This window comes from Pseudomonas sp. PDM14 (assembly GCF_014851905.1).
Classification (GTDB): Bacteria; Pseudomonadota; Gammaproteobacteria; order Pseudomonadales; family Pseudomonadaceae; genus Aquipseudomonas.
In genome coordinates this window covers 728,262-840,262 of sequence record NZ_JACVAQ010000001.1, presented here as the reverse complement: position 1 = coordinate 840,262, position 112,001 = coordinate 728,262, and the positions used below count along the sequence as shown (strand labels likewise).

The window sequence follows — 112,001 nt, the reverse complement described above, 5'->3', positions numbered from 1 at the left end:
CGAGCACCTGGGCAAGACCACCGATATCGTCGGCATCGTCCTCGCTCAGGCCACCGCTTCCAGCCTGGCGCTGCTGGCCTGGCTCGGCAACCTGTTGCTGATCCCGGTGGTGGCGTTCTACCTGCTGCGTGACTGGGATGTGATGATGGCCAAGCTGCGCGGCCTGCTACCGCGCTCGCGCGAAGGTTTCATCGTGCAACTGGTCGGCGAATGCCACGAGGTGCTTGGCGCCTTCGTCCGCGGTCAGCTGCTGGTGATGCTCGCCCTGGCTGCCATCTACGCCAGTGGCCTGATGCTGGTGGGCCTGGAGCTGGGTCTGCTGATCGGCGTGCTCGCCGGCCTCGCCAGCATCGTGCCGTACATGGGCTTCGTCGTCGGCTTCGGTGCGGCAGTGATCGCCGCGCTGTTCCAGTACGGCGGCTTCGATCCCTATCCGTTGATCGGCATCGGTGTGGTCTTCGGTATCGGCCAACTGCTCGAAGGCATGCTGCTGACCCCGCTGCTGGTCGGCGACCGCATCGGCCTGCACCCGGTGGCGGTGATCTTCGCCATCCTCGCCGGCGGCCAGCTGTTCGGCTTCACCGGTGTTCTGCTGGCGCTGCCGGTGGCCGCGATCATCATGGTTTTGCTGCGCCATGCTCATGATTTCTATAAACTTTCTGATCTTTACGGTGAGCCCGGAGTCGGTTCTGACGAACCGCCCAGTCCAGCATGATCCCGATCCAGCTTCCCCTTGGCGTGCGCTTGCGCGACGACGCCACCTTCGCCAACTACTACCCGGGCGCCAATGCGGCGGCGCTCGGCTACGTCGAGCGCCTGTGCGAAGCCGATGCCGGCTGGACGGAGAGCCTGATCTACCTCTGGGGTGGCGAAGGTGTCGGCCGCAGCCATCTGTTGCAGGCTGCCTGCTTGCGCTTCGAACAGCGTGGCGAGGCGGCGGTCTACCTGCCGCTGGCGGATGTTGCCGAGCATGGCCCGGAGTTGTTGGACAACCTCGAGCAGTGCGAACTGGTGTGCCTGGATGACCTGGAGGCTGTCGCCGGTCGCGCCGACTGGGAAGAGGCGCTGTTCCACCTGTTCAACCGCCTGCGGGATTCAGGGCGTCGCTTGCTGCTGTCGGCCGCCTGCCCACCGCGCGAGCTGGCGATCGGCCTGGCCGACCTGCAGTCGCGGTTGACCCTGGCGCTGGTGTTCCAGATGCATTCGCTGTCCGACGAGGACAAGCTGCGTGCTTTGCAGCTGCGTGCTTCGCGTCGCGGCCTGCACCTCACCGACGACGTCGGCCGCTTCATCCTGACCCGCGGCGAGCGCAGCATGAGCGCCTTGTTCGACCTTCTCGAACGCCTCGATCAGGCGTCCCTGCAGGCCCAGCGCAAGCTGACCATCCCGTTTCTCAAGGAAACCCTCGGCTGGTAAGCCCGGGGGTTCTCCGCTACCTACCTTCGATGGGCATACCCGCCGGCTCGGGCCGAGTCGGCAGGTGCGCGCATGAGCGAGTGAGTCAGACCTCGCCTGCCAGCTTGCGGTCGTACTGGAAGCGCCAGCGGGTGTAGAGCAGGGCGCAGCAGAACAGGCCGAAACTGATGACCGCTTCGAGCAGGCCGAACAGTGCGCGGGCCGGGTCGATGGCGGCGAGCACGCCCTGGATGAAGTAGATGTTCACCACGAAGCAGGTCCAGGCATGGGCGCGGGCGCTGCCGAGGAACAGGCCGGGGGCGAGCAGCAGCAGCGGCACCAGTTGGATGCTCAGGACCACCCAGGTGCGCGCGCCGTGCAGGTCGGCGAACACCAGGTTCCAGACCAGCAGCAGGGCGCTCAGGGCGAGGAAGCTGAACAGGCTCAGGGCGCGAGTCAGCTTTAGGCGCGGGGCCAGCCAGTCGAGTTGCGGAAGGGGTTTTGCTTGCTTAGCCACGGGGTGTCTCCAGCTGCAGGGCGGTTTTCGCCAGGCGCTGCCCGAGGGCGCGGCACAGCGTGATTTCATGTTCGTCGAGGGCGCGCTTGCCATCGGCACCGGCGTGGTGGCTCGGGCCGTACGGGGTGCCGCCACCGCGGGTTTCCAACAGCGCGCCTTCGCTGTAGGGCAGACCGCAAACCAGCATGCCGTGGTGCAGCAATGGCAGCATCATCGACAGCAGGGTGCTTTCCTGACCGCCATGCAGGCTGGAGGTGGTGGTGAACACGCCAGCGGGCTTGCCGACCAGTTCACCGGTCAGCCACAGGTTGCTGGTGCCGTCGATGAAGTACTTCAGCGGGGCGGCCATGTTGCCGAAGCGGGTCGGGCTGCCCAGGGCCATGCCGGCGCAGTGCTTGAGGTCGTCCAGGCTGGCGTACAGCGCGCCTTCGGCCGGAATGGCCGGGGCGGTGGCTTCGCAGTCGCTGGAAACCGGCGGCACGGTGCGCAGGCGCGCTTCCAGGCCGGCCATCTCGACGCCGCGGGCAATCTGCCGGGCCATCTCGGCGGTGGCGCCGTGGCGGCTGTAATAGAGCACAAGGATGTAGGGCGCACTCATGCGAGCAACTCCAGCACCTTTTCCGGCGGCCGACCAATTACCGCCTTGTCGCCGGCGATGAGGATCGGGCGCTCGATCAGCTTGGGGTGGGCAACCATGGCGTCGATCAGCTGAGCCTCGTCGAGGCTGCTGTCGCCCAGGTTGAGCGCCTTGTAGTCGTCTTCACCAGTGCGCAGCAGGTCGCGCGCGCTGATCCCCAGTTTGCCGAGCAGGCTGCGCAGTTCGGCGGCAGTGGGCGGGGTTTCCAGGTAGCGCACCACCTGCGGTTGCAGGCCACGCGCTTCGAGCAGTTCCAGCGCGCCGCGGGATTTCGAGCAGCGCGGGTTGTGGTAAAGGGTCAGGTCGGTCATGGATGGGTCGCATCTTGCCTAGGGTGGGCGCTATTCTAACCGCCCCGGCGCCCTTGGGCGCAGCAGCTAAACAGGTTCTAAGGAGAGGGCATGCAGCAGCGGCTTGGCGACGTTGTGGAGTTCTGGCGTTACCTGTTGCAGCGTTTCTTCGCCGATCGCGCCCTGCAGAGCGCCGCGGCGCTGACCTACACCACGTTGTTCGCGGTGGTGCCGATGATGACCGTGACCTTCGTCATGCTCTCGGCGATCCCCGCGTTCCAGGGCATGGGCGAGGACATCCAGAGTTTCATCTTCCGCAACTTCGTGCCGTCGTCCGGGGCGACGGTGCAGGAGTACCTGCGCGACTTCATCATCCAGGCCCGCAAGCTGACCTGGGTCGGCGTGGTGGTGCTGGCGCTGACCGCGTTCATGATGCTGCTGACCATCGAGAAGGCCTTCAACACCGTTTGGCGTGTGCGCGAGCCGCGGCGTGGGGTCTCCAGCTTCCTGCTGTACTGGGCGATTCTCAGCCTCGGGCCGTTGCTGCTGGGGGTGGGGTTTGCCGTCAGCACCTACATCACCTCGCTGTCGATCATCTCCGGGCCGCACGCGCTGATCGGTGCGAAGACTCTGTTGAGCTTCGCGCCGTTGTTGACCAGTGTGGCCGCGTTCACCCTGATCTATGCCACGGTGCCCAATGCACGGGTGCCGCTGCGCCATGCGCTGATCGGCGGCCTGTTCGCCGCGGTGCTGGTGGAGATCGCCAAGTCGCTGTTCGGCCTGTTCGTCAGCCTGTTTCCCGGTTACCAGCTGATCTATGGGGCGTTCGCCACGGTGCCGTTGTTCCTGCTGTGGATCTACGTGTCCTGGTTGATCGTGCTGTTCGGCGCCGAGCTGGTGTACAGCCTGTCGTCGTCGCGGCACTGGCGGCGTCAGGCCCTGCCCAAGCTGCTGGTCGCCCTGGGCATCCTGCGTGTGTTCCACGCTCGTCAGCAACGCGGCCTGCCGGTTCGCCACGGGCACGTGCAGAGCGAAGGGTGGCCACTGCCCGAGCATGAGTGGGAGGAGATCGTCGAGTTCCTCGAGCGCGAGCACCTGATCTGCCGTGTCAGTGGTGGGGCGGGTTGGGTGCTGTGCCGTGATCTGGAGCACTTCAGTCTGCATCGCCTGCTGACGCACAGCCCCTGGCCGTTGCCGCGTGCCGCGCAGCTGCCGGCGCAGCTCGACGAGCCCTGGTACCCGGAGCTGCGTGCTGCCCTGCAGGCGCTGGATGAAGAGCAGGCGCAGCTGTTCGATGGCAGTCTGGCCGCTTGGCTGGGGCGCAGCGAGTAGGGCGTTTCAGGTGACAAAAAAAGTCAGTTTGCGGCGGACTGCAGTGACCGGGCTGCACTGGTCCTGCGGCGCGGGCCGTGTTTCGCGTGGCAGGACGGCTGGCACGCTTCTGGCTATCTAGAGGTTATCTGCTGGCAGACTGCCAGCAACCTTCTGGCTGGTCAGGTAACGGAACGTCATGAGCAGTGCCGACAACAGGGTGATCCATCTGCACGAGCGCGATGCCGAGGGGGCGCTGGAACGCCTCAATCGCATCACCGGCTTGAGCTTCGCGCGCTGGCCGCAGTCGCTGGTGCCCGCGCCGGTTCAACAGGAGCCCGTGGCGGTGGACGATAAAGGTGATGCGCCGGCTTCGCGCAATGCGGAAACCGGCTGAAATCCACGCAAAAGAAAACCCCGCGCGCTGGGCGACGGGGTTTCGGGTTACACGCGAAGGGACTCAGGCGGTAGCGGTACGGGCGTCGCTGCTGGCCAGTTCCACGGCCTGAACGAACAACTCCTCGACTATCAGGGTGCTGGCCGGTACGGCCGAGCGCAGGCGTACCTGCATGTCCTCGATCTTCTGCTTGAGCGGCAAGCGAGCGATGCCGGACAGCATCACCTTGTTGTGCGCATTGACCTTGCCGTGGTCCACGGCGACTTCACGTTGCTGGCCACCATCGCGGTAGCTGACCAGCAGCGATACCGGCAGGTTGGCCAGGCCTGGCAGGTGCAGCCAGGCCGCCACGTTGAACTCGGCCACGCGGCCTTCGTACGGGGTGACGCTGGAGCGGGCGCTGTTGACGATGCTGGACGGGACGGGGCCAACCAGTTTGTCGGGTGTTTGAGACATGGACGACTCCGGTTGATGTTCTAGGTGTTGGAGTGGGGGCGATTATAGGCAGCGGATTGCTGCAGAAACTGTGCACCTGGGCGCCGATAGCCGTGACTTTCGTCGCAGTTCAGGCCAGGCGCAGCGGGTGGCGCACCACGGACGAGGTGGTCAGGTTCGCGGCAGGCAGGGGCAGTACGGCCTGGTTGTTGACGTTGGCCAGCTGCAGCCAGAGGTTTTCGCCCTCGACGAACTGTCCGCAGGGCAGCCACAGGCCGTGGTGCCAGCCGTTGCCAGGCTCGGGAGTGCTCTGCAGCACCGCCGGATGAGTGTGCGCACTGGGCGCACGACGCAGCCACACCGGTCGCGGCAGACCCTTGAGGTAGCGCAGGCCCAGGTGCAGGCCCTCGGGGTTGAGGTGGCGCCAGCGCACCAGTGCCAGGCTTGGCGTGCCCTTGCTGGTCAGCACCAGCAGCAGTTGGCCGACCGGCAGCTGCGCGCCCTGGTCGGCATGGCAGAGCAGGCGCGCACCGCCGGGGCTGGCATCGAGCATCTGCGCCGAGCAGGTCTGCGGACGCTTTTCCAGCAACTGTGCGTGGATGGTCGGCAGGCCGATCACCATGCTGCAGTCGGCGTTGAAATCGGCACGCGGATGGCGACGCTGCTGGCGGCCCAGCCAGTGCTGCTGGACGCGTTCGAGCAGGGCATGCTCGGCTGGTGTCTGCAGCGGTGCGGGGTCGTTCAGGGCAACCAGCAACGCGCCCAGTTCCAGGCGACGCAGGCATGCCGGGTCACTCTCGATGGGGTGCTCGAAAGGCAGGCAGGGATGCGGCTGAGTAAGGTCGATGACGGCGCCTTCGCTGGCTTCTTCCTCTTCATCCCAGGGCAGCAGGCGCGCCAGGCCGGCCAGTGGTGTCAGGGCGCCGAACAGCAACGGGCATTCGCCTTCGGCGAGGTGGAACGGGTTGCTCATCGCCAGCAACAGGGTCTGCTGGTAGAGGCCACGCAGGGTGCTGGCCGGTGTCGGCTGGAAGGCCGCGGCGACGTGTTCGTCGAGGCATTCCTGGTGTTCGCCGATCCAGTAGAGCAGGTGGCTGTCGCGCCACAATCCGGCTGGCGGTTCCTGATAGAGCTGGTAGTGGCGCATCAGGGTCTGCGCGGTGAAGTGCTCGGCCATGTACAGGCACCAGGCCAGGTGCGGGCGCGAGGGCTGACGGCCCTGGAGTATCTGCAGCAGCAAGCGCTTGAAACCGACTGCCAGCTCGGCGCACAGGCGCACGAACAACGGCGGCGGGGCGATGCGCTCGCGGTAGGCGCTAGCGTAATGGCGGTACTCTTCGCTGAAACTTTGCAGCGCGCGTTGCCTTTCAAGTAAGGTCATGGCGCTGCGATTGAGGCGGAACAGCAGGCTCAGCGCCTGTTGCAGAGCATTCTCCGTCGTCTGTGTTCGAGCCGCTGCCAGTTGCACGCCGAGGTCGGCGAGCGAGGCGGTATCCTCCTCGAGGATATCCGGGACTTCGAGGCGCAAGGCATCCAGCGTCATGTCAACCCTGCGAGCACGAGGATCGAATGCATGGGAGTGCGTCTCCAGATAGTGGTGGGAATGCTTGCCGGGCTTCTGCTGGCCGGTTGTGCCGAGGACATGGGTGTCGATCAGCATGGACGAAAGGTAACGGCTGGGCAGCTGGAAGACCAGTGGTTAGTGATTAATTACTGGGCAGAATGGTGCCGGCCATGTCGCACGGAAATTCCTGAGCTCAATCGTCTGGAAAAACAGCTGCAGGGGCAGTCGGCGCGGGTGCTCGGAGTGAACTTCGATGCGCTGCAGGGCGAGGCGCTGAGCAAGGCTGCCGATGGTTTCGATATCCAGTTTACCGTGCTCGCCAGTGACCCGGCGGCGCATTTCAAATTGCCGCGCAACGACGTGCTGCCGGTGACCTACCTGGTCGATGGCGACGGCCGACTGCGCGAGCGCCTGGTCGGCGAACAGACCGCCGCCGGCCTGCTGGCACGGCTCAAGGCGCTGCAGGGCGAGGAGTGAGTGATGGCGCGTATCTGTCTGCATGGCTACATCAGCGGCACGGTGCAGGGCGTGAGCTTTCGTCAGAGTACTTGTGCCGAAGCGCAGCGCCTGGCGCTGGATGGCTGGGTGCGCAACCTCGTCGATGGGCGGGTCGAGGTGCTGGCCGAGGGGGATGAAGAAGCGGTGCGCCGCCTCGCCAAGTGGCTCGAGCGCGGGCCGGCAGCAGCGCGGGTAACCGATGTGCAGCTGGAGGAGCAGGCGCTGCAGGGGATCGCAGGTTTCATCGTGCGCCGTTGAGCGCGAGGGCGACCGCGGATGCCGGGTCGCCCTTCAGTCTCTGATCAGTCGCTGCCCGGGTCGGCAGCCAGGCGGCCGGCGTCCTTCATCAGGCGGCTGAGAAATTCCTGCTGCAGCTCCGGGTCGTTGCGGGTCAGTTCGATCAGGCTCTGTTCCAGTTCACTGGCTTCTTCTTCCAGGCCCAGGTCAGACAGGCGCTTGACCCGGTGTACCCAGTGCTCGACTTCGTCGTCTTCCAGATCGTCATAAATCAGCGTGTGCGCTTCCTGCAGTTTGCCACGCAGTGTGCGGCTGACCGTCAGGGTGGCGTCGGTACGGGCTTCGTCCTGGGCATCGGCCACGCTGAGCACGAGGGTGGCGACGGGGCTCAAGTCCTGTTCTGCGAAGGGTTCGTCGAGCAGGTTGAGGCGCAGGACGCCGTTGCGGTCGGTGATCAGCTCGTGGGTGGTGTCACCAGCCTTGACCAGCACCGGGCGTTCGGCCCAGGGCAGGCTGGAATACTCCATGCGCTTGTCCAGCTGGTTTTCGGCGAGGTCGGCGAGATTCTGCTCGGAGCGCCCGTTGGACTCGACGTTCATCGCCGGGTTGAGGCCGGCGAAACCGTAGCTGATCCAGTCCTTGGTCACGGTGTCCGGGAGGCGGCCGAGCATGATCACGTTGAGCACGTTGGCACCGACGCCGGCGACCACCGCGACCACGCCGAGCGGCACTTCATAGAGTTCGCGCCAGGGCTGGTAGGGGGTGTAGCGATCATAGCGGCGGGTGACCTCGAACTCTGTCACCTCGAAGGTCTTCTGCTCGTGGATGCGCACACGGCGCTGCGGCAACTCCAGCACGGGCGGCTCACCGACATCGATCTGCAGGCTGTGGGCGAGCAGTTTGCGTTCGATACGCTCCTCGTGCTCGCTGCGTTGCGGAAGATGGTTGGCGCAGCCGCTGAGGAAAAGGGTGCCGAGCAGGCCGGCGCCAGTGCGGAGGGTGGTTCGCTTGAACATGATCGCTCTTGGTGCAGTCGCTATCAGCGGCCGGTACGGGTGTTGATGAAAGGCAGGATATCGCTGGCCGGCACGGCCTGGGCATCGGCGTCGCGACGATTCTTGTACTCGAGGTTGCCCTCGGCCAAGCTGCGCTCGCTGACCACGATGCGGTGCGGAATGCCGATCAGCTCCATGTCGGCGAACTTCACGCCGGGGCTGGTCTTCTTGTCGCGATCATCCAGCAGTACCTCGTAGCCAGCGGCCGTGAGGTCGGCATACAGCTTGTCGGTGGCTTCGCGAACCGCTTCGTTTTCATACTTCATCGGCACCAGAGCGATCTGGAAGGGCGCCAGGGCGTCGCTCCAGAGAATGCCGCGTTCGTCCCAATTCTGCTCGATGGCAGCAGCGACCACGCGCGATACGCCGATGCCGTAGCAGCCCATGATCAGGGTGGTCGGCTTGCCGCTTTCACCCAGCACCTTGCAGCCCAGCGCTTCGCTGTACTTGATGCCGAGCTGGAAGATGTGACCGACTTCGATGCCGCGCTTGATCACCAGGCTGCCCTGGCCATCGGGGCTCGGGTCACCGGCGACCACGTTGCGCAGGTCGGCGACGGCCGGCAGCGGCAGGTCGCGGTCCCAGTTGAGGCCGAAGTAGTGCTTGCCGTCGACGTTGGCGCCGGCAGAGAAGTCGGCGAGCAGGGCGACGGAGCGGTCGATCACGCAGGGGATCGACAGATTCAGCGGGCCGAGGGATCCGGGGCCAGCGCCGATGGCCGCACGGATCTCGCCTTCGGACGCGAACACCAGCGGGCTGGCGACCTGCTCCAGGTTGGCAGCCTTGATCTCGTTCAGCTCGTGGTCGCCACGCACGATCAGCGCGACCAGCGTGCCTTCTTCGGCGCCATGCACGACCAGGGTCTTGATGGTCCTGGTGATCGCCAGGTTGAACTGGTTGACCAGCTCGTCGATGGTCTTGGCGTCTGGAGTATCGATCAGGCGCAGTGCTTCGCTGGCGTCAGCGCGAGCGGTTTCGCGCGGCAGCGCTTCGGCCTTCTCGATGTTGGCGGCGTAGTCGGAGGTGTCGCTGAAGGCGATATCGTCTTCACCGGACTCGGCCAGCACGTGGAACTCGTGGGAGCCGGTGCCACCAATGGAACCGGTATCGGCCTGCACGGGGCGGAAGTTCAGGCCCAGGCGGGTGAACACGTTGCAGTACGCCTGGTGCATGCGGTCGTAGGTTTCCTGCAGCGATTCCTGGCTCATGTGGAAGGAGTAGGCATCCTTCATCAGGAACTCGCGACCGCGCATCAGACCGAAGCGCGGACGGATCTCGTCACGGAACTTGGTCTGGATCTGGTACAGGTTGATCGGCAGCTGCTTGTAGCTGTTCAGCTCGTTGCGCGCCAGATCGGTGATGACTTCTTCGTGGGTCGGGCCGACGCAGAACTCACGATCATGGCGATCGCGGATGCGCAGCAGCTCCGGGCCGTATTGTTCCCAGCGGCCGGACTCCTGCCACAGCTCCGCCGGCTGGATGGCCGGCATCAGTACCTCGAGCGCACCCGCTGCGTTCATTTCTTCGCGCACGATGGCTTCAGCCTTGCGCAGCACGCGCAGGCCCATGGGCAGCCAGGTGTACAGGCCCGAAGCGAGTTTGCGGATCATCCCGGCGCGCAGCATAAGCTGATGGCTGATCACCACGGCATCGGAAGGGGTTTCTTTGAGGGTGGAGAGCAGGTACTGACTGGTACGCATGTTTGGCCGTTATGTCGGTTGCGAGGGCAAATAATGACTCGGCATTGTACGGTGCCAGTCCTGTGGCGTACAGGATCAGACCGGGAGTTGAAGGTGGCTGAATTGACCGCTGGGCAGGTACAGGCGCTGATTCGCGCGGGTGTACCGATGGCCGAGGATATCGATCTGTGTATTGATCGCCTGGATGGTGATGTGGCTGTGGCACGGGTGCCGTTTCACGGGCGCCTGGTTCGGCCGGGCGGCACGGTGTCCGGACCGACGATCATGGCGCTGGCGGATGCGGCGATGTATGCCGTGGTGCTGGGGCGGCTGGGGCGTGTCGAGATGGCAGTGACGGCCAATCTGAATATCAACTTCCTGGCCAGGCCGATGGCAGTGGATCTGCTCGCCGAGGCTAGAATTTTGCGGCTTTCGCGGCGCCAGGCGGTTTGTGAGGTGCAGCTGTATTCATTGGGGCGAGAGGATGATCTGGTGGCGCATGTAACTGGTACCTATGCTCTGCCTCTTTAGATTGTGTAGGTGCAGATGCCTGTAAATAAATCCCTGCGAACGAAAACAAGAAACCCGGCCTAGGCCGGGTTTCCTTTTACTTTCGAGTGTACTCGAAGAAATCCTTACAGGATTTCCAGCGGGTACTCTGCGAACAAGCGCCACTCGTTCAGGTCTTGTGTGAAGTCTGTGTCGGAGCGGTAGATCGAGTTACGGAACTTGAAGGACAGGTCCTTCGCGGCGCCGCTTTGGATGGTGTACTTGACCTGGTTGAAGAACTCGCGCTCTTTGGCGTCGTCAGCACCACCGAAATCAATGTCGTAGCCGTAGACGTAGGCGGTTTTCCAGCTCAGACCCGGTACGCCGTAGCCAGCGAAGTCCAGCTCATAGCTGGCCTGCCAGGATTTTTCGTCGGCGTTGTTGAAGTCGGAGTAGTAGGAGTTGGACAGCCAGATGGCGCTGCCGCCGTCGCCGATGTCGTAGGCATAGCCGACGTCGCCGCTGTTCTGCTGGTAGGCCAGGATGAAGGCGTGAGCGCCAACGCTGTACTTACCGGCCAGGCTGAAGACGGTGTTGTCGTCGCCTTCAACGCCGTTACCAAAGAAGAGATCCGACGCAGTGGTGTCGTCCTCATACTTGGTTTTGTAGATGTTGAAGTCGAAGTTCAGAGCCTGCTCTTCGGCCAGCGCAATGGTGTAGTTCACGTTGGCGTAGTACTTCTTGGCGACATCTTCGATATCGGAGTAGTACAGGGAGGCGCTCAGGTCTTCGTTGAACTGGTAGCTGCCACCAGCTACATCAATGCTCTTCAGGCGGCCGTCATCGCGGGCGGCGCTGGCCATCGGGCTGGCAGCGGTAAAGCGACCGGCGTTCAGCTCCAGGCCTTCGATCTCGCTGCTGGTGATCAGGGTGCCGGTGAAGCTTTGTGGCAGCAGGCGGGAGTCGTCATAGGCCAGAACCGGCAGGCTCGGCATTTGATCGCCAAACTTGATGACGGTGTTGGAGAGGCGAACTTTGACCGCTGCGCCAGCTTGGCCAACGGAGTCGTCCCAGTCTTTTGCTTCGCCAGGGAACATGTCGCCCTGGCCGCCGTCGAGTTTCAGACCCAGCAGGCCGAAAGCGTCAACGCCGACGCCGACGGTGCCTTGGGTGAAGCCGGACTCGTAGGTGCCGATGAAAGCTTGGCCCCAGGTTTTAACGTCGTCGCGCCCATTGTTGTAGTCGCGGTTCCAGTAAGTATTGCGCAGCAGCACATTCAGGCTGCTGTCTTCGACGAAGCCTTTAGAGTCGGATTGCGCGCTGGCGAAAGCCAGTTGGGTAGTAACTGCGGTCACGGCCAGAGCCAGTGCGCTCCACTTCATTACTTGCATTTGGAATGCTCCTTGGTTTGGAAGAGTTGTGCTGCCCACTCTTTAGTTGTATGGGCGGCTCTTTCTTTTTGTGTCGGCGGTAACTTATATCACGCCGACTTAGTTGGCGACACTTGCCTCGGAATCGCTACGATTTATTTATCTCGACGTCGCAAATCAGCAATTCCCATGTCGCAATTTCATAGCTTTTTCAGTCGCTTCGACAGGTTTTCCATGACATCTGAGGCATCTATTGCACGCCCCATGCGGGTTCACCGTAGTGCAACCAAGTCGCTTGTCGAAGCGGTTTAGCGGCTGATGAGTCGCATGTGCATGTCACCCGTCGCGGTATTGGTTTCTTAGCAACAACCGTGCACAAAATGCCTGTCTGATTTCAAATGTGATGAATTTCCGCTGAAAAATAGTGTCGTGGGCTGGTTGTCGTTTCGTTGGAGCCTCTGTCTCCTACGTTCAAACCCCCGCGAAATCAGGGCCTTGGCCACGTGCAGCGGTGTGTGCCGGCTTTGCTGGTGTTACCGATTTGCAGGTTGAATTGTGCCGATGGGGAGAAAAGGTATCGCCGGTACGCTTTGCAATGTAGCCCAAAGTATTGGTTGTGCTCGATTCTGGTGCGGTGGAGGTGTGAAGGGGTTCAAGTTACCGACCATTGGCTTGAGCTTGCCTCGGGATTCGGTATCCCGGGGCTCCGTGATATGGCGCGGCGCGGGGCATGGTCTGCTTTGGTGCCTGCTTTGTGGTCATGGTTTTTTGTGGTGCGGCTCATAGGTTTGCTGGTGTCATTACTGGTGGCAGCCCCAGGTGACTCTTCCGGTATCCTAGGCCGCTATTCTGTGCGCTCACGTGATGTCAGTTATTAGGAGTGGATATGTTTGTTCTTGATTCTCGTTTGCAGGGTGACACGCTGCTAATCGGTAACTATCCACTCTGTCAGTTGTTGTTGATGAATGATGCGAGTTATCCCTGGTTCATTCTGGTGCCGCGCCGGGAGGCGGTGAGTGAGCTGTTTCAACTCGACCTTGATGATCAGCGGGCGCTCTGGCGGGAGACAACGCATCTGGCCGAGGTGCTTAAGGATGCATTCATCGCCGACAAGATGAATGTTGCCACGCTGGGCAATGTGGTCAGCCAGCTGCACATGCATGTGGTTGTGCGGCGGCGCAGTGATGCGTCGTGGCCGGCGCCGGTATGGGGTAAGCATCCGGCTGTTCCCTACAGTGATACCCAGGTGGCGGAGTTGCGCACGCGATTGCGCGGGGTGTTGGGCGGCGACTTCAGCTTTGCCGAGGTTGGAGCATGAGTCTGGAGCAGCGCATCATCGAGCTTGAGAGCCGCCAGGCTTTCCAGGATGACACCATTGCCGCGCTCAACGATGTGGTGGTCGAGCAGCAGCGGGCTATCGATCGCTTGCAGCAGCAACTTGCAGTGCTGGCTCGTCGCCAGGAGGATCTGCAGGGACAGTTCGGTATCTCGGAAGATGAGGCGCCGCCTCCACATTACTGACAGCCATAAAAAAGCCCGCTGATCGCGGGCTTTTTTATGTGTGCTATTTAGCGACGGCTGGGCAGTGCTGCGATCACGTCTTCAGCCTGCAGGCCCTTGTCACGGTTCATTACCGAGAACTCGACGCGCTGACCTTCGACCAGGACGCGGTGGCCTTCACCGCGAATCGCCCGAAAGTGCACGAAGATGTCATCGCCGGAGTCGCGGGAGATGAAGCCGAAGCCTTTGGAGGTGTTGAACCACTTCACGGTGCCGGTTTCACGATCACCCAGGTCCTGGCTGGAGGCGCTGGAAGTCGAGGTGTTCGCCTGGCCGAGGTTGGCGGCCAGATGCAGCACCACGGCCAGCGCGAGAATGGCGATGCTCAGCAGGATGGCCGGCTGGCCACCGATCAGAGGCAATGGCGCGAGCAGAATCAGGGATTGCAGAACCACGACCAAAACCAGCAGGGCGCAGGCCAGGCTTTGCAACTGGCTGCGCGCACCGTGATGGTGAATGGGCAGAAGCGGTGCGAGCAACAGGTTGCACAGGCCGAAAATGGCCAGGTACATCGCATCAGGGTTTTGCAGGTAAGGCAGCGCTTCGCTGCGCAGGCTCGGAGTAACGGACAGCAGCAGGGCAGCAGCGCCCGCGAACAGATGGACGATTTTCAACATGTTCAATGAACTCACTATTAAAGCTGGCAATGACGGAAGAGCGGGCTAGGCAGCGTCCTGGTATACGGACTGGCTAGTAGATGCATAGCTCCGCCTATGCCACGAAAGCGTGAGGCCGTCGTGGACACGGGGCGTATTTAACCCCAAAGCGGATGGCTACTCAAATCAAGCGCTTAGCGCTTCTTCCGGGCTGGCGGGGTGGATCTGGTTGCGGCCATTGCGCTTGGCTTGATAGAGGGCGTCGTCGGCGCGAGTCAGCAGGCTTTCGAAGTCATCACCAGCCTGTGCCAAGGCCAGTCCGAAGGAGGCAGTGATGCTGTCCAGCACCTTGTCGGTACTGCGGACCTTGACCCGTAGCGCCTGGATCTTGATGCGCAGTTGCTCGGCGAAGGCATGGGCGCTGTGCAGGTCGAAGCATTCGCGCAGAATCACGCAGAACTCTTCACCGCCGTAGCGTGCCGCCATGGCGCGCGGTGGCAGCAGGTCGCGCAGCAACTGGCCGACGTGTTGCAGTACCCGATCACCCAGTGGATGGCCGTACTGGTCGTTGAATTGCTTGAAGTGGTCGATGTCGAGCATCACCAGGGCAACGCCTTTGGTGTCGGTGCTCAATGCCTGTTCCAGTAAGCGGGTAAAGGCGTTGCGGTTGAAGACGTTGGTCAGGCTGTCCAAGGTAGCGGCGATGTGCGCGCGCTCCAACTGGCTGCGCAGGTGCTGGATTTCGCTCTGCGCCGCGCGAATGCGGTAGAGGAATTTCTCCTGCTGCTCCTGCATCTCCAGAGTGCTCTGTTGCAGATCGTTGAGCACGCTGGGCAGGTCTTCGGTGATCGGTTCCTGCAGGGCGGCGAGGCCCTGGCTCAGGCTCAGCTGGTAGTTCTGCCCACCCACGACGCTGCGCGAGATGTCGCCTTCGATGTCGTCAACCAGCTCGATGACCTGTTTCTGCCCCTGGCGGGCCTCTTCCAGTTCGCCTCGGATGATGTAGTCGCGAAACAGCTTGGAGGCGGTTTCCGAGGGAAAACAGTCGAAGTCGGCGACGGTCTTTTCCAGGCGACGGTTCAGCTCCGGCTCCGTCCCCTTGCTGTATGTGTACCACAGCGCGTAGTGGATGGGATTGGGCGGAATATCATGGCGCATCATCTGCGGAACGGCTTGTTTGAGCAGCGCCGCAGCCTCACGGGTCTCTTCCGGGTAAAGCTCGAGGATGGAGGGGGCTTTCGGCGGATGGCTCATGCACGTCACTGTGACAAGGAAGAGGAGGCAGGTAGTAGCGTAGTCAGGCGCCTCGCGCCTGGCAAAAGACCCGGTCTAGCCGGGTCTTTTCGGGTGCGCCAAGAGTATCAGGCGTCGAGCAGGCTGCGCAGCATCCACGCAGTTTTTTCGTGCACTTGCATGCGCTGTGTGAGCAGGTCGGCAGTCGGCTCGTCACTGACCTTGTCCAGCAGCGGGAATATGCCGCGAGCAGTGCGCACCACGGCCTCTTGGCCCTGCACCAGCAGCTTGATCATGTCCTGAGCGGCAGGTACGCCTTCTTCTTCCTTGATCGAGGAAAGTCGAGCGTAGGCCGCGTAGGTGCCGGGAGCCGGGAAGCCCAGGGCGCGGATACGTTCGGCTATCGAGTCGACGGCCAGGGCCAACTCGGTGTACTGCGCTTCGAACATAAGGTGCAGGGTGTTGAACATCGGGCCAGTGACGTTCCAGTGGAAATTGTGGGTTTTCAGGTAAAGGGTGTAAGTGTCGGCCAGAAGACGGGAAAGACCTTCGGCGATGGCGGCACGATCCTGCTCGGCGATGCCGATGTTGATTTCCATACCTTGTTACTCCTCTCCGGTGGCCGGGGTAGACGCTCCCCGTGATGGGAAAATCCTATCACAGGGTTTTGAGCGGGTGGTTTTGCTTTATGTCAATGAAGCCGATGGCCACTCTCTATGGAATGGTCTTGCGCACTGCGCTGTCGGCCTCATTCACAGGTGCGCCAATTGCGGCCGTTGCTGCAGCAGGTGGTTGAACTGCTCGACCCAGTGCGTACTGAACTGGGTGCCTGCCAAGTTGTTGATTTCCAGAATGGCACGTAGGCGTGGCCGCTTGCTCAGGGTCTGATGAGCGCGTTCGTGGGTGCGGGCATCGAAGGTGTCGACGATGTTGAGAATGAGTGCGCCTGGATGGATTTCACGCTCGCTGAGCCCTTTGGGGTAGCCGCTGCCATCGGCATGTTCCTGGTGTTGCAGGATGATCTCGCCGGCCTCATCCCAAGCCGGCATGCGCTTGAGCAGGTCGAAGGCGAGGCGCGGGTGGGCCTGCATCTGTTTGCGCTCCTCGCGGGTCAGGTGTTGATCCTTGTGCAGGATGTCCAGTGGCAGAAAGGCCATGCCGAAATCATGCAGGCAAACGGCGGTGGCCAGCTGCGCCGGGTTGATCGGACTACCTGCCATCGCATTCATGCCCAGCGCCAGGCTGAGCAAGCGCAGTCCGCGGCCTTGCCAGTAGTGCGAGCGTTGTTCGCTGGCCTGCATCAGCTCGGTGAACAGCAGCAGGTCGGCATCTACAGGAATGCCGTGTCTGCCGAGCAGTTGCTGGATGTCGTTGGGCGCAGCAATTGCGGCGGGCTCCAGGCGTGTTGCCGGATCCAGATGGTGCAGCAGTGTCTGGCGGATCTCCGCTTGCCGCGCGCCGGGAGCGGCGGCCAGGGCGCGCAGTGCCTGGCTGAGGGCGTTACGGGCGTTGTTGTCGAGCCGTGCTGGCGCGCTGTCCAGGGCTTCGGCGAGCTGTTCGCGAAAGTGATCGAGCGAGAGCAGAAGGATGTCGCCCAGCACGCTGTCGAAGCGCATCCGCCCTTCGCGCAGGGCGCTGAGAATATCCTCCAGCGCCTGTGGTAGTGGCATCAGACGCTGGAAGCCGACGATGCCGAGGTTGCCCTTGAGTGTATGCACCTGGCGGAACAGGGCGCGCAGGCGGGTAGTGTCCTCGGGCTGGTGTTCCAGTTCGATCAGCAGCTGCTCGCAGCGTGGTAGCTGTTCCGCCATGTCCAAGCGGAAGTCATCCAGCAGGTCGCTGGCAAGGTCGGCGGGGCGGGGCATGGCCATGGCGGGTCTCCGCGTGGGCTGGACTGACCAGTATAGAAGGCGCGGCGAATGCGGCACGGCGACCGGCTGCGTCGTGCCGAATAACCCTATATAATCCCGCCCCTTGCCCCGGATGCGCCTGTGCGCCTGCCTGCTGCACCGCTGGTCGATTGAGCGACCTGCCGCGCATCCGATTGAAGAAAATGCTTGTCCTGCCCGCTGTAGCGTTCGGTTTTCGGCGGTGAAAGCGACTTCAGGGTGTTGTGATGACCGCCCCGGCCCTGCCGCCTGGCAGGCCCGACGAATTCAAGACTGATTAGAGAAGCGAACCACGATCATGATGCGCAGCCACTATTGCGGCCAGTTGAACGAGAGCCTGGACGGCCAGGAAGTCACCCTTTGCGGTTGGGTCCATCGCCGTCGCGACCATGGCGGTGTGATCTTCCTCGACATCCGTGACCGTGAAGGTCTGGCCCAGGTGGTGTTCGATCCGGATCGCGCCGAAACCTTCGCCAAGGCTGACCGTGTGCGCAGCGAGTACGTGGTCAAGATCGTCGGCAAGGTGCGTGTACGCCCGGAAGGCGCGCGCAACGCCAACATGGCCTCCGGTGCCATCGAAGTGCTCGGTTACGAGCTGGAAGTGCTCAACGAAGCGGAAACCCCGCCGTTCCCGCTCAACGAATACAGCGACGTAGGTGAAGAAACCCGCCTGCGCTATCGCTTCATCGACCTGCGTCGCCCGGAGATGGCCGAGAAGCTCAAGCTGCGCTCGCGCATTACCTCGAGCATCCGGCGCTATCTGGACGAGAATGGCTTCCTCGACGTAGAGACGCCGATCCTCACCCGTGCGACCCCGGAAGGCGCCCGCGACTACCTGGTGCCGAGCCGCACCCACCCCGGCAGCTTCTTCGCCCTGCCGCAGTCGCCGCAGCTGTTCAAGCAGCTGCTGATGGTGGCTGGCTTCGATCGCTACTACCAGATCGCCAAGTGCTTCCGCGACGAAGATCTGCGGGCCGACCGTCAGCCGGAATTCACCCAGATCGACATCGAGACCAGCTTCCTCGACGAGGCCGACATCATTGGCATCACCGAGAAGATGGTGCGCCAGCTGTTCAAGGAAGTGCTGGACCTGGAGTTCGGTGAATTCCCGCACATGACCCTGGCCGAAGCCATGCGTCGCTTCGGTTCGGACAAGCCGGACCTGCGCATTCCGCTGGAACTGGTCGATGTGGCCGATCAGCTGAAAGACGTCGACTTCAAGGTATTCAGCGGCCCGGCCAACGATCCCAAGTGCCGCATCGCCGCCCTGCGCGTACCGGGCGCCGGCAGCATGCCGCGCAGCAAGATCGACGACTACACCAAGTTCGTCGGCAACTACGGTGCCAAGGGCCTGGCCTACATCAAGGTCAACGAGCGCGCCAAGGGTGTCGAAGGCCTGCAGTCGCCGATCGTCAAGAACATCCCGGAAGCCAATCTCAATGTCATCCTCGACCGCGTGGGTGCGGTAGACGGCGACATCGTGTTCTTCGGCGCCGACAAGACCAAGATCGTCTGCGATGCCCTGGGCGCGCTGCGCATCAAGATCGGCCATGACCTGGAGCTGCTCACCAGCCAGTGGGCGCCGCTGTGGGTCGTCGACTTCCCGATGTTCGAAGAGAACGACGACGGCAGCCTGACCGCCATGCACCACCCGTTCACCGCGCCGAAATGCACCCCGGCCGAGCTGGAGGCCAATCCGGCGGCCGCGTTGTCGCGAGCCTACGACATGGTGCTCAACGGTACCGAGCTGGGCGGCGGCTCGATCCGTATTCACGACAAGTCGATGCAGCAGACCGTGTTCCGCGTGCTGGGTATCAGCGAAGACGAACAGCAGGAGAAGTTCGGCTTCCTCCTCGACGCGCTGAAGTTCGGTGCGCCGCCCCATGGTGGCCTGGCCTTCGGCCTGGATCGCCTGGTCATGCTGATGACTGGCGCCAGCTCGATTCGTGAGGTGATTGCCTTCCCGAAAACCCAGAGCGCTGCGGACGTGATGACCCAGGCACCGGGCGAGGTGGATGCCAAGGCGCTGCGCGAATTGCACATTCGCCTGCGCGAGCAGCCCAAGGCCGAATAAGCCGACACAAGAAGCCTGGATTTCCAGGCTTCTTTCATTGTGGCGTGGACGGAGAGGCTCGAACTCCCGCACCGCCGCAACCTTCAGTAGAAAAACACGGAGTGAGTTATGGCCGGTCATTCCAAGTGGGCCAACATCAAGCACCGCAAAGGGCGTCAGGACGCCAAGCGCGGCAAGATCTTCACCAAGCTGATCCGCGAGCTGACCGTGGCTGCCAAGCACGGTGGTGGCGTTCCGGCGGACAACCCGCGCTTGCGCCTGGCCGTGGACAAGGCGCTGACCGCCAACATGTCGCGTGACGTGATCGACCGTGCCATCGCCCGCGGCGCCGGCAACGATGCCGCCGACAACGTCATCGAGCTGAGCTATGAAGGCTACGCGCCGAGTGGCGTGGCCATCATCGTCGAAGCCATGACCGACAACCGCAACCGCACCGCGGCGGAAGTGCGCCATGCCTTCACCAAGTGCGGTGGCAACCTTGGCACCGATGGTTCGGTGGCGTACATGTTCGACCGCAAGGGGCAGATCAGCTTCGCTCCGGGTGTGAGCGAGGATGCGCTGATGGAAGCGGCGCTGGAGGCCGGTGCCGATGACGTGGAAATGGGCGAGGACGGCTCTGCCCTGGTCTCCACCAGCTTTGCCGATTTCCTGGCGGTCAATGAGGCCCTGACGACTGCCGGCTTCAAGGGCGAGGAGGCGGAAATCGCCATGATCCCTTCGATCAGCGCACCGGTCAGCGACCTGGAGACCGCGAAGAAGGTCCTCAAGCTGATCGACATGCTCGAAGACCTGGACGACGTGCAGAACGTCTACCACAACGCCGAAATTCCCGATGAGATCATGGAGCAGCTCGACTGATCGCATCCGGGCGAATGGGCCGGAAGTCGTCGGGTCTGCAGCGCCCGCAGGCTTCCGGCTTTTTTGTTGGTGAGCGGCGGGTGACGCCGTGGGTCTGCCCGCTCTATACTCGCGCCTGGATAAATAGACAGTATGTCGCCCTCGCGGGCGCCGCTTCGAACGGAAGGCAGGCATGACGCTGATTTTGGGCATCGACCCCGGCTCGCGGATCACCGGTTACGGCGTGGTGCGTGATGTCGGCCGTGGTTGCGAGTATGTCGCCTCGGGCTGCATCCGCACGGGCAGTGGCTCTTTGCCGGAGCGCCTGCAGGCGGTCTACCGCGGCGTGCGCGAGGTGATCCGCAGTCACGGGCCGGTGACCATGGGCATCGAACAGGTGTTCATGGCGAAAAACGCCGACTCGGCGCTCAAGCTCGGCCAGGCCCGTGGTGCGGCGATCGTCGCCGGGGTGGAGGAGGGGCTGGATGTCTCCGAATACACCGCCAGCCAGGTCAAGCAGGCCATTGCCGGCACCGGTGGTGCGGACAAGCAGCAGGTGATGATGATGGTGATGCACTTGCTCAAGCTGGTGCAAAAACCGCAGATCGACGCCTCCGACGCCCTGGCCATCGCCCTGTGCCATGCCCATCATCGACAGAGCCTGATTCCCCATGGCCTGGTCGCCGCCAAACGCCGCGGCGGCCGGCTGCGCCTGTGAAGATTAAGGAAGCCCAATCGTGATCGGACGCCTGAAAGGCACCCTGGCGGAAAAGCAGCCGCCGCATTTGATCGTCGACGTCGGCGGTATTGGCTACGAGCTGGAAGTGCCGATGACCACCCTCTATCGCCTGCCGCCGCTGGGTGAGCCGGTGACCTTGCACACTCATCTGGTGGTTCGTGAAGACGCTCATCTTCTGTACGGCTTTGCCGAGAAGCGCGAGCGCGAGCTGTTTCGCGAGCTGATTCGCCTCAACGGCGTCGGTCCCAAGCTGGCCCTGGCGCTGATGTCCGGGCTGGAGGTCGACGAGCTGGTGCGCTGCGTGCAGGCCGGCGATACCTCGACCCTGGTCAAGGTTCCCGGCGTCGGCAAGAAAACCGCCGAGCGCCTGCTGGTCGAACTCAAGGATCGCTTCAAGGCTTGGGAGAGCATGCCGTCCATCGCCACGCTTGTGGTTGAACCCCGTGCCGGCCTGGCAGTCTCAAGCGCGGAGAATGACGCGGTAAGCGCATTGATTTCCCTCGGCTTCAAGCCGCAGGAGGCCAGCAAGGCCGTGGCCGCAGTCCAGGAGGAAGGCTTGAGCAGTGAAGAGTTGATCCGCCGTGCGCTGAAGGGAATGGTCTAGGTGATCGAAGCTGACCGTCTGATAACTGCCAGCACGCGCGACCGCGACGAGCAGCAGGACCGCGCCATTCGCCCGTTGAAACTGGCCGAGTACATTGGCCAGCCCAGCGTTCGCGAGCAGATGGAGCTGTTCATCCAGGCCGCTCGCGGGCGCCAGGAAGCGCTCGACCACACGCTGATCTTCGGCCCGCCCGGTCTGGGCAAGACCACCCTGGCCAACATCATCGCCCAGGAAATGGGCGTGGCCATCAAGAGCACCTCGGGCCCGGTACTGGAGCGCCCTGGCGATCTCGCCGCGCTGCTGACCAACCTCGAGCCGGGTGATGTGCTGTTCGTCGACGAGATTCACCGCCTTTCACCCATCGTCGAGGAAGTGCTGTACCCGGCGATGGAAGACTTCCAGCTCGACATCATGATTGGCGAGGGCCCTGCCGCGCGCTCGATCAAGCTCGACCTGCCACCGTTCACCCTGGTGGGCGCGACCACGCGCGCGGGCATGCTGACCAATCCGCTGCGCGACCGCTTCGGTATCGTCCAGCGTCTGGAGTTCTACAACACTGCCGACCTCGCAACCATCGTGTCGCGCTCGGCCGGCATTCTCGGGCTGACCATCGAAGCCGAAGGCGCCTATGAGATCGCCCGCCGGGCGCGTGGCACGCCGCGGATCGCCAACCGTCTGCTGCGGCGCGTACGTGACTTCGCCGAAGTGCGCGGCAATGGCGAGATCAGTCGTTCGGCCGCCGACCTGGCGCTCAACCTGCTGGATGTCGACGAACGTGGCCTGGATCACCAGGACCGGCGTCTGCTCCTGACCCTGATCGACAAGTTCGATGGTGGTCCCGTGGGCATCGACAGCCTGGCCGCGGCCATCAGCGAAGAGCGGCATACCATCGAGGATGTGCTGGAGCCGTACCTGATCCAGCAGGGCTACATCATGCGCACGCCGCGGGGGCGGGTGGTGACACGGCATGCCTACCTGCATTTCGGCCTGAACGTGCCGAAGCGCATGGTTGACGCACCGGTCGCCGACCTGTTCGCCGGCGGAGATGATTAGTTAAAAAAACAAGGGCTTTGGCCGATTGGCAAGGCTGGGAGTAAGCACTAGAGTATGCGCGCGCAAAACGAGGCTCGGCCTTTTGCCCATCGCTGTCGGGTTTATTACGAAGACACCGATGCCGGCGGTATCGTCTACTACGTCAATTACCTCAAATTCATGGAGCGGGCTCGTACCGAGCGGCTGCGTGATTTGGGCTTTGCCCAGTCGGCCCTGGCCGATGAGGGCCTGTTGTTCGTCGTACACTCGGCCGAAGCGCGTTATCACGCACCGGCGAAGCTGGACGACGAATTGTCGATCACTGCCGATGTAATCGAATTGAACCGTGCCAGCCTGCGCTTTCGTCAACAGGTAAGGCGGGTCGCGGATGAGGTGCTGCTCTGTGAAGGGCAGTTCGTGGTGGCCTGTGTCGGCACCGACAGTTTGAAACCCCGTGCCATGCCCGGAGCGCTGCGTGCAGCCTTCGCTGGTATAGCGGGTCTACCCCCTGCAGGAGAGTAAGCGTGGAAGCCAACGCCGTTGACCATATGTCCATGTGGAGCCTGATCAGCAACGCCAGTATCGTGGTGCAGCTGGTCATGCTCATTCTGGTGGCCGCCTCGGTCACCTCGTGGATCATGATCTTCCAGCGCAGCACCATGCTGCGTGCCGCCAAGAAATCGCTCGATGTCTTCGAGGAGCGCTTCTGGTCGGGTATCGATCTGTCCAAACTGTACCGTCAGGCCGGCAGCAACCCGGACCCGGACTGTGGCGTGGAGCAGATCTTCCGTGCCGGCTTCAAGGAGTTCTCGCGCCTGCGCCAGCAATCGGGTGTGGACCCGGATGCGGTGATGGACGGCGTGGCGCGTGCCATGCGTGTGGCCATCTCGCGTGAGGAAGAGAAGCTCGAGCAGAGCCTGCCATTCCTCGCTACCGTCGGCTCGACCAGTCCGTACATCGGCCTGTTCGGCACCGTGTGGGGGATCATGAACTCCTTCCGCGGTCTGGCGCAGGTGCAGCAGGCCACCCTGGCCACTGTGGCTCCGGGTATCGCCGAGGCACTGATCGCCACCGCCATCGGCCTGTTCGCTGCGATCCCGGCGGTCATCGCCTACAACCGCTTCGCCGCTCGCGGCGAGATGCTGATTGGCCGCTACTACACCTTCGCTGACGAATTCCAGGCGATCCTGCACCGCAAAGTGCATACCTCGGAAGACTGAGGCTCAGCTCATGGCCAGAATTCGCAACAGACGCAAGCCAGTCGCCGAGATGAACGTCGTGCCGTACATCGACGTCATGCTGGTGTTGCTGGTGATCTTCATGGTGACCGCGCCGATGCTCAACCAGGGCGTCAAGGTCGACCTGCCCAAGGTGTCCAGCGAGGCGCTGCCGCAGGACAACAATTCCCGCGTGCTGACCGTCTCCATCAAGGCCGACAAGACCTACTACTGGAACATGGGTGAGGAAGTGGACCCGGACCAGGGGAAACAGAGCGAGACCGCTACCGAGTTGCCCAAACTGGTGCAGACGGTGACCGCGATCATGAGCCAGAACGCGGCTCAGGGTAAGAAGGTCCAGGTCTTCGTGCGCGGCGACAAGTCAGTCGATTACGGCTCGGTCATGGCCGTGATGGGTGGTCTGCAGCAGGCTGGCGTGGGTAACGTCGGGCTGATCACCGAGGCGCCTTGATGCAACAGAGCGCACGCTCCTCCTCGGAAAGCTACTTCTGGCCAACCATCTGGGCAGTGGGCCTGCACGCCCTGATGTTCGCCATGTTGTTCGTCAGCTTTCATTTCGCGCCCGAATTGCCGCCGGCCAAGCCGATCGTGCAGGCGACCCTGTATCAGCTGAAGTCACAGAGCCAGGCGACCACCCAGACCAATCAGAAGATTGCCGGCGAAGCGAAGAAAACCGCTGCCCGCCAGTACGAGCAGGAACAGCTCGAGGCGAAGAAGGAAGAACAGCAGAAGCAGGAAGCCGCGGAACAAAAGAAAGCCGAGGAGGCCAAACAGGCTGAGGTGGCGAAGAAGCAGTCCGAGGCCGAGGCGAAGAAGGCCGAAGCTGCTGAAAAGGCCGCCGAACAGAAGAAGCTCGCCGACGTCGCCAAGAAAAAGGCCGAGGACGAGAAGAAGAAAGCCGCTGAGGAAGCCAAGAAGAAAGCTGCCGAAGCCGCGAAGAAAAAAGCTGCAGAAGAGGCCAAGAAGAAGGCCGCTGCTGCGGAGCAGAAGAAAAAAGCTCAGGAAGCTGCGCGCAAGGCGGCTGCCGACAAGAAGGCCGCGGCCCTGGCCGAACTGCTTTCCGATACCACCGAACGTCAGCAGGCGCTGGCGGATGAGGTGGGTGATCAGGTGGCGGGCAACTACGATGACCTGATTCGTCAGCTGGTCTCGCAAAACTGGAGCCGCCCACCTTCGGCGCGCAATGGTATGCGAGTGGTTGTGCAGGTGAACATGCTGCCCGATGGCACCATCACCAACGCATCCGTGTTGAACTCCAGTGGCGATTCCGCGTTCGATAGCTCGGCGGTAACCGCTGTGCGCAACGTGGGTCGTATTACCGAAATGCAAGGCATCAGCCCAAGCGATTTTGCCCCTTACCGGTCATTCAAAATGACATTCACGCCCGAGGATCTGGACCTGTGATCACTATTCTGAGAGGACTTCTGCTCGTTCTCTGCTGCTCGACAGGCCTTGCCCTGGCCGAGGACAAGAACATTTCCATCACGGAAGGCTCCAACCGCGCGATTCCGATCGCCGTGGTCCCGTTCGGTTGGCAGGGTGGCAATGTGCTGCCGGAAGACATGGCCGAGATCATCGGCAACGATCTGCGCAACACCGGTATGTACGAGCCGATCCCGCGGCAAAACATGATCAGCCTGCCGACCCAGGCCAGCGAAATCATCTACCGCGACTGGAAGGCCCTGGGCGCCCAGTACGTGATGGTTGGCAGCATCGTGCCGAACGGTGGTCGCCTGCAGGTGCAGTTCGCCCTGTTCAACGTGGCGACCGAGCAGCAAGTGGTGGCCGGCAATGTGGGCGGCACCCCCGATCAACTGCGCGACATGGCGCACCATGTGGCCGACCAGGCATTCGAGAAGCTCACCGGTGTGAAGGGCGCGTTCTCCACCAAGATGCTCTACGTGACAGCCGAGCGTTTCTCTGCCAGCAACACCCGTTACACCCTGCAACGCTCCGACTATGACGGCGCGCGTGCGGTGACCTTGCTGCAGTCGCGCGAGCCGATCCTCTCGCCGCGCTACGCACCGGATGCCCGTCGCATCGCCTATGTATCGTTCGAGCAGCGTCGTCCGCGCATCTTCATCCAGCACATCGATACTGGTCGCCGTGAGCAGATCACCAACTTCGAAGGCCTCAATGGTGCCCCGGCATTCTCTCCGGACGGCAGTCGCCTGGCATTCGTGCTGTCCAAGGACGGTAACCCGGAAATCTACGTGATGAACCTGGGTACCCGTCAGCTGCAGCGCGTAACCAATCACTACGCCATCGACACCGAACCCTTCTGGGGCAAGGATGGGCAGACCATCTACTTCACCTCTGATCGCGCCGGCAAGCCGCAGGTCTACAAGCAGAACATCGCTTCGGGTGCCGTTGAGCGTGTGACCTTCACCGGGAACTACAACGCCAACCCGAAACTTTCCGCCGATGAGAAGACCCTGGTGATGATCCACCGTCAGGATGGTTTCACCAACTTCAAGGTGGCGGCGCAGGACCTGATGACCAGTCGTATTCGGATTCTTTCGGAGACCAGTCTGGACGACTCGCCTACTGTTGCGCCCAATGGCGCCATGCTAATCTACGCCACCCGCCAGCAGGGCCGGGGCGTGCTGATGCTCGTCTCCACCAATGGACGTGTCAGGCTCCCGATTCCCACCGCCCAAGGCGATGTTCGGGAACCGTCCTGGTCTCCCTACCTGAACTGATGCGGTACCAACACGTTTTGCGTTAAACACACCTGGGGTTTCATTAGGAGTTACATCATGGAAATGCTGAAATTTGGCAAATTTGCCGCTCTGAGCCTGGCTCTGGCCGTTGCTGTTGGTTGCTCGTCCAAAGGCGGCGACAACTCTGGCGAAGGCGCTGTTGACCCGAACGCTGGCTACAATGCCGGTAACAGCGGTGTTGACGGTTCCCTGAGCGAAGAAGCTGCTCTGCGCGCCATCACCACTTTCTACTTCGAATACGACAGCTCGGACCTGAAGCCGGAAGCCATGCGCGCTCTGGACGTTCACGCCAAGGACCTGAAAGGCAACGGCGCTCGCGTCGTTCTGGAAGGCCACACTGACGAGCGCGGCACCCGCGAGTACAACATGGCTCTGGGCGAGCGTCGTTCGCAAGCCGTTCAACGTTACCTGGTTCTGCAGGGCGTTTCCCCGGCTCAGCTGGAACTGGTTTCCTACGGCGAAGAGCGTCCGGTTGCCACTGGCAACGACGAGCAGTCCTGGGCCCAGAACCGTCGCGTCGAACTGCGTAAGTAATTCGCCATGCGTAAGTGCCTTCGTGTAGTAACTTCGTTGGCCTTGTTCCTGCCGTTCGCGGCAGTGGCAGAGGTGCCTGTGGTGGATGGCAATGCCGGTTACGGCAGTAGCAGTAGCTATCCGCCTGCGGGTTACGGCACGAATGGCGCCTACGCCGGGGGAGGGGCTACGGCCCCGACCTCGGCGCAGGGTGAGCTGTTCATGCAGTTGCAGCAGATGCAGACAGAAATTGCCCAGCTGCGCGGCATGGTCGAAGAACAGCAGAATCAGATTCAGAGCCTCAAGCAGGAAAGCTTGGCGCGTTATCAGGACTTGGACAGTCGCCTGTCTAGTGGTGCCGCTGGCGCTGCAGCTCCTACCCAGAATTCTCCAGCCGACGGCGCGATCAATGCCGGCGGCGCTCCCGCAGCACCTGCCGAGCAGGCGCCTGCGGCAAGCAACGAACCTGCCGATCCGGCCAAAGAAAAGCTGTACTACGATGCGGCTTTCGACCTGATCAAGGCCAAGGATTTCGAGAAGGCCAGCCAGGCCTTCAACGCTTTCCTGCGTAAATACCCGAACAGCCAGTACGCCGGCAACGCCCAGTACTGGCTCGGCGAAGTCAACCTGGCCAAAGGCGACCTGCAGGCCGCTGGCAAGGCCTTCGCCACCGTTAGCGTGACCTATCCGACCCACGCCAAGGTGCCGGACTCGCTGTTCAAGCTGGCCGATGTCGAGCAGCGTCTTGGCAACACCGACAAGGCCAAGGGCATCCTGCGTCAGCTGGTCTCGCAGTTCCCCGGTTCGTCGGCCGCTCAGCTGGCCCAGCGTGATCTGCAGCGTCTGCCCTGACAAACGCCTGACCGTTACTCAGAAAACCCGCGCCTGTCGCGGGTTTTTCGTTAGAATCGCGACCCTTTTCCCGCAACGGAGGCGGATGGCCTGTTTAGCCGTCACGCCCGGTGCCCTATGCAAGAAACCCTGCGCATTACCGAGATTTTCTACTCGTTGCAGGGCGAAACGCGTACCAGTGGTTTGCCCACGGTATTCGTTCGCCTGACTGGCTGTCCATTGCGTTGCCAGTATTGCGACACCGCCTATGCCTTCAGTGGCGGCGAGGTCATCAGCCTGGACGCCATCTGCGAACAGGTCGCTCGCTACAAGCCCCGCTACGTTTGCGTGACCGGTGGCGAGCCGCTGGCCCAGCCCAACTGCATCCCTTTGCTCGAGCGCCTGTGTGATGCTGGTTACGAGGTGTCCCTGGAAACCAGTGGTGCCTTGGATATCGCCGCCACCGACGTTCGCGTCAGTCGTGTGGTCGACCTGAAGACGCCGGGCTCGGCGGAAGTCTCGCGCAACCTCTATAGCAACATGGCGCACCTGACCCGCAACGATCAGGTGAAGTTCGTCATTTGCTCGCGCGAGGACTACGACTGGGCGGTCTCCAAGCTGATCGAGTATCGCCTCGATCAGCGCGCCGGCGAGGTGCTGTTTTCGCCCAGCCATCAGCAGGTCAGTGCGCAGGCGCTGGCCGAGTGGATCGTCGCCGACAACCTGCCGGTGCGTTTCCAGCTGCAGCTGCACAAGATCCTGTGGAATGACGAGCCGGGGCATTGAGCATGACGGACAAGAAAGCGGTGGTGCTGCTCTCCGGCGGCCTGGACTCGGCGACCATTCTGGCGCAGGCCAAGGCGGCGGATTTTGCCTGCTACAGCATGAGCTTCGACTACGGTCAGCGGCACCGTGCCGAGTTGCAGGCCGCGGAGCGCGTGGCGCAGCAGCTTGGCGTGGTCGAACACAAGGTGATTGGTCTCGACCTCAATGGCATCGGCGGCTCGGCGCTGACCGACAACTCCATTGCCGTGCCAGAAGGTCCGACCGAAGGAATTCCGGTGACCTACGTACCCGCGCGCAACACGGTGTTCCTGTCGCTGGCGCTGGGCTGGGCCGAAGTGCTCGGCGCCCATGACATCTTCATCGGCGTGAACGCGGTGGACTATTCCGGCTACCCGGATTGCCGGCCTGCCTTCATCGAAGCGTTCGAGCGCGTAGCCAACCTGGCAACCCGTGAAGGGGTGGAGGGCAGCGGCTTTCGCATCCAGGCGCCGCTGCAGAATCTGAGCAAGGCGCAGATCGTCGAGATCGGCCTGCGGCATGGTGTTGACTATGGCCTCACCGTGTCGTGCTACCAGGCGGATGGCGATGGGCGTGCCTGTGGCCGTTGCGACAGCTGCCGTCTGCGCGCGGCCGGTTTTGCCGCCGCCAAGGTGGCCGATCCCACCCGATATGCCTAAGTTTGTTCTGGGGTGTTGATTTTCTGATTTAAATCAGTATCATGCGCCCCGCGTTGGGTCGTTAGCTCAGTTGGTAGAGCAGTTGGCTTTTAACCAATTGGTCGTAGGTTCGAATCCTACACGACCCACCACTCCCTCCTTCGCAGCACCTCTTCCAACATTCTCCATCGAGCCACTCGCCACCTTCGTTGGCGCGTATAATCGGCCGCACTGAAAGCATATTCAGAGCCTGATGACATGACTCAGATTTCCGAACGCCTGCTCGTCCAGGCCCATCTCGATGCCAAGCAGCCGGTACCGTTGACCGCCGAGCAGGAAGCCTTCTATCGCAGTGAAATCGCCGCCGAGCTGAAGAAGCAGAATGCCGTGCTGGTCGCCCACTACTACTGTGATCCGGTGATCCAGGCCCTGGCCGAGGAAACCGGCGGCTGCGTGTCCGACTCCTTGGAAATGGCCCGCTTCGGCAACCAGCATGCGGCGCAGACCGTGGTGGTCGCCGGGGTCAAGTTCATGGGTGAGACGGCGAAGATCCTCAACCCGGAAAAGCGTGTATTGATGCCGACCCTGGAGGCGACCTGCTCGCTCGACCTGGGTTGTCCGGTCGACGAGTTTTCCGCGTTCTGCGACCAGCATCCCGAGCGTACCGTGGTGGTCTACGCCAACACCTCGGCGGCGGTGAAGGCGCGGGCCGACTGGGTGGTGACCTCCAGCTGCGCGCTGGAAATCGTCGAGAGCCTGATGGACAACGGCGAGACCATCCTCTGGGCGCCGGACCAGCACCTGGGGAGTTACATCCAGCGCGAGACCGGTGCCGACATGCTGCTCTGGGACGGTGCCTGCATCGTCCACGAGGAATTCAAGTCGCGCCAGCTGCTCGACATGAAGGCGCTGTACCCGGACGCCGCGGTGCTGGTGCACCCGGAGTCGCCGGAGGCGGTGATCGACCTGGCGGATGCGGTGGGCTCTACCAGCCAGTTGATCAAGGCGGCGCAGACCCTGCCGAACAAGACCTTCATCGTCGCCACCGATCGCGGCATCTTCTACAAGATGCAGCAGCTGTGCCCAGACAAGGTCTTCGTCGAGGCACCGACTGCCGGCAACGGTGCGGCCTGCCGCAGCTGCGCGCATTGCCCGTGGATGGCGATGAACACCTTGCAGCGCACGCTGCAGTGCCTGCGCGAGGGCAGCAACGAGATCCTCGTCGAGCCATCGCTGATCCCGCGGGCGATCAAACCGCTGAAACGCATGCTCGATTTCACGCAGGCCGCGAGGCTGAGGTTGGCGGGTAACGCTTGATCTACGCGCGAAAAAAGCCCGGCCTGTGCCGGGCTTTTTTGTCGGCGAGGTGATCAGCGCATCATCTTCTCGATGGCATTCTTCTCGTCCTGCAATTGCTTCTGCCGCGCGTCGATGCGCGAAGCCAGCGGGAAGTTGCTGCTGGCACGGCGCTTGGCCAGGTCCAGTTGCGACAGCGCCTGGTCGTAGTCGCCGACCAGGGCGAAGAACTCCGCTCGCGCCTGGTGCAGGCCGATGATGTTGCCGGCCATGCCGCGCACCTCGGCGACCTGATACCACACGTCCGGGTCGTGCGGACGCGAGCCGAGCAGCTGGTTGAGTGCCTGCTCGGCATCCTTGGGCTGATTCTGCTTGAGCATCAGGTCGATGCGCATCTGCTCCAGCGGGTAGCTGTGCGGATACTGGCTGCGCAGGCGCTCGACGCGCTGGCGGGCATCGGCGACGCGGTTGTTGGTGATGTCGAGGTCGACCATCGCCAAGTTATAGGTCAGGTCGTTTGGTGCGCGGCTGAGCAGTTCTTCCAGCCCGGCGCGGGCTTCGTTGAGCTGGCCACCCTTGGTTTGGGCGATGGCCAGGCCGTAGCGCGCGACGTCCAGTTTGGGGTTGTCGTCGAGCATGGCGCGAAAGCGTTTGCCGGCGATGCCCGGGGTTTCCTCGAAGGTCAGTTGCACGCGGGCGCGCAACAGTTGATAACGCAGGCTGTCCTCGGTGCCGCCGGGCTTGTACTGCTCGGCCCGGTTGCGGGTGTCGGCAATACGCGACTCGGACACCGGGTGGGTCAGGAGGAATTCCGGCGGCTTGGCGTCGTAGCGGTACTGGCGCATCAGGCGCTCGAACATGCTCGGCATGGCGCGCGGGTCGTAGCCAGCTTTCTCCAGGTTGAGCAGGCCGATACGATCGGCTTCCTGTTCGTTCTGCCGGGAGAAGCGGCGCTGCTCCTGGATCGCTGCGGCCTGAGTCGACATGATCGCGGCCATGCCGGCATCACCGGCGCCGGCGGCTGCGGCGATGATGCCGGCAAGCATGGCGGCCATCATCGGCACCTGCATGCGCTGCTGGGCTTCGAGGCCGCGGGCGAAGTGGCGTTGCGACAAGTGCGCCAGTTCGTGGGCCAGTACCGAAGCGTATTCGGCTTCTGTCTGCGCATAGAGGAACAGGCCGCCGTTGACGCCGATGATCCCGCCGGGTGCGGCGAAGGCGTTCAGTTGCGGGCTCTTGAGCAGGACGAACTCCAGGCGCCGGTCCTGCAGCTGGCTGGTCTCGGCCAGGCGGTACACGCTGGTTTCCACATAGTCCTTGAGCTGCGGGTCGGACAACTGGTCGACCTGGCCGCGCAGCATGCTCAGCCAGGCGCGGCCGAGCTGGTGTTCCTGTTCGGGGGAGACGATCGAGGAACTGGAGTCGCCCAGGGAAGGCAGGTCATCGGCGATGGACGGCTGGGCGAGCAGGCAGGCGATGGCGAGCAGTGAAGGGCGCAGGAGGTTCATGCACGGGGCTCATCGAGAACAAGGGCTCTACTGTAGCCGCCTGGCCACGCGACTGGCCAGGGTTGCGCGCCCTTGGATATGCTTTGCATCATTTTTGGGAGCGGATCGATGACTGACGTACTGTTTGATGCCGAGGTGGATGCCTCCGGCCTGAGTTGTCCGATGCCGTTGCTCAAGGCCAAGCTGGAGCTCAATCGCCTGGCCAGCGGTGCGGTGCTCAAGGTGACGTCTACCGATGCCGGCTCGCAGCGCGACTTCCGCGCCTTCGCTCGCCTGGCCGGTCATGAGCTGCTGCGCGAGGACGAGGAGGCCGGTGTGTTCCGCTACTGGCTGCGCAAGGCGTGACTTACCGGAAATGAAAAAGGGCCGCTGATGCGGCCCTTTTTCGTTGCGGCTGGCTGGTTTTCAGCCCTTGTGCAGCGCCTGTGCGGCGGCGAGCACGGCGTCGACGTGGCCCGGTACCTTTACGCCGCGCCACTCCTGGCGCAGCACGCCTTTCGCGTCGATGAGGAAGGTGCTGCGGTCGATACCCAGGTATTCCTTGCCGTAGAGCTTCTTCAGCTTGATCACGTCGAACAGCTGACAGAGCGCTTCGTCCTTGTCGGAGATAAGTTCGAAGGGGAAGCCCTGCTTGGCCTTGAAGTTCTCGTGGGACTTGAGGCCGTCACGCGAGACACCGAAGACCACCGTGTTGGCCGCGGCGAAGGCTTCGTGCTGGTCGCGAAAGCCCTGGCCCTGGGTAGTGCAGCCCGGCGTGCTGTCCTTGGGGTAGAAGTAGAGCACCACTTGCTGGCCTTTCAGTGCGCTCAGGGACACGCGCTGATCGCTGGTGGCCGGCACGTCGAAGTCGCCGACGGGTTCGTTGAGGGTCACGCTCATCGGTTGCTCCTTACGGGTTCTGCGGGCGCCAGGGTTCGATCAGGGCGTCGAGGTTGAGCGAGTCGGCGAAATCGAGGAACTGGTCGCGCAGCCAGCTGATCTGGGTGCCGGCCGGCAGGGTCACGGTCAGCGTGGCGTTGAGCAGCGTGCCGCCAGTCTGCGGAGCCTGGTAAGTGTCGCAGGTGATGTTTTCCAGTTCGACATTGTGGTCGCTGAAGAACTGGCACAGCTCGTTGAGGATGTCCGGACGATAGACGCAGCTGACGTAGGCCACGTAGGGCAGCGCCTGCGGACGGTTCTCCATGGCGCCGCTGCGGGTCATGTTGACGTTGAAGGCGTGCTTCTTGGCCAGCACCGGCAGCGCGGCCTCAAGACGTGCCAGGGCATCCCAGCTGCCACTCACCTGCAGGATCAATGCGCTGTATTCGCCATGACGGGTCAGGCGGGTACTGACGATCGCGCAGCGGTTCTCCTGGCTGGCTCGGCACAGGATGCTGGTCAGCTCCATGGGGTTGGCGCCGAGGGCACTGATGACAAGAAATTGTTCGCGAACCGTGGGGGTGGACATGCAGCGTTTCCTAGAGCGATGAGTGCGCGCGGCGCGATGGGCCGTGCAAAGAGGGGAGGGTAGCGAAAAGCACCGCTCAGGGGAATGCCGAAACGGCGTGCGCACAGGCCGGTACGTCGGTTTGTCCGCTGGCCGAGAGGTGCAGACCTTCGCTTGTACAACACTGGTGGCGTCAGTACCATTACCGCTCTCTTTTTCCGGCAGGAGCGGTTGCATGATTTCGGGCAGTATGGTGGCACTGGTCACGCCCATGGACGCGCAGGGTGGTCTGGATTGGGACAGCCTGAGCAAGCTGGTGGATTTCCACCTGCAAGAGGGCACCAACGCCATCGTCGCCGTCGGCACCACGGGTGAGTCCGCTACCCTGGATGTCCACGAGCATGTCGAGGTCATCCGCCGCGTGGTTGATCAGGTCAACGGCCGCATCCCGGTGATCGCCGGTACCGGTGCCAACAGCACCCGCGAAGCGGTCGAGCTGACTCAGAACGCCAAGAGCGTCGGTGCCGATGCCTGCCTGCTGGTCACGCCGTACTACAACAAGCCGACCCAGGAAGGCCTGTACCAGCACTTCCGCCACATCGCCGAAGCCGTGGCCATCCCGCAGATCCTCTACAACGTGCCGGGTCGTACCGTCTGCGACATGCTGCCGGAGACCGTCGAGCGTCTGTCGAAGATCGCCAACATCATCGGTATCAAGGAAGCCACGGGCGACCTGCAGCGTGGCCAAGAAGTGCTCGACCGCGTGAGCAAGGATTTCCTCGTCTATTCCGGTGACGATGCCACCGCCGTCGAGCTGATGCTGATGGGCGGCAAGGGCAACATCTCGGTGACCGCCAACGTCGCCCCGCGTGCCATGGCCGAACTGTGCGCCACGGCGATGGCCGGCGATGCCGACAAGGCGCGGGCGATCAACGAGCGCCTGATGCCGCTGCACAAGACTCTGTTCATCGAATCCAACCCGATTCCGGTGAAGTGGGCCCTTAACGAAATGGGCATGATGCCGGATGGCATCCGCCTGCCCCTGACCTGGCTCAGTGCGCGTTGCCACGAGCCGCTGCGTCAGGCCCTGCGCCAGTCCGGCGTACTGGTTTAACCGAGGAAGCATTACGCATGAAGCGATTGGCCGGACTTTCCGCCCTTGCCGTGATTATCTCCAGCACCAGCGGTTGTGGGTGGCTGTGGGGTGAGGACGGCTATTTCCGTGACCGCAGCACCGACTACCTCGAAGCGCGTCAGACCGCGCCGATGAACATGCCAGCCAACGTCGACGCCAAGCGCATCGACCCGCTGCTGCCGGTGCCGCGCAACGTTGCGGACAGCGTCGATACCCCGGAGAAATTCGAAGTACCCCGTCCGCAGGGCATCCAGATCAGCGAAGAAGCCAGCGAATTCAGCCTGCAGAAGAGTGGTGACTCGCGCTGGCTGGTGGCGCAGCGCGCCCCTTCCGAAGTCTGGCCGGTTGCGCGTCAGTATTTCGAGAACAGCGGTTTCCGCATTGCCGAAGAGCGTCCACAGACTGGTGAGTTCATCACGGCCTGGCAGCCGGCTTCGGAGCTCGCTCCGGCCATGGCGCGGCGCCTGGGCAGTCTGCTGAGCGATAGCGACAACGATGTGCGTGTGCGAGTGCGCATCGAGCCGGGCGTGGTGCGCAACACCAGCGAAGTCTTCGTTGTCAGCGCCGAGCGCGAGCAGGGTAGCAGTGCTGATGTGGCCTTCCCGGCGCGCACTGGCAATGCTTCGCTGGAAGCCTCGCTGCTCGACGGCATGCTGGCCGACCTGAGCAGCAGCGCCGAGCACGGTTCGGTGTCCCTGCTGGCCGCGCGCAGCTACGACGCGCCGAGCCGCGTCAGCCTGACCCAGGACGGCAACGGCAACCAGGTCCTCAACCTGAGCACCGACTTTGATCGCGCCTGGTCCAGTGTCGGCCGCGCACTCGAGCTGGCCAACCTGCGTGTCGACGACGTCAACCGCAGCCTGGGTATCTACTACGTCAACCTCGCCGAAGGCGCCCGTCAGGAAGAAGAGAAACGTGGCTTCTTCAGTCGAGTGTTCGGCAGCGAGCCGAGCAAGGAAGAAGTCGACGCCCGCGCCGAGCGCTATCAGGTTCGCCTGACCAGCAGCACCAATGGCGATGTGCAGGTATCCGTGGAGAAGGACCTCAATACAGTCGCTCCGGAAGACGTGACGCGCCGTGTGCTGGCCCTGATCCAGGAAAACCTCGGCTGACTGTGACGCCGACGCTCGCAGCGACGGCCACGGTGGTAAATCGATAGGCGAAACCCGCGTGGGTTTCGCCTGTTTCGTTTAGATCAACTCGGAAATTCCGACATGAGCACTCCTACCCTGAGCCTGAAAAAAATCTATTCGGGCAAAGTTCGTGACCTCTATGAAATCGACGCCGAGCGCATGCTGATGGTCGCCACCGATCGCCTTTCGGCGTTCGACGTGATCCTCAACGAGCCGATTCCGGAGAAGGGCAAGATTCTCACCGCGATCTCCAATTTCTGGTTCGACAAGCTGGCCGGCATAGTTCCCAACCACTTTACCGGGGACCGGGTCGAGGACGTGGTGTCGGCCGAGGAGTTGCCGCTGGTGGAGGGGCGCGCAGTGGTCGCCAAGCGCCTCAAGCCGGTCGCCGTGGAAGCCATCGTGCGTGGCTACATCGTCGGTTCGGGCTGGAAGGAGTATCAGAAGAGCGGCACCGTCTGCGGCATCCAGCTGCCGGTCGGGCTGAGGGAAGCGGCCAAGCTGCCGCAGCCGATCTTCACCCCGTCGACCAAGGCCGCTGTCGGCGACCACGACGAGAACATCTCTTTCGAGCAGTGCGAAGCGATCATCGGCAAGGAGCTGGCTGCCAAGGTGCGTGACACCGCGATCGCTCTGTACAGCGCGGCTGTCGAGTACGCGGCTACCCGCGGCATCATCATCGCCGACACCAAGTTCGAATTCGGTCTCGACGAGCACGGCACGCTGACCCTGATGGACGAGGCGCTGACCCCCGACTCCAGCCGTTTCTGGCCCGCCGACAGCTATGCCGAAGGCAGCAACCCGCCGAGCTTCGACAAGCAGTTCGTGCGTGACTGGCTGGAGTCCACCGGCTGGGGCAAGACCCCGCCAGCCCCCGCCGTACCTGCCGATGTCGCGCAGAAGACCGCAGACAAGTATCGCGAAGCGCTGACTCGCCTGACCCAGTGAGAGTCGAGTGATAGAAAAGAGGAGCCGAGGCTCCTCTTTTTTTGCCCGTGATTTGACAAGCATACGCAAGCATCTGAAAGCATGCGAAAAAATCGCTAAACGGGGTTCGCCAACGGGAACTGAGCTGCTATCATGCGCCCCGCCGTGGGAAGATGCCGGAGTGGCCGAACGGGACGGATTCGAAATCCGTTGTGTACGCAAGTGCACCTAGGGTTCGAATCCCTATCTTCCCGCCATATTGCATACCTAAGCCCCTGAAATTCCTAGAGTTTCGGGGGCTTTTGCTTTTCAGGGATGACGACTGTCGAAAATCTAGCTGGTGGGTTGGCATCGCTTTCAGGGAAGGAGTTAGGCGTATGAGTTCTGAAACCATTTACGGCATCGTCATCGGTACAGTCGCGTCTTTTTTGATCGCGTGGGTTTTTCATGTGATTCAAGGTCGCCGGAAGAAAGTAATCAGAAAGCAGCTCGAAGAGCTCGACTCGCATATGGAGTATGTAGGCCGACTGCGCGACTCGGATGAGTACCGTCTAGGAATGGCATTTTTCTGGCTTTTCGCAATCTTGTTCTTGGTGGCGGTTGGCCTGTTGGCTTCTGCGCTGACTAAGATCATTCCTACTCCCGGACTGACCTCCCTGTTCAATTTCCTTTCTTTCAGCTGTTTTTTGGCAGCTGCGCTTGCTGCCTACTTTGAGGCAGGCTCATTTCGCGATCTGTCGAACATTGAGCGGACAACAAAGCGCATCGAAGACAAGCGCGAGAAGCTAAAGCAGCAGCTAGAGGACGCCTAAGTCTTTAGAAGACTCTCAGCACATCTGTACAATCAGTCAGGCGCGTATGGGCAGATTGTGGTGCTTCTTGTCCGTCATACGAGTCGACTATGAAGCATTCCCCCCCGATGCATCCCGCCACTGCCTGGGCGCTTCTTTACATGCGGGTCAGTGCTGCACTTCTACTGTTGATCGTGCATGGTTTGCCAAAAGTTCTGAACTGGAGCGCCGAGCTGCGGTTAATCGAGGACCCACTTCATCTCGGTGCGACGCTCACCTTGAGCTTTGCGGTGTTCGCAGAAGTTGTATGTCCTTTGCTGATAATCACGGGAATATGTGCACGTCTCGCATGTATCCCTGTTCTCGCAGTGCTGCTCGTATCGGTTGTGTTGGTGCACCCGCATTGGTCTCTGGCCGAAGGTCAGTTCGCCTGGCTGATGATCATTGTCTTCGGCGGCCTTGCAGTTGCCGGCCCTGGGCCATTTAGCATCTATCGACTGGGGCGTTCCGCGCCTTCTCCCGCTCTATCGGGGCAAGCATGAAGTCCCCCACGGTAGCCGCCGCAGGGCTGCTGCTAACAGCATGCTCTCCGGGTATGGCAGCTGACGCGCTTCTGTTGTCACGCAACTACCTTATCCACAACGACTTCCGCACCGAGAGCCCAAGCGGCAAGAGTCTGACACGCGAATGGGCGCAGGGGCTCATCGGTCAGTACCGCAGTGACCTCACGCGGGGCAGCGTGGGTTTGGGTGTCGATCTCCATGGGTTTCTGGGCATCAAACTCGACGGTGGACGCGGTCATTCCGGAACTGGGCTTTTGCCGGTAGACAGTGATGGCAGAAGCCCTGCGGAGTATTCATCTGCGGGCGGCGCGATACGGCTCGTCCACGGCGATAGCACGCTTGCGTATGGCGAGATGGCAGTGGAAACACCTGTATTCGACACAGGCGACAAGCGGCTTCAGCCGGAGTACGCCACTGGTTGGTTTCTCGAGGATCGAACGCTTCCGGGCCTTACCCTGCAAGCTGGACGCTTCACCGCATTCAAGAACCAGGACTCCAGCTCAGGGCATGACGATTTTTCCGGGTACGGCGCTACTACTAGATTCGGAAGCATCAGCCTGGCGGGTGCGACTTGGGTTGCGGACGACCATAGCTGGGGTGGTGCGCTTTATACGTCATCGCTCCAGGATGTCTGGCGACAGTCCTACGCGAATGTCAATCTGCGCCGAGGGCGATGGTCTCTGGACAGTAACCTGTATCGTACCGTCGATTCGCAGGCTGCCCGCGCCGGTAAGATAGATACCTTGGCATACAGCCTGATGACGCGACTGTCCCTTGCGGAGCACACGCTAAGCTTGGGTTACCAGAAGATAGAGGGGGATACCCCGTTCGATTTTGTCGGCGGCGACTCGATCTACCTCGCAAACTCCGTCAAGTTTGCCGACTTCAATGGGCCAAACGAGCGCTCATGGCAGGCCCGCTACCAATGGAATGGCCAGAGCATCGGAGTCACCGGCCTTTCGTTTTCGGCGCGCTATGTTCGCGGCAGCGATATCGATGGCACCCGTGCACAAGGTGGAGGTGCCTACAACCACTTCGATGGCAGTAACTATCACCCTCTGCAGGGTCGGGGCGGTAAGCATTGGGAGCGCGACATCGATATCGGTTATGTCGTCCAGTCCGGTGCGGCCCGTGGCCTATCTGTAAGCATGGCCCATGTTACTCATCGAGCGAACGCTGCACAGGCTGGGTCAGATATAGATCGTATCTACGTCATCGTCGAGTATCCGCTGGATCTGCGAGCAGGGGGTGTTTTATAAGCCCCCTGAAATGTTCGACAAATTGGTGATGAGCTCCTGTGTCTCCGTTGACTCAATGCTGGGGCTCTCAGATTCGGGTAACGGGACTGCAGCTATCTGCCATACACGCCACAGGTCATTGGTCGCGTATGAGGCGGTCGACAACGCTGCGTTCGGCCAATAGCTGATAGAGACGCTCACACTGATCGGAAATTACCAACCACGCACGCCATCTTCCGACCTGAGGATGGCTTGTCGCCTGGCGCGTAAAGCCAGGCTCTGAATAGCCCCGGCCCACCGGACGTCTCTGTCCGAATTGAGCTCATCAATTCAGGCGCCAGCTGTTTTGCGCTTGCGGTGTTCGTTGTCACAGTCCGCACGCGGAAAAGACCAAGTACGACTGGGCTTATCGTAAAGGCCCAATGTGAGGATAGAGCCGGGCATTGCGCAGCCCCTTTGCGTATCGACTTGCCCTGGCGTTGCTCGGTCGCTCTGTCGGATGCAGCGAGTCTGCCAGTAGCCAGCACTTGAATTGGGTGAAGGCGTGCCGACGGGGGCTAGGTAGTGGCCCATGATGCGTACGGAGTTGCTGATGCCCTGCAAGGGGCAGATGAGTTTGCCGGTGGCGAGTTCGCGTTCCTCTAGCCGCGCCGATTTGAGCACCACGTCGAGATGCCCGCGCTCGGCTGCACGGTCGGCAGTGCTCTCCGGCACCATGGCCGGCGCGGCGTCGGGCTGGGTGTTTGGCGTGTTGTGCCTGGTTGGTATCGCGCTGGAATTGCGCTCAGAAAGTGCTGGCGCTGAGTAGCATCAAAGTACCCGCCCCGTCGGTCATCGTCGCGCGGACGCATTCGCTTCGTCCGGCCAGGCGCTAGTTTGCTGGCGGCTTCAGCCGCGGTTGGCGTTGAGAAAATCCTGATAGTGGCGGGCGGTTTCGTCCGGGCGTTCGAGCATCGGCACGTGGCCGCACTGCTGCATGATCACCACACTGGGTTTCTTCAACAGCGGTTTCATCACCTCGATGCTGGACACGTCCAGGACCCGGTCCTGATCGCCCCACAGCAGCAGGGTCGGAACCTGGATGTTTGGCAGCTCCGGCTCCAGCGGCACATAGCGTTCGCGCAGCTGGGCGAAGATACGGTCGAGGTGATCACGGCTGGCCATCGACTGCTCGGCGAAGTGCTTCTTCAGCGGCCCCGGCATCTCGGGCGGGGTGACGAAGACAAAATGCATCAGCACATCGAAGTCTTCCGGTTTTCGCACCACCAGCGGGTTGGGCTCGCCGCGCTGCACGCGCTGGATCATCTCGCTCTTGATCGGCGTGGTCACTCCGGCGTTGTTCAGCAGGGCCAGACTGAGCACGTCATCGCCGTGGCGAGCGCTGTAGAGCGCGGCGATGTGGCCGCCCATGGAGTTGCCGATCAGGTGCAGTTTGCGCAGGCCCAGGGCCTGGACCAGCGCGTGTAAACGCTCGACCTGGCTGTCGACGTCGTAGCTGACATCCGGTTTGCTGCTTTCACCAAAGCCCGGCAAGTCGAGGGCGATGACACGGTAACGCTCGGTGAGCGGCCGGGAAAAGCGCAGCCAGGTGTCGCGGTTGCCGCCGAAGCCATGCAGCATCAAGAGGGTTTCGCCGTCCGCCGGGCCGCCTTCGTAGTAGCGAATGGTGAACTCGCCGACCTGGATTTCCCGGCTCGACAACCCCGCCATGCGTTGCTCGACAAGCTGCGTGCTAGCCAGGAGCGCCGTGGGCGAGAAATACAGGCCGCCGGCAGCGCCTGCGAGCCCCACGACGATGATTGAAAACAGTTTCTTCATGGCAATTCCCTATGCTCTGCACGGCTGTAGTGACCGGCCAGGCGGCGCCCGGCAACCCTCGTAGCGAGACGCTACGCGCCCATAGTCGGCACCTGCGCGTGGCAGCGCCATCGCTCTTCGGGAGGATCTCGCCCAGGGCGCTAGGGTGATGGCAGGAGTGATAGCGGTGCCGTCTGCTCGTGGCCAGAAGAGGGCAGCCCAGGCTTTTCTACAGGGCTTGATTTCATAAAGATCGCCCTGTGCGAATGCATAGCCTTCCACCCCTTGGGTAAACCACTTGCGGGCATCATCCTTGGCTCGCGGTTGTGCAATCCGCAAGCGCTGCGGCAGATCCGGGGTGGCGAGAAAGGCTCGACCGAATGCAAATCGAGCGTATTGACATATCGGTAAATTTCGATATCCTGAGCCCATGGACCTACTTGAAGTTTTCAAAGCGCTATCAAACCGTACCCGTCTCGAAATCCTGAAGGGTTTGAAGGATCCGGCGAAAAGCTTCCCTCCGCAGGATGAGGGGGATGTGCTCACGGTTGGCGTTTGCGTCAGTAGCATCCAGGAAGGCGTCGGGCTGTCGCAGTCGACGGTGTCTGATTATCTTGCAACGCTGCAGCGGGCAGGGTTGGTTGAAGTCAGGCGCATTGGCCAGTGGACGTACTACAAACGCAACGAAGCAACCATCAGCGCCCTTGCCGAGATCATCGGCAGAGAGCTGTAATTTTTTCCCGCTAAATATCTAGAATTCCCGATATCCCGGTTAGTCGAAGCGAGGCGCTGTGATGACCTAGCCCTGTGTAGTAATTGCTCTCCAGTTAAATCGAAAATTCCCGATATCCCTTTTTATAGAAATGAGGTTTTACAATGAAAGCGATGATGCTCAAGTCCTTCGGCGGCCCGCAGTCGTTCGAACTTCGCGATGTGCCAAAACCGGTTCCGGGCGCGGGGCAAGTCTTGGTCCGGATACACGCGACCGCCATCAATCCTTTGGATTATCAGGTCCGACGTGGCGATTATGCCGACCTGGTGCCACTTCCGGCGATTACCGGTCATGACGTATCTGGCGTTGTCGAGGAAGTCGGGTCGGGTGTCACGGCTTTCGTTCCCGGGGACGCCGTCTGGTACACCCCGCAAATATTCGAGGGCCCGGGAAGTTATGCCGAATACCACGTGGCGGCCCAAGGCATTGTCGCGAAGAAGCGTGCTTCGCTGAGTCATCTCGAGGCGGCAAGCCTGAGCCTGGTGGGCGGAACGGCATGGGAAGCACTGACGGTGCGAGCGGCACTCAAAGTGGGCGAAAGCATCCTGATACACGGCGGTGCAGGGGGCGTCGGTCATGTCGCGATCCAGTTGGCGAAAGCCATTGGTGCGCGAGTCTTTACCACCGTGCGTGAAGCGAACATTGAGTTCGCACGACGCATGGGTGCCGATGTGATCATCGACTACGAAAAAGAGGATTACGTCGATGTCATCAACCGGGAAACCGATGGTCGCGGAGTCGATGTGGTGTTCGACACCATCGGCGGCGACGCATTGTCCCGCAGCCCCGACGTCCTCGCCCAACTTGGCCGGGTTGTCAGCATCGTGGACATCGCCCAGCCACAGAACCTCATCCAGGCCTGGGGCAAGAACGCGAGTTATCACTTCGTGTTCACCCGCCAGAACCGCGGCAAGCTGGACGAATTGAGCACGTTGATCGCGCGCGGCCAACTGCGCCCGCACGTTGGCGCGGTCTATTCACTGGCCGATCTTGCACTCGCCCATGCGCAGTTGGAGAGCCCCAACAACGGCCTTCAAGGAAAGATCGCGATTGCCGTCGTGCCGGCGTCTGATCTGGCAAACGTTGAACTCACTTGCGGGGAATCCCATGATCTATGAGATCGCTCTACTGCCCGTTCACAGCGACCAGATTGAAAAGTTCAGGCATGCATTTGCCGAGGTTGCTCCTTTGCTCTGCCGTGCAAAAGGTTATTGCGGGCACATGCTGGCCCAAGGGATCGAAACTCCGCAGCAATTCAATCTGATCGTGCGCTGGCAATCCCTCGAGGATCACACGCCGGGCTTCGAGGCGAGTGACGATCACCGGGTGTTCATGATGGGCCTGGAGGCGTACTTCTCGGCAGAGCCGCAGGTCTATCACATTGAGGGGGCGGCTTTTGCGCTGGGTGATCCTGCTTTCTGACGGTTTTCACACTGCGAGACTCATCGGGTCAGCTGCCGTTTGCGCGCACTGGCCCGATACCGCCGGGTAAAAATGATTGCCATTGGCCGGTGGGCTATCGGCCCATCGCCGCGATGCATTCACCCGCCTTACCCCGCCTTATTTGTCCTGTCTCACACCCTTCCTGCCGACTGCGACCGACGCGCTGCCCCAGCGTGATCGAGCTGCAGCAATCGGTGTTGCTGCGCCGTTACAAAGAAACTGCATCTGCGACTTGACCTTAAAGTTAAGTTGAACGTTAGGGTTGCCGCGCCCGGCCTCTCAAGCACATGACTTGGCGGCTGCACCCAGGGGTTCGAGGGGCAGGAACCTCATCACGATGCGGAGACGACAGACATGAAATTCAGAAACGTAGCGATACTGGCGGGGGTTCTCCTGAACGCCACGGCTTTTTCTTCTTGGGCCGCGAACGTGCCCGAGCCTGGCCAGAGCGCGACGGCCACGACCACCATCGCGGGGCAGGTCATTCCCGTCGTGGCGGGCGGATTGTACGACCGCTATCACTCCAACCCTCCGCTCTCCGTGATCGCGTCCGAAGCACCCGGTATCGACCTGAGCTGGTTCAAGGAGCTCAAGAAAACCAAGGTCGACATGGGCTTCGAGTCCTACTCGCCGAACTTCTATTACAAGAACAGCAGGGTCACCGTGGTCTTCACCGCGGATCTGGACAGGCTGCGAGCGCTGATGCCCGCCGAGGTCCTGGAACAGGTCCAACCGCTTCAGGTCTGGCCGGGTCGAGGTCTGGTGGCAGTGACCGCCTACGCCTATGAGTATTGCGACAACGACAGCTACAACGAGATCGCCCTGTCCATCGTCACCAACAAGCCTGGGAACGCCAATCTGGGGCCGGTTTCCCTGATCGGTCAGTCGATGTCGGAGGACTTCTGGGGTTACGTGCTCAAGCTCCCGGTCAACACGGAGCTGGCCAAGGTAAGGGGCGTGGTCGGCTACAACCTGCCCAAGTGGCTGACCGGTATCAACCTGCGGGAAACCGATAAATCGGTGATCTTCGAGATACTCGACAACCAGACGGGGAAGGTCGATGTCACGCTCGAGACGGAGAAACTGGGTGATCTTTCCAGCGAGGTTGGCCTGGTCACCAACAGCTTCACCAACATCGGCCACAACGGCGAGCTGAGCTACGGCTACGCGGTTTCGCGCCAGTTGCGTCATGCTTCCAGCACCCGCGAAGACGCGGTGAAACTGGTGCTGAGCGACGGCAGCCTGTCGACCTACATCAAGTCATTGGGGCTGGGCAAAATGATGAAGTACGAGTACGTGCCGGAATTCCAGAGCGCGCTGTATGCCCCTGCGCCGTTGAAAGGGATGCTGGAGAACGACTGATCCGTTTGGCGCTAGGGCTCAGGTCGCACTCATCTGCAGCGACAAGCCCGCTAACGGCTGAATTCACAGCCGTAGCGGGTCTGGCAATGCGGCGTTGTCAGGCCAGCCTGGCCTTGGCTTCGGCGTATTCGCGCTTGAGCTGGGAAATGAACGCGGAGACTTTCTGCACCTTGCTGATCGGCGCGATGCCCTGGCCACAGCCCCAGATATCCTTCCACGCCTTGGCGTCGCTACTGCCGAAATTCATCTTGCTCGGGTCGCTCTCGGCAAGGTTGTCCGGGTCCAGGCCGGCGGCCAGGATCGAGGGCTTCAGGTAGTTGCCGTGGACCCCGGTGAACAGGTTGCTGTAGACAATGTCATCGGATGTGCCATCGACAATGGCGTGCTTGTAGGCCTCGGCCGCATTGGCTTCCTCGGTGGCGATGAATGCCGAACCGATATAGGCGAAGTCCGCGCCCATGGCCTGCGCGGCCAGGATGGCGCCGCCGGTGGCGATGGAGCCGGACAAGGCCAGCGGACCGTCGAACCACTGGCGGATTTCCTGGATCAGCGCGAAGGGGCTCTTCACCCCGGCATGGCCGCCGGCACCGGTGGCGACCGCGATCAGGCCGTCGGCGCCTTTCTCGACCGCCTTGCGGGCGAAGGCGTTGTTGATCACGTCGTGCAGGACGACGCCGCCGTAGGAGTGAGCCGCCGCGTAGATGTCCTCACGTGCTCCCAGCGACGTGATGATGACGGGCACCTTGTACTTCACGCAGAGCTCCATGTCGTGCTCCAGGCGGTCGTTGCTCTTGTGCACGATCTGGTTGATCGAGAACGGGGCGGCCGGGTTGTCGGGGTTGGCCTGGTTGTAGGCTGCGAGCGTCTCGGTCACTTCGGCCAGCCAGTCTTCCAGCAACGAGGCGGGGCGAGCGTTGAGGGCCGGCATGGAACCAACCACGCCGGCCTTGCATTGTTCGATGACCAACTTCGGCGTGCTGATGATGAACATAGGTGAGCCGATGACCGGAAATGGCAGGCGATCCAGCGGGGCAGGCAGTCTAGACATGTGAACTCCTCTGTTAGGGAAGCGAAACGCAACGCGCAGACTCGCGGGCCGGACAGAAGAGGTCAAGTGATTCTCATTTGGAGGGTATTGGGCAAGATGCGATATGCCGGCCCGGCAGGGATCGTTCTTGTACAGCCAGCAAGCCTGGAACGCCCGAAAAATCAGCTGCTTCGACCTCTCCGCCATAGGGCAACGGCAGAGAGGAAGGGGCGTGCAAGCCGATTGGCCGCGTGACGCTACAGGCCCAGGTCTGACAGCCCCGGATGGTCATCCGGGCGGCGCCCGAGTGGCCAGCGGAATTTGCGTTCTGCCTCGCTGATGGGCAGGTCGTTGATGCAGGCAAAGCGGTGGGCCATCAGGCCGTTGTCGGCGAACTCCCAGTTCTCGTTGCCGTAGGAGCGGAACCAGTTGCCGGAGTCGTCGTGCCATTCGTAGGCGTAGCGCACGGCGATGCGGTTGTCGGTGAAGGCCCAGAGCTCCTTGATCAGCCGGTACTCCAGTTCCTTGTTCCATTTACGCCGCAGAAAGGCTTCGGCCTCCGCGCGGCTGCTGGCGAATTCGGCGCGGTTGCGCCAGCGCGTATCGGGGGTGTAGGCGAGGGCGACCTTGCCGGCATCGCGGCTGTTCCAGCCGTCTTCGGCCAGGCGCACCTTGAGGATCGCGGTCTCGCGGGTGAAGGGCGGAACCGGTTGGCGAATCTCGGACATGGCGCGTGCTCCTAGAGGGCGATAGAGGCGAGTGGCGGTGGCGTGTTGACGGTGCGGGTGCTGGTGCGCGCGGCGCACCCTGCCTGGACCTCGTTAGCGGCCAGCCACTGCGGCAGCAGGTAACTGCCTTCCACTTCCACGACGCTGAGCGACTGTGGCGAGGTGTCGAGGCTGTCGACACCTTTCCACAGTGGAATCGAACGGCTGTAGGCGTTGCTGTTCATGTCGCACCTCCTCGTTAGAGATCCAGGACCAGGGGTTGAGTGCTGCCGTCGGTTTGCGCGGGGATGGCGCAGCAGATCAGCACCTTGTCGTCGCCCGGCAACTGCGCAGGTGGGTTGCTGTAGTGCACGGCGCCGCTCAGCAGCTTGGTGGCGCAGGTGCCACAGGAGCCGCCACGGCAACTGAACTCCGGGCTCAGGCCTTTGCTTTCGGCCAGTTCCAGCAGGCTGCCGGCACCGGGCTTCCAGCGCGCTTCGCTGCCCGAGGCATTGAAGTACACCGGCACCGGCCCTTCGGCGGCGGGCGGTTGCTCCAAGCTGGGTGGCGCTTCGCTGGCGGTGCGGGTCAGGGCCGAGGGGCCAAAGGCTTCGGCGTGGATGCGCTGGTCGGCGATATTCACGCCGCGCAGACCGTCGTACATGGCCTGCAGAAAACCGCCCGGGCCGCACAGGTAGAAGTCGTAGTCATCCAGCGGCAGACGTGCTTTGACCTGGGTAAAGTCCAGACGCCCAGCCACCTGATAATCGTGCTCCAGGCGCGCCTCGGTCTCGGGATTGCTCAGGGTGCGATGCACCTTCAGAGAGCCGGCCGAGCGCTCCATCAGCTCGCGCAGTTCCTGCTGAAACGGCAGGTCGGCCAGGGTGCGTGCGCTCTGGAACAGATGGATCGGCCGCACCGTCTGCTGGGCAATGTTCTGCGCCACCAGCTCGCGGGCCATGGAGATCATCGGCGTGATACCCACGCCGGCACCGAGCAACACCACCGGCCGCGTGGCGCTGTCGGTGAGGGTAAAACTGCCCACCGGCGCGCGCACCTCCAGCACCTCGCCGACCTGAATGTGGTCGTGCAGATGAAACGAGGCCTTGCCCTGGCGTTTTACGCTGATGCGGATATGCCCGTCGGACGGCGCGCTGGACACGGTATAGGTACGCACCAACGCTTCATCACCGGCAGCGAGAATGCGTACCGGCAAATGCTGGCCGGGCGAGAAGGGCACCACGGCCTCATCGTCGGGAGTGAGATAGAACGAGCGGATATCGCTGCTTTCCTGTTCCACCCGCGCCACGCGCCATTGCTGCCATTGCTTGCGCTGCTCGACCTGCTGCAGGCGCGCGTCGGTTTCCGCCCAGGTGCCGGTGGCCAGGCTGGTGGGCGCGTAGTCGCTGAACAGCCAGCGGATATTCAGCGCCGCCGGGCGCAACACCACCTGCTCGACCTCGACGGTCCATAGCCGCTCGGCGCCCTCGAAGGCCTTGATCAGCGGGCTATCGAGCAGCAGCTCGGTGCGGCCGAACAGTTGCAGCATGTCGCCGGTGGTGAAGTCGACAAACAGCAGGCCGGCCACCGGGTTTGTTTGCAGGTTGCCCAGGGTGTTGAAGAACAGATTGCCGGCGTAGTCGGGGATGGTCAGGCGATTGCCTTCCACCTTGATGAAGCCGGCGCGGCCGCCGCGATGGGACACATCCACCGAGCGGGTGTCGGCATCGTGGTCGACAAAGCTGGCGATGAAAAACGTGTCGGCGCCGCGTATCCACGCCGTGGTTTGCTCATTCAGTGCGGTGAAATCCTGGCGCGCCGGCTTGCCGTTTTGTGGCTCCGGCAGCAGGGTGTAGATACGTTCCTGAATGTACTTGGGGCAGTTGCCATAGGACTGCTCGACCGCCACTTCCAGGCCACCTTTCGAGGTGCTCTGAATCACCCCGTTCATGCGGTTACGGCGGCGGGTGTGCAGCTCGATGCCGAGCATGCCGATGGCATGGCCGGCCTGCAGGCCGGGCGTGGCCGGGTCTTGCGGGTCGGGCAGGGTGTCGAGCAGCAGGTGGTATGGATCGGCCGAGGTGACGAAACCTTCTGGCCCTTCCAGCAGGGTGGCCCAGGGGCGGTTTTCAGCATCGACGGCGCCGACCACCATGAACGGCAACTGGTGGTAGAACTCGCGGTGCTGGTCGGGCATGTAGTCACGGATCACCCGCTGGCCGAGTTCTTCCATGCGCTCGGCGGCGTGGAAGTGTTCCTGCAATTTTTTCTCGCCGGCATGCCAGGGCGATTTCTTGCGGGTTTCGGGCAGATGGTCCATGGCAGATGCTCCTTGAAAAGGGGCTGCCGGGGTGGCCGGCAGCCGGGGCCGTACTTAGCTGGCCAGGCCGATGGCAGTGCGTTGCATGGGCACGAAGCCGGGCAGGGCTTCGATGCGTTGCAGCCAGGCTCGCACGTTCGGGTAGGCCTCCAGCGACACGTTGCCTTCAGGAGCGTGGGCGATGTAGGCGCAATTGGCCACATCGGCGATGGTCGGTTCGGTGCCGGCCAGGAACGGGCTGTCGGCCAGTTCGGCGTCCATCACCTTGAGCAGGGCATGGGCACGGTTGATCACTTCCTCGGCATTGAACGAGGCGCCGAACACGGTGATCAGGCGGGCCGCTGCCGGGCCGTAGGCCACCTGGCCGGCGGCTACCGACAACCAGCGCTGAATGCGTGCTGCGGTGAGCGGGTCCTGGGCCTTCCAGCTGCCGCTGCCGTACTTCTGCGCCAGGTACACCAGGATGGCGTTGGAGTCGGCGAGGCGGGTGCCGTTGTCATCGATCACCGGCACCTGGCCGAAGGCGTTGATGGCGAGGAATTCCGGCTTCTTGTGTTCGCCGTTGGCCAGGTCGACGAACATCAGTTCGGTCGGCAGCTTGAGCAGCGAGAGCAGCAGCTCGACGCGGTGGGCGTGGCCGGAAAGCGGGTGACGGTACAGTTTGATGGCGGCTTGGGTCATGGTCGGGGTCTCCGCAGCAGGTGAATGGCAGCGTCGGTTGTCGCGCTGATGGAGGGCATGCTGCGCCCGGATGCGTTGCAGCAGAATCGCCACAGCGGGCAATCCATAATTTCAGTTTCTGCAAGAAAGCTGACGAGGACCGCGCTCAGTCACACAGCGCCGGGTGCAGGCGCAGGCGCGGCGCGGCGAAATCGATGAAGGTGCGCACGCGTGCGCAGGCTTTGCGCCCTTCTCGGTAGATGAGCTGGGCCGGCAGCTCCGGCGCGGCGCAGTCCTGCAGCACCGGTTCGAGCAGCCCGCTTCGCAGCTCCTGGTGGACTTCGTAGCTCACGCAGCGGATCAGCCCGAGCCCGGCGACGGCGGCGCGAATCGCCGCCTGCTGGGTGGTGCAGGTGAGGACCGGCGTGGTGCGCAGCGAGCGCGTCGGCGAGTCGCCGTGGAAGCGCCATTCGACGCCGAGGCCCGCAGAGCTGGCGAGCAGGGTGCGATGGCCCCGGAGGTCATCGGCGCTGCTGGGGCGGCCCCAGCGGGCGAGGTAGGCGGGCGAGGCGCAGATCATTGGCTTGACCCTGCCCACCGAAACGGCGAAGCCGGAGGAGTCGGGCAGGTGGCCGACGACGAAGGCCACATCAATGCCTTCTTCCAGCAGTTTGGGCATGTCCTCACGGGTGCGTGTGCGCATCTGCACGTCGGGAAAGGCTTCTAGGTAATCCAGGGCGATGGGCATGAACACCTGGTGTGTCATCAGCAGCGGCAGCGACACCGTCAGTTGCCCGGCGTGATGGCTGTGGATACCGCTGGCGGAGCGCTCCGCCTCGGCGACTTCCTCGAGGATCAGCTGGCAACTGCTGGCGAAGCGTTCTCCCGCCGCGCTCAGGCTCACGCCGCGCGGGCTGCGCAGCAGCAGAACGCTGCCCAGGCGCGCTTCCAGGGCGGCGATCGCACGCACCACGGTGGCCGGGGCCAGCTCCAGCTGGCGCGCGGCGGCGGCCAGGCTACCGGTCTGCGCCACCGCCTCGAACACCTGCATCTCGTGGAAGCGGCTCATGTCTCACATCGCTCCGAGCTGGCGCAGCGCAGGGTCTTGCGCGAGGCGGTCGTAGCAGTGATCGACAAAGGTGCGCACCTTGGCCGAGGCCTGCCGGCCGCTCTGGTACAGCACGTGGATCGGCAACGCCTGGGTGGCGAACGCGCTGAGCACGACCTCGAGTTCGCCCCTGGCTACCGCATCGGCGACCTGGTAGGACAACACCCGGGTGAATCCCCAGCCCATGCGCGCCGCATTGATCGCCGCCTGGTTGGAGCTGACCACCAGGCGCGGTTGCGGGGTCAGGGTGACGGAGCCGTCGCTACCCTCGAACTGCCAGGTGGTGAGCAGGGCGCTGGCGGAAGACATGACGATCGAAGCGCCCTGCAGGTCCTCGGGCTGTGTCGGTCGGCCCACACGGTCGAGAAACGCCGGCGCGGCGCAGATCACCGGGCGGATCTCGCCAACCCGCAGCGCGTGAAACGGCCCCTCGGGCAGATGGCCGATGCGGATGGCGACATCCACCCCCTCGTCGACCAGGCTGACCAGCCGATCCACCAGCAGCGCGTTGACGGTGACGTCGCTGTGCGCGGCGAGGTAGTCGGTGATCAGCGGCATCAGGAACAGCTCGCCGAACATCACCGGCGCGGTAACGGTCAGGTTGCCGCGCACGCGCAGGTTGCTGCCGGCGGCCAGCTCTTCCGCTTCCTCCAGCTCCAGCAGGATGCGCTTGCAGTCTTCCACGTAGCGCCGGCCGGCTTCGGTGAGGCGCAGGCTGCGCGTGCTGCGGGCCAGCAGCAGGGTGCCGAGGCGCTGCTCCAGCGCGGCGATGGCGCGCGTGGCGCTCGGGGGCGACATGCCCATCAGCTTGGCGCCGCCGGCCAGGCTTTCTGCCTCGGTGACGGCCAGCAGCACCTTCATTTCCTGGAACCTGTCCACAGTCAGTACCCGCGTCGAAAAGTGGTTGAAAAGGGCGCCCGGCGCGTCCGTACACGCGCGGTGGCGGAACTCAGGTGCTTGCCTGAGTCAGCGCAGTGAGCAGGCTGGTGGCCGCCTCGACCAGCGCATCGGACGTGCCGTTCACCTGGCACGCCACGATCAGCCCTTCGCCGATCAGGAACAGCTGCAATGCCGTCGCCGAGGGCTGTTTCAGCCCGGCCTCGCTGCAGAGCGTCTGCAGGTAGTCGAGGACGTTCTGCTTGTGCGCCTTGGCCAGCAGGTGAGGCGGGTCGTTCGGGGCGCTGTACTCGGCCGAGGCATTGATGAACGCACAGCCGCAGAAGTCCGGCTGGCGTGCCCAGGCGGCGATGAAGTCGAGGTAGGCCTGCGGCCGCCGGGGCGCGGCGACGGCCTCGACCGCCGTCTTCATCTGGTTCATGAACTGCACGTCGCGAAGCTGCATCGCGGCTTCCACCAGGTGCTCCTTGCTCGGGAAGTGGCGGTACAGGGTCTTCTTGGTGACCCCGGCGACCTGGCTCAGCTGTTCCACGCCGGATGCGTGATAGCCCTGGCGGTGGAACAGGCTCAGTGCCGCAGTGGTGATGGTCTCGGCGGTGCTCATTGGTGGGCCCTCGGGAAGCGATGCAGCGAGTGTATACCGATCGGTTGACATTGTGCGATACCGATCGGTACCCTTCGGCCCACTTCGCCACCTCCTGGAGGGTTCATCATGACTACCGGCTCCCTGTTCAAATCCAGTGCTCCGCCCGCGCCGTCGCTGCGTTTCACCCTGATCTCGTTCATGGGTGCGGTAATCGCCATTGGCGCGACCGGCTGGCTCAGCCATGCATCCGGCACGCCCTGGCTGATGGCGGCATTCGGTGCCAGCTGCGTGCTGGCCTTCGGTGTTCCGGACTCGCCCCTGGCGCAGCCGCGCAGCATCATTGGCGGGCACCTGGTTTCTACCCTGGTCGGCCTGATCGTGCTGAACACCCTGGGCAACAGCTGGTGGGCCGGCGCCCTGGCGGTGGGGCTGGCGCTGGCGGCGATGCAGCAAACGCGCACGCTGCATGCGCCCGCCGGGGCGAATCCGCTGGTGGTGCTGGCCGCCGGCGCGCCGCTGAGCTTTCTGTTCACCCCCGTGCTGCTCGGCTCGATCGTGATCGTTGCCGTCGCCTGGTGCATCAACAACGCCCGTCACCGCGCGAGCTACCCCAAGTACTGGCTGTAGAGGCGCTGCGGTTCTTCACCGCCACGACTCGATCAAGCCCCGCCGCCTGCGAAGGTGTCGGGGCTTTTCTTTGCCTGGCAGCCTGCGGGGCAGGGCTACGTGAAGTAACGGGCATTTCGCAATGAAACGCCGCCATTTCACTTTGCGAGACCTGGGTGTTCAGTCAGGTTTTTTCATTGCTGGAATTTTTCATATTAATCAGTTAGATAGCGCGTTTTTGCCGAGTTGGCCGCGGGTTTGCAACGAGGAGGCAAACAACTAAGCCGTAGCACGCTGCACTCCCTGCTACGGCCTTAACAAGGAGGCACGCGTGGATCAGCGTATCAAGGTCATCATTCCCATCCCCATGGACCAGGCTGGGGCCGACAATCGGGCCTCGCAATTGCCGGATCATCTGATTCTTCCCGGTTTTCACCCCGAATTCGTGCCGGTCGCCAAAGGCGCGTCGCTCGCCGACAGCGCCTATGACGTGCTGCTGATGGACTTCTCCGTGGTGCAGGCCGGTATCCGTGCCCAGGAGGAAGGCTACGCCGCCGTGTGCATCGACACCGTCAGCGACTCGGGCCTGGCCGCGCTGCGTTCGCGGCTGGACATTCCGGTGGTGGCGCCGGGCATGTCGGCGTTCCACATGGCCTGCATGCTGGGCAAGAAGTTCAGCGTCATCACCATGTGGGACGAGTGGTTCCCGCTCTACGAGAAGACCCTCACCGAATACCAGCTGTGGCCGCGTGTGGCCTCGCTGCGCTCGATAGACACCCGCCCCGACCTCAAGGAACTGCTCGCCGGCAAGGAAGAGGTGGTCTTCGCCAAGCTCGAAGCCGAAGCGCGGCGGGCGATGGAGGAAGACGGCGCCGACGTGATCGTGCTCGGCTCCACCACCATGCACCAGTCCCACGCCTACCTGGCCGAGCGCCTGCCGATTCCGGTGATCAACCCCGGCCAGGTCGCCTACAAGCTCTGCGAGCTGATGCTCAGCCTCGGCCTCAAGCCGAGCCGCAAGGCCTACCCGGCGCCACAGAATCCCAACGATGCCGCCTACCACGGCTTCGCCCTTTAAGAATCGAGAAGTGGAGAGTGTTATGAGTCGTCTTACCCGTGAGCAACTGATCGAACTGGCCACCGAAAAATACTTCGGCAACGTCGACCGCAAGGCCATGCAGCCGGTACTCGACTGCTGCCATGAGGATGTGTCCTTCACCATCCAGACCGACAACCTGACCCACAGCGGGCATGCCGGCGTGCGGCAGATGTTCGACAACCTGTTCAACAACTTCGAGGAAATCTGGCACGGTGATTTCGAGGTCGCCGCCGACGTGGAAACGCAGACCGTGTGCTCGCGCTTCAACGTCTACCTCAAGGACCACCAGGGTGCCGAGACACGCCTGCGCAACTGCAACTTCTGGTACGTCGAAGATGGCAAGTTCCGCCGCGTGTTCGTTTTCATGAGTGGTGAAAACGTACTGCGCTAACAGCGCCTGCTGATCGGCCCGGGGGCATTGCCGTGATGCCGCCCGGTGCGCTGTAGCTCAGGCAATTTCTCACTGCGTACAGCGCGCAGAGGTCCGCCCCGTGAGGGCGGACCACTCACCAGAACAACAAAAAAGGATGAGCGAAATGACCCAGCCAAAGACGCCGGGGGAGCTCTGCTATCCCTCGATTTTCTCCCCACTGAAAATTGGCAACATCACCGTGCGCAATCGGCTGATGCAAACCGCCCATGCCAAGGGCTTCGCTTCTGCCGAAGGCCTGACCAACGACCGTGACATCCACTACCAGGCCGAGCGCGCCAAAGGCGGTATCGGCCTGATCGTCACCGGTGCCCGCCACGTGCATCCCAACTCCACCGGGCCCAATCGTTCGCTGGCCCGTGGCAACCGTGAAGAAATGGTTGAGCGCGATGCCGAGATGGTCAACGCGGTGCATGCGTTTGGCGGGCGAATCATTGCCCAGCTGATCCACTTCGGCCCGCAAGGGCGCAGCGGTGCGATGGACGATTACCGCGTGCTGTGGGGCCCGTCGACCATGAAGTCACCGGCCTACAACGAGTGGGCCAAGGAAATGACCAAGGCGCAGATGGACGAAGTGTCGGATGCCTTCGCGGCCACCGCGCTCAAATCCAAAGCGGCTGGTTTCGATGGCGTCGAGCTGCATTACTCCCACGGTTACCTGCATCAGCAATTTCTCTCGTTCGTCTACAACAAACGCACCGATGCGTACGGCGGCAGTCTGGAAAACATCGTGCGTTTTCCCATCGAAACCATGCAGCGCGTGCGTGAAGCGGTAGGCCCGGATTTTGTCGTGGGCATTCGCGTGTCGCTGGATGAATGCACCGTCGAGGGCATGCACGCCGACACCGCGATCCAGATGACCCGCCTGCTGGTGGAAACCGGGCTGATCGATTACGTCAGCGCCACCGCCGGCACCTACGCCGCCCATGCGGACCAGATTCCGCCCGGCGACTACCCGGAGAACTGGCTGGTGGACGACGGCGCCCGCCTGCGCGCGTCGCTACGTGAGATCAGTGATATTCCGGTGTTCATCGTCGGCCATATCGTCGACCCGGCCAAAGCCGAAGCCCTGGTCGCCAGCGGCGCGACCGACATGGTGGCGATGACCCGCACGCAGATTGCCGACCCCGAGTTCTGCAACAAGCTGCGCGAGGGCCGCGAAGATGAAATCAACCACTGCATTCGCTGCAACCAGGCTTGTATTGCGCGCTTGATGGCGGGCAACGCCATTTCCTGCGTGGTCAACCCGGCAGCCGGCCGCGAGCAGCGCTTTGGTGTGCACACCCTGCAGCCGGCGCAGACGCCCGGTAACTGGCTGGTGGTCGGCGGCGGGCCGGCGGGGATGAAGGCGGCATTGACCCTGCGTCAGCGCGGCCATCAGGTCACGCTGGTGGAGAAGGGCGAGCGTCTGGGCGGCATGCTGAATCTGGCGGCGCAACTGCCACGTCGGCAGAAATTCGGTTTTATCCCCCGCGACCTGGAACGGCAGCTGCGCAAGGCCGGCGTCGAGATCCGTCTGAACTGCACCATGAGCGCCGATGACGTGGTCGCCTTTGCCGCCGACGGTGTCATTCTCGCCACCGGTTCGACCCCCTTGAAAACCGCCTTTACCTCGACCCGCCCCGCCGTGGACCGCGTGCCCGGCACCGAGCAGGACAACGTGCTCAGCGTGGTTGAAGTGCTGGAGGACCCGTCGCGGGTCGGCAAGCGCGTGGTGCTGTTTGACGAAGACGGCGGCCGCTATGCACTGGGTACGGCCGAGTTCCTGCTCGACCGTGGCCATCAGGTGCACGTCGTCAGTCGCTTCATTTCCCTGTCGCCCAACCTGGCGCTGACCCTCGACCTGCCGGTGAACTACCAGCATGTGTTCCGCAAGGGCCTCACCTACACCCTCAACAGCTGGGTGCGCAGCATCAGTGGTCAGCAGGCGCAGCTGCTCAACCTGTTTACCGACCAGGATGGCGAGTGCCTGGAAGCGGACACCTTTGTCATCGCCGCCGGCCACAGCTCGCACGATGCGTTGTACCGCGCGCTGCAAGGCCGGGTAGACAACCTGCAGTGCATCGGCGATGCGCGTTTGCCCAGAGCCCTGCAGGACACCATCTACGAGGGCATGTTGGCCGGCCGCGAGCTGCTGGACGACCCCGAGCGGTTTATCGAGCAGGGTGCGCTGGAAGGTTTCGGTGCCGACTGGCGCAGCGCCATGGGCGCGCCGGGTCATTAACCGGCGCCTGCCTGGGGAGAATCGCAATGACAGTCGAACGTTATCCGCACCTGTTCCAACCCTTGCAGCTGCGCGGGATTACCCTGCGCAACCGCATCATGCAGTCGGCCCACGCCATGGCCTTCAACTCGCCTGAAGGGCTGACCAACAACCGCGACATCTACTACCACGCCGCGCGGGCCAAAGGCGGCATCGGCCTGATGGTGACCGGCAACCGCCTGATCCACCCGACCTCCAACACCTTCTGCCGCGGTTACCCGTATGGCTACCGTGAGGAAATGGTCGAGCGCGACACCGCGCTGACCGAGGCGGTGCATGGCTTCGGTGCGCACATCTTCGCCCAGCTCAACCACTTCGGCGTGATGGGCGAGACCCACGCGATGGACGATTACCGGGTGCTCTGGTCATCGTCCAACATCAAGTCGCCGGTGTTCGGTGAAATGGCCAAGGCCATGGAACGCTCGGACATGGACGAGATCGTCGAGGGCTGGGTGCGTTCGGCGGAGTACTCGCGCCTGGCTGGCTTCGACGGCGTGGAAGTGCACCTGGCGCACAGCTACCTGCTGCACCAGTTCATCTCGCCGCTGTTCAACAAGCGCGAGGATGAATACGGCGGCAGCTACGACAACCGCATGCGCTTCCCGCTGGAGGTGATCAAGGCGGTGCGCGACAAAGTGGGCCCGGACTTCGTGGTCGGCATTCGCCTGTCGATGGACGAGATGGTGCCGGGCGGCATGGAGGTCGCCGACTGGATCAAGGTGGCGCAGACGGTCGAGGCCAGCGGCCATGTCGACTACATCATGGCCACGGCCGGGGTGTACCAGTCGGCCACCTACATCATGCCGCCGTACGACGTGCCCAATGGCTGGCTGGTCGACCCGGTGGCGCGCCTCAAGCGTGCGGTGAAGATTCCGGTGTTCTGCGTCTCGGGCATCGGCAGTGCCGGCGAAGCCGAGGCGATCCTCGCCCGTGGCGACGCCGACATGGTGGCCATGACCCGCGCGCAGATCGCCGACCCGGAGTTCGCGCGCAAGACCGCCGAAGGCCGCGAAGACGAGATCTACCACTGCCTGCGCTGCAACCAGGGCTGTGTCTCGCGGCTGTTCCACGGTACCTCGATGACCTGCCAGATCAACCCGGCCACCGGCCGTGAAGAGGTGTTCGGCCCGCAGACCCTGGAACTGGCACCGGCGCCCAAGCACTGGGTGGTGATCGGTGGCGGCCCTGGCGGGATGAAGGCCGCCGAAGGGCTGGCCAAGCGTGGCCACCGCGTCACGCTGCTGGAAAAGTGCGCCGAGCTGGGCGGCCAGGTCAATCACATCGTGCGTTTGCCGCGCCGCGATTCCTTCGCCTGGATCACCGAAGACCTCAAGGTGCACATGGCCAAGGCCGGCGTGCAGGTGCGCCTGAATTGCGAGGCCAGTGTCGAGACGATCAAGGCCCTGCAGCCGGACGGGGTGATCGTCGCCACCGGCTCGTTGCCGGATCGCAGCGGCTATTCCGACATCAACCCGCTGGTCGACCGGGTGCCGGGGCTGGAGGCCGATCACGTGTTCACCGCGCTCGACGTGCTGGCGCACCCGGAGCGGGTCGGCAAGCGCGTGCTGGTGCTGGACGAGGAGGGCAACCGTTATTCCGCCGGCATCACCGAACTGCTGGTGGAAAGTGGCCACCAGGTGCACGTGGTGACGCGCTGGAACGCGCTGTTCCACCGCCTCGGCACCACCCTTGATCAGCCCATTGTTTACGCCAACCTGTTCAGCCGTGGGCTGACCTACACGCTGAATGCCTGGGTCAGCCAGGTACGTGGTTCGTCGGTGGACCTGTTCAACCTGTACAGCGCCGAGGAGGAAACGCTGGAGGGCTTCGACAGCATTGTCCTGGCGGTGCGCCACCTGCCGGTGGATGGCCTCTATCACGCGCTCAAGGCCGAGCTGGCGAACGTGCATCGGGTCGGCGACTGCGTGGTGCCGCGCAAGACCGACCACGCGATCTTCGAGGGTTTCCTTGCCGGTCGCGAGATCTTCGACAACTGGAAACGCTACATCGAACCGGGTGCCATCGAGCAGTTCGACGGCCCCATCGAGCAAGCCCGTTTCAACTGATTCATCGTGTGTTGCTCCTTGGCCGGCACAGGCATGTGACCGGCTTTTTTTTGCCTGCTCGGTGGCCATGATCAGGCGTTGATTGCAGCCAAATCTGCCAGGCCGCTTTCGTAGCTGGGCGCACGTGCATCGCCGCTACCGGTGACGTTGGATGCAGGGTGGATCGGTGCGCATGGCGCACCCTGCGTATCGTGTTTTCCTTTGCCGATTTCAGGTGGAATTCAAAGTGAAAAATTAATTTCACCTTGCAAGTGTCAGGTTGTCGCAGGGTTGCAATGTTTTTCGTTTTTTAAGAAAAAATACATATAAAACAACAAGATAAAATTGTTTTTAAAGTTGGCAGGCGGCTTGCAGTACCTCTTTTGCGGATATTTTAAACAAGTAAAAGAGAATAACGATGAGCAAACCGCTAGAGGGAATTCGGGTCCTCGATCTGACTCACATGCTGTCCGGCCCCTATGCCGGAATGATCCTCGCCGACCTGGGTGCGGAAACGATCAAGGTCGAACCACTGGCGGGTGAAGGCACCCGCGCATTGCTGGCCAAAGACCCGCGCCATTCGCTCAAGGGCATGGGCGCCTACTTCCTCACGCTCAACCGCAACAAGCAGAGCGTGTGTATCGACCTCAAGAGTGCAAACGGCCTTGAGGTGTTCTACGACCTGGTGCGCAAGGCCGACGTGGTGCTGGACAACTTCAGCGCCGGTGTCCCGCAGAAACTCAAGATCGATTACGCCCACCTGCGCGAAATCAATCCGCTGATCATCACCTGCTCCGTATCCGGCTTCGGCCAGGACGGCCCCAACTACCTGCGCCCGGCCTTCGACCAGGTGGTGCAGGGTATCGGCGGCGGTATGTCGATCACCGGCGACAACGCCGAGACCCCGACCCGCGCCGGCATCCCGATTGGTGACCTGGGTGGCGGCATGTTCGCGGTGATGGGCATCCTCGCCGCGATCCAGGCGCGCCACAGCAAGGGCCACGGCCAGCACGTCGACATCAGCATGCTCGACTGCCAGATCAGCATGCTCAACTACATGGCCACCATGTATTTCCTCAGCGGCGAGAACCCCACGCCACTGGGCAACGGCCACTTCGTCCATGTGCCGTACAACACCTACCGCACCGCCGATGGCTTCATCATCATCGCGGTGATCTTCGACAGCTTCTGGGACAACCTGGTCGGCGTGATCGACGTCGACGTGCTGCGTGACGAGAAATACAAGACCCAGCCCGCCCGCCTGGCCGACAAGGCGCTGATCGACGGCATCCTCAACGAAATCCTGATCACCCAGAGCACCGATCACTGGGTCGCCAAACTGTCCGCCGTGCGCGTGCCCTGCGCACCGGTCAACCGGTTCAGCGAAGCCCTGGCCGACCCGCAGGTGCGCCACCGCAAGATGGTGGTGAGCATCCCGCACCCCGAGGGTGGCAGCGTCGAAGCGCCGGGCAACCCGATCAAGCTCTCCGCCGACGACGAGGAAAGCTTCAGCGCGCCACCGCTGCTCGGCCAGCACACCGATGCGGTGCTGCAGCGGGTGCTGGGTTACGACGAAGCGCGCATCGCCGCGCTGAAAACCCAGAAGACGGTGGGCTGAGCCATGAGCGATTTCGTCACCGTCAATGAAGTCGGGCCGCGCGACGGCCTGCAGAGCCAGGGCAAGACGCTCAGCGTCGACGAGCGCCTGCGCCTGATCGAGTCGCTGCTGGCCAGCGGCATTCGCAACATCGAGGTGGGCAGCTTCGTATCGCCCAAGGCTGTGCCGCAGATGGCCGGCACTGGCGAGCTGTTCGCCTGTCTGCCGCTGCGCGGTGAGGCCGCCTATTCGGCGCTGGTGCCCAACCTGCGTGGTTACGAGCTGGCGCGTGCTGCCGGCGTGCGTTCGGTGGCGGTGGTGCTGTCGGCCACCGAGACCATGAACCAGCGCAACATCAACATGAGCCTGGAGCAGACCACCGCGGTGTGCGCCGAGCTGATGCAGCGCGCCCGTGAAGACGGCATCGAAGGCCGCGCCTACGTGGCCGTGGCGTTCGAGTGCCCGTTCGAGGGCCTGACCTCGCCGGCGGTGGTCGAGTCGCTGACCCTGCGCATGCTCGAAGCCGGCGCGCGCAAGGTGATCGTCGCCGACACCATCGGCGCGGCCAACCCGCAGAGCGTGCGCAACGTGCTGCAACGTCTGACCGGGCTGGATGCGGCGAGCATGCTCTCCTGCCATTTTCACGACACCCGTGGCATGGCCCTGGCCAACGTGCTGGCGGCGCTAGAGTTCGGCGTGCGCGAGTTCGACAGCTCCATCGGCGGCCTCGGTGGTTGCCCGTTCTCGCCGGGCGCCAGTGGCAACCTCGCCACCGAAGACCTGGTGCTGATGCTGCAGTCCATGGGCCTGCACACCGGCATCGACCTCGATCGCCTGGTCGAGTCGGTCGAGCAGGCCCAGGGCCTCACCGGTTCCAGTCTCGGCGGGCACAGCTACCGCTGGCTGCAACGCGCGCGCGCCAAGCGCCTGGAGGTTGCCAATGCTTAGCCTGACCTTCAGCTGGCTGGCGCGCCTGGCGCCGTGGATGGTCATCGGCGGGCTGGCCTATGCCGCCGTGTTTATCAAGCCGAGCGTGGAATCCGTGCCGCTCGACCAGCCGCTGGTCGAACGCCGCGACCTGTTCTTCGACGGCGCCGTGCAGGGCGAGAACCTGTGGGTGATCGGCCAGAACGGCGCGCTGCTGTCGAGCCGCGATGCCGGGCAGAACTGGCAGCGCGAAGAGCTGCCGGGGCGCAGCAATCTGCAGGCCATAACCGTATCGCCTGAGGGGCGCCAGGTGATCGTCGGCAACCAGGGACGCATCTGGACCCGCGTCAGCGGCGAGGACTGGCAGAGCCTGCAACTGCCGGTCTCCGAGCTGGCCGGCAAGCTGCTCAGCGTGAGCTTCATCGACGGGCATTTCTGGGCCGTCGGCGAGATGGGCGCGCTGTTCCGTGGTGACGCCACGGCGCAGGACTGGCAAGCGCTGGGCGGGGAAGACGATGTCACCTTCAACAGCATCCGTGCCGGTGTCGGCGGCGACCTGTGGATCACAGCCGAGTTCGGTCGCCTGCTGCGCAGCACCGACCAGGGCGCCAGCTGGACCACCATCGAGCTGGGCAGCGAAAGCCTGCGCGCGCTGGTGTTCAGCGGCAGCACCGGTGTCGCCGTCGGCAACCGTGGCGAGGTCTACCTCAGCCGCAATGGCGGCGATGACTGGCAAGCGGTGGCGCACTTCACCAGCGAGCACCTGTTCGATGTCGCCGTGCATGACGGCCACTGGCTGGTCACCGGCGACCGCGGCGCGCTGTTCCGCAGTGACGACCCGGCCGGCGGCTGGCAGGCGTGGACGCCGGCGGGGCTCGACAAGAGCTACCACAGCCGGCTGCTCGACAGTCAACACGGTGTGGTCGTGATCGGCCAGCAGCTCGGGCTGCTGCGCGAAGACGACCTGCAGATCTGGCCGCAGGAGCGCGCGCAATGAATCCTTTGATGAACCTGGCCGCGAGCATTTCCGAGTGGGCCATTCGCCAGCGTGTGGCCGTCTGCGTGGCCATCGCCCTGATCACCCTCGGCTTCGCTGCCGCGCTGACCAAGCTGGATATCCGTACCCAGTTCAGCGACATGGTCCCTCACGACCACCCCTACGTGAAGGTGCACCAGAAGTACCAGGACAGCTTCGCCGCCAGCAACCGCGTGACCATCCTGGTCAAGGCCAAGGAGGGCGATATCTTCCGTGAGCCGGTGCTGCGCGAAGTGCGCCGCATCACCTACGACCTGCAGCAGGTGGAAGGCGTCAACCCGCTGCAGATCACCTCGCTGGCGTCGAAGAAGCTCAAGCGCGTCAACGCGTCGAGCGAAGGCATCGAAACCCAGCCGATGATGTGGCCGGACCTGCCCGCCGACGCGCAGAAGATGCTCGAGCTGCGCCAGGCCGTGCTCAACAACCCGCTGGTGTACGGCCTGTACGTCGACCGTGACCTGGGCTCGGCGCTGATCCAGGTGGACTTCTACGACCACCTGGTCGACTACGGGAAAATCTTCCCGCAGATCGAGGCGATCCTCGACGCGTCGCCGGTCAAGGATGAAGTCAGCCTGCACCTGGTCGGCGAGCCGATCCTCTACGGCTGGGTCGCCCACTACCTGCACGAGACGGTGAGCATCGCGCTGCTGTCGCTGGCCGCCATGCTGGTGCTGCTGTTCGTCTTCAGCCGCACCTGGCGCGGCACCGTGCTGCCGCTGATCGCCGGTGTGGTTTCGGCGATCTGGGCCCTCGGTGTCGGCAGCCTGCTGGGCTACAACTTCGACCCGCTGGTGATCGTGGTCGCCTTCATCATCACCGCGCGGGCCTTCTCCCACTCGGTGCAGCTGATCACCCGCTTCGACGACCTTGCGGTGGGCGAATCCATCGAGCCGCGCAAGGCCGCCGAACAGGCCATGCGCGAGCTGTTCCGGCCCGGCATGCTCGGCCTGTATGCGGACGCCGGGGCGATCCTCTGCGTGATCCTCACGCCGATCCCGCTGATGCACAAAGTGGCGATCATCGGCGCGATCTGGGTGATGACCATCGCCGTCTCGGCGGTGCTGCTGACCCCGGTGCTGCTGTCGTTCATCAAGCGTCCGCAGGGCTACGTGCACCCGGTCAACCTGGACGGCGTGCTGCGCGTGTTCATCAACGCCGCCAGCTGGGTGGTGAAGAGCCGCGCGCGTTATGTGGTGGCGCCGCTGACCCTGGTGCTGCTGTGCGGCTTCCTGTTCGAGGCCACGCGCCTGAGCGTCGGCGATGCTAGCGACGGCTCGCCGATCCTCTGGCAGAAGTCTTCGTTCAACCAGGACAGCGCGCTGATCAACCGCCTGTATCCGGGCTCCGAGCAGATGTTCGTAGTCATCGAGGGCGACGCCCCCGATGCGCTGAAGATGCCCCAGGTGCTCGATTGGATGCAGCGCTTCTCGCGCTACATGGAGCGTCAGCCGGAGATCGGCGGCAGCGTGTCGATGGCCGACATCGTGGTCGACATCCGTCGCAACCTCTACGAAGGCAACCCGCGTTACCGCGAGCTGGGTGCCAGCCAGCTGGAAAACGGAGAGCTGATCAGCTTCTACATGCAGGGCGCCGACCCGGACGACATGGCGCAGTTCGCCGACGTGAAGTTCCAGAACGGCGCGATCACCCTGTTCTTCCGTGACCACAAGGGCGACACGCTGCGCAAGGCCACGCACTACGCCAACCAGTTCATCCAGGACAACCCGCTGGAAGGCGCCGAGGTCAAGCTGGTCGGTGGCGTGCTCGGCATCATCGCCGCGGTCAACGAGATCCTCCTCGGCGACCAGATCGAAGCCATCGCCCTGGCGTTCCTGGTCGTGGTCCTGTGCTGCCTGGTGGTGTACCGCTCTTCGGTCAGCGGGATCTTTTTCATCATCCCGGTGCTGATCTCCAACGTGGTGACGTTCGCCTTCATGGCCTGGCAGGGCATCGGCATGAGCATCAGCACGCTGCCGGTGGTCGCCCTGGGCATCGGTCTGGGCGTGGATTACGCCTTCTACATCGTCGATTCGATCAAGGAGTACCTGGAGAAGAACCCCGACGCCGACCCGCTCGACGCCGTGCTGCAGTCGCTCGGCTCGGCCGGGCGCGGGGTTCTGCTGACCGCCTTCACCCTGGCTGCCGGGGTGCTGTTCTGGTCGTTCTCCTCGCTCCGGTTTCAGGCGGAGATGGGCATGCTGATCGGCCTCTGGCTGATGGTCTCGGCATTCACCTCGCTCTTCGTCATGCCTTCGCTTGCGCTGGTGTTCAAGCCGCAGTTCATCTTTGAACACAGCCATCCGAAAGACGCCCCTAGCACTGGGCACATTCACCAACCTGAACACATCGGGAATTGAAGATGAGCGCGAAGAAAAATAATACGAAGGTGCGGGCCATCAGCTCGCCGCTCGCCTCCGCGATATTGCTTGCCGGTATGGGGCTGAACGGAGCCGTGCACGCTGATGATGGTTTTTTCGATAACTGGGAGGCCAGCGGTTACATCCGCCAGTACCTGTCCTGGAACCTGGACAACCCCTATGTGCCGGACCCGGACAACAACGGCGAACGCAAGGGTGACTACCGCTACGACCTGTCCATGGCGCGAACGGTTGGCAAGCTCAACCTGTTCAAGGACTTCGGCAATTCGCAGTTCAGCATCTCCGGGCGCGTCTCGGAGGAGTACGAGACCAATTACCTGGAAGACCTGCAGGAATCGATGGACGGCTACGCCGCCGGCGACCTGTTCAGCGGTCGCAACAAGTCCAGCGTCAACCTGATGGACGACGTCTACAACGAGGTCGAGCTGCGCGAACTGTGGTGGCAGACCGCGCTGACCGAGAACACCACGCTGAAGGTCGGCAAGCAGCAGGTGGTGTGGGGCGAGACGGACTTCTTCCAGTCCCTCGACGTGGTCCACGGCTACGACTTCCGCTGGCGTTCGTTCCTCGAGCCGGAGAACGAGGAGCTGCGCAAACCGCTGTGGATGCTCAACCTGGTGCAGCGCTTCGACAGCGTCGACGGCACCCTGCAGGCGCTGTACATCCCCGGCAAGATGAACGCCGCCGACCAGCGCGGCAACAGCTACGACGTCGAGGGCGGGCGCTGGGCGAACAACCCGAACAAGGGCCTGAGCTTCGCCTCCGCGCCGTTCGGTGCCGACGTGCCGTACAACTACGACCACAAGGACGCCGACATGGACGACGGCTCCTACGGCCTGCGCTGGAAGGGCATGGCCGGGGAGTGGGAATACTCGCTGGGCTGGTTCCACGGCCCGTCGGGCAACCCGGTGATCAACCCCAACCCGGACAACCCGCTGGGCGTGGGTGATTCGGCCAGCGGCCAGCCGTTCCTCGGTGCCTATAAGGGCGAGTACAACTCGGACCGCTCCTCCACCGTAGGCGAGCTGATCTTCCCCTACATCGACACCTTCGGCATCACCGCCAACCGTTACGTGGAAAGCGTGGATGCGGTGTTCTCGGCGGAGATCTCCTACATCCCCGACTCGCCGTACAACGTCGGTATCGATGCGGGCGAGGCCGGTGGCTGTGCGTTCTTCCCCGGCTTCTGCGGAATCACCGAGAAGGACGTGGTCAAGTCGATGCTGCGCGTGGACAAGCAGCTGGCGCTGCAGAACTACCTGGGCACCAGTCGTCCGTCGTTCTTCTCGCTGCAGGTGTTCAACACCTGGATCACCGACTACGACCGCAGCGACGAACTGGTCAACACCGCCGGCTTCAGCGGCCGCACCAAGGAGTACTCGACCATCGTCACGGCGATCCTCGCGGCCAACTACGACAACGACCGGATCAACCCGACCCTGGCCGTGGGTAGCGACCTCACCTATGGCGGCGGCTTCATCATCCCCAGCGTCGAGTTCGCCTATGGCGACAACTGGCGTCTGCGCGTCGAGGCCGACCTGTTCTTCAACGACGAAAGCCAGAAGCGCACCTTGCGTGATTTCAACAACACCAACCTGTTCGGCTATTTCGATGGCAACGACCAGTTGGCTGTGCGCCTGACCTACCAGTTCTGATCAAGGAGACAAGAAGAATGACGATCCTGATGAACCGCCTGGCCGCCTCGCTGGCGCTGACCTTCTCGGTCACGCTGGCCGCCCAGGCCGCGGAATTGACCGCAGGCACCACCCTCAATGGCGGCAACCTCGGCCAGCACCTGAGCGACACCTTCGAGGGCCACAAGATCGGTGACCTGCTCACCGAGCGCATGCAGCAGCTGATGAACGAGGAAGGCCTGACCATCATCCTCAAGGCTTCGCAACCGGTCACCCTGGGCAAGGACTTCCTGGCCGCGACCCAGGCCAACGCCGGCAAGGCGGTGTACAACAAGGACACCCGCCAGGTCGACGGCTGGGTCGGCGGCGTGCCGTTCCCGAACGTCAGCGCCGATGACCCGGATGCGGCCGCCAAGCTGATCTGGAACCACCACTACGCGCAGCCGACCAAGAACCTGCAGGACTATCCCAAGTTCGCCTACCTGTTCATCAGCGACAAGACCGGGCTGGAGCGCAAGCAGGAGTGGGCCTTCAAGCGCTACTTCATGAAGGGCCGCCTGGGCGCTGACCAGGTCGTCGAAGGGGACGGCAGCATCCTCAGCAAGACCCTGCTGTACGCGACCTACCCGAACGACATCCGCGGCCTGGGCCTGTTCACCATCCGCTATGACTCGCCGAAGCTGGAAGACTCCTGGGCCTACATCAAGTCGGTACGGCGTACCCGTCGCCTGTCTGGCGGCACCTGGATGGACCCGATCGGCGGCACCGACCAGCTCAATGACGACATCGAGATCTTCAACGCCCACCCGAGCTGGTACGCCGGTTACAAGCTGCTCGGCAAGCGCTGGGTCCTGGCGGTCGCCAACTCCACCACCGAGGCCTGGAACCCGAGCGCCAAGGGCGATGCGGAATTCCCCGTCATCGACCTGGCCAACGCGCCGCACTGGAACCCGAAGGATGGCTGGGAGCCGCGTGAGGTGTGGGTGATCGAGGCGATCACACCGCCGGAGCACCCGTACAGCAAGAAGGTGCTGTACATGGACACCGAGTTCCCGCGCTTCTACCAGGCCGAAGCCTATGATCGCAAAGGGCAGTTCTGGAAGTGGATGAACTATCACCTGAAAAGCATCAAGACAGCGGACGGCGATACCGGCATCGTGTCGTCAGCCGGTTTCACCATCGACTACCAGCGCCGTCATGGCACGGTGTTCATTCTCGGCAATGACGCCCGCCTGAACACCGCGGGTACCAAGGGTGACGACGTCAACCTGCGGGAACTGGAAAAAGCTGCACGTTAGTCCTGTATGACCGGGACGCCCGCGTCCCGGTCGCTTTTGCACGAACAAAACCAAGAAAGTGCTGGAGGCAACATGAGTTTCCGTTTGGGTGTCGACGTAGGCGGTACGTTCACCGACCTGCTCCTGATCAACGATGCGACTGGCGACAGCTACACCGCCAAGGTCCCGTCCACGCCTCACAACCCCTCCATCGCCGTGCTCAACGGCATCGAGAAGATTTGCCAGACATCGGGTGTCGCACCAGCCGACATCCGTTCGGTCATGCACGGCACCACCGTGGCGACCAACGCCATCCTCACCCGTCGCGGCGCCAAGGTCGGCCTCGTCACCACCAAGGGCTACAAGCAGGTGCTGCACATCGCGCGCTCCTTCGTGCCGGGTGGCCTGGGTGGCTGGGTGACCTTCAACAAGGGCGAACTGCTCGCCCCGCTGGAACTGACCGTCGAAGCCGACGAGCGCATCGACACCCACGGTGCGGTGGTGCGCGAGCTGGATCGCGAGGCGATCCGCGGCGAACTGCTGCGCCTCAAGCAGGCCGGCATCGAAGCGCTGACCATCAGCCTGATCAACGCCTACGCCAGTGGCGAGCACGAGCGCGCCATCCATGACATCGCCCGCGAGGTGATGCCCGGCGTGCCGGTGTCGCTGTCCTCGGAAGTGGTGCCGGAGATGCAGGAGTACGAGCGCACCGAGACCACCGTGGTCAACAGCTACGTGCGCCCGGAAGTGGCCAATTACCTGGAACACCTGCAGGGCGAGCTGTGCAGCCGCCTGCGCCCGGACGTGCAGCTGTCCATCCTGCGCTCCGACGGTGGCCTGGCCACCAGCCAGTCGGCGGCCAGCACGCCGGTCAACCTGCTGCTCTCGGGTCCTGCCGGCGGTGTGGCCGGGGCCATCTGGTTCTGCTCGCGTGGTGGCTTCAGCAAGGTGCTGACCTTCGACGTTGGCGGCACTTCGACCGACGTGGCGCTGATCGACAACAACCAGGCGCGCATCCGCCGCGAAACCCGCGTCGGTGATGTGGCCGTGCGCGCACCCTCGGTGGACGTGCGCACCATCGGCGCCGGTGGTGGCTCCATGGCCTCGGTGCCCGAACTGACCCGCGCCCTGCGCGTCGGCCCGGAAAGCGCTGGCGCCGTACCGGGCCCGGCGGCATACAACAAGGGCGGCACCGTCGCCACCGTGACCGACGCCAACGTGGTGCTCGGCTACCTGCCGGCCGAGCAGAAGCTCGGCGGCGACTTCCAGGTGCGCAAGGACCTGGCCACCACCGCCGTGCAACTGATCGCCGACGCCATGGGCGTGTCGCTGTTCGAGGCCGCCGAAGGCATCGTGCGCATCGCCAACGAACACATGTTCGGTGCCCTGCGACTGATCAGCGTCGAGCAGGGCTACGACCCGCGCGACTTCGCCCTGTGCGGCTTCGGTGGCGCCGGTCCGCTGCACGCCAACGCCCTGGGCATCCTGATGAACGCCTGGCCGGTGATCATCCCGCCGGGCCCCGGTGTGCTCTGCGCCTACGGCGACGCCACCACACGGGTCAAGGACGAAGCCTCGCGCTCGCTGGTGCGCCGCGTCAGCGACATGAGCGTCGAGGAAGTCACGCAGATCCTCCAGCAACTGGGCGACAGCGTGCGCAGCTCGCTGGCCTCGCAGAGCATCCCGGCCGACGTGCAGCAACTGACCTGGCAGGCCGATGTGCGCTACCAGGGCCAGGCGCTGCTGCTGACCCTGGATATCGACCTGGAGCGCCTGGCCAGCGAAGGCATGTCGGCCATCACCGCGGCCTTCGATGCCGAGCACGAACAGCTGTTCACCTTCGCCCTCAGCGAAGCCCATGAGCTGGTCAACCTGCGCGCCATCGCCCGCGCGCCGCGCCCGGAAATTACCGAGCGCGCCTTCGAAGGCACCGACAACAGCCTGGCCGATGCGCGCGTCGGCGACACCCCGGTGCACTACGCCGGCCAGGACTACAGCGCGGCGCTCTATGCGCGCGGCAAGCTGAGCCCGGGGCTGGTGGTGCCGGGGCCGGCCATCGTCATGGAAATGGACTCCACCACCCTCGTTCTTCCGGGTTACGAAGCGGCTGTGGACCGCGTCGGCAATCTGTTGATCCGCCCGCTGGGCCATCAGGAGTAAGCGTCATGGTTGCGCGTATCAAACAAGAAAACAGCCAAGCATTTCAGCGGGTCGACGTCGACGGCATCACCATCGACATCGTCGAGAACGCCCTGGGCAACGCCCGCAACGAGATGGACGCGGTGCTGTTTCGTACCGCCATGAGTCCGGGCATCCGTGAGCAGGGCGATGCCTTCCCGATGATCGCCACCAGCGAAGGCAAGATGATCGTCGGCCAGTTCGGCTCGTTCATCACCGGCTTCCTGAAGAACTACGAGGGCGAGATCGAAGAGGGCGACGTGTTCCTCACCAACGATCCGTACCTGTGTGGCGGCGCGGTCAGCCACCTGCCGGACTGGCTGGTGCTGATGCCGATCTTCAAGGACGGCCGGGTGATCAACTACGCCGCCATGTTCGGCCACATGTCCGACGTCGGTGGCAAGGTGCCGGGCAGCCTGCCGACCAACGCCAGTTCGATCTGGGAAGAGGGCATTCGTATCCCGCCGGTGAAGCTGTACCGCCGCGGCGAAATGAACAGCGACATGCTCGACGTGATCCTGCACAACGTGCGCATGCCGCGCTGGAACCGCTCGGACCTCAACGCCATCGTCGCCGCCTGCCGCACCGCCGGCAAACGCTGCGTCGAACTGGCCGAGCGCTTCGGTGACGACGTGTTTTACAGCGCCCAGCAGGAAATGCTCGAACGCACCCATCGGGCGATGAAGGAAGTGATCACACGTGTGGTGCCCGAGCACCGCCAGGAGTTCGAGGACTACATCTGCGACGACGGCGCCGGCCTCGGCCCGTACACCCTGCGCTGCGCCCTGTGGCGCGAAGGCGACAAGGCGATCTTCGACTTCGAGGGCACCGACCCGCAGGCGCCATCCTCGGTCAACTTCTACGTCAACGAGGAGATGTTCAAGATCTTCTTCGGTGCATTGACCATCAGCCTGTTCGACCCGGCGATCCTGCTCAACGACGGTTTCTACGACCTGGTCGAGGTGCGCATTCCGCAGGGCTCGATCCTCAAGCCGAACTTCCCCGCAGCGCTGTCCTGCCGCACCCACCTGCTGGGCCGGATCTTCGACATGATGGGCGGGCTGCTCGGCCAGGGTACGCCGCAGGCGATGAACGCCGCCGGCTTCTCCGACTCGCCGCACTTCATGTACTCGGGCTACGACCAGCAGGGCGAGTGGTTCCAGCTGTTCCAGATCGGCTTCGGCGGCATTCCGGGGCGCCCGGCAGGCGACGGCCCGGACGGTCACTCGCTGTGGCCGGGCTTCACCAACGTGCCCAACGAGTTCGTCGAGGCCTACTTCCCGCTGCGTATCGAGACCTACGAGACCCTCACCGATTCCGGCGGCGCCGGTCTGCACCGCGGCGGCAACGGTCTGCGCGTGGCGTACCGCTTGCTGGTCGATGGCGACGTGTCGATCCACGACGACCGCTGGCTGACCTACCCCTGGGGCGTCAACGGCGGGGCACCGGGCGAACGCAGCCGCAAGGAGCTGATCCGCGCCGATGGCACCCGGCAGATGCTCCCGGCCAAGTGCGACAACATCAAGGTCAAGGCCGGCGACCTGATCCTCTTCGACACCTGGGGTGGCGGTGGCTGGGGCGACCCGCTGCAGCGCGAAGCGGGCAAGGTGCTGAGCGACATCCGCAAGGGCCTGGTCAGCGTGGAGGGCGCCCGCCGTTACGGCGTGGTGGTGGTCGACGGAGCGGTGGACGAACACGCCACCCAGGCCTTGCGTGAAGTGATGGCCAGCGAGCGCGGCGAGATCCAGCTGTTCGACCGTGGCGGCACGCTGGAGGAACTGAAAGCGCGTTGCCTGGCGGAGACCGGCCTGCCGGCACCCGTCACCCCGGTCTGGGCATAAGGAGCGATCATGGCCCTCGATTCCCGCTCCCTGGACACCGCCCAGCGCTATGCGCTGGTGCTGGTGGACCTTTCCCTGGGCTTCACTGACCCGGCGCTCAGCCCGCTGGCCGCCGAGTGCAGCGCGGTGGTGGAGGCCAACCAGCGCTTGCTGGCGGCCTTCCGTCAGCGTGGCTGGCCGGTGTTCTTCACCACCGTGGCCTATGACGATCCGTCCCAGGCCCGCGTGTTTCGCAGCAAGCTGCCGGTGTTGAATCTGCTCGAAGCCGGTTCGCCGCTGGTGGCCATCGACCCGCGCCTGGCGCCACAAGGCGACGAGCCGGTGCTGGTGAAGTTCTGGGCCAGCGCCTTCTTCGGCACCGACCTGGGCGAGCGCATTCGCGCGGCCGGGGCCGATGGGGTGATGGTCACCGGTCTCACCACCAGCGGCTGCGTGCGTGCCACGGTGCTCGATGCCCTGCAGAACGAGCTGCGCGTACTGGTGCCCGAGGAGGCCGTGGGTGACCGCGACGCCGAGGCGCACCGGGCCAACCTGCGCGACATGCAGATCAAGTACGCCGACGTGGTACCGCTGGAGCGTTGCCTTGCGCTGCTGGGCTAGTGCACTGCTGGTGGTCGTGCTGGCGGGTTGTGCGTCACCGCCTGCACCCGTGCCGGTGGTGGCGCGGCCTGCTGCGTCGCCGCCGTGTACGGCATTCGTCGATGCCTGGGTCGGTCACTTCCGCGCCAACGTGGCGCGGCTCGATGGCCAGGCCCGCGCCGTACCGGAACAGAAGCTGCTGGAGGCGCGCCAGGGGTTGGCGCGTGCCGGCGTGGCGGAGGGCGATTGCGAAAAACCGTTCTGCGTGGTGCAGCCAGAGGCCGGTGGCCGCCTGGACAGCTACTGCGGTTACCGCGTGGATGACCCGACGGGCGCCGAGCTGTACCGCTGGGTGCCCTGGACACCGGCTTCACGCTGAGACATCGAACAATAACGAGATAGCCCCTTTTGACTGCCCGAGGTGCCGACCGTGGTCGCCCAAACGCTCTACGACAAATTGTGGGACCGTCACCGGGTAGAAGACCTGCCCGACGGTTCCAGCCTGCTCTACATCGACCGTCACCTGCTGCACGAGGTGACCTCGCCACAAGCCTTTTCCAACCTGCGCCTGGCCGGGCGCAAACCCTGGCGCCTGGACACCAGCCTGGCCACGCCGGACCACAACGTGCCGACCCTGGGCCGCGACCTGGGTATCGGTGGGGTCAGCGACAAGATCGCCCGGCAGCAGATCGCCGTGCTCGAAAGCAACAGCCGCGAGTTCGGCATTCCGCTGTTCGCCCTCAATGACCTGCGCCAGGGCATCGTCCACGTGGTCGGCCCCGAGCAGGGCCTGACCCTGCCAGGCATGACCCTGGTCTGCGGCGACTCGCACACCGCCACCCACGGCGCGCTGGCGGCGCTGGCGCATGGCATCGGCAGCAGCGAGGTCGAGCATGTGCTGGCCACTCAGACCCTGCGCAGCCGCAAGCTGAAGAACCTGCGCATCGTCGTCGAGGGCCGTTTGCCGAGTTACGCCACGGCCAAGGACCTGGCGCTGTACATCATCGGCCAGATCGGCACCGCCGGCGGCACCGGGCATGCCATCGAGTTCTGCGGGCCGGTGATCGAGAAGCTGTCGATGGAAGCGCGCATGACCCTGTGCAACATGAGCATCGAGGCCGGTGCACGGGTGGGGCTGATCGCCTATGACAAGGTCACCGAGGCCTACGTCAAAGGCCGCCCGCTGTCGCCCCAGGGCGAGCAGTGGAACGACGCGATCCTCTACTGGCGCAACCTGCATTCCGACCCGCAGGCGAGCTTCGACCAGAGCCTGACCTTTCGTGGCGAAGACGTGCTGCCGCAGGTCACCTGGGGGACGTCACCGGAGATGGTGGTGGCGATCAACCAGCAGGTGCCGACCCTGGACATGGCACGCGATGCCTTGCAGCGCCTGGACTGGGAGCGCGCGCTGGCCTACATGGGCCTGGAGGCCGGGCAGCCGCTGGCGGGTGTACCGCTGGACCGCATCTTCATCGGCTCCTGCACCAATGCACGGATCGAAGACCTGCGCGCCGCCGCCGAGGTGCTGCGTGGGCGCCGCGTGCACGGGCGGATCAAGCAGGCTCTGGTGGTGCCGGGTTCCGGTCTGGTGCGCCTGCAGGCCGAGCGTGAAGGGCTGGATCAGGTATTCAAGAACGCCGGCTTCGAATGGCGCGCGCCGGGCTGCTCGATGTGCCTGGGCATGAACGCCGACCGCCTGAGCCCCGGCGAGCGCTGCGCCGCCACCTCCAACCGCAATTTCGAGGGCCGCCAGGGCAAGGGTGGGCGCACCCATCTGCTGTCCCCGGCGATGGCCGCCGCCGCCGCGGTGGCTGGCGAGCTGACCGATATCAGGAGCTTCTGAATGCAACCCTTGATCGAGCACGAGGGCATCGTCATCCCTCTCAACCGTGCCAATATCGACACCGACATGCTGCTGCCCAAGCAGTACCTGAAGAGCCTGGAGTCGAGCGGCTTCGGTGGCTTCCTGATGGACGACGAGCGTTATCTCGACCCTGGCGAGGTCGACACGCCGCTCGCCAGCCGCCGCCCCGACCCGCGCTGCATCCTCAACCAGCCGCCCTACGACAAGGGTTCCATCGTGCTGGCCCAGGCCAACTTCGGCTGCGGCTCCAGCCGTGAGCACGCGGTGTGGGCGCTGCGCGATTTTGGGGTGAAGGTGGTCATCGCGCCGAGCTTCGGCGACATCTTCCGCAACAACTGCTTCAACAACGGCCTGCTGCCGCTTTTGCTGCCGCAGGCGGCCATCGACGCGCTGTTCGCCATCGCCACCCGGCAACCGGGTTTCACCGCGCGGGTGGATGTGGCGCAGCGCTTGCTTGCAACAGAGCAGCAGGACTGGCATTTCGACCTGGAGGAGGGCCGACGCCAGAGCTTGCTCAATGGATTGGATGAAATCGGCGAAACCCTGCGTTACGCCGACCGTATCAGCGCCTATGAACAGCGCCGGAAAAGCAACGAGCCCTGGGTGTTTCGTCACTGAAGGAAACACCCCGCCCAAATAACAACAAAAGGGGTAAGCCGTGGAATTTGCCAATGCGGAGCAGGAACGGGTCAAGATCTGTCTGATCGGCAACTCGAAGCTCAGCCAGATCGTGCACAGCCTGATCCCGGAGTTCGAAGCGCTCGCCAGCATCACCATCATCGACAACATCTTCAACGATGCGGTGCGCGCCGCGCGTGACCTGATCGAACGCCAGCAGGTGGATATCTTCATCAGCGCCGGCGCCAACGCCTTCTACCTGCAGGACACCCTGCCGATTCCGGTGCTGGCGCTGAAGGTGGAGCAGGCCGACCTGATCCAGGCGGTGCTCACCGCACGGCGCATCTCGCCGAAGATACTCATGCTTACCTACGAGCGTCAGGAGGCCAACGTCGAACTGCTCGGCCTGTTCGACGGCCTCGACCTGACGCATCACACCTACAGCACCGCGGAACACGCCAAGGAACTCTTCCACAGCCTGCGCAACGACGGCTTCGGCGTGGTCATCGGCTCCAGCTACGCCTGCGACCTGGCCGAGCAGTGGGGCCTGGATTCGGTACTCATCTACTCCCGCGAGTCGTGCCGTAACCTGCTGCGCAAGGCCATCCGCCATGCCGGCCAGCACAAGCGGCAGAGCCAGCAGGCGCAGCTGGGCCAGTTCCTGCTGGAGCAGAATCCACAACCGCAGGTGCTGACCAACCAGGATGGCATCGTCATCGCCTGGAACAGCGCGGCGGCCTTGTTCATCGGCAACATGAGCCGGCGTCGGCGCCTGGACAGCGTGCTCGACAGCAAGCTGATCGAAGCGCCAAGCCTGCGCGCCGAAGGCCTGCTGGTCGGCGAGCGCTTGTGCAGCCTGAACAAGCAGCCGTTCGAGGTCGAGGGCGAGCGTGTCGGCTTCCTCTACAGCTTCCTGCCTAGCCCCCAGGCATTGGCCGAGGACGATGGTCGGCGCCTGGTGTTCCAGTCCAGCCGCATGGCCGAAGTGCAGAACCAGCTGAACATCTACGGCGCCACGCCGGGCACCGTGCTGCTGCGTGGCGAGACCGGCACCGGCAAGGAGCTGGCTGCGCGCCAGGTACATGCCGCCTGCGCCAACGCCAAGGGCGCGTTTGTCGCGATCAACTGTGCGGCGATCCCCGCCGAGCTGTTCGAGTCGGAGCTGTTCGGCTACGCCGAGGGAGCCTTTACCAGCGCCAAGAGCGGCGGCAAATCCGGCCTGCTGGAGAGCGCCAACAACGGCACCTTCTTCATGGACGAGATCAACTCGCTGCCGCTGCCGCAGCAGGCCAAGTTGCTGCGCGTGCTGCAGGAGCGCGAGGTCAGCCCGGTGGGGTCGCGCCGGCCGATCTCGCTGAACATCAAGTTCGTCGCTGCCTGCAACGTCGACCTGATGGACGAGGTGCGGGCCGGGCGTTTCCGCGAAGACCTGTACTACCGCATCAGCACCTTCGCCATCCACATCCCGCCGCTGCGCGAGCGCCCGGAAGACATCCCCGTGCTGGCGTCCTACCTGATGCGCCGCGAGTCGCAGCGCTACGGCATCGAGCTGGAACTGGACGCGCTGATCAAGGGCGTGACCCCGGTGTTCCGCCGTTACCACTGGCCAGGCAACGTGCGCCAGCTGGAGAACGTGGTCGAGCGGCTGATCGTTTCGCAGCGCCTCTACGGCAACTGGGAAGCGCTGCTCGAGGCGCTGCCGCGCGTGGTGCCGGAACTCTACGCGCCGCTGGCGGAATCCGAGCTGGGCGGGCACCTGCACCACGTCGAGCAGGAAGAAATCGTCAAGGCGCTGCAGCTGTTCGCCGGCAACAAGAGCCAGGCCGCCGAATACCTGGGCATCAGCCAGACCACCCTGTGGCGCCGGCTCAAGCGTCTGGCAGAAGAGGGGCAAGCATGAAGGCCTGGCAGATCGCTGCACCGTTCGGTATCGACGCGTTGCAGCAGGTCGAGCGCCCGCAGCTGACGCCTGGCCCGCAGCAGGTGCTGATCCGCGTGCGTGCGGCATCGCTCAACTACCGCGATCTGGAGCTGGTCGAGGGGCGTTATCAGGGTCAGCCCGATCAGCCATTCATTGCCCTGTCCGATGGCGCCGGCGAGGTGCTGGCGGTCGGCGCGGGCGTCAGCCGTTTCGCCGTCGGCGACCGGGTTATCGGCTGTTTCTGGCAGGGTTGGCAGGCCGGTCCGCTGGGCGCATGCAGCACGGCCATCCCGTTGGGTGGCCCGCTGGACGGCATGCTCGCCGAGCAGGTGCTGCTCGACGAGAGCGGCGTGGTCGCCTGCCCGGCGCACCTGTCCTGGGAAGAGGCGGCGACGTTGCCCTGCGCGGCGCTGACCGCCTGGCAGGCGCTGATCGGCGAAGGCCAGCTCAAGGCCGGCGAGTGGGTGTTGCTGCAGGGTAGCGGCGGGGTGTCGCTGTTCGCCCTGCAATTCGCCCTGATGCACGGCGCCCGCGTGGTGGTGACATCGAGCAGTGAAGACAAACTGCAACGCCTGGCCACGCTCGGCGCCACGGGCCTGATCAACTACCGCACGACACCGGACTGGCACGACGAGGTGCTGCGCATCACCGCCGGGCATGGCGTCGACCACGTGCTCGAAGTCGGCGGCCCGCGCAGCTTCGCCCAGTCGCTGCAGTGCCTGCATCCCAGCGGGCAGATCAATGTGATCGGCTACCTCGGCGGCCAGCAGGGCGAGATCAACCCGCTGCTGATCCTGCAGCGCAACGCTCGCGTACGCGGTATCGCCGTCGGCCCGCGCAATGCCTTCGAGGCGATGAACCGCGCCATCGAGGCCAGCGGCATGCGGCCGCTGATTGACAGCACGTATGACTGGCTCGACCTGCCGGAAGCGCTCCGGCACCTGGCCAGCGGTGCGCATTTCGGCAAGGTGGTGCTGCGCCTCGGCTGAGTGAGTCGCGCGTCACCCGGATGCAAGTTTCGCCAGGGTCAGCGGGTCCGCCTGACCGCCGAAGAAGGCATCGAGCACCTCGCTGTAGAGCACGTTGTCGACCGCCACTGTGCCGAACAGGGTGACGCAGGAGCGCAGCTTCTGGTCGTCCGGCGTGCCGAGCAACTGGCGGGCGCTGCGTCCACGCCAGGCCAGCAGCGCCTGCAGGCATTCCTCCAGGCGTGGACCGAGAACGGGATGCTGTAGGTAGGCGAGCGCCTCGTCCCGGCCGGAGATTCCGTAGCGCTGTGCGGTGGCACTGCGGCCCAGGCCACTTAGCTGCGGAAAGATGAACCACATCCAGTGCGAACGCTTGGCCCCGGCCCGAAGCTCGTCCAGTGCCTGCACGTAGATCGGCTGCTGTGCGTCGACGAAGCGGGCGAGATCATGGACATCCTGCATCGGCGCTCTCCAGGGTGGCGAGGTAGCTCGTAAGTTGTACGGAATGAACTGCTTACTTGTGCGTTAGTTGTTGTCGTGCAAGTTGTGTTGATTGGCAATCGTTTGTTGAGGTTTAAAAGTTGTTATTGGTGTTCTGTTTATTCTGGTTGCTTGGGAGTTTTACAGTGTTCCGGAATTGATGAATGCTGTGAAAGTTCTAGTAAGTTGTCTTTGTGGACAGGAAAAGCCTCTATTTCGGCGGTACGGTCAGGTTTTTTAAAATCCTGGCGAGGCGGCCAAGCTATTTTTCTTGTCTTCTTATAACTAAAAGAAATTGTGCTTAAGTTTATTTTTGATTGCGCTGGTAATGGCCAAGTGATGGCCTGTTAGTTGTATTGCCTGAAAAACAAAATCTGGTTCAAAGAATAAGGCGAAGCGCGTTGGCGTTATTCGCAAAGCCATCTATAGATACCTCTCCTTCGGGTCGTTAGTTCCTCTTTCCAGCCGGGGAAACCGACCAACAACAGTTCCGGGTTGTGCGCTTCTTCCGGATGCAGTCGCGTTGCGTGTGTGGCAGGCAGCAGTCATTGCTGGCCTCTGAAGGGAATCAGCCCGTCCGCCGATCGCGGCATCATCCTGCAAGGAGGCGCAGCCATGCCTGCTCAACTCAGCTATCCCGGCGTCTACATCGAAGAGCTGCCCAGCGGCGTTCGCACCCTGACCGGGGTGGCCACCTCGATTGCCGCGTTCGTCGGCTCGGCGCCACGCGGGCCGATCAACCGCGCCGTGCGTCTGTTCAGCTTCGCCGACTACGAGCGGCGCTTTGGCGGCCTGGCGGTGGATTCGGAGATGGGCTACGCCGTGCGCCAGTTCTTCCAGAATGGCGGCACCGATGCCTACGCCGTGCGCGTGGTGAAGGACGCCAGCGTGGCCCAGGTCACCCTGCTCAACGGTGCAGGCAGCAACGTGCTCAAGGTCGAGGCGCTGGACGCGGGCTCGTCGGGCACCGGCATTGAGGTACGGGTCGATCACCGCACTGCAATCCCTGGCAGCACCTTCAACATCACCTTCATCCGTGCCGCCGATGGTGCGGTGGAGCTGTACGAAAACCTCTCGCTGAACGCGGCGGACAGCCGCTATGCGCTGGACCTGATCAATGGTGTGTCGCAGCTGGTGCGCCTCACCCGGCTGCCTGACCAGGCGGCGCTGGATGCATTGCCCAAGGCCACGTCGGTCAGCGCCACGCTGACCGAACTCGGCCTGGACGCCAACCACAATGAGCTGCGGATCGCGGTCAACGGTCTGCCCCCCGTGACGGTCGTGATCGCGCTCCCCGCTGACACAGGCAACGGCACGCTGATCCAGAAGCTCGACAACCTGTGCACCGCTATTCAGCTCAAGGTGCGCGCCAAGGCCAACAATCAGCAGGCCTATGAGGGCTTCGTCTGCGAGCGGCCCAACAATACCCAGACCATCCACATGCGCTCGGGTGTCGGCGGCGAGTTTTCCAGCGTGCGCGTGCTACCGGGGCAGAAGAACAACGCCAGCGCTGTGCTCAAGCTGGGCAGCGATGCCGGCGGAATCGAGAGCGACGCAGCGGCGACGATCCGGCCGAAGCCGGTGCCCGAGCCGGCGACCCTGACCAGTGCGGCCTTTGCCGCAGCTGACCTGGATACGCTGCCCAATGCCACCCATTCCAGCCTGCGCATCAGCCTCGATGGCTACGGCCCGGATGTGATCAGCCTCGGCGATACCCTGGCGTCCGGCGCCAATCTGCAGGCCAAGCTGAGCAATATCGCAGCCCGCCTGCAGACGGCGGTGCGCGAGCTGAAACCGGCCAACCCCGCCTACAAATATTTTCGTGCCACCAGCACCGCCGACACGCTGCAGCTCTCCACGGGTACCCAGGGGGCGGCGGCAAGCATCGCGGTCAGCGCCGCACCGCTCAACAGCGTGGCCGCCGAGCTGCGCCTGCTGACGGGCTCGCTCAGCACCCAGCCGGTCAACCTGACCCTGCAGGGCGGTAGCGAAACCGCCTACGGCCCTGCCGACCTGTACAGCGCCTTCATTGCCGACCGCGCCACACGCAAGGGGCTGTATGCCCTGGAGAGCGTCGACCTGTTCAACATCCTCTGCCTGCCCGGCGTCACCGACACCGGCGTGCTGATGGACGCTGCCGCCTATTGCGAGGAGCGACGCGCGTTCTTCGTGATCGATGCGCCGCCCGCAGCGGTGAGCCCGGAGCAGATGGTCGCTGTCGTCTCCGGTACCGAACTGCCGAAATCCGATCACGCGGCGGTGTACTACCCCTGGGTGTACATCGCCGACCCGCTGAAGAACGGCAAGCTGCGCCTGAGCGCGCCCAGCGGCACCATCGCCGGGCTCTATGCGCGCACCGATGGCGACCGCGGCGTGTGGAAGGCACCGGCTGGCACCGAGGCCACCCTGGTCGGCGTGCAGGCGCTGAACCATGCGCTGACCGACGGCGAGAACGGCAGCCTCAATCCGCTCGGGGTCAACTGCCTGCGTACCTTTCCGGTGTTCGGTGCGGTGTCCTGGGGCGCGCGAACCCTGCGCGGCGCGGACCAGATGACCTCCGAGTACAAGTACGTGCCGATCCGCCGCCTCGCCCTGTTCCTCGAAGAGAGCCTGTACCGCGGCACGCAGTGGGTGGTCTTCGAGCCCAACGACGAACCGCTGTGGGCGCAGATCCGCCTCAATCTCGGTGCCTTCATGAACGGCCTGTTCCGTCAGGGCGCGTTCCAGGGCAAGACGCCGCGCGAGGCCTACCTGGTCAAGTGCGATCGCGAGACCACCACCCAGGATGACATCAACCGTGGCGTGGTGAATATCCTCGTGGCCTTCGCGCCGCTGAAGCCGGCGGAGTTCGTGGTGCTGAAGATCCAGCAGCTGGCCGGCCAGATCCAGGTCTGATTCAAGGAGCGCCGGCTCCGCGCGAGCCCGGCAACGTCGACGCCGTGCGGGTCAGCGATCCGCCGCCCAGGTTCAACAGGGAGTTCATGCAATGGTCCAGTTCACCGCCAATGCTCAGCGTTTCGATCCGTACAAGAACTTCAAATTCCGCGTGAAGTGGGACGGCCGCTACGTCGCCGGGATCAGCAAGGTCTCCGCGCTCAAACGTACCACCGAAGTGGTCAAGCACCGCGAGGGTGGGGACCCCAGCAGCAGCCGCAAGTCGCCGGGGCGCACCGAGTTCGAGGCCATCACCCTGGAGCGTGGGGTGACCCACGACACCGAGTTCGAGAAATGGGCGAACAAGGTCTGGAACTTCGGTTCCGGCCTCGGCGCGGAAGTCTCGCTCAAGGACTTTCGCAAGGACCTGATCATCGAGCTGTACAACGAGGCCGGGCAACTGGCGCTGGCCTACAAGGTGTTCCGCTGCTGGGTCAGCGAGTTCCAGTCGCTGCCTGATCTGGATGCCAACGCCAACGCGGTGGCTATCGCCCGGATCAAGCTGGAGAACGAGGGCTGGGAGCGCGACTACGAAGTGGCCCAGCCTCAAGAGCCGAGCTTCACCGAACCGAGCTGATCGTCGCACTGGAACTCCCCGCACATCAGTGACGGGGCGGTTAGGGCGCCTGGCGCCATCCGCACGGAGAGCAGATATTGGCCACACTCGACGCTGCTACCTGGCTCGCGACCTGGGAGCACAGCCACAGCCTGCCGCCGGCCTTGCGCCCGTGCGCCTTGTTGGCGCCACTGCTGGCCAATGGACAGGCGGCGGCAGAGTGTTTGCCGCTGGGCCAGCGCGACGCCAGCCTGCTCGACCTGTACGCCGCCCTGTTCGGCCCCGAGCTGCAGGCGACCGCGAGCTGCCAGTGCTGCGGAGAGCGCCTGGAGCTGAACCTCGATTGCCGCGCATTGCGCCTCGCCGTACCGATGCCTGCCGATGAACTGCAACTGCAGTGGCAGGACGTGCAGGTGCGCTATCGCCTGCCGGACAGCCGCGACCTCGCTGCGCTGGCACAGGCCGGCGGTGAGGCTCAGGCGCGCAGCCTGCTGTTGCAGCGCTGTATCGAGCGGGCGTCGCGCGCCGATGAAGAGCTGCAGGCCCCGGCATTGCCAGCGGAACTGCTCGAACAACTGGCCGAGGCCATGAGCGCGGCCGATCCGCAGGCTGTGACCGAACTGCTGCTGAGCTGCCCGGCCTGCAATACGCAATGGCCGGAGCTGTTCGACATCGGCGCCTTTCTCCTCGAACGCCTCGGTCACTGGGCCGAGCGGCAACTGGATCAGGTGCATCTGCTGGCCCATGCCTACGGCTGGAGCGAGGCGCAGATCCTCGCCCTGAGCCCGATGCGCCGGGCGCACTACCTGAGCCGGGTGCTGGCATGAACGACTTCTTCGCCTTGCTCAGCCAGCGTGCCTTGCAGCCTGCGGCGATTCACCCGCGCCTGCCGTCCCGTTTCGAGAGCGACAGCGCAGTGCCGGCCCTGCCGGCGCAGGACATTCCGGCCGAAGCGCCACTCGGCGCGAGCCAGCCGGTACCTGCAACCATGGCCTCGCTGCTGGCGGCACCGACGGTTGCACCGCTTGCCGCCAGCGCACCGACACCCATTCCGCTGGCCGAATCGGTGGTGCCGGTCAGCCCGGTTCTGCCGTTGCCGCACATCGCCGCCGAGCCACGACCGTTGCCGCAGTTGGCCGAGCCGGCGTTGCCGCACGTGCCGGCGAGACCGCTTGCGCTGGAGGCGCCAGGCAACCCCGCACCGAGGGTCATTGCGCCACAGCCTGCGGTGCAGGTGAGTGCACGGATTGCGAGCGAGCCACCAGCCCCGGTTCTGCAGGTACAGCATGAACGCCTGGAGCATCACGAGCTGAGCCGCGAAGTGATCGAACAACGTGTCGAACGTTTGCGCGTGGAGGGTGTGCCGGCCTTGCCGAGCCCGGCGGCAGCGTTGAGCCCGGCGCCGGCTCAAGCGCTGCGTGATGTGCCGGGCGCGCCGGCGCCGCGGGTCGAGATCAGCATCGGCCGCATCGAAGTGCTGCCACTGGAGCCGGCCGCGGCGCCGCACCGCGAAGCGCCGGCCAAGCCCGCACCGGCGCAGAGCCTGGATGCCTACCTGCAGGAGCGTTCTGCCGCCGAGCCGGGGCGAGGAGGGCGTCGATGAGCAGTGCACTGGGGATCGCCGCCACCGCCGCGGTGTTGCAGCAACTGCTGCAGAACGGGTTTACCGCACTCAAGCTCGAAGACGTGCTCAGCGCCACCACGCTCAACGTCACCTGCGTGCCGCCCGAGCGCATCGCTGCCGATGCCGGTGACAGCCAGCTGAACCTCTTCCTCTACAACCAGACGCGCAATCCCGGCTGGGCCAACCTCGACCTGCCGAGCCGCGATGGCCGTGGCGAACGCCTGAGCAATCCGGCGCTGGCGCTGGACCTGCACTTCCTGTTGTCGGCCTACGGGGTCAAGGATTTTCATGCCGAGATCATGCTTGGCGCCGCCATGCAGATTCTGCATGACACGCCGGGCCTGGGCCGCGACGCGATCCGCCAGGCGCTGAAGCCTGGGCCCGGCAAGAGCAACCTGCCCAAGGAACTGGAGCTGGCCGGGTTGGCCGACCAGATCGAGCAACTGCGCATCACCCCGCTCAACCACACCACCGATGAGGTGTCGCGCATCTGGTCGGCCATGCAGACGCCGGCGCGCCCCAGTGCGGCCTACCTGGTCAGCGTGGTTCTGCTGCAGTCGCAGAAGAGCCAGCGCACGCCGCTGCCGGTGCGTGCGCGCAACCTCTACGTGGTGCCGTTGCGCGCACCGCGACTGGATCGTGTCGAGTCCGCGGTCGCGGCGGGCGAGCCGATCGTGGCCAATGGCTCGGTACGCGTCAGCGGCGCCAACCTCAAGGCTCGCCCGCTGAGCCTGCTGATCAATGGCGAGGAGTTTTCCAGTGCCATCGAACAGCTGGCGCAGGACGAGCTGACCTTCGATTTTTCCCTGCCTGATCCACCCGGTATTCCCGCCAGCCTGCGCGCCGGGGTGTGCACCTTGCAGGTGGTGCATCCGCAACTGATGGGCTCGCCGGCGCAGGCCCACGGTGGCCAGGAGTCCAACCTGGCGGCCTTCGTGCTCAACCCGCAGGCCGGTTTCACCCTGTTGCCAGGTGCGACCAGCCAGGTGGTCGAGGGCATCACCTACCGCTCGGGGGCGATCAGGATCAGTTGCGCACCACGGATCGGCAGTCGCCAGCGCGTCCGCCTGCTGCTCAACGAGAAGAACCCGCCGGCCAATCGCGCGGCGCGGGTCTACAGCTTCACCGCCAACGACGGCAACGGCATCGTCGCACCGGCGGACAGCGCCATCGAAGTCAATGTCGAGTTTCGCAATGTCGCCCAGGGCAGCTACCTGGCGCGGGTGCAGGTGGATGCCGGCACCAGTCCGCTGGTACTCGGTGCCAATGGCCGCTTCGACGGCCCCGAGGTGACCCTGTGAGTGCGCGTCGGGATGTGGCGGCCAACCGGCAGCTGCTCGGCGTGGCACTGGATGCTTTCGCCGACTTCATCACGCAGGCCCTCGCTGGCCAGCCGACTCCGCTGGGCACCTACCTGCAGGCGCCGCCAGCATTGGCCAACCTGGCTGAGCGCCTGGGCCTCAATCGTTTCGAGCAGGACGTGCTGCTGCTGGCGGTAGCCGTGGAGCTGGATGCGCGTTTTCGCCAGCTGCTGGCCGAGGCCCAGGGCGATGCGAACAAGCCCTGGCTGAGTTTCGACCTGGCGCTGGCGCTGCTGCCGGATGCCGACTGGGCCGCCGTCACGCCGGTCGGTCGCCTGCGCCGCTGGCACCTGCTGGAGCTCTCGGGCAGTGGCGGGCCGCTGGCGGCACGGCTGGTGGTGGATGAAAGCATCCTGCACCAGGTGGCCGGGCTGACCTATCCCGATCCGCGCCTGGAACCCTGGTTCCGGCTTCAGGAAAGCGTGGCCGGCGAGGGCTTCGACGAGGATATCGCCCGCCTGGCCGCGCACTGGCAACGTGCGCCCAACCTTGCTGCCGCGGCCATCGCACGCTTCGAGGAGGGCGACGGCGAGGCCTTCGCCAAGGCCCTGGCGGCACAGCTGGAGTTGCGCCTGTACCGCATGCAGGGGCGGCATTTGCCGGAGCAGCAACAGGAGCGAGAGCAACTGGTGCGCCTCTGGGAGCGCGAAGCGCTGTTGCGCGGTGCGCTGCTCTGGGTCGAGATCGAGCGCCCGGAGCCGGCGCAGGCGCAACACCTGGCCGAGTTCCTCGATGGCTTGCAGGGATTGATCCTGGTAACCGGCGAAGGCTCGCTGAACCTGCGGCGCGCTCAGTGGCGCGTGGTCTGGCGCGGCGGCGATGCGGACAGCCGCCTGCTGCTCTGGCAGGCGGAGCTGGGCGAGCAGGGCGCAGCATTGAATGGGCGCCTGGGTAGCATCGCCGAGCAGTTCCAGTTGTCCGCCGGTGCCATCGCGCGCATCGCCCAGGGCTGGCGTGGCACGTCCCCGGCCGACGCCGCACAGCTCTGGCAGGCTTGTCGCCTGGAGGCGCGCCGCGACCTGGAACAGCTCGCTGAACGTGTCGATGCCCGCGCCAGCTGGGATGACCTGATCCTGCCGGAGGCGGCACTGGCAACCCTGCGCACCATCGCTGCCCAGGTCCGCCAGCGCACCCGCGTGTACCGCGAATGGGGCTTTGCCGAGCGCTCGGCGCGCGGCCTGGGTATCAGCGCCCTGTTCGCCGGTGGCAGCGGCACGGGCAAGACCCTGGCCGCCGAGGTGCTGGCCAACGAGCTGCAGCTCGACCTGTACCGCATCGACCTGGCGTCGGTGGTCAGCAAGTTCATCGGCGAGACGGAAAAGAACCTCGCGCGGCTGTTTGCCGTGGCCGAACGCAGCGGTGCGATCCTGCTGTTCGACGAAGCCGACGCGCTGTTCGGCAAGCGCAGCGAGGTGCGCGACAGCCACGACCGCTACGCCAACCTGGAAGTCAGCTACCTGCTGCAGCGCATCGAGACCTACCGCGGCCTGGCGATCCTTACCAGCAACTTCAAGCAGGCCATCGACACCGCGTTCCAGCGCCGCTTGCGCTTCATCGTGCAGTTCCCGTTTCCCGACGCCGAGGCGCGCGGCGCGATCTGGGCGCGGGTGTTTCCCCGGGCCACCCCGCTGGAGGCGCTGGATGTGGCCAAGCTGGCGCGGCTGTCGTTGTCCGGCGGGCACATTCGCAACCTGGCGCTCAACGCCGCTTTCATCGCCGCCGACGAGGACAGTGCCATCGCCATGCGCCACCTGCGCATCGCCGCCGAGGCCGAATTCGCCAAGCTGGAGAAACAGCTGCCGGCCAGCGACGTGGGGGATTGGGCATGAGCGCTGTCATCAGCCCCGCCGCGCCGTCGTTGTCGCTGCATATCGGCAGCCTGGCGCTGCCCGGTTATTCGGCGCGCGATGGGGCACGGCTGGCCGGCTCCTTCGAGCGCGAGCTGGGCCGCCTGCTGAGCCTGCAAGCGCTGCCGGCTCAGGGTTTTCAGGCCGATCAGCTGCAGATTCCGCGCTTTCGCCGGACAGCGGGCGAGCGCCCGGAGCTGACCGGGCGGCGCCTGGCGCGGTTGATCGCCGAACGGTTGCAGGACTGAGCCATGGCCGAACGCGCCGTTACCGCCCAGGCCGAACGCGAGCCGCCTGCCTCCAAGGCCGCGGCACGCAACCTGTTGTTGCAGCGCAAATGCGCCTGCGGGGCCAGCGCCGGTGGTGCCGGCGAGTGCGACACCTGCGCCGCCAAACAGACGCTGCAACGCCACGCCCATGGCGACACGCAGCCCCTGCAGGGCACGCCGGACTCGGTCAGCGATACCCTGGCGCAGCCCGGTCGGCCGCTGGATGCGGACACCCGCAGCTTCATGGAAGAGCGCTTCGGCAGCGACTTCGCCGCGGTGCGCGTGCACGATGATAGCGCCGCGGCAGCGTCGGCCCGCGAGGTCGATGCGCATGCCTACACCGTCGGACAGAACATCGTCTTTGCTGATGGCCAGTACCAGCCGCACAGCGACAGTGGGCGTCATCTGCTCGCCCATGAGCTGGCGCACACGGTGCAGCAGCAGGGGCTGCAGCGCGCCGGGGTGAGCAACCTGGCGGACCAGGGCCCGGACTACCAGCGCATGGAGCGCGAGGCGGATTTCGCCGCCGAGCGGGTGATGGCCGGCGAGCGCCTCGCCGGCAACGGCCTCAGCCGTTCCGGCCCGAGCCTGCAGCGCTCGGCCACCACGCCGGTTCCCGCGACCATGGAAACCAAGGGCTATCGCAAGAAGAACCCGGCCAAGACGATTTCGCTGACCATCGAGAGCGCCGCCAACTTGCTGACCTTCAAGAAGGTTACCGGCAACACGGCGTTCTATGAGTTCGACGTGCTGCGCATCCCGCCGGAAAAGGGCGGGCAGGCCAAGCCGTTCTATGCCGACGTGAAGAAGCTCAAGGTCAAGTTCCAGGGACCCAAGAGTAAGCCGATCCCGCAGGGCAACATCGAGCGCGACGCCACCGACAAGCTGCGCCGGACCTGGCTCGCCGAGCGCAAGCGCGAGCTGGCCAGCGCCGATAGCGAATGGCAGGCCGCGGGTGGAGCGGCGGCGTTTCCGCAGCTGAAGGCCGAGTCCGCGCCCTGCGAGGTCGACCACATCCAGGAACTGCAAGTCGGCGGCACCAATGACGGCAAGAACCTGCAGCTGCTGACCAAGAGCAACAACGGCGCCAGTGGCAACCTGCTGTCGCAGCAACTGGTGGCGATGGCAGCCGCGGCTCTCGACGATGCGCCGAGCCGGGCCACGCCGGAACCCGACGTAGTGGAGCTGAGCTTTGCCCGCACCGAACTGGCCGGGGCACCGAAGGCCGATGCCTGCCTGGCGGTCGGGCAGGCCTTCGACCAGGCCACGCCGTTGGCCAAGGCCGTGGTGCCGACAGCGGATTTCGCGATGACCCTGGGCGGGCGCAACGTCACCCTGAAGCTGCCGGTCGACAACAGCAAGGAGGTCGACCTGGAAGCCTCGGCCGTGGCCGAGAACAGCCAGTTCGCCTGGGGCGTGAAGGGCATAGTGTTCGAGCGCATCGGCCGCACCAACGGCAAGGTGCCGGACAAACTGTTCTTCCGCCTCGACACGGTGGCGCTGAACCTGTCGTCCAAGGCCCACGGTGGCAGCAAGTCCAAGCAGTTCGTTGCCATCGACAAGAGCGGCAATGCGGACCTGGCCAAGGCCGGCAAGCTGGGCGTGCCGTTCGACTTCTCCAAGCTCAGCCCGGGCAAGCTGACGTCCCTCGAGGTTGGCCCGCAGGGGCTGATCGCCACGGGCACGCTCAAGCCCAGCCTGCCATTCCTGCCGACCCTTGACGTGGCGGTCGACGGGCCGTCGTTCAAGGTCACCAAGAACATCGACCCGGCCAAGATGAAGCCGCCATTCCCGGGCTTGAACTTCACCAAGGCCGAACTGGCCCTGGAGCTGGCGCCGGAGTTCAAGCCTGTCGGCACGCTGGCCTTCGACATCGGCCCGGCCGCCAAGCCGGTCGCCAAGGGCGTGGTCAAGGCCAGTGCCGATGCCAGCGGGTTGAAGCTGGACGGCGACCTGTGGGTATTCCTTCCCGGTGTCGACGAAGCCAAGGGCGAGGTGCGTTACCAGGGCGGCGAGTGGTCGGCCTCGGCACACATCGAGTCCGGGCAGATGGCGGGCAAGATCCCCTACGTCAAATCCGGTTCGGTCGAGGTCAACATCCAGAAGGGCAAGCTCGGCGCCAGCGGCACCCTGGACCTGGCCCTGCCCGGCGAGAACGAAGGGCAGATCAAGCTCAGCTACAGCCAGAACAAATGGATCTTCACCGGGCGCGGCAAGATCAAGGTGAAGAGCCCGTACCTCAAGCCCATCGAGGCCAAGCTGTACTACGACGGCGACCTGTTCAAGGCCGAGGGTAAGGCCGGCTTCGCCTTCTCCGGGCTCGACGGCACGCTGGACGCGACCTACGAGAATCGTGCCGGCAAGGAGAAGATCTACGGTACCGGCGACATCAAGATCGAGAAGGGCAAGGCCAAGGGCAACATCGTCGTCACCCTGCACCCCAACGAGAAGATCACCGGCAAGGGCAAGCTGTCCTATGAAATCAAGAAGGACTTGGTCGCCAGCGCCGGCATCACGGTGGACGAGAACCAGAAGATCACCTTCGACGGCGAACTGAGTTTTCCCGATATCCAGCTGTTCAAGCGCTTCCCCGAGAAACAGGAAGAACACACCCTGTTCAAGGCCTCCGGGAGCATCCCGATCCCCGGTGCGTCGATCGGCCCGGTGGGGCTCAAGGTCAAACTGTGGGGCAGCCTGGGCTACTTCTACTACGTCGGCCCCGGCGTGCTCACCGGGGTCAAGGCGACGGTCAAGTTCAGCCCGTTCGAGCCCGATCCGGATTTCAGCTTCAACCTCAAGGCCAAGGCCAGCATCCCGGCCGGTGGTGGCATCAGCGGCAAGCTCGGCGCGGACCTGGCCATCGACGCGCTGGTGGCGGAGGTCGGCGGCGGCCTCAACGTCACCCTCGGCGCCAAACTCAACGGCAAGGCCGAGCTGGGCGCGGAGATCGCCTACAGCAAGGACAAGTTCGCCGTCGACGCCGAGGCCTATATCGGCGGCAGCCTGGAGCTGGAGGCGGTGCTGCGCGCGCGAATCTACGCAGAAGCCGGCTTCTCGGTGTTTTCGGTGCGCACCGAGAAGTCCTGGGACCTGCTCGGCGGCACCTTTCCGACCGGTCTCAACCTGGGCGTGCGCATGCCGCTGCACTACGACAGCGTCGACGGCTTTCGCATGCCCAAGCTGGCCGACATCAAACCCGAACCCGCCTCGCTCAGCCTCGACCCGTCGAAGATGCTCGGCAGCCTGTTCAGCCAGACCCAACCCAAGGAGCGCGAGGCATGAGCGGGTTCAGCAATACGCCGAAGGTACTCAAGGGCGGCATCATCCTCATCGACCCGGCCAGTGGCGCGGTGCAGCGGGTGATCGCCCTGCAGTACAACCCCGACCTGCTGACGCGCAGCCTGCAGCCGCAGAGTGTCGGTGGCAGTGCGGCGCTCAGCGAGCCGCTGCGGCTCAAGGGTCCGCCGATCGAAACCATCAAGCTCGAGGCTGAGCTGGATGCCACCGACCAGCTGGAGTTTCCCGACCAGCACCGCAGCGCCGTCGAGGTCGGTATCCATCCGCAGCTCGCGGCGCTGGAAACCATCGTCTACCCGGACAGCGCCGCGCTGATCCGCAACAACCAGCTGGCCAATGCCGGCACCTTGGAAATCGTCCCGATGCAGGCGCCGCTGCCGCTGTTCGTCTGGAGCCAGTCGCGGGTGGTGCCGGTGCGCATCAGCGATTTCTCGATCACCGAGGAGGCCTTCGACGCCAACCTCAACCCGATTCGCGCGCGCATCTCGCTGAGCATGCGCGTGCTCAACGTCAACGACCTCGGCTTCGCCGACAAGGGCGGCCATCTGTACATGGTCTACCACCAGAGCCGCGAGCGCCTGGCGGCCAGGGCATCCAGCTCGACCCTGGCCAGCCTCGGCCTGAGTGGCCTGTTTTGATGAGTGCGCTGCCGTTTGTGGCAGCGATTTTCAAGGAGTACCGTCATGAGCATTGATCGCTTTCCGCCCAACAGCCGTTACCACGGCAGCGAGACCGCCGAGATGACCGGCCCGGATGGCCGGCGCCTGGTGTTCCTGCGGCGGCGTTTCGTGCCCGATCCGGCGCGCTTCGTCACCCTGCAGGAGTACCGCATCAACGAGGGCGACCGCATCGACCGCATGGCCGCCGACGTGCTCGGCGACCCGGAGCAGTTCTGGCGCCTGCCCGATGCCAACGGCAGCCTCAGCCCGAGCGAGCTGGAAGAGGTGGGGCGGCGCATTCGCCTGACCCTGCCCGAAGGCATGGCAGGGCTCGACGATGCTTAAGGGCATGCACCTGTCGCTGCTGGTCGGGCCGGGGTTGCCGGTGCCCGTGCCGAAGGTGGTGATGGACGCCCTGCAGAGCGTGCAGGTGACTTCGGCGAGCAGCACGCGCAGCGGTTTCCAGATCGCCTTCGCGCTGCAGAACAACTCGCCGCTGCACACCCTGCTGGTGCTGGCGGGCGGGCAGGTGCCGTGGCTGCGGGTGATGGTGGTGGTGACCATCAACAGCATGCCCACCGTAATGATGGATGGGCTGATCACCAAGCAGGAAGTCAGCGGTTCCAACGAGCCGGGGCAGAGCGTGCTGACCATCACCGGCGAGGACCTGTCGGTGGCCATGGACCAGCAGGATTTCAACGGCATTCCCTATCCGGCGATGCCAGCGGCGGCGCGGGTGGCGCTGATCGTCGCCAAGTACGCAATGTTCGGCATGATCCCCCTGGTGATCCCGCAGATCTTCACCGACGTGCCGATCCCGGTGGACAAGATCCCCACCCACGAGGGCACGGACCTGGCCTACGTGCAGAAGCTGGCCAAGGACGCCGGCCATGTGTTCTACGTCGAGCCCGGCCCGCTGCCAGGCATGAACACCGCCTACTGGGGGCCGGAGATCAAGCTCGGTGTGCCGCAGCCGGCGCTCAACCTGGGCATGGATGCGCACAGCAATGTCGAGTCGCTGTCGTTCTCGGTGGACAACAGCAAGGCGGCGCTGCCCATCGTGTTCATCCAGAACCAGCTGACCAAGTTTCCGATTCCTCTGCCGATTCCCGATATCAGCCTGGCCAACCCGCCGCTGGGCCTGCTGCCGCCATTGCCCAAGTCGATCAACCTGATGAAGGATACCGCCAAGCTCTCGCCCATGGCCGCCCTGTCCAAGGGCCTGGCTGCCGCGGCCAACTCCGCCGATGTGGTCACCGCCACCGGAGCGGTGGACGTGCTGCGCTACGGCAACGTGCTCAAGGCACGCCAACTGGTCGGCGTGCGTGGCGCGGGGCCGGCGTTCGACGGCCTGTACTACGTCAAGACCGTCAGCAGCAGCCTCAAGGCGGGCGAGTTCAAGCAGAACTTCACCTTGACCCGCAACGGCCTGATTTCCACCTTACCGAGGGTTCCGGTATGAGCGACGGCAAGTTTTACGGCAAGTACCGCGGCGCGGTGCTGAACAACGTCGACCCGATGCAGATGGGGCGCGTGCAGGTGCAGGTGCCGGACGTGCTGGGCATCGGCATCTCCAGCTGGGCCATGCCCTGCGTGCCGATTGCCGGCAAGCAGAGCGGCGCGTTCATGGTGCCGCAGATCGGCGCTGGAGTATGGGTCGAGTTCGAGCAGGGCGATCAGGATTACCCGATCTGGGTCGGCGGCTTCTGGGGCAGTGCCGCCGAGGTACCGGCACTGGCCCTGGCCGGCTTGCCGGTGTCACCGAGCATCGTCCTGCAGACCGGTAGCCAGAACACCCTGATGCTCTCCGATCTGCCCGGCCCTACCGGCGGGATTCTGCTCAAGAGCACCAGCGGGGCGCTGATCTCGATCAACGAGGTCGGTATCACCATCAGCAACGGCCAGGGCGCCACGATCATGCTCAACGGCCCGGCGGTGAACATCAACCAGGGCGCGCTGACGGTGATTTGAGCGGGCGTTTTCAGCGGACTCCTGCACGTGCGCAGGATGAACAGGGGAGGGATTCCACATGCCAGGTTTTCTGTTGCACCTCGGTGCCACGGTGATGTGCAGCCACGGCGGCCAGGCCACACCGACCGCACCGTTTGCGCGGGTGACGCTGTCCGGCCAGCCGGTCACCACCCTTGCCGCGCCGTACCTGATCGCCGGCTGCAGCATGCCGCCACCGAGTGCCGGCAACGGCCCGTGCGTCACCGGGCAATGGCTGGTCGGTGCCACGCGGGTGTTCGCCGGCGGGCAACCGGTGCTGCTGCAGTCGAGTACCAGCATCTGTGCGCCGACGGGGACGCCGATGATGGTCAGCGTCACCCAGGTGCGGGTTTCCGGAGTCTGACATGGCCCTCGACTTTCCCTTTCGCATCGACTCGCGTGGGCGCAGCGCCGAGGTCGACGGTGATGCGCATATCCGCGACATGATCGAGCAGGTGCTGTTCACCGTGCCGGGCGAGCGGGTCAACCGCCCGGACTTCGGCTGCGGCCTGCTGCAGCTGGTGTTCGCGCCGAACAGCGATGCCCTGTCCGCGGCCCTGCAGATGACCGTGCAAGGCTCGCTGCAGCAGTGGCTCGGCGAGCTGATCGAGGTCGAGGAGGTGCGCGTCGACAACCTCGACGCGCGCCTGCAGGTGACCGTGCAGTACATCGTCCGGCGCGACCGCGAGCGGCAGCTGGCCAGTTTCGAGCGGAGGCTGGGATGAAACGCCAGTTCCGCTCCGACAAGCCGCACCGCGTCAACCTGCTGCGCCAGCTCGACCCGCCCACGCTCAACGGCATCGACTACCTGGAGGTGACTTCCAGCGACCAGCGCAGCCTGCGCGTGGTGTTCGTCCACCCGCTGAGCGGCATCACCAAGGCCAATTGCCGCATCAGTGGCGGTGTGCGCATCACCGGGATCGGCATCGACAGCATCAGCATCGCGGCCAATCGCCTCAACCTCAAGGTGTCCCAGGCCGGCGATTTCTCCTGGTACCAGTTCGAGCTGATCGACCCCGCCGACCCGGACAGCGTACCGGCCGGCTTCGACCCGTGCCTGTCCAGCGTGCGCTTCAGCTTCAAGGCGCAGTGCCCGTCCGAGTTCGACTGCGCCGAGGAACACAGCTGCCCGCCCGCGCAGTTCGATGAGCCGCAGCTCGACTACCTGAGCAAGGACTACGGCAGTTTTCGCCGCCTGATGCTCGACCGCATGGGCCAGCTGATTCCCGCCTTCCGCCAGCGTCATCCGGCGGATTTCAGCGTGGCGCTGGTGGAGATGCTCGCCCATGTCGGCGACCAGCTCAGTTACCAGCAGGACGCCGTGGCCACCGAGGCCTACCTGGGCACGGCGCGGCGGCGGGTATCGCTGCGCCGCCATGCACGCTTGCTCGACTACCCGATCCACGACGGCTGCAACGCCCGCGTGTACGTGCACCTGAACGTCCTTGCGGGTGCCGATGGGCAGGTGCTGGCGGCGCGCACGCCGTTGCTCACCCGCGGTCGCGAGGCGGGCCCGGTGCTGGCGCGCGGCGTGCTGGACAGCCTGCCGGATGGCGAAACCCAGGTCTTCGAGAGCCTGCATGACCTGCGCCTGCAGTCCGCGCACAACCGTATCCGCATTCATCACTGGGGCGATCCCGGGTTCTGCCTGGGCAAGGGCGAGACCGCCGCCGCGCTGGTCGAGGATGCCGAGCTCAAGCTCACTCCGGGCATGCTGCTGGTCTTCGAGGAAGTGCTCAGCCCGACTACCGGCCGGGCCGCGGATGCCGACCGCCGCCATCGCCATGCGGTGCGCCTGCTGAGTGTGACGCCAGGCTTCGACCCGCTGACCGGCACGGCGCTGCGCCTGGTGCGTTGGCACAGCGAGGACGCATTGCCGTTCATGCTCTGCGTCAGCGCCGAATTCGAATTGGGTGGCGACACCGAGGTGCGCGAAATCGCCGTGGCGCGGGGCAACGTGCTGCTCGCCGATCATGGCCTTAGTCGCCTGCTGGAGCCCCTGCAGCCGGCGCAGACCAGTGCCGAGCGGTTTCGCCCGCGTCTGCGCGAGCCGGGCATCGCCCATGCCGAGCCCTACCGCCACGCCACGGCGCTGGCGCAGAACTGGTCGGCGCAGCGCAGCCTGCGGCAGGACCCGCGGCAGGCGCTGCCGGCCAATCTGGAATTGATCGAGGATGATCCGCAACAGGCCGGTTACCAGGCCGACGAGGAGGCGACGCCGTGGCTGCCGCGCCGCGATCTGCTCGGCAGCGACCGTTTCGCCCGCGAGTTCGTGGTCGAGACCGAAGCCGACGGCATGGTCTACCTGCGCTTCGGCGACAACCGCTTCGGCCGGCGTCCCGAGCCGGGCAGCCATCTGCTGGCGAGCTACCGCCAGGGTGGTGGTAGCCAGGGCAACGTCGGTGCGCAGAGCATCTGCCGCATGGTCTGCACGGACGTGGCGATCGCTCCTTTCATCGAGTCGCTGAGCAACCCGCTGGCCGCGGTCGGTGGCGCCGAGGCGGAGAGCAGCGACGCGATCAAGCTGTACGCGCCGGAAGCGTTCCGCAACCAGGAACGCGCGGTCACCGAAGCGGATTACGCCCGGGTGGCCGAGCTGCATCCGCAGGTGCAGCGGGCCGCCGCGCGCCTGCGTTGGACCGGTAGCTGGTACAGCATGTACATCAGCCTCGACCGCCGTGGCGGCCTGCCGCTGGACGACGCGTTCCGCAACGAGATGCGCCTGCACCTGGAGCGCTATCGCCTGGCCGGCTATGACCTCGACCTCAGCGAGCCGCTCTACGTGCCGCTGGATGTGGAGCTGGTGGTCTGCGTGTTGCCCGGTTACTTCGCCGCAGCGGTCAAGCGGGCGCTGCTCGAACGCCTGGGCAGCGGCCAGGACGAACTGGGCCAGCGCGGCTTCTTCCACCCCGACCATTTCAGCTTCGGCCAGCCCCTGGCGTTGTCACGCCTGATCGAGGCGGCGCAGTCGGTCACCGGTGTCGCCTCCCTGGAAGTGAAGCGCTTCCAGCGCTGGGGCAAGGTCGCCAACGGCGAGCGCCAGGAAGGCCTGCTCAAGGTCGGCGTGCTGGAAGTGCTGCGCCTGGACAACGACCCCAATTTTCCCGAGAACGGCCGCCTGCAGCTGACCCTGCGCGGTGGCCTGTGAACAGCGAGGAACGGCCATGACAACCAGCGATTGCGGCTGCTGCAGCGGAATCAAGGCGCTGACCCCGGTGGATGGCAGCAACCCACCGGGCCAGGATGCGTTGCGCTATCGCGTTGGCAGCCATGCGCGCTTTCGCGAAACCCAGCTCGCCGCGCTGGCTGCCAGGCCGGCGTTGCAGGCGCTGACCACGCGCGATGCCGATGACCCGGCACTGGCGTTGCTCGATGCCTGGTCCGGCGTGCTCGACGTGCTCAGCTTCTACCAGGAACGCGTGATCAACGAAGGCTTTCTGCGCACCGCCACCGAACGCCGCTCGGTGCTCGAACTGGGGCGGGCCATCGGCTACGAGCTGCGGCCTGGGGTGGCGGCTTCGACCTACCTGGCCTTCACCCTGGAAACCGCGCCGGGGGCGCCGGCTGCTACCTTCATCGATGCCGGGCACAAGAGCCAGAGCGTGCCAGCGCAGGATGAGCAGGCGCAGGTCTTCGAAACCCTCGAACCGCTGCACGCGCGGGCCGCGTGGAATGCGCTGCAGGTGGTCAACCAGGATAGGGTACTGCCGTACTGGGGCGGCCGCACGCTGTACCTCCGCGGCCAGGCCACGCAGCTGCAACCCGGTGATGCGTTGTTGATCGTCGGTGAGGAGCGGCAGAAACAGCCCGGCAACGAGAACTGGGATTTTCGCCGGGTGCGTCGGTTGCAACTGGTCGCGCCCAGCGAACCTTCGGCCGACCCGCAGGCCGGCTACACCGTGGTGACCCTCGATCGGCCATTCGGCTCGGTGGCACCACCGGTGCAGCCCAGCCGGCTCAACCCGCGCTGCTATGCCCTGCGCAGCAAGGTCGCGCTGTTCGGCCAGGCGGCACCCAACTGGCATGCGATGCCGCAGAGCCTGCGCGCGGTGTTCCTGGAAAAGCCGGACAACACCGCCGTACCGATCACCGGCAGCGGCAATGGACAGTGGCCCAATTTCAGCATTAGCGGTGTGTCCGGCAGTGGCTCGGGCAGCGACTATGCGATCCATCTCGACGGCAGCTACCCGAAGCTGGTGGCGGGCAGCTGGCTGGTGCTGTCCAACCCGGACTACGAGGAGGTCTATCAGGTGCTGGCGAATGCCGAGGACGGGCGCGCCGCGTTCACCCTCGGCGGCAAGGCCACACGCCTGAGCATCCGTGGCGAGAACCTGACTGAGAAATTCGATGATCGCCTGCGCGACACGGCGGTGTACGGCGAGTCGGTGGAGCTGCCCTGGGCCACGCGGCCGCGCTCGGGGCTGGTGGAGGGCAACCTGCTGCATCTGGCCAGCCTGCAGCCGGAGCTGAAGGCGGGCCGTTGGCTGGCGCTCAGCGGCCTGACCGTGGCGGATACGCGCGACAACCGCAAGGCCCGCAAACGCCTGCGCGATGGCGACCACCTGGCTGCGCTGGAAATCGAACGCGATGCCCAGCATGCGCGCATCACCTTCACCGATGGCGCGCGTTTCGTCGTCAGCCTGCTCGGCGTCGCCGAGGTGGTACGCATCCGCCGCAACGACGGTATCGACGGCCTCACTCGCCTGGAACTGGAAGAGGCGCTGATCCACAGCTACTTGCCTCTGACCCTGCGCATTAATGCCAATGTCGCTCCGGCCAGCCACGGCGACAGCCGGCAGATGCAGATCCAGGCGGAAGTGCTCGGCAGTGGCGACGGCAGCCGCGCCTTCCAGCGCTTCCTGCTGCGGCAGAAGCCGCTCACCTACGTTTCCGCCACCACGCCGACCGGCACCGCCAGCACCCTGGAGGTGCGCGTGGATGGCGTGCGCTGGCACGAGGCGCCGCGCATCAGCGCCCTGGCCGCAGACGCCAGCGCCTACCTGCTGCGTCGCGCCGACGATGGCGCGGTCACCGTGCAGTTCGGCGATGGCCAGCACGGCAGGCGCCTGCCCAGTGGGCAGATGAATGTCGAGGCGCGCTATCGCGTGGGAATCGGCGCGGCGGGCAACGTGGCGGCGGGGAGCATCAGCCTGCTGCTCAACCGCCCGCTGGGCCTCAAGGAAGTGATCAACCCGGTGGCGGCCAGTGGCGGGGCCGACCCGGAGGGCCGCGACCAGGCACGGCACAACGCACCGCTGACCGTGCTGGCGCTGGAGCGGATCGTCTCCCTGCGCGACTTCGAGGATTTCGCCGCGGCGTTCGCCGGCATCGGCAAGGCTCAGGCCGTGTGGTTGTGGAATGGCGAAGGGCGTCTGGTGCACCTGACGGTGATCGGGCTGGATGGCGAGGACATCCGCCTCGACTCGACCCTCTACCGCAACCTGGCGGCGGCCATCGACCAGGTGCGCCCGACGCACCAGCCGCTGCGTCTGGAGGCCGGCGTGCGCCTGGGCTTCGGTGTCCGCGCCAAGCTGCGGGTGCATCCCGATTATCTCGGCGAAACGGTACTGGCCGAGGTGCGCGCGGCCCTGACCGCCGCGTTCGGATTTGCCGCGCGTGGTTACGGCCAGTCGCTCAGCGGCAGCGAGGTGGTGGCGGTGATGCAGCGCGTGCCGGGTGTGGAACGTGTCGATCTCGACCGTTTGCGCCTGCACGACGGCTTGAGCACCCGCAGCGTCGCCGGCCCCGACGGTCGCCTGCGGGCGCGTGGGGCGCGCTGGGACAACGGGCGGATCGAGCCGGCGCAGCTGCTGCTGATCGACATGGCCGATGTGCAGATCGAGGAGCTGAGCCAGTGAGCATCGACGCCGATTACCTGTTCGCGCGCCTGCCGGCGTTCTACCGCGAGCGAGACGAACAACTCGGTGGCCCGCTGCAGGCGTTGCTGGAAGTCATCGCCGCCCAGGGTGCCGTGCTCGAGGCGGATATCGAGCGGCTCTACGACAACTGGTTCATCGAGACCTGCGACGACTGGCTGATCCCCTACATCGGCGACCTGCTTGGCGTGCGCGGGTTGTACGCGGTGAGTGGCACGCAGAGCTTCGGCCAGCGCGCGCTGGTGGCCAACACCCTGCGCCTGCGCCGGCGCAAGGGCACGGTGCCGGTGCTGGAACAACTGGCCTTCGACAGCAGCGGCTGGCGGGCGCGGGCGGTGGAGTTCTTCGAACTGCTCGGCACCACCCAGCAGGTCAATCACCTGCGCCCGCACAGCCTGCGAACCCCTGATCTGCGCCAGGCTGCGCGGCTGGAACGCATCGATGGCCCGTTCGACAGCAGCGCCCATACCGCCGAAGTACGCCGGCCGTCGGCCGGGCGCTACAACATCGCCAATGTCGGTCTCTACGTCTGGCGCCTGCAGGCCTATCCGTTGCAGCGCAGCCAGGCGCGTGCCATCGCCGGCATGCCGGGCTGCTACAGCGTCGATGCACTGGGCCGCAGCTTCGTCGACGATCCGCTGTTGCACGACGGCATGCTGTTCAACCGGCCGCGCAGTGAGAGCGAAGTGACCCGCCTGGCGCAGCCGATCAACGTGCCCGAGCCGCTGTCGCGTCGCGTGCTGCATGACGAGCTGACGGGGTTGCGTCAGACCCTGGCCGATGGCGGTACGCCCGAGCTGCTGTACTTCGCCGCCAAGCCGGGCGAGTACGACCCGGTGTTGCGTATCTGGCTGGATGGCCTGCAGGTGCCGGCGGCGCACCTGGTGGTGTGCAACCTCGCGGAAATCCCCAACGTGAACCCGCCGGCCTGGCGCCCGATGCCGGCGCAGCTGTCGGTCAAACCGAGCAGCGGTGGCGCCGCCGTGGTGTTTCCCGCGCCGGGTTCGGACACCCCGCTGGTGGGCATCGATCCGCTGCTCGGGCGTATCAGGCTGCCGGCCGGCGTGACGGTGCAGAAGGTCGAGGTGAGCTGGGCCTACGGCTTCCCCGGTGATGTCGGTGGCGGCCCCTATGACCGCCGCCCGGTGAGCGCCGAAGACGATGCGCGCCAGGGTTTGCTCGATCCGGCGGGCTACACGCTGCTGCGTGTGCCGCAGGATTTCCCCGACCTGAACCAGGCCTTGCAAGCCGTGGTGCCCGGCAGCCGCGTGCTGATCCGCCTGCAGGGCGACAGCAGCGAAGTGCTCAGCGTGTCCCTCGATCTGCCTGACACCGAACTGGCCATCGAGGCCGCCAACCAGCGCCGTCCGGTGCTGATCGGCGACCTGCTGATCGGCGGCAACGGCGACACCCGGATCACCCTCTCGGGCCTGTTGCTGGACGGCAAGTTGCGCCTGCAGGGCGACCTGCGCGAGGTGGCGCTGCGCCACTGCAGCCTGGTGCCGGCGCGTGGCGGTATCCACCACGAGGACAAGGCTCGCGGCCGCACCCTGAGCATCAACCTGACCCATTGCCTGTGCGGCCCGCTACGCAGCGAGGGCGCGCTGGCTGAGGTCAGTGCACGCTACTGCGTGTTCGACAACGGCGATGGCGAGGCGCTGTCCCTGCCGGATACGACGCTCGGCCTGGACTGCTGCACGGTCTTCGGCAGCACCCGCAGCGGCGCCTTGCACGCCAGCAACAGCCTGTTCAACGAGCCGTTGAACATCACCCGGCGGCAGCAGGGCTGCGTGCGCTTCAGCTACGTGCCGGAAGGCTCGAAGACGCCGCGGCGCTATCGCTGCCTGCCCGATCTGGTCACCGAGGGTCAGTCGACGGCCGCCGCCAGACTGGCGCGCATCCGTGTGACGCCCACGTTCACCTCCACCACCTTCGGCCACCCGGCCTATGCGCAGCTGCGCCTGTCGACCGCGCTGGATATCCGCACCGGTGCCGAGGATGGCGCCGAGATGGGGGTGTGGAACCTGCTGCAGCAACCGCAGCGCGAAGCCAACCTGCGCCAGGCGCTGGATGAATACCTGCGCTTCGGCCTGGAGGCCGGGGTGATTTTCGTCAACTGAACAACGCCGACTTCAAGACCAGGACGACCACCATGAAAGCCGATCTTTCCCGTTCCACCGACCAGCCCGGCAAGCACTACCGCAGTGTGCGCATGCAGCAGGGTCGGGTTCAGCTGGATGCCGACTGGAACGAACAGCAGGACATCCTCAATCGCCGGATCGAAACCGAGGCCCGCGACAGCATTGGCGCCAGTGGTGTACCCATCACCACGCCAGGGTTCCTGCTGACGGGCAACGGCCAGAACATCGATGTGTCCGCCGGCCACCTGTACGTCGGCGGCCTGCTCTGCGACAACCCGACAGCCTGCAAGCTGGTCGGCAAGCGAGCCGGGCTGGCGGAGGAACAGGGACAGCCCGATCTGCATGGGCGCATCTCGCCGGTGCTGGCACCTGGCAGCAGCCTGCTGGCGTTGCCACCCGCCGCCGCTGTCGAGCAGGCGGCCATCCGGGTCTACGACAACGGTGTGGCGCAAGCCCCGGAAAACGGTCGTTATCTGGCGTACCTGGAAGCCTGGCTGCGTCATGTCAGTGCCCTGGAGGACGGGCTGATCCGCGAGGTTGCCCTCGGTGGGCCGGATAGCGCCACGCGTGACCAACTGGTGTGGCAGATCAAGCTGCTCAAGGTTGGTACCGTGGGGGAGGCCATCAACTGCCTGTCCGATATCGCTGCCTGGAAGACTCTCGTCGACGCGCCCACGGGCAAGCTGGCCGCGCGAGCCGAGCCGGGTACACCGCCCAAGGACCCCTGCCTGCTGACGCCGGAGGCGGGCTATCAGCGCCTGGAAAACCAGCTGTACCGGGTGGAGATCCATGAAGACGGCGTGGCGCCCGCCAAGCGGCGCTACAAGTGGTCGCGCGACAACGGTGCCATCGTCACGCGCCTGACCGGCTGGCTGAACGACCCAGCGGCCGACGAGATCGAGGTCGCCAGTATCGGTCGCGATGCTTACCTGGGCATCAGCGCTGGCTGCTGGCTGGAGATCTTCAATGACGAACACGAACAGACCGGGCGCAGTGGTCCGCTGGTGCCGGTGCTCAAGACCGAGGGCAATCGCGTCACCCTTGATCTCGACAATGCCACCGAGTCTCTCACCGCGGGATTGTTTGCGCACAATCCGCGGGTGCGACGCTGGGATGGCGTGGCGCTGCTGGAAACCGTCAACGCCAACGTCAGTGCCAATGTCGGCTGGGCCGAACTGGAGGATGGTGTCGAGGTGCGCTTTCTTGCCGGCTCCTTTCGCGTCGGCGATTTCTGGACCATTCCGGCGCGTACCGCCACCGCCGGTATCGAGTGGCCGCAGGCCGCTGGCAAGCCACAGTTCGTCGCGCCGCAGGGCGTGCTACGGGCCTTCACCCGTCTGGCATTGCTTGACTGCCAGGCGGGCAACTGGACGCGCAGCAGCGACTGTCGGGCGAAGTTTCCGGCACTCACCGAGCTGACTAACCTGCATTACGTCGGTGGCGATGGGCAGCAGGTCATGCCTAATCCGTCGGGCTCCGTTCGGGTCAAGCTGCCTTCGCCAGTGCAGGTGGCGGTGTACAACGGCCAGTTCCCGGTGGTGGGGGCCGAGGTGCGCTTCACCGCACCGAAGGGACTGCTGCAGAACGGTACGCTGACGGCGGTTGCCAGCACCAATGATGACGGCATCGCCAGCGTGGACTGGTTCCTCAGCAGCGCGGTCGCCGAGCTGGACCAGACCTGCACTGCCGAACTGCTGCAGGGCGGCGCGCCGGCAGTGGGGCGCTTCAACGAAATCCACTTCTCTGCGCGCCTGGCCATCGCCAGCCAGGTGGCCTACGACCCGACCAAGTGCGCCGACATGAAGGCCGCCGGCATCAGCACCGTGCAGGCCGCGCTGGATTCGCTGTGCCAGCGCAATCACCAGGGTGGCTGCTGCATCTCGGTGGGCAAGGATGGCGAGTTTCCGACCCTCGACCGCGCGCTACAGATGCTGTTGAAAAAGGGCGAGCGCGATATCTGCCTGTGCCTACTGCCGGGGGATCACGTCCTGGATGAGCTGGTAGTCGAGGGCGCCAACGAAACCAACCTGATGGTGCACGGCGCGGGACCGGCCAGCCGCTTGCGGATCAAGGCCCGGGCGTTCGCGTTGAGCAAGTTCGCCGCGGTGAGCCTGCGTGATTTCGACATCGTTTGCGAGGACAGCGTGCCCTGCGTGATCGGCCTGCGCGGCATCGACCTGTTGGACCTGCGTGACATGCGCATCGAGGGCTTGAGCGAGCCCGGCGCGAGCCTGCTGCAGATCCAGGCGTGCGCTCAGGTGGCACTCAGCAGCCTGCGGCTGCGTGCCGGTCAGCCGAACGTCACGGGTGGGCCGTTGAAACAGCCGGGCTTCGCCTTGCTGTTGGCCGACGCTCAGGGTGACATCCGTTTGAATGACAGCGAAATCAGTGGGCGCATTTCCGTCTATGGCGAATCGGTGAGCAGCGACATGCTCAATCGCGATGTGCTCAAGCGTCTGGCCGATCTGAAGTTGAAGAGCAGGGGGCGCCTGTACCTGAGCAACAACCAGCTGGGCGAGCTGCGTCTGGCCGATGACGTGCTGGCGGAACTGAGCAAGCCCTCGGGTGCCAGTCAGCCGAAACTGCCCAGTGTCTTCCAGCGCGTGATTGCCAATGACAACGCCTTGCCACGCCCGCCCCTGCAGTTGCTGGCCGTGCAGGTGGCGCTGCACCAGAACTCGTGGCAGCCGGCACACGGCCAGGCGGGTATGGTGATCGCCGAGGAGGGCAAGTACATCGGCAATTTCTGTCGGGTAGAAGCCCAGTTGTTGAGCGCCGGGCATTCCCCTGAGCAGTCCTGTAACGGCGCACTGCAGGTGGTATAGCTGCTGAAAGGGTATTTTTTTTGTCTGTTTAGCGCATTGTTTGCTATGTTTGTTTTAAACAGGCATCAGGAGGCGAGCCATGAGCGCGCTAAGCAAGCCCGAGGTGCAGGCAGATGCGGTGCTGCTCAAGGCCCTGCTCAACACCCGCGAGCAACTCGGGCTGACCCAGCAGGAGCTGGCCGGCATCGTCGGCGTCAACCGTTCCGCCATCAGCCGCTGGTCCGACACAGGTGGGCTACGTCCGCAGAGCAAGACCGGCGAGCTGGCACTGTTGCTGATCCGCGCCTACCGGGCGTTGTTCGCCCTGTTTGGCGGTAACCTCGGTGATATGCGCCATTTCCTGCGCACCGAGAACCGTCATCTGGCCGGCGTGCCGCTGGAGCAGATGGCGCAGGTGCAAGGGCTGGTGCGGGTGGTCGAGTACCTTGACGCCATCCGCGGCAAGGTCTGAGAACCGGTTTGTGGACTGAATCAAGCGAGCATCGTCATGGATATCTGGCAGACCTGCGCCGGTGCGGAGCAGATCACTCCGTTGCGCGGGCGCCTGGTGCGTCTGGTGGAAAGCCAGGGCCAGGTGGCCACGCTGAAGCTGGTCGATACCCTGGAAGAACAGGCGCTGCTCGAACAGCTGCTGGAGTCGAGCAAACCGCCGCTGCCGCGCAGCGACGAGCCGCTGCACTATTTGCTGCACACACCGTTTCGCTACCCGCCGTTGCGCTGGGGCTCGCGCTACGGTCGACGCCACGAACCTAGCCTGTTCTACGCCGCCTGCCGCCTGGACACGGCGATGGCCGAGACGGCCTTTTACCGCTTCGTGCTCTGGCACGGCATGGCCACGCCGCCGCCCAGCGGGCGCATTCTCTCCGAGCATTCGTCGTTCGAGGCGCGCTACCAGGTCGAGCGCGGCATCCACCTGCAGTTGTCGCCGTTCGCCGAGCACCGCGCCAGGCTGACCGATCGCAGCGACTACCGCGTCACCCAGCAGCTCGGGAGCGACATGCGCGAAGCCGGCGTGGAGGCCTTCGAGTTTCCCTCCGCGCGCTGCCCGCTGCAGGGCCTGAATGTCGCGCTGTATGCGCCGAGTGCCTTCAGCGAACGGCGCCCACGCAACCTCACGGCCTGGCTGTGCGAGACCACCGCCGACTATGTCGCCTTCAAGCAGGCGCAGATGGCCGATACGCCGCGCCAGTTCCCGCTCGAGCTGTTCCTGGTCGACGGGCGTCTGCCACAGCCGGCCTGAGCGCGCTGCTCGGCAGACACCGTTTCCAGGCTCAGGGCCGCGAGCGCTCGTAGGCGCCGAGGTCGCACACGGCGAGGCCGTCGCCATCGCCGTCCCGCGGGCGTTGTGCGCCGCGCTGGTCCTGCACCGGGCAGTTGCCGACCGCCTTGTCCACCGCTGCGCTACCACGGCGCAGGGCGTGGGTTTGCAGCTGCAGCGCCGAGTTGTTGTCGGCCAGCGGATAGAGCACGCGGGTCAACGCGTCGCTGTTGGGCACGGTCTGTTCGGCCGTGCAGTTGCCATCGCCGCTGCCGAGCAGCAGGCCGCGGGCGACGAAGCTGGCGGTGTCGCCATTGGTCTGGCAGTTGAAGCCGATCTCGCCCGAGTCATCCCAGTTGCCGACGATCACGCTGTTGCGCACCACCAGCTGGCCGTGGTTGTCGAGGCCGAAGCCCTGGTTGTCGGCGATGGTCACGTTGATCAGGGTCATGCGCTGGCTGCCGTCGGATGGCGGGTAGAAGGCGCCGTTGGCGACGGTGCCGGCGGGAAAGTAGGCGTTGTTGCGATTGCCGCTGACGGTGCTGTTGGCCAGGCTGAGTACGCCGCCGCCTTCGTTGCTGATGGCGCCGCCGCGGCCGTCGCTGCTGTTGCCGACGAACAGGCTGCGGGCGATGTCCGCGGTGCCGACGTTGTGCACCGCGCCGCCGCTGCCGAGCACGTCGTCGCCGCCGGCCTGGTTGCGGTTGAACAGGCTGTCGCGCACGTTCAGCTGGCCCTTGTTGTAGATCGCGCCGCCCCAGGCGTTGGAGGTGTCGCCGAAGCTCGCGGAGTTGCCGATGAACTGGCTCGACTGCACCTGCGCCGTGCCGTAGTTGGCGATGCCTCCGCCCTGGCCACTGCTGAAGCCGTAGCTCGCGGTGTTGCCCTGCAAACGGGTGTGCACCAGGGTGAGCTGGCCGTGGTTGAGGATCGCGCCGCCCTCCTTGGAGTGGCGGCCGTTGCTCAGGCCGACCCGTTCGATGCGCAGGCTGGCGCCGGGCAGTACCTCGAACAGGCGGTCCACGCGGTTGGCGTCGATCATGCTGCGGGTGTTGCCGACGCCGACGATGGTCAGCGCGTCGCTGACGTCGAGGTCGCCGTTGAGGTTGGCGTCCTCGTCGTAGGTTTCACCCTCTTCGCCGCCCGGTGGCGGCAGGCTGAGGCTGAAAGTGGCGTTGCCGAGCAGGATGCGGTCTGCGCCGGGCGTGGCATTGGCCAGCACCACGGCGTCGCGCAGCGAGCAGTCGCTGTTGCAGCTGCCGTCGTAGCTGTCGGTGGTCTTGGTGACGACGATGTCGAGGGCCTGGACGGGCAGGCAGACGCAGGGCAGGCCCAGCAGGGCAAGCCGGGAGAGGGCGGGGGTGCAGCGCATGGGAACGGTCCTCGGCCCCGGAACGGAGCCGGGGCGATGGGTCTTCGTTGGCGGACACGGCTCGGCTTCCGCAGCCTGACGCGCCAGAAAGACAACAGGCATTCCGTTGCGGTCAGGCTGATTGACCGTGTGCGTGCGGCACAAGTTTTACCCGGGCAGGCGCCGTCCGTCGCGGCTCAGTCCGCCGGCTGGCTGGCGAAGTCGAGGCGCGCCACCAGGCAGCTGCCGAGCAGGTCGACGAAGCCCTGGGTGGCGGGCAGCGCGAAGTGCGTCTGCATCGACTGGCTCGAATCCCAGTCGCCGCGCACGCGCCACAGGTGACTGTCGCTGGGGCTGCGCTGCAGGGCGTAGGCCAGGCAGCCGGGGGTATCGCGCAAGGTGTGGACGATGGCGCTGAGGTGCTGGCCGAGTTCTTCGCTGCGGCCATGTGCGGCGAGAACCTGCAGATGGTTGGAGGCGGCGATGCGCATGGAGGGCTCCTGTCGATGGCCGTGGGCGGGCCAGGTGTCGAGCAGGTTAGGCGCGCGGTAGCGCGAAGGTAATAGCCAATTCGCCGGTAAATCCCCCGACCAATCGGCGCCGATTGGGCCCCGGAAAAACCGGCGAATTGGCTATAGGGCCGCGTGCGTGAGGCGGGTAGCGTGGTGGTTTGCAAACCATGCTGGAAACCCTCATGCCGCCGCGTCTGGATTACTACACCGCCTCGCCCGAAGCACTGCGCGGGATGCTGCTGCTGGAAGCCTCGCTGAGCAGCATGAGCCTGGAGAAACCGCTGCTGGAGCTGGTCAAGGTACGGGCCTCGCAGCTCAATCACTGCGCCTTTTGCGCCGACATGCACAGCACCGACGCGCGCCTGGCCGGGGTTGCCGAGCGCCACCTGCATGCCCTGGCGGTGTGGCGCGAGTCGCCCTTCTTCAGCCGCCGTGAACGCGCGGCGCTGGCCTGGACCGAGGCGATGACGCTGCTGGCGCAGTCCCATGCGCCGGATGAGGTGTATGGCGAGCTCAGTGCCGCGTTCAGCGAGCGCGAACAGGTCGATCTGACCATGGCGATTTCCGCCATCAACTGCTGGAATCGCCTGGCCGTGGGCTTTCGCAAACAGCCGCAGGCCTGAGCCGTGGCCTGCCTTCCGGCGCACGCGGGTTGCGGATACGCTTAGGGCCTGATTGGCGTTCGCCGGGACGGAGAACCGATGGAACTTCATGTCGTCATCCATGGCCGCAAGGACCTGGGCGAGCAGCTCTACACCCAGCTGCGCGAGGCCATCGAAAGCGGTCGCCTGGCCGCCGGCACCCGCCTGCCACCTTCACGCCTGCTGGCCGAGCAGCTGGGCATTTCGCGCAGGACCGTCTCCGACACCTACGCGCTGCTGACCTATGACGGCCTGCTGATCGGCAAGGTCGGCAGCGGCACCTTCGTCAACGCCCGTGGTGCCCGCGCGCTGCCCAGGCCGAGTGCGCCCGCGCTGGCCAGTGCCGCGGCCATCGCGCGCTGGCAGAACATCGTGGTGCCGTTCCTTCATCCGCAGCTGGCCGGCGCGCTGCGTTGCGAATTCATCGGCGGGGCTATCAGCAAGAACCTGTTTCACCAGGACGACTGGCGCAGCTGCACCCAGCACGCGCTGCGGCAGATGGCTCGTGAGCGCGGCTTCTACAGCCAGCCGGAAGGGCTGACCGCGCTGCGCGACGCCATCGCCCGCTACATCGCCTTCGCCCGCGGGGTGAACTGCCAGGCGGACGATCTCGTGGTGTGCAGTGGCGCGCAGCAGGCGCTGGACATGATCGCCCGCGTGCTGATCGAGCCCGGCTGCACGGTGGCCATGGAAGACCCCGGCTACACGCCGGCGCGCTTGCTGTTCGTCGCCCTCGGCGCGCGAGTGGTCGGGGTGCCGGTGGACGCCGATGGCATCCAGGTCGAGAGAATTCCTGCCGATGCACGGCTGATCTACGTGACCCCGTCGCACCAGTTTCCGCTGGGCATGCCGATGAGCCTGGCGCGACGCGAGGCGTTGCTGGAGGCGGCGCACGCCCAGGGCGCGCTGATCATCGAGGACGACTACGACTGCGAGTTCCGCTACGAAGGGCGGCCCACCGATTCGCTGCAGAGCATGGACACGCGTGGCGTGGTCGCCTACGTCGGGACCTTTTCCAAGACCCTGCTGCCGGAGCTGCGCATCGGCTATGCGGTGCTGCCACCGGCGATCCGGCCGGCGGTGATCAAGGCCAAGCAGCTGACGGACTGGCACACCTCGACACTGCCGCAGTGGACCCTGGCCCGCTTCATCGCCGAGGGCCACCTGCTCAAGCACATCCGCCGCTGCCACGCGGTCTACGCCAGCCGCCGCGAGCGCATCCTGCAGCGCTTCGCCGGCGATTTGGCGACCTGGTTCGAGATCGTGCCGTCGACCGCCGGCTTCCACCTGGCAGTGCTGTGCAAGGTGCCGCTGAACATCGCGCTGCTGGTCGAGCTGGCGCACAAGGTCGAGGTCGGCCTGTACCCGCTGGCGCCGTTCTTCCACGACAGCCCGCCGCGTGACGGCCTGATGATCGGCTACGGCGCCATCGAGACGCTGGATATCGACCCGGCGCTGGACCGCGTGCGCGACATCCTCGAGCAGATCACCTGAGCAGCCCGGAGCGAATCCGGGTCTTGCACTGGGCTGCATAGGGTAGGGATGCCGTGCAGCAGAACCCGCATGCCTTCGCCCTTATTCGGCGGGCATCTTGCGAAAGCCAACGGCCAGGCGGTTCCAGGCGTTGATGGTGGCGATGGCGACGCTCAGGTCGACCATTTCCTTGGCGCTGAAGTGCGTTTCGAGCAGGGCGTAGTCGGCGTCCGGGGCGCGGGTTTCGGCGACCAGGGTCAGGGCTTCGGTCCAGGCCAGGGCGGCGCGCTCACGCTCGTTGAAGAACGGCGCTTCGCGCCAGACCGCCACGGCGTACAAGCGGCGCTCGCTCTCGCCGGCCTTGCGGGCATCGGCGGTGTGCATGTCGACGCAGAAGGCGCAGCCGTTGATCTGCGAGGCGCGGGTCTTGACCAGTTCGATCAGGGATTTCTCCAGTGGCAGCTTGGAGATGGCGCCCTCCAGGGCCAGCATGGCCTTGAGGGCCTCGGGGGAGGCGGCGTAGAAGTCGATACGGGCGGTCATGGTGGTGTCCTCGGGCGCGGGTGGCGGTGGGTGTGGCAGTACGGTAAGCCGCGTCGGCACTTGGACAAATAGCCAATTCCGGGGAAGATCGGCACACCAATCCGCCTGTCGTTTCGCGCCTGCGCGCGCGGCCCCATTGACGGCCGCCGCGCAGACGCGGAAGGTGGCGACCCTCTTGCCCTGCGCCCGCGCGCAGCTCATCTCGCAGCCCGAACGGAGCCCCCATGTCCCAGCCCGATCCGCACCACCGCCAGGCCATTCTCGACAACCCTCAGGCGCAGGATTGCACCGTGTACCGCCCGGACGAGACCGACCTGGATGCCGAAGAGCTCGACCTGGGCGACGCCAAGGTGCTGTTCACCGGCCCCTTCGTCGCGCCGGTGGAGTGGGATGCCCAGGAGCGCGAGGATTTCTTCGCCGACAGCGACCCCGCGCTGTTCGTCACCGCCTACATCGAATGCGAGGCCAAGCCGGGTTCCAAGGCCTATTTCCAGGCCTCGGTCGGCGACTACGTCGCGACCATGCCGGGGCTGGGCGAGGTGGTGATGTACTGCGTCGAGGACTACAGCGAAGGCGACAAGGGCCGCCTGTTCGTACTGCTGCGCGACGACCAGACGCTGGACTGATTGTCGGGGCGGGAGGCGTCACCGGGTCAGTCGTCGGCGCTGATGATTCCTTCACGCACGGCGTAGAGCACCAGGCCCGGCACGTCGTGGATGTTCAGGCGCTTCATGATCTGCGCGCGGTGCGCTTCCACCGTCTTCACGCTCAGGCCGAGGCCGTCGGCGATGGCGCGGGTCGAGGTGCCACGGCTGATCAGGCGCAGGATTTCCACCTGGCGCTGGGTCAGCGCGGCCTCACCGGCGGGCGCCTGGCTGCGTGACAGGGCCTGCTCGATCACCGGTTGGGCGATGGCGCTGCTCAGGTAGCGCTGGCCACGGTCGACCGCCTTCAGCGCCAAGTGCAATTCGGCCATCGCCGCGTCCTTGAGCAGGTAGCCGTAGGCGCCTTTCTCCAGGGCGGAGAGCACCACCTCGGCATCGGTGTGCATGGACAGCATCAGCACCCGCGCATCGGGTACGGCGCTGCCGAGCTGTTGCAACGCTTCCAGGCCGCTGACGCCATGCATGGACACGTCCAGCAGGATGATGTCCGGCTGCAGCTCCTGGGCCAACTCGACGGTCTGCCGACCGTCCTCGGCCTCGCCGACGATCTCGTAGCCGTCCAGGTCGCTGATCATCGCCCTCACGCCGACTCGGATCAGCGCATGGTCGTCCGCCAGCAGCAGGCGGCAGGTCATGGCAAGTCCTTGTGCAGGGTGGCGCGGAACATGACAGGCAATCTCCTCGGGCGGCGCCTGGGCTCGCCTGGAGGGCGAGCGGGCCGTACTGGTAAGGAGTGACGGAGCGGGCGAAAGGTTCGCGCGGATTGACCGACGGGACAGTTTCCTTGACGGCGGATTTCCTGGCGCGACGGACGCAGGCGTCTATTTCGCCGCTTCCGCCTGCTTGCCGGAATGCCCGCGGGCGTACTGGACGATCAGACCGGGCAGGGCGCCGAGCGCTTCGCTGCTTTGTGCGGCGCCGAGTTTCAGCGCTTCCTTGGGCATGCCGAAGACCACGCAGCTGGCCTCGTCCTGGGCCACCGTGCGGGCGCCGGCTTCGCGCATGGTCAGCAGGCCGCGGGCGCCGTCGTCACCCATGCCGGTCATGATCACGCCGAGGGCGTTGTGCCCGGCGTGCTTGGCCACGGAGCGGAACAGCACGTCCACCGAGGGCTTGTGGCGGTTCACCGGCGGGCCGTCGAGCACCTCGACGAAGTACTGCGCGCCGCTGCGCTTGAGCTGCATGTGCTTGCCGCCGGGCGCCACCAGGGCCAGGCCGGGCCGCACGCGGTCCATGTGCCGTGCCTCGCGCACGTCGATGGCGCAGACGCTGTCGAGGCGCTGGGCGAAGGCGGCGGTGAACTTCTCCGGCATGTGCTGGACGATGACGATGCCGGGGCAGTCCACCGGCAACTGGCGCAGCACCACTTCCAGGGCCTGGGTGCCGCCGGTGGAGGTGCCGAGGGCGACCACGCGGTCGGTGGTGGTCAGGTGCACCTTCGCGGGGGTGTCGGCACTGGCGGCCGGCGCCGGTGTGGCGGTCGGTGCGGCGACCTTGCGCGGCATGGCGTGCGGCTGGCTGCGCGCGGCCATCTCGATCTGCCGGATCAGGTCGCCGGAGATCTGCTGCAGGCTGTCCTTGAGGCCCAGCCTGGCCTTGGTGAACACGCCGACTGCGCCAGCGGCCAGGGCGTCGAGGGTGATCGCCGCGCCGGCTTCGGTGAGGGTCGAACAGATGATCGACGGCGTCGGTCGTTCGGCCATGATCTTGCGCAGGAAGGTGATGCCGTCCATGCGCGGCATTTCCACGTCCAGCACCAGCACGTCGGGCCACTGCTTGCGCATCTTCTCCAGGGCGAAGATCGGGTCGGCGGCCTGGCCGATGACCTGGATGTTCGGGTGGCTGTCCAGGCAGGCGGTGAGTACCTGACGCACCAGCGCCGAATCGTCGACGATGAAGACTTTGATCATCGGGTAGGGCTCTTGGCAGTGGTCATGGTTGGTCGGCTCACAGGCGTTCGAACACGGAGGGGCGCACCGCACGCAGCGGCAGGTTGAAGCCGTGCAGGCTCTCGGCATGGCCGATGAACAGCAGGCCGCCGGGGCGCAGGCGGTCGAGCAGGCGGGAGACGATGGCGCGCTTCTCGTCGCTGGCGAAGTAGATCAGCACGTTGCGCAGGAAGATCACGTCGAACGGGCCGAGGTCGCGGGGCAGGGTGCGCATCAGGTTGACCTCGTCGAAGCGCACCTTCTGCCGCAGCGGCTGGGCCACGCGGAACAGCCCGTCACTGGCGCCGACGCCGCGCAGGCAGTGGCGCCTGAGCAGCTCGGCGGGAATGTGCTCGGCCTGCTCCAGCGGGTAGGTGGCGTGACGCGCCTTGTCCAGCACGCGGCGGCTGAGGTCGCTGCCGAAGATCGACCAGTCCTGGCTCTGTGCATGCTCGGCGAGGGTCATGGCCATGCTGTAGGCCTCCTGGCCGGAGGAGCTGGCGGCGCTCCACAGGCGCAGCCCGCGGCGCTGAGTGGCGGCCCATTCGCCGAGCACCTGGAAGTGCTGCGGCTCGCGGAAGAAGTAGGTTTCATTGGTGGTCAGCAGGTCGATCACCAGGCGCCGTTCTT

Annotated in this window: 108 protein-coding genes, 2 tRNA genes and 1 pseudogene (2 of these 111 cut by a window edge); 79 read left to right on the top strand and 32 right to left on the bottom strand. The window is 64.6% G+C overall.

Features of this window, described 5'->3' with window-relative positions:
- Both IB229_RS03940 and hda read left to right on the top strand, forming a co-directional pair.
- On the top strand, positions 1-715 hold the 3' portion of the coding sequence (locus IB229_RS03940; RefSeq protein ID WP_192325162.1) for an AI-2E family transporter. Its footprint begins 380 nt before the window's first position; the window shows 715 of its 1,095 coding nt (coding positions 381-1,095); its start codon lies off the left edge, out of view; its stop codon occupies positions 713-715.
- Complete coding sequence (gene hda / locus IB229_RS03935) at positions 712-1,416, top strand: DnaA regulatory inactivator Hda (RefSeq protein WP_192325160.1); 705 nt, start codon at positions 712-714, stop codon at positions 1,414-1,416. Before IB229_RS03940 ends, hda begins: the two co-directional genes overlap by 4 nt.
- Before the next feature lie 85 nt (positions 1,417-1,501).
- Here hda and IB229_RS03930 read toward each other — a convergent pair whose 3' ends face one another.
- From IB229_RS03930 to arsC, 3 genes are read right to left on the bottom strand one after another with little or no spacing between them, the layout of a single operon-like run.
- Positions 1,502-1,912 (bottom strand): DUF2069 domain-containing protein, encoded by a 411-nt coding sequence (locus IB229_RS03930; protein WP_192325158.1) that lies wholly within the window; start codon positions 1,910-1,912, stop codon positions 1,502-1,504.
- The gene (gene wrbA / locus IB229_RS03925) at positions 1,905-2,510 is read right to left on the bottom strand and encodes an NAD(P)H:quinone oxidoreductase (protein ID WP_192325156.1); all 606 of its coding nucleotides are present in this window, start codon (positions 2,508-2,510) and stop codon (positions 1,905-1,907) included. Before wrbA ends, IB229_RS03930 begins: the two co-directional genes overlap by 8 nt.
- Entirely contained in the window at positions 2,507-2,860 is a 354-nt protein-coding gene (gene arsC, locus IB229_RS03920) for an arsenate reductase (glutaredoxin) (protein ID WP_192325154.1), read from the bottom strand. Before arsC ends, wrbA begins: the two co-directional genes overlap by 4 nt.
- A gap of 90 nt (positions 2,861-2,950) precedes the next feature.
- Between arsC and IB229_RS03915 the strand changes: the two genes are divergently transcribed.
- A complete protein-coding gene (locus IB229_RS03915; RefSeq protein ID WP_192325152.1) occupies positions 2,951-4,171 on the top strand; it encodes a YihY family inner membrane protein in 1,221 nt (406 codons plus the stop codon).
- 178 nt (positions 4,172-4,349) lie between these two features.
- Entirely contained in the window at positions 4,350-4,547 is a 198-nt protein-coding gene (locus tag IB229_RS03910; RefSeq protein ID WP_192325150.1) for a hypothetical protein, read from the top strand.
- Positions 4,548-4,610: 63 nt separating this feature from the next.
- On the opposite strand, the gene IB229_RS03905 is transcribed toward IB229_RS03910, so the two are convergent.
- Positions 4,611-5,003: a hypothetical protein gene (locus IB229_RS03905; RefSeq protein WP_192325148.1), complete on the bottom strand. Its 393-nt coding sequence runs from the start codon at positions 5,001-5,003 to the stop codon at positions 4,611-4,613.
- Between the two features lie 109 nt (positions 5,004-5,112).
- Entirely contained in the window at positions 5,113-6,525 is a 1,413-nt protein-coding gene (locus IB229_RS03900; RefSeq protein WP_192325146.1) for a PilZ domain-containing protein, read from the bottom strand.
- Positions 6,526-6,555: 30 nt separating this feature from the next.
- On the opposite strand from IB229_RS03900, the gene IB229_RS03895 reads away from it, so the two are divergent.
- Together IB229_RS03895 and IB229_RS03890 are read left to right on the top strand one after the other, a co-directional pair.
- Positions 6,556-7,023, top strand: a complete 468-nt coding sequence (locus IB229_RS03895; RefSeq protein WP_192325144.1) for a TlpA disulfide reductase family protein — start codon at positions 6,556-6,558, stop codon at positions 7,021-7,023.
- Between the two features lie 3 nt (positions 7,024-7,026).
- Positions 7,027-7,302 (top strand): acylphosphatase, encoded by a 276-nt coding sequence (locus IB229_RS03890; RefSeq protein WP_192325142.1) that lies wholly within the window; start codon positions 7,027-7,029, stop codon positions 7,300-7,302.
- Positions 7,303-7,346: 44 nt separating this feature from the next.
- On the opposite strand, the gene IB229_RS03885 is transcribed toward IB229_RS03890, so the two are convergent.
- Entirely contained in the window at positions 7,347-8,297 is a 951-nt protein-coding gene (locus tag IB229_RS03885; RefSeq protein ID WP_192325140.1) for a hypothetical protein, read from the bottom strand.
- 23 nt (positions 8,298-8,320) lie between these two features.
- Positions 8,321-10,036, bottom strand: coding sequence for a proline--tRNA ligase (locus IB229_RS03880; RefSeq protein WP_192325138.1), 1,716 nt, complete (start codon positions 10,034-10,036; stop codon positions 8,321-8,323).
- Positions 10,037-10,138: 102 nt separating this feature from the next.
- Here IB229_RS03880 and IB229_RS03875 point away from each other — a divergent pair, with 102 nt between their 5' ends.
- Positions 10,139-10,546: a PaaI family thioesterase gene (locus IB229_RS03875; RefSeq protein ID WP_225579016.1), complete on the top strand. Its 408-nt coding sequence runs from the start codon at positions 10,139-10,141 to the stop codon at positions 10,544-10,546.
- A 104-nt stretch (positions 10,547-10,650) separates the two neighbouring features.
- On the opposite strand, the gene IB229_RS03870 is transcribed toward IB229_RS03875, so the two are convergent.
- Positions 10,651-11,895, bottom strand: a complete 1,245-nt coding sequence (locus IB229_RS03870; RefSeq protein ID WP_192325134.1) for an OprD family outer membrane porin — start codon at positions 11,893-11,895, stop codon at positions 10,651-10,653.
- A gap of 865 nt (positions 11,896-12,760) precedes the next feature.
- Here IB229_RS03870 and IB229_RS03865 point away from each other — a divergent pair.
- Both IB229_RS03865 and IB229_RS03860 read left to right on the top strand, forming a co-directional pair.
- Positions 12,761-13,192, top strand: a complete 432-nt coding sequence (locus tag IB229_RS03865; RefSeq protein ID WP_192325132.1) for an HIT domain-containing protein — start codon at positions 12,761-12,763, stop codon at positions 13,190-13,192.
- Positions 13,189-13,395 (top strand): SlyX family protein, encoded by a 207-nt coding sequence (locus tag IB229_RS03860; RefSeq protein ID WP_192325130.1) that lies wholly within the window; start codon positions 13,189-13,191, stop codon positions 13,393-13,395. Before IB229_RS03865 ends, IB229_RS03860 begins: the two co-directional genes overlap by 4 nt.
- Positions 13,396-13,442: 47 nt before the next feature.
- On the opposite strand, the gene IB229_RS03855 is transcribed toward IB229_RS03860, so the two are convergent.
- The 5 genes and pseudogenes from IB229_RS03855 to IB229_RS03840 form a co-directional block, all read right to left on the bottom strand.
- Positions 13,443-13,667 (bottom strand): cold shock domain-containing protein, encoded by a 225-nt coding sequence (locus tag IB229_RS03855; RefSeq protein WP_192329227.1) that lies wholly within the window; start codon positions 13,665-13,667, stop codon positions 13,443-13,445.
- Between the two features lie 63 nt (positions 13,668-13,730).
- Positions 13,731-14,051 (bottom strand): annotated as a pseudogene (locus tag IB229_RS22085) (cold shock domain-containing protein membrane protein); the annotation flags it as partial.
- Positions 14,052-14,216: 165 nt separating this feature from the next.
- Entirely contained in the window at positions 14,217-15,284 is a 1,068-nt protein-coding gene (locus tag IB229_RS03850; RefSeq protein WP_192325128.1) for a GGDEF domain-containing protein, read from the bottom strand.
- A 107-nt stretch (positions 15,285-15,391) separates the two neighbouring features.
- Positions 15,392-15,862, bottom strand: coding sequence for a Dps family protein (locus IB229_RS03845; protein ID WP_192325126.1), 471 nt, complete (start codon positions 15,860-15,862; stop codon positions 15,392-15,394).
- Positions 15,863-16,015: 153 nt separating this feature from the next.
- Entirely contained in the window at positions 16,016-17,134 is a 1,119-nt protein-coding gene (locus IB229_RS03840) for an HD domain-containing phosphohydrolase (RefSeq protein WP_192325124.1), read from the bottom strand.
- Positions 17,135-17,450: 316 nt separating this feature from the next.
- Between IB229_RS03840 and aspS the strand changes: the two genes are divergently transcribed.
- The 16 genes from aspS (at position 17,451) to nadA (ending at position 30,502) form a co-directional block, all read left to right on the top strand.
- A complete protein-coding gene (aspS, locus tag IB229_RS03835; RefSeq protein ID WP_192325122.1) occupies positions 17,451-19,226 on the top strand; it encodes an aspartate--tRNA ligase in 1,776 nt (591 codons plus the stop codon).
- A gap of 108 nt (positions 19,227-19,334) precedes the next feature.
- Complete coding sequence (locus tag IB229_RS03830; protein ID WP_192325120.1) at positions 19,335-20,084, top strand: YebC/PmpR family DNA-binding transcriptional regulator; 750 nt, start codon at positions 19,335-19,337, stop codon at positions 20,082-20,084.
- Between the two features lie 172 nt (positions 20,085-20,256).
- On the top strand, positions 20,257-20,781 hold the full coding sequence (gene ruvC / locus IB229_RS03825) for a crossover junction endodeoxyribonuclease RuvC (RefSeq protein WP_192325118.1): 525 nt from the start codon (positions 20,257-20,259) through the stop codon (positions 20,779-20,781).
- A gap of 19 nt (positions 20,782-20,800) precedes the next feature.
- Entirely contained in the window at positions 20,801-21,406 is a 606-nt protein-coding gene (ruvA, locus tag IB229_RS03820; protein ID WP_192325116.1) for a Holliday junction branch migration protein RuvA, read from the top strand.
- Positions 21,407-22,459, top strand: a complete 1,053-nt coding sequence (ruvB, locus tag IB229_RS03815; protein ID WP_192325114.1) for a Holliday junction branch migration DNA helicase RuvB — start codon at positions 21,407-21,409, stop codon at positions 22,457-22,459.
- Positions 22,460-22,513: 54 nt separating this feature from the next.
- Positions 22,514-22,960: a tol-pal system-associated acyl-CoA thioesterase gene (ybgC, locus tag IB229_RS03810; RefSeq protein ID WP_192325112.1), complete on the top strand. Its 447-nt coding sequence runs from the start codon at positions 22,514-22,516 to the stop codon at positions 22,958-22,960.
- Between the two features lie 2 nt (positions 22,961-22,962).
- The gene (gene tolQ / locus IB229_RS03805) at positions 22,963-23,658 is read left to right on the top strand and encodes a protein TolQ (RefSeq protein WP_192325110.1); all 696 of its coding nucleotides are present in this window, start codon (positions 22,963-22,965) and stop codon (positions 23,656-23,658) included.
- 10 nt (positions 23,659-23,668) lie between these two features.
- The gene (gene tolR, locus IB229_RS03800; protein WP_192325108.1) at positions 23,669-24,127 is read left to right on the top strand and encodes a protein TolR; all 459 of its coding nucleotides are present in this window, start codon (positions 23,669-23,671) and stop codon (positions 24,125-24,127) included.
- Entirely contained in the window at positions 24,127-25,080 is a 954-nt protein-coding gene (tolA, locus tag IB229_RS03795; RefSeq protein ID WP_192325106.1) for a cell envelope integrity protein TolA, read from the top strand. Before tolR ends, tolA begins: the two co-directional genes overlap by 1 nt.
- Positions 25,077-26,378, top strand: a complete 1,302-nt coding sequence (gene tolB, locus IB229_RS03790; RefSeq protein WP_192325104.1) for a Tol-Pal system beta propeller repeat protein TolB — start codon at positions 25,077-25,079, stop codon at positions 26,376-26,378. Before tolA ends, tolB begins: the two co-directional genes overlap by 4 nt.
- A 57-nt stretch (positions 26,379-26,435) precedes the next feature.
- Positions 26,436-26,933, top strand: coding sequence for a peptidoglycan-associated lipoprotein Pal (gene pal / locus IB229_RS03785; RefSeq protein ID WP_192325102.1), 498 nt, complete (start codon positions 26,436-26,438; stop codon positions 26,931-26,933).
- Between the two features lie 6 nt (positions 26,934-26,939).
- On the top strand, positions 26,940-27,764 hold the full coding sequence (gene ybgF, locus IB229_RS03780; RefSeq protein ID WP_192325100.1) for a tol-pal system protein YbgF: 825 nt from the start codon (positions 26,940-26,942) through the stop codon (positions 27,762-27,764).
- 117 nt (positions 27,765-27,881) lie between these two features.
- A complete protein-coding gene (queE, locus tag IB229_RS03775; RefSeq protein WP_192325098.1) occupies positions 27,882-28,529 on the top strand; it encodes a 7-carboxy-7-deazaguanine synthase QueE in 648 nt (215 codons plus the stop codon).
- Positions 28,530-28,531: 2 nt separating this feature from the next.
- Positions 28,532-29,206 (top strand): 7-cyano-7-deazaguanine synthase QueC, encoded by a 675-nt coding sequence (queC, locus tag IB229_RS03770; protein ID WP_192325096.1) that lies wholly within the window; start codon positions 28,532-28,534, stop codon positions 29,204-29,206.
- A 55-nt stretch (positions 29,207-29,261) separates the two neighbouring features.
- Positions 29,262-29,337, top strand: a tRNA-Lys gene (locus IB229_RS03765).
- Positions 29,338-29,443: 106 nt separating this feature from the next.
- Complete coding sequence (gene nadA / locus IB229_RS03760; RefSeq protein ID WP_192325094.1) at positions 29,444-30,502, top strand: quinolinate synthase NadA; 1,059 nt, start codon at positions 29,444-29,446, stop codon at positions 30,500-30,502.
- A gap of 53 nt (positions 30,503-30,555) precedes the next feature.
- Here nadA and IB229_RS03755 read toward each other — a convergent pair whose 3' ends face one another.
- Complete coding sequence (locus IB229_RS03755) at positions 30,556-31,989, bottom strand: M48 family metalloprotease (protein WP_192325092.1); 1,434 nt, start codon at positions 31,987-31,989, stop codon at positions 30,556-30,558.
- A gap of 108 nt (positions 31,990-32,097) precedes the next feature.
- Between IB229_RS03755 and IB229_RS03750 the strand changes: the two genes are divergently transcribed.
- The gene (locus IB229_RS03750; protein ID WP_192325090.1) at positions 32,098-32,334 is read left to right on the top strand and encodes a sulfurtransferase TusA family protein; all 237 of its coding nucleotides are present in this window, start codon (positions 32,098-32,100) and stop codon (positions 32,332-32,334) included.
- Between the two features lie 60 nt (positions 32,335-32,394).
- Here the strand turns inward: IB229_RS03750 and IB229_RS03745 are convergent, their stop codons facing one another.
- Complete coding sequence (locus tag IB229_RS03745) at positions 32,395-32,868, bottom strand: peroxiredoxin (protein WP_192325088.1); 474 nt, start codon at positions 32,866-32,868, stop codon at positions 32,395-32,397.
- A 10-nt stretch (positions 32,869-32,878) separates the two neighbouring features.
- Positions 32,879-33,436 carry a glycine cleavage system protein R gene (locus IB229_RS03740; protein ID WP_192325086.1) on the bottom strand — a complete coding sequence of 186 codons (558 nt, stop codon included), beginning with the start codon at positions 33,434-33,436 and terminating at the stop codon, positions 32,879-32,881.
- 214 nt (positions 33,437-33,650) lie between these two features.
- Here IB229_RS03740 and dapA point away from each other — a divergent pair, with 214 nt between their 5' ends.
- The 7 genes from dapA to IB229_RS03705 all read left to right on the top strand — a co-directional run bounded on the left by dapA (position 33,651) and on the right by IB229_RS03705 (position 39,223).
- The gene (gene dapA / locus IB229_RS03735) at positions 33,651-34,529 is read left to right on the top strand and encodes a 4-hydroxy-tetrahydrodipicolinate synthase (protein ID WP_192325084.1); all 879 of its coding nucleotides are present in this window, start codon (positions 33,651-33,653) and stop codon (positions 34,527-34,529) included.
- Between the two features lie 17 nt (positions 34,530-34,546).
- Positions 34,547-35,662, top strand: coding sequence for an outer membrane protein assembly factor BamC (gene bamC, locus IB229_RS03730; protein ID WP_192325082.1), 1,116 nt, complete (start codon positions 34,547-34,549; stop codon positions 35,660-35,662).
- A 102-nt stretch (positions 35,663-35,764) separates the two neighbouring features.
- Positions 35,765-36,631, top strand: coding sequence for a phosphoribosylaminoimidazolesuccinocarboxamide synthase (locus tag IB229_RS03725; protein WP_192325080.1), 867 nt, complete (start codon positions 35,765-35,767; stop codon positions 36,629-36,631).
- 146 nt (positions 36,632-36,777) lie between these two features.
- A tRNA-Ser gene (locus tag IB229_RS03720) sits at positions 36,778-36,867 on the top strand.
- A gap of 120 nt (positions 36,868-36,987) precedes the next feature.
- Positions 36,988-37,422 (top strand): hypothetical protein, encoded by a 435-nt coding sequence (locus tag IB229_RS03715; RefSeq protein WP_192325078.1) that lies wholly within the window; start codon positions 36,988-36,990, stop codon positions 37,420-37,422.
- Between the two features lie 89 nt (positions 37,423-37,511).
- The gene (locus IB229_RS03710; protein WP_192325076.1) at positions 37,512-37,943 is read left to right on the top strand and encodes a DoxX family protein; all 432 of its coding nucleotides are present in this window, start codon (positions 37,512-37,514) and stop codon (positions 37,941-37,943) included.
- Complete coding sequence (locus IB229_RS03705; RefSeq protein WP_192325074.1) at positions 37,940-39,223, top strand: OprD family outer membrane porin; 1,284 nt, start codon at positions 37,940-37,942, stop codon at positions 39,221-39,223. Before IB229_RS03710 ends, IB229_RS03705 begins: the two co-directional genes overlap by 4 nt.
- A gap of 867 nt (positions 39,224-40,090) precedes the next feature.
- Here IB229_RS03705 and IB229_RS03700 read toward each other — a convergent pair.
- Positions 40,091-41,020 carry an alpha/beta fold hydrolase gene (locus tag IB229_RS03700; protein WP_192325072.1) on the bottom strand — a complete coding sequence of 310 codons (930 nt, stop codon included), beginning with the start codon at positions 41,018-41,020 and terminating at the stop codon, positions 40,091-40,093.
- A gap of 409 nt (positions 41,021-41,429) precedes the next feature.
- Between IB229_RS03700 and IB229_RS03695 the strand changes: the two genes are divergently transcribed.
- The 4 genes from IB229_RS03695 (at position 41,430) to IB229_RS03680 (ending at position 44,576) form a co-directional block, all read left to right on the top strand.
- On the top strand, positions 41,430-41,732 hold the full coding sequence (locus IB229_RS03695; protein WP_192325070.1) for an ArsR/SmtB family transcription factor: 303 nt from the start codon (positions 41,430-41,432) through the stop codon (positions 41,730-41,732).
- Between the two features lie 143 nt (positions 41,733-41,875).
- Positions 41,876-42,889, top strand: a complete 1,014-nt coding sequence (locus IB229_RS03690; RefSeq protein WP_192325068.1) for a zinc-dependent alcohol dehydrogenase family protein — start codon at positions 41,876-41,878, stop codon at positions 42,887-42,889.
- Complete coding sequence (locus IB229_RS03685; protein WP_192325066.1) at positions 42,879-43,193, top strand: antibiotic biosynthesis monooxygenase family protein; 315 nt, start codon at positions 42,879-42,881, stop codon at positions 43,191-43,193. The genes IB229_RS03690 and IB229_RS03685 overlap by 11 nt, the downstream gene beginning before the upstream one ends.
- Positions 43,194-43,568: 375 nt before the next feature.
- Entirely contained in the window at positions 43,569-44,576 is a 1,008-nt protein-coding gene (locus IB229_RS03680) for an acetoacetate decarboxylase (ADC) (RefSeq protein ID WP_192325064.1), read from the top strand.
- A gap of 97 nt (positions 44,577-44,673) precedes the next feature.
- Here IB229_RS03680 and IB229_RS03675 read toward each other — a convergent pair whose 3' ends face one another.
- The 8 genes from IB229_RS03675 to IB229_RS03640 all read right to left on the bottom strand — a co-directional run bounded on the left by IB229_RS03675 (position 44,674) and on the right by IB229_RS03640 (position 51,899).
- Entirely contained in the window at positions 44,674-45,624 is a 951-nt protein-coding gene (locus IB229_RS03675) for an NAD(P)H-dependent flavin oxidoreductase (RefSeq protein WP_192325062.1), read from the bottom strand.
- A 236-nt stretch (positions 45,625-45,860) separates the two neighbouring features.
- Positions 45,861-46,331 carry a DUF1348 family protein gene (locus tag IB229_RS03670; protein ID WP_192325060.1) on the bottom strand — a complete coding sequence of 157 codons (471 nt, stop codon included), beginning with the start codon at positions 46,329-46,331 and terminating at the stop codon, positions 45,861-45,863.
- Positions 46,332-46,342: 11 nt separating this feature from the next.
- The gene (locus tag IB229_RS03665; protein WP_192325058.1) at positions 46,343-46,555 is read right to left on the bottom strand and encodes a hypothetical protein; all 213 of its coding nucleotides are present in this window, start codon (positions 46,553-46,555) and stop codon (positions 46,343-46,345) included.
- A gap of 14 nt (positions 46,556-46,569) precedes the next feature.
- On the bottom strand, positions 46,570-48,630 hold the full coding sequence (locus IB229_RS03660; RefSeq protein WP_192325056.1) for a pyridoxamine 5'-phosphate oxidase family protein: 2,061 nt from the start codon (positions 48,628-48,630) through the stop codon (positions 46,570-46,572).
- 54 nt (positions 48,631-48,684) lie between these two features.
- Positions 48,685-49,311, bottom strand: coding sequence for a glutathione S-transferase (locus IB229_RS03655; protein ID WP_192325054.1), 627 nt, complete (start codon positions 49,309-49,311; stop codon positions 48,685-48,687).
- 145 nt (positions 49,312-49,456) lie between these two features.
- Positions 49,457-50,359: a LysR family transcriptional regulator gene (locus IB229_RS03650; protein ID WP_192325052.1), complete on the bottom strand. Its 903-nt coding sequence runs from the start codon at positions 50,357-50,359 to the stop codon at positions 49,457-49,459.
- A 3-nt stretch (positions 50,360-50,362) separates the two neighbouring features.
- Positions 50,363-51,259 carry a LysR family transcriptional regulator gene (locus IB229_RS03645; protein ID WP_192325050.1) on the bottom strand — a complete coding sequence of 299 codons (897 nt, stop codon included), beginning with the start codon at positions 51,257-51,259 and terminating at the stop codon, positions 50,363-50,365.
- Between the two features lie 88 nt (positions 51,260-51,347).
- Positions 51,348-51,899: a TetR/AcrR family transcriptional regulator gene (locus IB229_RS03640; RefSeq protein ID WP_192325049.1), complete on the bottom strand. Its 552-nt coding sequence runs from the start codon at positions 51,897-51,899 to the stop codon at positions 51,348-51,350.
- A 108-nt stretch (positions 51,900-52,007) separates the two neighbouring features.
- Here IB229_RS03640 and IB229_RS03635 point away from each other — a divergent pair, with 108 nt between their 5' ends.
- From IB229_RS03635 to IB229_RS03545, 19 genes are all read left to right on the top strand, one after another.
- Positions 52,008-52,508, top strand: a complete 501-nt coding sequence (locus IB229_RS03635; RefSeq protein WP_192325047.1) for an HPP family protein — start codon at positions 52,008-52,010, stop codon at positions 52,506-52,508.
- A gap of 310 nt (positions 52,509-52,818) precedes the next feature.
- Entirely contained in the window at positions 52,819-53,565 is a 747-nt protein-coding gene (locus IB229_RS03630) for an aspartate/glutamate racemase family protein (RefSeq protein WP_318652077.1), read from the top strand.
- Between the two features lie 22 nt (positions 53,566-53,587).
- Complete coding sequence (locus IB229_RS03625) at positions 53,588-53,977, top strand: nuclear transport factor 2 family protein (protein WP_192325045.1); 390 nt, start codon at positions 53,588-53,590, stop codon at positions 53,975-53,977.
- A 145-nt stretch (positions 53,978-54,122) separates the two neighbouring features.
- Positions 54,123-56,240: an FAD-dependent oxidoreductase gene (locus tag IB229_RS03620; protein ID WP_192325043.1), complete on the top strand. Its 2,118-nt coding sequence runs from the start codon at positions 54,123-54,125 to the stop codon at positions 56,238-56,240.
- Between the two features lie 26 nt (positions 56,241-56,266).
- A complete protein-coding gene (locus IB229_RS03615) occupies positions 56,267-58,345 on the top strand; it encodes an FAD-dependent oxidoreductase (RefSeq protein WP_192325041.1) in 2,079 nt (692 codons plus the stop codon).
- Positions 58,346-58,742: 397 nt separating this feature from the next.
- The gene (locus IB229_RS03610) at positions 58,743-59,942 is read left to right on the top strand and encodes a CaiB/BaiF CoA transferase family protein (protein ID WP_192325039.1); all 1,200 of its coding nucleotides are present in this window, start codon (positions 58,743-58,745) and stop codon (positions 59,940-59,942) included.
- A gap of 3 nt (positions 59,943-59,945) precedes the next feature.
- Positions 59,946-60,869, top strand: a complete 924-nt coding sequence (locus IB229_RS03605; protein ID WP_192325037.1) for a hydroxymethylglutaryl-CoA lyase — start codon at positions 59,946-59,948, stop codon at positions 60,867-60,869.
- Positions 60,862-61,845 (top strand): WD40/YVTN/BNR-like repeat-containing protein, encoded by a 984-nt coding sequence (locus tag IB229_RS03600; RefSeq protein ID WP_192325035.1) that lies wholly within the window; start codon positions 60,862-60,864, stop codon positions 61,843-61,845. Before IB229_RS03605 ends, IB229_RS03600 begins: the two co-directional genes overlap by 8 nt.
- Positions 61,842-64,241: an efflux RND transporter permease subunit gene (locus IB229_RS03595; protein ID WP_192325033.1), complete on the top strand. Its 2,400-nt coding sequence runs from the start codon at positions 61,842-61,844 to the stop codon at positions 64,239-64,241. Before IB229_RS03600 ends, IB229_RS03595 begins: the two co-directional genes overlap by 4 nt.
- Positions 64,242-64,243: 2 nt before the next feature.
- On the top strand, positions 64,244-65,917 hold the full coding sequence (locus IB229_RS03590; protein WP_318652076.1) for a DUF1302 family protein: 1,674 nt from the start codon (positions 64,244-64,246) through the stop codon (positions 65,915-65,917).
- 17 nt (positions 65,918-65,934) lie between these two features.
- Positions 65,935-67,194 (top strand): DUF1329 domain-containing protein, encoded by a 1,260-nt coding sequence (locus IB229_RS03585; RefSeq protein WP_225578906.1) that lies wholly within the window; start codon positions 65,935-65,937, stop codon positions 67,192-67,194.
- Positions 67,195-67,266: 72 nt separating this feature from the next.
- Complete coding sequence (locus IB229_RS03580; RefSeq protein WP_192325029.1) at positions 67,267-69,333, top strand: hydantoinase/oxoprolinase family protein; 2,067 nt, start codon at positions 67,267-67,269, stop codon at positions 69,331-69,333.
- 5 nt (positions 69,334-69,338) lie between these two features.
- Complete coding sequence (locus IB229_RS03575; protein WP_192325027.1) at positions 69,339-71,192, top strand: hydantoinase B/oxoprolinase family protein; 1,854 nt, start codon at positions 69,339-69,341, stop codon at positions 71,190-71,192.
- 9 nt (positions 71,193-71,201) lie between these two features.
- Positions 71,202-71,792, top strand: coding sequence for an isochorismatase family protein (locus tag IB229_RS03570; RefSeq protein ID WP_192325024.1), 591 nt, complete (start codon positions 71,202-71,204; stop codon positions 71,790-71,792).
- Entirely contained in the window at positions 71,776-72,150 is a 375-nt protein-coding gene (locus tag IB229_RS03565) for a hypothetical protein (protein ID WP_192325023.1), read from the top strand. Before IB229_RS03570 ends, IB229_RS03565 begins: the two co-directional genes overlap by 17 nt.
- Positions 72,151-72,201: 51 nt before the next feature.
- Positions 72,202-73,614: a 3-isopropylmalate dehydratase large subunit gene (gene leuC / locus IB229_RS03560; protein ID WP_192325021.1), complete on the top strand. Its 1,413-nt coding sequence runs from the start codon at positions 72,202-72,204 to the stop codon at positions 73,612-73,614.
- A complete protein-coding gene (gene leuD / locus IB229_RS03555) occupies positions 73,615-74,253 on the top strand; it encodes a 3-isopropylmalate dehydratase small subunit (protein ID WP_192325019.1) in 639 nt (212 codons plus the stop codon).
- 40 nt (positions 74,254-74,293) lie between these two features.
- Positions 74,294-76,153, top strand: a complete 1,860-nt coding sequence (locus IB229_RS03550; RefSeq protein ID WP_192325017.1) for a sigma 54-interacting transcriptional regulator — start codon at positions 74,294-74,296, stop codon at positions 76,151-76,153.
- Positions 76,150-77,163 carry a zinc-dependent alcohol dehydrogenase family protein gene (locus IB229_RS03545; protein ID WP_192325015.1) on the top strand — a complete coding sequence of 338 codons (1,014 nt, stop codon included), beginning with the start codon at positions 76,150-76,152 and terminating at the stop codon, positions 77,161-77,163. The genes IB229_RS03550 and IB229_RS03545 overlap by 4 nt, the downstream gene beginning before the upstream one ends.
- 12 nt (positions 77,164-77,175) lie before the next feature.
- Here IB229_RS03545 and IB229_RS03540 read toward each other — a convergent pair whose 3' ends face one another.
- On the bottom strand, positions 77,176-77,604 hold the full coding sequence (locus tag IB229_RS03540; protein ID WP_192325013.1) for a DUF1810 domain-containing protein: 429 nt from the start codon (positions 77,602-77,604) through the stop codon (positions 77,176-77,178).
- A 633-nt stretch (positions 77,605-78,237) separates the two neighbouring features.
- On the opposite strand from IB229_RS03540, the gene IB229_RS03535 reads away from it, so the two are divergent.
- The 20 genes from IB229_RS03535 to IB229_RS03440 all read left to right on the top strand — a co-directional run bounded on the left by IB229_RS03535 (position 78,238) and on the right by IB229_RS03440 (position 104,240).
- Complete coding sequence (locus tag IB229_RS03535; protein WP_192325011.1) at positions 78,238-80,517, top strand: phage tail sheath family protein; 2,280 nt, start codon at positions 78,238-78,240, stop codon at positions 80,515-80,517.
- 91 nt (positions 80,518-80,608) lie between these two features.
- On the top strand, positions 80,609-81,133 hold the full coding sequence (locus IB229_RS03530) for a phage tail protein (protein ID WP_192325009.1): 525 nt from the start codon (positions 80,609-80,611) through the stop codon (positions 81,131-81,133).
- 77 nt (positions 81,134-81,210) lie between these two features.
- Entirely contained in the window at positions 81,211-81,939 is a 729-nt protein-coding gene (locus tag IB229_RS03525; RefSeq protein ID WP_192325007.1) for a hypothetical protein, read from the top strand.
- Complete coding sequence (locus IB229_RS03520) at positions 81,936-82,715, top strand: hypothetical protein (RefSeq protein ID WP_192325005.1); 780 nt, start codon at positions 81,936-81,938, stop codon at positions 82,713-82,715. Before IB229_RS03525 ends, IB229_RS03520 begins: the two co-directional genes overlap by 4 nt.
- Entirely contained in the window at positions 82,712-84,037 is a 1,326-nt protein-coding gene (locus IB229_RS03515) for a DUF4255 domain-containing protein (RefSeq protein WP_192325003.1), read from the top strand. The genes IB229_RS03520 and IB229_RS03515 overlap by 4 nt, the downstream gene beginning before the upstream one ends.
- The gene (locus IB229_RS03510) at positions 84,034-85,926 is read left to right on the top strand and encodes an AAA family ATPase (RefSeq protein ID WP_192325001.1); all 1,893 of its coding nucleotides are present in this window, start codon (positions 84,034-84,036) and stop codon (positions 85,924-85,926) included. The genes IB229_RS03515 and IB229_RS03510 overlap by 4 nt, the downstream gene beginning before the upstream one ends.
- Entirely contained in the window at positions 85,923-86,192 is a 270-nt protein-coding gene (locus tag IB229_RS03505) for a hypothetical protein (RefSeq protein ID WP_192324999.1), read from the top strand. The genes IB229_RS03510 and IB229_RS03505 overlap by 4 nt, the downstream gene beginning before the upstream one ends.
- A 3-nt stretch (positions 86,193-86,195) precedes the next feature.
- Positions 86,196-89,495 (top strand): DUF4157 domain-containing protein, encoded by a 3,300-nt coding sequence (locus IB229_RS03500; RefSeq protein WP_192324997.1) that lies wholly within the window; start codon positions 86,196-86,198, stop codon positions 89,493-89,495.
- Entirely contained in the window at positions 89,492-90,148 is a 657-nt protein-coding gene (locus IB229_RS03495; RefSeq protein WP_192324995.1) for a hypothetical protein, read from the top strand. The genes IB229_RS03500 and IB229_RS03495 overlap by 4 nt, the downstream gene beginning before the upstream one ends.
- 45 nt (positions 90,149-90,193) lie before the next feature.
- Positions 90,194-90,514, top strand: a complete 321-nt coding sequence (locus IB229_RS03490; protein ID WP_192324993.1) for a LysM domain-containing protein — start codon at positions 90,194-90,196, stop codon at positions 90,512-90,514.
- Between the two features lie 4 nt (positions 90,515-90,518).
- A complete protein-coding gene (locus tag IB229_RS03485; protein WP_225578905.1) occupies positions 90,519-91,631 on the top strand; it encodes a hypothetical protein in 1,113 nt (370 codons plus the stop codon).
- Positions 91,628-92,140 (top strand): phage baseplate assembly protein V, encoded by a 513-nt coding sequence (locus tag IB229_RS03480; RefSeq protein ID WP_192324988.1) that lies wholly within the window; start codon positions 91,628-91,630, stop codon positions 92,138-92,140. The genes IB229_RS03485 and IB229_RS03480 overlap by 4 nt, the downstream gene beginning before the upstream one ends.
- A gap of 58 nt (positions 92,141-92,198) precedes the next feature.
- The gene (locus IB229_RS03475; protein ID WP_192324986.1) at positions 92,199-92,522 is read left to right on the top strand and encodes a hypothetical protein; all 324 of its coding nucleotides are present in this window, start codon (positions 92,199-92,201) and stop codon (positions 92,520-92,522) included.
- A 1-nt stretch (position 92,523) separates the two neighbouring features.
- The gene (locus tag IB229_RS03470) at positions 92,524-92,883 is read left to right on the top strand and encodes a GPW/gp25 family protein (protein WP_192324984.1); all 360 of its coding nucleotides are present in this window, start codon (positions 92,524-92,526) and stop codon (positions 92,881-92,883) included.
- Positions 92,880-95,306 carry a putative baseplate assembly protein gene (locus tag IB229_RS03465; protein ID WP_192324982.1) on the top strand — a complete coding sequence of 809 codons (2,427 nt, stop codon included), beginning with the start codon at positions 92,880-92,882 and terminating at the stop codon, positions 95,304-95,306. Before IB229_RS03470 ends, IB229_RS03465 begins: the two co-directional genes overlap by 4 nt.
- A gap of 16 nt (positions 95,307-95,322) precedes the next feature.
- On the top strand, positions 95,323-98,016 hold the full coding sequence (locus IB229_RS03460; RefSeq protein ID WP_192324980.1) for a putative baseplate assembly protein: 2,694 nt from the start codon (positions 95,323-95,325) through the stop codon (positions 98,014-98,016).
- Positions 98,013-100,154 (top strand): hypothetical protein, encoded by a 2,142-nt coding sequence (locus tag IB229_RS03455; protein WP_192324978.1) that lies wholly within the window; start codon positions 98,013-98,015, stop codon positions 100,152-100,154. Before IB229_RS03460 ends, IB229_RS03455 begins: the two co-directional genes overlap by 4 nt.
- Positions 100,155-100,186: 32 nt before the next feature.
- Positions 100,187-103,000, top strand: coding sequence for an Ig-like domain-containing protein (locus IB229_RS03450; protein WP_192324976.1), 2,814 nt, complete (start codon positions 100,187-100,189; stop codon positions 102,998-103,000).
- 79 nt (positions 103,001-103,079) lie between these two features.
- Positions 103,080-103,451: an antitoxin Xre/MbcA/ParS toxin-binding domain-containing protein gene (locus tag IB229_RS03445; RefSeq protein ID WP_192324973.1), complete on the top strand. Its 372-nt coding sequence runs from the start codon at positions 103,080-103,082 to the stop codon at positions 103,449-103,451.
- Positions 103,452-103,487: 36 nt separating this feature from the next.
- Positions 103,488-104,240: an RES family NAD+ phosphorylase gene (locus IB229_RS03440; RefSeq protein WP_192324971.1), complete on the top strand. Its 753-nt coding sequence runs from the start codon at positions 103,488-103,490 to the stop codon at positions 104,238-104,240.
- 31 nt (positions 104,241-104,271) lie between these two features.
- Here the strand turns inward: IB229_RS03440 and IB229_RS03435 are convergent, their stop codons facing one another.
- Both IB229_RS03435 and IB229_RS03430 read right to left on the bottom strand, forming a co-directional pair.
- Positions 104,272-105,630, bottom strand: a complete 1,359-nt coding sequence (locus IB229_RS03435; protein WP_192324969.1) for a CSLREA domain-containing protein — start codon at positions 105,628-105,630, stop codon at positions 104,272-104,274.
- A gap of 176 nt (positions 105,631-105,806) precedes the next feature.
- Entirely contained in the window at positions 105,807-106,100 is a 294-nt protein-coding gene (locus IB229_RS03430) for a putative quinol monooxygenase (RefSeq protein ID WP_192324967.1), read from the bottom strand.
- A gap of 203 nt (positions 106,101-106,303) precedes the next feature.
- On the opposite strand from IB229_RS03430, the gene IB229_RS03425 reads away from it, so the two are divergent.
- On the top strand, positions 106,304-106,744 hold the full coding sequence (locus tag IB229_RS03425; RefSeq protein WP_192329221.1) for a carboxymuconolactone decarboxylase family protein: 441 nt from the start codon (positions 106,304-106,306) through the stop codon (positions 106,742-106,744).
- Between the two features lie 78 nt (positions 106,745-106,822).
- Positions 106,823-108,256 (top strand): PLP-dependent aminotransferase family protein, encoded by a 1,434-nt coding sequence (locus IB229_RS03420; protein ID WP_192324965.1) that lies wholly within the window; start codon positions 106,823-106,825, stop codon positions 108,254-108,256.
- Positions 108,257-108,337: 81 nt separating this feature from the next.
- Here IB229_RS03420 and IB229_RS03415 read toward each other — a convergent pair whose 3' ends face one another.
- Entirely contained in the window at positions 108,338-108,778 is a 441-nt protein-coding gene (locus tag IB229_RS03415) for a carboxymuconolactone decarboxylase family protein (RefSeq protein ID WP_192324963.1), read from the bottom strand.
- A gap of 224 nt (positions 108,779-109,002) precedes the next feature.
- Here IB229_RS03415 and IB229_RS03410 point away from each other — a divergent pair, with 224 nt between their 5' ends.
- On the top strand, positions 109,003-109,404 hold the full coding sequence (locus IB229_RS03410; RefSeq protein ID WP_192324962.1) for a hypothetical protein: 402 nt from the start codon (positions 109,003-109,005) through the stop codon (positions 109,402-109,404).
- A 26-nt stretch (positions 109,405-109,430) separates the two neighbouring features.
- On the opposite strand, the gene IB229_RS03405 is transcribed toward IB229_RS03410, so the two are convergent.
- The 3 genes from IB229_RS03405 to IB229_RS03395 all read right to left on the bottom strand — a co-directional run.
- The gene (locus tag IB229_RS03405) at positions 109,431-110,078 is read right to left on the bottom strand and encodes a response regulator transcription factor (protein WP_192324960.1); all 648 of its coding nucleotides are present in this window, start codon (positions 110,076-110,078) and stop codon (positions 109,431-109,433) included.
- A gap of 186 nt (positions 110,079-110,264) precedes the next feature.
- A complete protein-coding gene (locus IB229_RS03400) occupies positions 110,265-111,353 on the bottom strand; it encodes a protein-glutamate methylesterase/protein-glutamine glutaminase (RefSeq protein ID WP_192324958.1) in 1,089 nt (362 codons plus the stop codon).
- Between the two features lie 37 nt (positions 111,354-111,390).
- A protein-coding gene (locus IB229_RS03395) for a CheR family methyltransferase (RefSeq protein WP_192324956.1) crosses the window boundary here: on the bottom strand, positions 111,391-112,001 show its 3' portion. The gene runs 199 nt beyond the window's last position; only the last 611 of its 810 coding nucleotides appear in the window; its start codon lies beyond the right edge, outside the window; it ends in the stop codon at positions 111,391-111,393.

What these genes read in the sequence shown, in the direction of transcription:
- IB229_RS03480 (WP_192324988.1), top strand. Translation starts at nt 91,628, where the DNA reads ATGAGCGACGGCAAGTTTTACGGCAAGTACCGCGGCGCGGTGCTGAAC.
- IB229_RS03410 (WP_192324962.1), top strand. Translation starts at nt 109,003, where the DNA reads ATGTCCCAGCCCGATCCGCACCACCGCCAGGCCATTCTCGACAACCCT.
- IB229_RS03540 (WP_192325013.1), bottom strand. Translation starts at nt 77,604, where the DNA reads ATGCAGGATGTCCATGATCTCGCCCGCTTCGTCGACGCACAGCAGCCG.
- IB229_RS03610 (WP_192325039.1), top strand. Translation starts at nt 58,743, where the DNA reads ATGAGCAAACCGCTAGAGGGAATTCGGGTCCTCGATCTGACTCACATG.
- IB229_RS03850 (WP_192325128.1), bottom strand. Translation starts at nt 15,284, where the DNA reads ATGAGCCATCCGCCGAAAGCCCCCTCCATCCTCGAGCTTTACCCGGAA.
- IB229_RS03880 (WP_192325138.1), bottom strand. Translation starts at nt 10,036, where the DNA reads ATGCGTACCAGTCAGTACCTGCTCTCCACCCTCAAAGAAACCCCTTCC.
- IB229_RS03490 (WP_192324993.1), top strand. Translation starts at nt 90,194, where the DNA reads ATGAGCATTGATCGCTTTCCGCCCAACAGCCGTTACCACGGCAGCGAG.
- IB229_RS03680 (WP_192325064.1), top strand. Translation starts at nt 43,569, where the DNA reads ATGAAATTCAGAAACGTAGCGATACTGGCGGGGGTTCTCCTGAACGCC.
- bamC (WP_192325082.1), top strand. Translation starts at nt 34,547, where the DNA reads ATGAAGCGATTGGCCGGACTTTCCGCCCTTGCCGTGATTATCTCCAGC.
- IB229_RS03420 (WP_192324965.1), top strand. Translation starts at nt 106,823, where the DNA reads ATGGAACTTCATGTCGTCATCCATGGCCGCAAGGACCTGGGCGAGCAG.
- IB229_RS03580 (WP_192325029.1), top strand. Translation starts at nt 67,267, where the DNA reads ATGAGTTTCCGTTTGGGTGTCGACGTAGGCGGTACGTTCACCGACCTG.
- IB229_RS03615 (WP_192325041.1), top strand. Translation starts at nt 56,267, where the DNA reads ATGACAGTCGAACGTTATCCGCACCTGTTCCAACCCTTGCAGCTGCGC.
- IB229_RS03910 (WP_192325150.1), top strand. Translation starts at nt 4,350, where the DNA reads ATGAGCAGTGCCGACAACAGGGTGATCCATCTGCACGAGCGCGATGCC.
- IB229_RS03650 (WP_192325052.1), bottom strand. Translation starts at nt 50,359, where the DNA reads ATGAGCCGCTTCCACGAGATGCAGGTGTTCGAGGCGGTGGCGCAGACC.
- queE (WP_192325098.1), top strand. Translation starts at nt 27,882, where the DNA reads ATGCAAGAAACCCTGCGCATTACCGAGATTTTCTACTCGTTGCAGGGC.
- ybgC (WP_192325112.1), top strand. Translation starts at nt 22,514, where the DNA reads ATGCGCGCGCAAAACGAGGCTCGGCCTTTTGCCCATCGCTGTCGGGTT.
- IB229_RS03635 (WP_192325047.1), top strand. Translation starts at nt 52,008, where the DNA reads ATGACTACCGGCTCCCTGTTCAAATCCAGTGCTCCGCCCGCGCCGTCG.
- IB229_RS03535 (WP_192325011.1), top strand. Translation starts at nt 78,238, where the DNA reads ATGCCTGCTCAACTCAGCTATCCCGGCGTCTACATCGAAGAGCTGCCC.
- IB229_RS03495 (WP_192324995.1), top strand. Translation starts at nt 89,492, where the DNA reads ATGAGCGGGTTCAGCAATACGCCGAAGGTACTCAAGGGCGGCATCATC.
- IB229_RS03755 (WP_192325092.1), bottom strand. Translation starts at nt 31,989, where the DNA reads ATGAACCTCCTGCGCCCTTCACTGCTCGCCATCGCCTGCCTGCTCGCC.
- IB229_RS03435 (WP_192324969.1), bottom strand. Translation starts at nt 105,630, where the DNA reads ATGCGCTGCACCCCCGCCCTCTCCCGGCTTGCCCTGCTGGGCCTGCCC.
- IB229_RS03545 (WP_192325015.1), top strand. Translation starts at nt 76,150, where the DNA reads ATGAAGGCCTGGCAGATCGCTGCACCGTTCGGTATCGACGCGTTGCAG.
- IB229_RS03870 (WP_192325134.1), bottom strand. Translation starts at nt 11,895, where the DNA reads ATGCAAGTAATGAAGTGGAGCGCACTGGCTCTGGCCGTGACCGCAGTT.
- IB229_RS03505 (WP_192324999.1), top strand. Translation starts at nt 85,923, where the DNA reads ATGAGCGCTGTCATCAGCCCCGCCGCGCCGTCGTTGTCGCTGCATATC.
- nadA (WP_192325094.1), top strand. Translation starts at nt 29,444, where the DNA reads ATGACTCAGATTTCCGAACGCCTGCTCGTCCAGGCCCATCTCGATGCC.
- IB229_RS03400 (WP_192324958.1), bottom strand. Translation starts at nt 111,353, where the DNA reads ATGATCAAAGTCTTCATCGTCGACGATTCGGCGCTGGTGCGTCAGGTA.
- IB229_RS03605 (WP_192325037.1), top strand. Translation starts at nt 59,946, where the DNA reads ATGAGCGATTTCGTCACCGTCAATGAAGTCGGGCCGCGCGACGGCCTG.
- IB229_RS03840 (WP_192325124.1), bottom strand. Translation starts at nt 17,134, where the DNA reads ATGGCCATGCCCCGCCCCGCCGACCTTGCCAGCGACCTGCTGGATGAC.
- IB229_RS03725 (WP_192325080.1), top strand. Translation starts at nt 35,765, where the DNA reads ATGAGCACTCCTACCCTGAGCCTGAAAAAAATCTATTCGGGCAAAGTT.
- IB229_RS03425 (WP_192329221.1), top strand. Translation starts at nt 106,304, where the DNA reads ATGCCGCCGCGTCTGGATTACTACACCGCCTCGCCCGAAGCACTGCGC.
- IB229_RS03450 (WP_192324976.1), top strand. Translation starts at nt 100,187, where the DNA reads ATGAAAGCCGATCTTTCCCGTTCCACCGACCAGCCCGGCAAGCACTAC.
- IB229_RS03915 (WP_192325152.1), top strand. Translation starts at nt 2,951, where the DNA reads ATGCAGCAGCGGCTTGGCGACGTTGTGGAGTTCTGGCGTTACCTGTTG.
- IB229_RS03690 (WP_192325068.1), top strand. Translation starts at nt 41,876, where the DNA reads ATGAAAGCGATGATGCTCAAGTCCTTCGGCGGCCCGCAGTCGTTCGAA.
- IB229_RS03515 (WP_192325003.1), top strand. Translation starts at nt 82,712, where the DNA reads ATGAGCAGTGCACTGGGGATCGCCGCCACCGCCGCGGTGTTGCAGCAA.
- aspS (WP_192325122.1), top strand. Translation starts at nt 17,451, where the DNA reads ATGATGCGCAGCCACTATTGCGGCCAGTTGAACGAGAGCCTGGACGGC.
- IB229_RS03590 (WP_318652076.1), top strand. Translation starts at nt 64,244, where the DNA reads ATGAGCGCGAAGAAAAATAATACGAAGGTGCGGGCCATCAGCTCGCCG.
- IB229_RS03620 (WP_192325043.1), top strand. Translation starts at nt 54,123, where the DNA reads ATGACCCAGCCAAAGACGCCGGGGGAGCTCTGCTATCCCTCGATTTTC.
- IB229_RS03890 (WP_192325142.1), top strand. Translation starts at nt 7,027, where the DNA reads ATGGCGCGTATCTGTCTGCATGGCTACATCAGCGGCACGGTGCAGGGC.
- hda (WP_192325160.1), top strand. Translation starts at nt 712, where the DNA reads ATGATCCCGATCCAGCTTCCCCTTGGCGTGCGCTTGCGCGACGACGCC.
- IB229_RS03685 (WP_192325066.1), top strand. Translation starts at nt 42,879, where the DNA reads ATGATCTATGAGATCGCTCTACTGCCCGTTCACAGCGACCAGATTGAA.
- IB229_RS03430 (WP_192324967.1), bottom strand. Translation starts at nt 106,100, where the DNA reads ATGCGCATCGCCGCCTCCAACCATCTGCAGGTTCTCGCCGCACATGGC.
- IB229_RS03645 (WP_192325050.1), bottom strand. Translation starts at nt 51,259, where the DNA reads ATGAAGGTGCTGCTGGCCGTCACCGAGGCAGAAAGCCTGGCCGGCGGC.
- IB229_RS03715 (WP_192325078.1), top strand. Translation starts at nt 36,988, where the DNA reads ATGAGTTCTGAAACCATTTACGGCATCGTCATCGGTACAGTCGCGTCT.
- tolR (WP_192325108.1), top strand. Translation starts at nt 23,669, where the DNA reads ATGGCCAGAATTCGCAACAGACGCAAGCCAGTCGCCGAGATGAACGTC.
- IB229_RS03655 (WP_192325054.1), bottom strand. Translation starts at nt 49,311, where the DNA reads ATGACCCAAGCCGCCATCAAACTGTACCGTCACCCGCTTTCCGGCCAC.
- IB229_RS03440 (WP_192324971.1), top strand. Translation starts at nt 103,488, where the DNA reads ATGGATATCTGGCAGACCTGCGCCGGTGCGGAGCAGATCACTCCGTTG.
- arsC (WP_192325154.1), bottom strand. Translation starts at nt 2,860, where the DNA reads ATGACCGACCTGACCCTTTACCACAACCCGCGCTGCTCGAAATCCCGC.
- IB229_RS03475 (WP_192324986.1), top strand. Translation starts at nt 92,199, where the DNA reads ATGCCAGGTTTTCTGTTGCACCTCGGTGCCACGGTGATGTGCAGCCAC.
- IB229_RS03860 (WP_192325130.1), top strand. Translation starts at nt 13,189, where the DNA reads ATGAGTCTGGAGCAGCGCATCATCGAGCTTGAGAGCCGCCAGGCTTTC.
- IB229_RS03595 (WP_192325033.1), top strand. Translation starts at nt 61,842, where the DNA reads ATGAATCCTTTGATGAACCTGGCCGCGAGCATTTCCGAGTGGGCCATT.
- IB229_RS03750 (WP_192325090.1), top strand. Translation starts at nt 32,098, where the DNA reads ATGACTGACGTACTGTTTGATGCCGAGGTGGATGCCTCCGGCCTGAGT.
- wrbA (WP_192325156.1), bottom strand. Translation starts at nt 2,510, where the DNA reads ATGAGTGCGCCCTACATCCTTGTGCTCTATTACAGCCGCCACGGCGCC.
- IB229_RS03700 (WP_192325072.1), bottom strand. Translation starts at nt 41,020, where the DNA reads ATGAAGAAACTGTTTTCAATCATCGTCGTGGGGCTCGCAGGCGCTGCC.
- ruvC (WP_192325118.1), top strand. Translation starts at nt 20,257, where the DNA reads ATGACGCTGATTTTGGGCATCGACCCCGGCTCGCGGATCACCGGTTAC.
- IB229_RS03485 (WP_225578905.1), top strand. Translation starts at nt 90,519, where the DNA reads ATGCACCTGTCGCTGCTGGTCGGGCCGGGGTTGCCGGTGCCCGTGCCG.
- IB229_RS03675 (WP_192325062.1), bottom strand. Translation starts at nt 45,624, where the DNA reads ATGTCTAGACTGCCTGCCCCGCTGGATCGCCTGCCATTTCCGGTCATC.
- IB229_RS03500 (WP_192324997.1), top strand. Translation starts at nt 86,196, where the DNA reads ATGGCCGAACGCGCCGTTACCGCCCAGGCCGAACGCGAGCCGCCTGCC.
- IB229_RS03710 (WP_192325076.1), top strand. Translation starts at nt 37,512, where the DNA reads ATGAAGCATTCCCCCCCGATGCATCCCGCCACTGCCTGGGCGCTTCTT.
- IB229_RS03625 (WP_192325045.1), top strand. Translation starts at nt 53,588, where the DNA reads ATGAGTCGTCTTACCCGTGAGCAACTGATCGAACTGGCCACCGAAAAA.
- IB229_RS03705 (WP_192325074.1), top strand. Translation starts at nt 37,940, where the DNA reads ATGAAGTCCCCCACGGTAGCCGCCGCAGGGCTGCTGCTAACAGCATGC.
- IB229_RS03695 (WP_192325070.1), top strand. Translation starts at nt 41,430, where the DNA reads ATGGACCTACTTGAAGTTTTCAAAGCGCTATCAAACCGTACCCGTCTC.
- IB229_RS03600 (WP_192325035.1), top strand. Translation starts at nt 60,862, where the DNA reads ATGCTTAGCCTGACCTTCAGCTGGCTGGCGCGCCTGGCGCCGTGGATG.
- tolA (WP_192325106.1), top strand. Translation starts at nt 24,127, where the DNA reads ATGCAACAGAGCGCACGCTCCTCCTCGGAAAGCTACTTCTGGCCAACC.
- IB229_RS03585 (WP_225578906.1), top strand. Translation starts at nt 65,935, where the DNA reads ATGACGATCCTGATGAACCGCCTGGCCGCCTCGCTGGCGCTGACCTTC.
- leuD (WP_192325019.1), top strand. Translation starts at nt 73,615, where the DNA reads ATGCAACCCTTGATCGAGCACGAGGGCATCGTCATCCCTCTCAACCGT.
- IB229_RS03470 (WP_192324984.1), top strand. Translation starts at nt 92,524, where the DNA reads ATGGCCCTCGACTTTCCCTTTCGCATCGACTCGCGTGGGCGCAGCGCC.
- IB229_RS03885 (WP_192325140.1), bottom strand. Translation starts at nt 8,297, where the DNA reads ATGTTCAAGCGAACCACCCTCCGCACTGGCGCCGGCCTGCTCGGCACC.
- IB229_RS03660 (WP_192325056.1), bottom strand. Translation starts at nt 48,630, where the DNA reads ATGGACCATCTGCCCGAAACCCGCAAGAAATCGCCCTGGCATGCCGGC.
- IB229_RS03520 (WP_192325005.1), top strand. Translation starts at nt 81,936, where the DNA reads ATGAACGACTTCTTCGCCTTGCTCAGCCAGCGTGCCTTGCAGCCTGCG.
- IB229_RS03900 (WP_192325146.1), bottom strand. Translation starts at nt 6,525, where the DNA reads ATGACGCTGGATGCCTTGCGCCTCGAAGTCCCGGATATCCTCGAGGAG.
- IB229_RS03895 (WP_192325144.1), top strand. Translation starts at nt 6,556, where the DNA reads ATGGGAGTGCGTCTCCAGATAGTGGTGGGAATGCTTGCCGGGCTTCTG.
- IB229_RS03575 (WP_192325027.1), top strand. Translation starts at nt 69,339, where the DNA reads ATGGTTGCGCGTATCAAACAAGAAAACAGCCAAGCATTTCAGCGGGTC.
- IB229_RS03740 (WP_192325086.1), bottom strand. Translation starts at nt 33,436, where the DNA reads ATGTCCACCCCCACGGTTCGCGAACAATTTCTTGTCATCAGTGCCCTC.
- IB229_RS03640 (WP_192325049.1), bottom strand. Translation starts at nt 51,899, where the DNA reads ATGAGCACCGCCGAGACCATCACCACTGCGGCACTGAGCCTGTTCCAC.
- IB229_RS03865 (WP_192325132.1), top strand. Translation starts at nt 12,761, where the DNA reads ATGTTTGTTCTTGATTCTCGTTTGCAGGGTGACACGCTGCTAATCGGT.
- IB229_RS03465 (WP_192324982.1), top strand. Translation starts at nt 92,880, where the DNA reads ATGAAACGCCAGTTCCGCTCCGACAAGCCGCACCGCGTCAACCTGCTG.
- dapA (WP_192325084.1), top strand. Translation starts at nt 33,651, where the DNA reads ATGATTTCGGGCAGTATGGTGGCACTGGTCACGCCCATGGACGCGCAG.
- IB229_RS03830 (WP_192325120.1), top strand. Translation starts at nt 19,335, where the DNA reads ATGGCCGGTCATTCCAAGTGGGCCAACATCAAGCACCGCAAAGGGCGT.
- IB229_RS03745 (WP_192325088.1), bottom strand. Translation starts at nt 32,868, where the DNA reads ATGAGCGTGACCCTCAACGAACCCGTCGGCGACTTCGACGTGCCGGCC.
- IB229_RS03530 (WP_192325009.1), top strand. Translation starts at nt 80,609, where the DNA reads ATGGTCCAGTTCACCGCCAATGCTCAGCGTTTCGATCCGTACAAGAAC.
- IB229_RS03665 (WP_192325058.1), bottom strand. Translation starts at nt 46,555, where the DNA reads ATGAACAGCAACGCCTACAGCCGTTCGATTCCACTGTGGAAAGGTGTC.
- IB229_RS03905 (WP_192325148.1), bottom strand. Translation starts at nt 5,003, where the DNA reads ATGTCTCAAACACCCGACAAACTGGTTGGCCCCGTCCCGTCCAGCATC.
- IB229_RS03415 (WP_192324963.1), bottom strand. Translation starts at nt 108,778, where the DNA reads ATGACCGCCCGTATCGACTTCTACGCCGCCTCCCCCGAGGCCCTCAAG.
- IB229_RS03405 (WP_192324960.1), bottom strand. Translation starts at nt 110,078, where the DNA reads ATGACCTGCCGCCTGCTGCTGGCGGACGACCATGCGCTGATCCGAGTC.
- IB229_RS03460 (WP_192324980.1), top strand. Translation starts at nt 95,323, where the DNA reads ATGACAACCAGCGATTGCGGCTGCTGCAGCGGAATCAAGGCGCTGACC.
- IB229_RS03845 (WP_192325126.1), bottom strand. Translation starts at nt 15,862, where the DNA reads ATGGAAATCAACATCGGCATCGCCGAGCAGGATCGTGCCGCCATCGCC.
- IB229_RS03445 (WP_192324973.1), top strand. Translation starts at nt 103,080, where the DNA reads ATGAGCGCGCTAAGCAAGCCCGAGGTGCAGGCAGATGCGGTGCTGCTC.
- IB229_RS03570 (WP_192325024.1), top strand. Translation starts at nt 71,202, where the DNA reads ATGGCCCTCGATTCCCGCTCCCTGGACACCGCCCAGCGCTATGCGCTG.
- ybgF (WP_192325100.1), top strand. Translation starts at nt 26,940, where the DNA reads ATGCGTAAGTGCCTTCGTGTAGTAACTTCGTTGGCCTTGTTCCTGCCG.
- queC (WP_192325096.1), top strand. Translation starts at nt 28,532, where the DNA reads ATGACGGACAAGAAAGCGGTGGTGCTGCTCTCCGGCGGCCTGGACTCG.
- pal (WP_192325102.1), top strand. Translation starts at nt 26,436, where the DNA reads ATGGAAATGCTGAAATTTGGCAAATTTGCCGCTCTGAGCCTGGCTCTG.
- IB229_RS03670 (WP_192325060.1), bottom strand. Translation starts at nt 46,331, where the DNA reads ATGTCCGAGATTCGCCAACCGGTTCCGCCCTTCACCCGCGAGACCGCG.